Raw genomic sequence first — 115,343 nt, forward strand, 5'->3', positions numbered from 1 at the left:
CCGGTTAGGGTAAAGCGGATTTTTAATTTTTTTGAAAATAAAGTTGACATTCATCGCTACTTAGTCATACAATGTAGATGTAATAAGTGATACTGAATAGTTCAGATTCACAAAAACTGTTCAGTAAAAAATTCGCCTTAGTACTCTGTGATACTGAATATAAGTCAGACAGAATAGGGGGTAAAGGAGGATCAGGACATGGAAAATTTAACTGAAATGCTGAAAGGTTCACTGGAAGGCTGTGTACTGGAAATCATTAGTCGCCGTGAAACGTATGGCTATGAGATTACCCGCCACCTGAATGATCTTGGGTTTACCGAAGTTGTGGAAGGTACGGTGTATACCATCCTCGTACGATTAGAGAAGAAAAAGCTTGTGAATATTGAAAAGAAACCATCAGATATGGGACCGCCTCGTAAGTTTTATTCATTAAATGAAGAAGGCCGCCAGGAGCTTGAATTGTTTTGGGAAAAATGGGATTTTGTATCGTCAAAAATTAACGTCTTGAAGTCAAAATAGGTTCATAAGATAAAATGTTCCGGCCGATACTTTGGGAATTTCTTGTTCGGTTTTATAAAAAAGGAGGAAAATAAGATGTTAGAAATGTTCAAAAAGTTAATTGGTGATAAAAAAGAGTACAAAATGATGATGGCACGAGTTGAGGCTCTGCCAGAGGACTATCAGTTTGTATTTAAGAAAATTCAAAACTACATGTGGAATTTCTCAGCGGGTAACGGTATGGATATGTTACACATACAGTATGAATTAATCGATTTGTTTGAAGCTGGTGCAGCAGAAGGAAGACAAGTGCTTGACATTACTGGGGATGACGTGGCTTCCTTTGCTGACGAACTAGTGGCAAATGCTAGAACTTACGTCTCCAAGTATCGTGAAGATTTGAATGAAAGTATTATGAAGAAATTGAGAAAAAAATAAATGGAATAAGTAATACCGACTGATTAGCTGGTTACACATATGAATTGCCACCATAGCTATTCAGTTATATTTTTAGCTTGGTACTAAGTGATACAGAATATCAGTGATACTAAATAGATAGAGGTAAATAAATTATCTTCGCAAAACATTTTTATAGGGAGGAAAAATGTATGAGTCATGCAGCGATTTCTGTAAAAGGCTTGAAAAAATCCTTTAAAGACAAGGAAGTTTTAAAAGGGGTAGATTTTGAGGTGCAGCGTGGAGAAATTTTCGCGCTGCTAGGCTCAAATGGAGCGGGAAAGACGACAACGATCAACATCCTTTCGACACTAATGAAGCAAGATAGCGGTGAAGTAAGTATTTGTGGATTTGATGTACAGAGTCAACCAGATCATGTTCGTCAAAGTATCAGTTTGACAGGGCAGTTTGCAGCTTTAGACGGTATGCTGACTGGGAGGGAAAACTTGATAATGATCGCCAAATTACGTGGTGTTTCTAATCCCGCTCAAGTTGCTGACAATCTACTTGCAAGATTTAGCCTGACTGATGCGGCAAACCAAAGGGCAGATCAGTATTCAGGCGGGATGAAGCGCCGGCTTGATATCGCGATGAGTTTGATTGGGGCGCCAGCAGTTATTTTTCTTGACGAACCAACGACTGGACTTGATCCTGAAGCGCGAATCGAAGTGTGGGATACAGTCAAGGAACTTGCTGGTAGCGGTACAACTATTTTGCTTACGACTCAGTACTTGGAGGAAGCAGAACAACTGGCAGACAGTATCGCTATTTTGCATGGCGGAAAAATTATTACGACAGGTACTCTTGCTGAACTAAAAGAGATGTTCCCGCCAGCAAAAGTGGAGTATATCGAGAAGCAACCGACATTGGAAGAAATATTCCTTTCGATCATTGGCAAAAAGGAGGAGATGTAAATGAAAAGTAAAACAGGTGTATTACTAGGTCGTTTAATGCGTAACATTATGCGCAGTCCGGATACAATTATTACAGTAGCGATTACACCGATTATGATGATGCTATTATTTGTCTACGTGTTTGGCGGCGCAATAAAAACTGGAACGGAAAACTACGTTAATTATTTATTGCCGGGAATTTTGCTAATGGCTATCGCATCCGGTGTAGCTTACACTTCCGTGCGACTCTTTACGGATGTAAAGAGTGGGCTGATGGCACGTTTCATTACGATGCCTATTAAGCGCTCATCGATATTGTGGGCTCACGTTCTAACCTCTCTGGTTGCTAATGTACTTACTATCGTGGTGGTTATTCTTGTTGCACTCTTAATGGGTTTCCGTTCCAGTGCTAATATTCTAGATTGGCTCGCGGTAGCTGGGATACTTGGGATGTTTACGCTGGCGCTAACATGGCTAGCTATCATTCCAGGATTGAAAGCGAGGTCTATGGAAGGGGCGACTGCTTACTCGTACCCGCTAGTTTTTCTTCCATTTATTAGTTCGGCCTTTGTGCCTACCGAAACGATGCCAAAAATTGTTCGTGCGTTTGCAGAGAATCAGCCTGTAACTTCAATCGTGAATGCGATTCGTGCTCTTTTATATGAAGGAACTGTTGGAAACGATATTTGGATTGCGCTCGCTTGGTGCGTAGGTATAATGATTATTTCTTACTTTTTCGCCAGTAAAGCATTTAAACGTCAGTTAGGGTAAGAAACGAGATAAACGAAACCTTCAGGAATAATATATATTTAGAAAAGCACGGGAGATTTTCCGTGCTTTTATTATTTATCATGCTCTCATTGTAGTAAATGAAATGGTATTTAAAAATAGAATAATTGTCCATAAAGCTTAATATTTGAGGCTCACTGCTTATGGAATGTATAAGCGCACTCGTTTTTGTAAATCTGCTAATACTTCATCGGGAATTTCTTTGATTTTAATATCCTTCCCTAGAAAAAGCAGCCAATTTATTATTTCCGTCATTTCATCGGGATTGTTAACATTGATAAAAGTTTGTAAAATGGCTGTGGATTGGTAAGGATTAGTATAAGATATTGAAATTTTTAAAGGATGGTATTTTTTGAACTGGGCAATTGCTGTCGGACCAAGTTCAAATACAAGGTTAATTGCTTCGTCCTTCTTACTTAGTTTTTCTAAAATCTTTTTCTTATTTAGCCTTTTGTTCGTCGTGTATGGTTCGATATTAATGAGATCATCGACAGGAAACATCATCTTCTTTTCTTTTTTTAAGTCAAACCCTTCAATGATCCAATGGCTTTTTTCTTGATAAAGGTGCAATAGATAAATTGGATAAGACTTGATTTCTTCATCTTCTTTCATAGTAATCAATAAATGGTTATCCAAAAGAAGGATTTGAATGAGTTTTTCTAACATAGGATGGGGGAGATCAGAAAGCTCAAGTAGATCGGGATTATGAGGGTTAGTCCCTTGGAAAAGCAAGAGTTGATTTAAAAGAACGAGATCATCTTGCTGGGTTTCTGAGATGAGTCCTAGTAGTTTTTCGGCTAAAGATTGACGACTCTTTAGGTAGGGAAGTTGTTGATTCCTTGTAGCCATAAAGGCAATAAAAAGAGCTTTCACTTCATTATCAGTAAAGCGAACAACGGGCAGGATAGAGTTGTGCATAACAAAATATCCCCCAGTCCTCCCAACTTCAGTGACAAGTGGCATTCCCATAGCTTCAATTTCTCTAATGTCTCTAATAGCTGTCGACCGTGATATGTTAAATTCTTGTATAATTTCAGAAATTGTAAAGTGAGAGCGGTTGTTGATATACCGCATAATTGTATTAATCCGTTCAACTTTTTTCATTTTAGTCTCCTAAACAGTATCATTTTTTGACATGGTTTAAAGGTATTATAAACGTATCAGATGAAAAGATAAATCGTTTGATTAATAAAAAAAGAGGCAGGTTTTGAACATGAAAAATTATACTATAGAAGAAAAAGATAGCTTTATTGTGTTAGGTATTGGAACTGAAATTAAGAGTGAATACACAGACTTTGCTGGAATAAATAAAGAAAAGGAAGACTTTTGGTCGGCTGTTAAAGAAGATGGAAGGCTGGACACTTTAAAAGCTTTAGCTACAAATGAATACATTTTTTCCGTGAGCGAAGCGGTGAATAACAAAATGATGTATTATGCGGGTGTCATGACAGAAGCACAAATAGAAGAAGAATCTAGAGTGATTCAGTTTCCGAGGGGAGAATACTTAGTAGTGAAAGGGGAAGACCAAACGGCTGAAGAGCTAAGTAATAAGCTTACTGGCATCGCCTTCGGTCAAGCTTTACCAGAAGCAAAGGATTTTGCCTATGTTGGTGGACCGAATACAACGGTTGAGATGGGGCAGAGAAATGGCTTAGTATTTGGTGAAATGTGGATTCCGGTTGTTAGGAAGTAAAGTGATAAAAGGTGCGAATATAGAAAGTAGAGGCTAACGATCTTGTATTGTTGGCCTTTTTGAAATGAATATAATATTCATATACTGCTACACAGTATGTTCTGATAAAATGGAATAAAAGGGAATTGCTGTAAGGTGGTGGCAGATTGAATAAAAAAAGATTATTTGAGCTATTCATAGTAACGTTTGTTTTTCTATTCCTTCATGTAAGTACATTTACTAATGAAAAATTTAACGATAAATTGGGATCTTTTACTTACATTGTTTTATTTCTTATGCTTACTATCAACGCTATATTTATAGAAAGGTATTTTGGTGATATACAAAAGTGGATTCGAAATATTACATGTTGCTTTGCTTTATTCGTAGTGGTTTTAGTAGCTCTATGGATAGGTTATTTTTAGTACTTACTTAAGAGAATGAGAAATATGTGATTACACTACATTTGATCCGATAATATTACTTAGCTGCATCGTTTTATATTAATCTTTTCTCTCCTCAATCATGATAAAATGTACAATAGGAAATTTTATGTAAGATAAAGAAGGAAGGTTTATGGTGAGCCTGAGTACTTTGCTAGCTTTTGCGCTTGTTTTACTTAGTATGGTTTGTTCACCTGGGCCTATTTTGATTTATCTTATTTCTCGTTCCATTACACAGGGGCGTATGACAGGATTTATTTTTTTATTAAGCATCATGCTTGGATTTGTAATTCATATAAATGAAGCAACTTTAGTATTCACTCAAAAATCCATTGTCTATGAAACAACTAGATTTGTAAACGGCTTTAATAGAAAGATGTCTATTGTATTTTTTGCGGCAAGATTAAATAGCTTTTTGTTACTTTACAATAAAGTATACTTAATATCAGTAATTCATGTAATTAGGGTGGTTTCTATATTTAGAGAAAATACAAAAGGATACTTCTGTCATTAGTAACAAATCCAATACTAATAATTGTATACGGAATTTTTGTTATGAGTTGGCTTTATACTGTAAGTACGGAAGAATGAATTATAATATTTACATTTTGTTATTATGTATAGTACTTTTTATATCCATAACTACATTTACTACAATGCGGGTGATAAAAATAGAGAATATGAATCTAAAAATTAACAAATTCAATAGCATGGAGATCCATTTCTATTATCATTATTGTTGCAATTACATCATTTTATGGGATGCAGATTTATAAAAGTGCAATAAATTACAATGGTAAATTGGCATGGTTTATAGAAAAGTTAAAACATGAAAGGTCAGTTAAACTTAAACATAATAATATATATAAGTCTGGAGTAGAAGGTATTTTTGAAGATATAAATAAAAATATCCTTTGCCAAAGAAATTGTATATGGCAACTGATTTTGATCTTACATTTCATTCAGATGGAACAATCACAGCGTTTGATACATTTGTTTATGGGAAAAATGATGATGGGAAAGAAGAAACTTATTTAATCTCTTATAATAAGAAGAAGTCAGAAGATATTACTATAATACGAGACGGATACGCAAAGCCTGATTATAATGATGATAAATTAGTAGAACCTTTAATTGAAACGGTTAAGGCGATTCCAGTTAAGCAAACGGTTAGAAAATGGAATGAAAGTAAGTATGGGTTGATTTATTATGGAAAAAGAAATTGGGGATCCAATACAGAGGGAATTATTAATATTACTGAGGATGGTAAGGGGCAGAGTCTTAAAAAAGCAGCTTCTGATATCATTGGATATACTGTATCTATATTTGTTCCTGGAAAAGAGCAAGAGCTAGTCCCTGCTAGATATAATTTAATAAGTGACGCAAGTTGGAGTAAATCAAAGACGCCTCCAAAAGAAGATATGCTTAAAGAGAAGAAACAACAAGATTTAAAGAATGAAAAAGAACAGTTTTTCCTATCGAAAGAAGTTGGTTATAAACTAAATATGACAGATAAAGCATTAGGGAGCGCCTTTTATTCATTAAGCAAGACTAGTGATGAAGGGAAAACATGGGAGGTTATCAATCCAGACCCATTTAATGGGGGGATTGGTAGTGTATCAGGAATCACTTTTATAAATGATAAACTTGGTTTTTTAGGAGCAATTAGGCCTTCTGGTAATGAAGGAGAGTTATATCGCACAGATGATGGGGGAGTATCTTTCAAAAAGGTAGAATATCCGCCGCATGAAGTGAAATTAGATCATACACAGTCCACAATAAGTCCTTTTGATTCACCTAGTATGCCATATGAGAAAGATGGGGTTTTTAATATGTTAGTTGGACAAGGGGCAGATGGAGACTACAATGGCGATAGTAGTGCACTTTATCAATCAAAAGATAACGGAGAGACATGGGAATTTGTAGAAGAAGTGAAAAAGAAATAATCAGAATGTTTTTTTGAAAAATAAGGTAACTACTCAGCTATACATTTTATTTAGAAGTTTGGTAAGGGGTATAATTCCAGCCATGAAGATAAAAATGGACCTATACCTCGCTGCCTTTCTTTGTTTTATTTCTTATGCTTACTATCAACGCTATATTTATAGAAAGGTATTTTGGTGATATACAAAAATGAATTCGAAATATCACATGTTGTTTTGCTTTATTTGTAGTGGTTTTAGTAGCTCTATGGATAGGGTACTCTTAGATCCTTACTTAAGAGAATGAGAAGTATGTGATTACAATACATTCGATCCGATAATATTACTTAGCTGCATCGTTTTATATTAATCTTTTCTCTCCTCAATCATGATAAAATGTACAATAGGAAATTTTATGTAAAATAAAGGGGGAAGGTTTATGGTCAGTTTGAGTACATTGGTAGCTTTTGCAATTGTTTCGCTTAGCATGGTTTGTTCACCTGGGCCTAATATGATTTACCTCATTTCCCGTTCCATTACGCAAGGACGTATGGCGGGATTTATTTCTTTATTGGGCATCATGCTCGGATTTGTAATCTATATAATCGCAACTATGTTTGGACTTACAGTTCTATTCGTTGCTGTTCCCGCTGTATATGAAGCAGTAAAGTGGGCAGGTGCTGCTTACTTGCTCTGGCTCGCCTGGAATTCGATTAAACCGGGTGCTACATCTATTATGGAACCTCGTATGATTTCTAATGAGCCACCAAGGAAATTATTTCTGATGGGACTCATGACGAATCTTCTGAATCCAAAGATTGCTATTTTGTATGTATCACTTCTACCTCAATTTGAAGATCCAGAGAAGGGATCGTTGCTTTTTCAAGGTGCAGTTTTGGGGCTTACGCAAATCACTGTTAGCTTTATAGTTAACCTTGTAATTGTATGTACAGCAAGTAAAATTGCAAAATGGTTTGGCACACGCCCGACGTGGCTACGAGTACAGCGTTGGCTTATGGCAAGTGTTTTAACGGGGCTTGCTGTACGTCTTGCTTTTGAACGTCGACAGTAAGAGCCTCTTTACCGTCAGTTTCTATAATATAACCTAATAAATATTAATATAATTTATGTATAGTAGATATTTACCTTATAAAATAAGGGGGGAATATTATGACTGAGACAAACGAATCTTCAGGAGTTAATTTGAAAAAAGATGTGAAGTTTTCTATTATAATTCCTGCGCATAATGAAGAAAAGTACATTAGAAAATGTTTAGATTCAATTGCAAAGGCATCAGAGGCATATAAAGAGCAAACGGAAGTTATAGTTGTTTTAAATCGTTGTACAGATAAAACAGAGGAAATAGCAAAATCTTATAATTGTGTTACATTGAAAAATAACGATAAAAACTTATCTAAAATCCGAAATGCAGGGGCAAAAATAGCTAGTGGAGAAATAATCGTCACTATAGACGCTGATACGATAATGACAGAGTCTATGTTGTTTAATGTAGATAAATATTTAACTTCAGATAAATACATTGGTGGTGGAGTAAATGGGAAGTTTGAAAGAATATCTTTAGGAATATTTCTCTCCGCAATGTTAATCATAATCCCCTTACTTTTTAAGTACGGAGCTATATCTGTAGGGATTTTTTGGTGCTATAGAAAAGACTTTATGGCAATCAACGGATTTAATGAAAACATGCTTATGGCAGAAGATGCAGATTTCGCTAAACGTTTAAAAGAGTGGGGAAAGAAAAATAATAAGAAATTCGGTACTATTAAAAATGGAATGATAACTTCATGCAGAAGATTTGATACATATGGAGACTGGACTTTACTTAAAAATCCAAAAGTAATTTTAGCTTATCTAAAAGGAAATGATAGAAAATACGCAGATAAGACATATTATGATAACCAAGAAAGATAAAAATGGAGAAAATCAGAAGAGGATAGCTAGTACTTTTTAGATATAATGAGAATCCAACTTAATTTAATAGATATTATAAGAAAACCACCAATTTGATTATCCTTTTCAAATTGGTGGTTTTTATTTTTGAAATAAATATGTATTTTTTATAAAAATATTTTTTGACCCCATAAAACTATGTATTTCTCCGAATATGTATAGTGAAGAAAATAAATAGAAGAAAAATGACTATGAAAGAATATAGAAGCATTAATAAAATTACTAGATTAGGTGGGCATCCAAAATAAAAGGATGAAATTACCAATGGTATAGAGGAGAGTTATTCAACGATTGCAGATAAAATAGAAAAAGAATAAGCAAAACGAACGGTAGAAAATAAGAAAGTAGATAAAAATACAAACTTAACTGTAGTGCCGAGAGAAAAGGAAAATCATTAAGAAAACGTTGGAAAAAGTTAGACTCAAAAAATATAACTAACAGCAAGAAAACAAGACCGAAGAAAAGTACCAAGAAAATCTGGTTAAATGGTCACTTGTGTAGTGGCCATTTTGCTATTTGAAGGAGGCTGGGAGATTACAAGTGTTGAGTTTAGTAATGAAGATCTTAAGAAAACCGAAAATAGAAGATATCGTATGTAACATACAAAACAACGAAGAAGATAAAGAAGCGTTTATCGTACAGTATCAGCCTTTTATTAGAAAATCAATCTCATCTGTCTGCCGCCGATATATTACAGAACAGGATGATGAATATAGCATTGGATTGTTTGCATTTAACGAAGCAATTGAACAGTATTCCTATACAAAAGGAAAATCCTTTTTAGCGTTTGCTGATCTTCTTATAAAAAGAGATGTAATTGACTATATACGTAAGGAGTCTAAACATAACTTTGTCTTTTTAAAAGAAGATGAGCAAGAGGAAATGTTAGAAATGCAAGTGTCGCTTACGGAGTATATGAAAGAGATGGAAAATAGTAACCGTAAGGAGGAAATTCTTCATTTTCAAAGTGTGCTAGCTGAGTTTAAAATCACATTCTCAGAGCTTGCTAAAGAATCTCCTAAGCATCGTGATACGCGTGAGCACTTAATAGAAATTGTAAAAATTATTATAAAAGAAGAGGAAATGATGGAAGAGCTGTTCCGAAAGAAAAAGTTACCGCTTAAACATATTGAACCGCGTGTTAGGGTAAGTCGTAAAACGTTGGAACGACATAGAAAATACATTATTGCAATGTGTATTATTTTTGCAAACAACTATACATATATTCTGGATTACATAAGAGGGGAAAAGCATGATGAATAAAGGAATTGTGATGGATATAAAAAAGCATAGCGTAGTTGTTTTAACACCAAATGGAGAGTTTATTACGTGTAAAAGAAAAGGGGATTCTTGCATGATCGGGGAGGAAATCTCATTTGATGAGCAAGAACAAAAAGCATCGTATTTTTCGATCCCTTCCTTTTTAAAACCTACATCAATACTTGTTGCTTGTTTTCTATTTGCAGTGCTGTTTTTCTACAACCAACCAGAAGAAAAAGTATTTGCTTACGTCTCAGTTGATATAAATCCAAGTTTAGAGGTGAGCGTAACGAAGGATTTTCGTGTTATAGATTTACAGGCTTGTAATGATGATGGAAGGCGTATTTTAAAAGAATTGAAGCAATGGGAAAATAAACAATTACAAGAAGTAATACGTACTATTATAAAGCAAAGTCAAGAGGATAAGTATTTAACGAATGATAAGCAAGTTATGCTAACAGCAGTTGCAAAGGACAAGGCGCTAGAACCACAGTTAGAAAAGGCAATGAAAGAATTGAAGAAAGAATATGAGTTAAAACATATTACAGTTGAATATCAAAGTAGCACGATGCAAGTACGAGAGAATGCTAGAAAAGCTGGAATTGGCACAGGTGTCTATATAAAGCAAGAGAATGAGAAGAACAAATCACTTACGCCCCCTGCCACCCCGTCTAATCCGGTGGAAAACGAAGAAGAGGTGCAATCACAACCGGAGTTATCTCCTGATGCATCACTGGATTTGTCTCCTGTAAAAGAAAAAAAATATGAAAAGCAAGAGCAGAAAGAACAAAAGAAAACAGAGGGACAGCCATCGAAGCAAATAAAAGAAAACAATGGAAGAGGATCTCAGCAAGAAAATAGAGGGAATCAACAGGAGAATAACAGTAGAGAATCTCAACAAGGAAATAATGGGAATCAGCAAGGGAACAACGGAAGAGAATCACAACAAGGAAATAATGGAAATGGTCAAGGGAACAACGGAAGAGGATCACAACAAGGGAATAATGGAAATGGTCAAGGGAACAACGGAAGAGGATCACAACAAGGGAATAATGGAAATGGTCAAGGGAACAACGGAAGAGGATCTCAACAGGGAAATAACGGAAACGGACAAGGGAACAACGGAAGAGGGTCTCAACAAGAAAATAATGGGAATCAGCAAGGGAACAATGGAAGAGATCCTCAACAAGGAAATAATGGGAATCAGCAAGGGAACAATGGAAGAGGATCCCAGAAAGAAAATGACGGAAACGAGCAAGGGAACAACGGTAGGGGGTCTCAACAAGAAAATAGAGGCCACCAGCAAGGGAATGAAAAGAAGAATCAATAGAATATGGAAGTGAGAGATTCATTTCAAAGCTAAAAGGATTTCTCTCGCTATTGTGGGCAGTAAAACTCCCATCTCAAAATTTGGCTGGAGCAAAGAAGTTAGGTGGGAGTTGGGCTGCTTGTAAATGCCCAATTGGTGAGGGCAGATTAGAGTTGCACTTTATTATTTTATAGTTCTATTAAGAAGGAGTATGTGAAAAATATAATGGAGAAAAACATTCAACAAGAGAAAGATAAAGAAAAACCTGTTTTTTATGATCCGAAAGGAAGGAGAAACATAGCCTTTATTTCGTTTCTATGTATCTCAATAGTTAGTGTAGGTGTTGTATTTTATTTTTTCTTTCAAAGTATTTTTTCAACACCAGAAATTCCAAATATGAATACCGCTGTACAACAAGATACTAAACTTGTACCAATTAATCAAAAACTTAGTGATCAGCAGCTAAAGAAGGAAGAATTTAACCCAAATACCGAAACGAAGGATAATAAAAATTTGGTGAATCCGCCGAAGGATAGTAAACAACCTAAAGAAGTGTATGGTTTTTATGTAAACTGGGATGAAAATAGTACCGCTTCTTTAAAAGAAAATATCGATTCCTTAACTACGTTAGTACCAGAGTGGTATCATTTAAAAGCAGATTTAACGATTAGAAGTGAGATCAAACCTGAGATAGTAAAGTTGGCAGAAAAAAATCAAGTGAAGATTATGCCTTTGCTTACTAACTATACTGAGGAAGCTTCTGGTCCTGATAGTGGGCTAATTCATAAGTTACTGAATTCCTCAAATGATGTAAAGACAAAGTTTATTAATGATTTAGTAAGCCAAGTTAAAAAGAATCATTTTTCAGGAATTAATATTGACTTTGAGGCCGTACCTGAAAGTGATAGAGAAAACTTAACAAATTTTATGAAAGAACTTACTACGGAATTTCATCAACATGATTTGCTCGTTACACAAGATGTTCCAGCTAATGATAAGGCTTTTGATTATAGTGCGTTAGCAAAAATAATAGATCGAATGATTGTAATGATGTACGATGAGCACTATGGAGCCGGGGAAGCAGGACCAATTGCTTCAAATAAATGGTTCCAACATACATTGAAAGAACTGAATATTCCGTCTAATAAGCTTATAGTTGCTTTCGGTAACTATGGATATGATTGGGAAGTGAATAGTAAAGAAGCTGCGAAGTCTTTAACTTTCTCAGAAGTTATGGCAATGGCTCATGATTCAAATATGAAAATTCAATGGGATAAAATGAGTGGAAACCCTTATTTTAGGTATAAAACAGAAGGGAAAGAACATACTGCTTGGTTCTTAGACGGTGTAACTCTTTATAATCAAGTTAAAATCGCAATGGACAATAATGCAAAGGGATTTGCGTTATGGAGACTAGGAGCAGAAGACCCTACAATATGGAAAGTTTTAAAAAATCCGATTGAGGCACAAAAAAATCCTAATGTATTACATAAAATCAATAGTTTAGATGAAGTAAATTATTCTGGACAAGGTGAAATTTTACAGATTGAGAATGAAAGAAAAAATGGATTGAGAGATTTTAAAGTAGGCAAAGATGGTTACCTTACAGATGAAGTATATCAATCCTTACCATCTGCATATGAAGTGCAACGATATGGAAAACCAAATGGGAAACAAGTAGTATTAACATTTGATGATGGACCAGACCCGAAATATACGCCAGAAATTTTAGATATATTAAAAGAGAATCAAATAAAAGCTGCTTTTTTTGTACTTGGTGAAAACGCACAACTAAATACTAGTATTGTAAAAAGAATATACGATGAAGGGCATGAAATTGGCAATCATACTTTCAAGCATCCTAACATAGCTGATACGTCTTTACTACGAACGAAAGTAGAACTTAATACGACGCAACGTTTAATTCAGGAAGTAACTGGACATTCTACGGTTTTATTTAGACCGCCATATGAAGCGGATGCTAACCCGGATTCCTCAAATGAAATATTGCCTATTTTACGTGCACAAAATATGAACTATACAATGGTAGCGGAAAAAGTTGATCCCGAAGACTGGGCAACACCATCAACAAATGAATTAGTAAGACGTGCTCTTAATCCCATTTATAAGGGAGAGGGAAATATTATTCTTCTCCATGATGCGGGAGGGAATCGTACACATACAGTAGAGGCGCTCCCAATCATTATTAAAGACCTAAAAAAGCATGGATATAGTTTTGTAACAATTTCAGATTTAATGAATAAAGAACGAGATGAAATTATGCCTCCTGTTTCTTCTGAGGGGAAGCAATATTTACTTTATAATAAAGCTGTCTTTTCAGGAGCCGGATATTTTAAGCATATATTAACTACTATTTTTTATATTGCTATTGGATTAGGGATTTTTCGATTTTTATTCTTAATTTATTTTGCATGGAAGCAGAAAAGAAAAACGTTATCTCGCTATATTAATTCGTATTATCAACCTTTTGTTAGTGTTGTCATAGCGGCATATAATGAAGAAAAGGTGATAGCCAAGACGATTCACTCAATTTTGAATAGTAATTATAGAGAATTTGAAGTTATTGTTGTGGATGACGGATCGACAGATGGTACGTCAAAAGTAATGAAAGAAACATTTTATAAACACCCTAAAGTTCGTTTCATTCAGAAAGAAAATGGCGGGAAATCATCGGCAATGAACCTAGGGTTTCAACAATCGCGAGGAGAAATCATTGTCACTTTAGATGCGGATACTATTATTGCGCAAGACGCTATTTCTTTAATGGTTAGACACTTTGAAGATCAGAATGTAGCTGCAGTTTCAGGTAATGTCAAAGTGGGGAATAGACGAAATTTGTTAACTACTTGGCAACATGTTGAGTATATTACAGGGTTTAATTTAGAACGTAGAGCTTTTGATGAGTTAAATTGTATTACAGTCGTTCCAGGAGCTATTGGGGCGTGGCGCAAAAAGAATGTAGTTGAATCTGGATATTTAAGCGAAGATACATTAGCAGAAGATACGGATCTTACTATTACATTTTTACGTCAAGGGCATAGAATTGTATATGAAGAAAAAGCGCATGCTTTTACGGAATCACCTGAGGATGTGAAAAGTCTCATTAAACAGCGATATCGTTGGTCATATGGTACACTTCAATGTCTTTGGAAACATCGAAAAGCGTTGTGTAATTCAAAACATAAAACATTAGGGTTTATTGCACTGCCTAATATGTGGTTATTCCAATATATTCTGCAATTCATTGCTCCTTTTGCAGATATATTAATGATTATAGGACTATTTAGTAGTAATCCGCTAAAAGTTTTAGGATTTTATTTTGTATTCTTTTTAATGGATCTTCTCGCTTCTCTGTTCGCATTTAAATTAGAGGAAGAGAACCCAAAACCATTGGCATGGTTAATTTTACAACGTTTTATTTATCGTCAATTTATGACTTATGTTGTCATTAAATCTATATTCTCATCGCTTCGAGGAGTAGCGGTAGGGTGGAATAAACTAAAGAGACTGGGGAGTGTTAAACATTCCACGGAACATAAGGAGGCATCATAAAAGAGCGGACTATCTGCTCTTTTTTTCATTAGTTTTAGTTAGTTGAATGTAGAGTTGTAGCATAAAAACTGCTCCTTCTATAACGAGATTCCTATTCATTATGAATAGTGAGACAGTATGTTAAGCTAATCCTTTAGTTTCGGATTAAAGTTTTTTTATATTTTTTTAAAATGACGGACACAAAAACGCATATACCTTCGAATTATATATATGGATAACATAAATATGTATATAAAAGGGGAGAAATAAGATGAAAGAAAAAAAAGAAATGTTTCAAGAAATCGCTGAGGTGTTAAAGGTATTGGCGCATCCAGTTCGTCTATCTTTAGTAAAAATAATGCTTGCAAAAGGTCCTACTAATGTAACAACAATGTATGGGGATTTACAAATGCCTCAAAGTACAATTAGTCAACATTTATCTAAACTAAAAGCTGCTAAAATGGTTACAGGTACTCGGAAAGGATTAGAAATTTATTATGAGGTAACTGACAATCGCACAAAATCAATATTAGCATGTTTAGTTTAAATAATGACTTCTATTTCAAAATAAAAAACGCTATTCTTTTCTATGATTTTACAGAGAGAATAGCGTTTTTTATTTTTAAGGAGTATCTTTTTATATGCCTATAGAATGGAGTGAAAGGTTTATGGGTTTAAATGTACCTACTATTACCTTAGGTTCTAATGCGTCTAATAATGAAAAAATTCTCGGTTTAGGGGTGCTTCTTTATAGCTTACGTACAATTGAGATTAGAAAAAGTAGAGCGAGCGCTTAATGAGGCGGAAGTAGTGTTTATATGCGAAACTTTATAGAAATCTCATTTTTCTAATTGTATCTTTTTAGATTGATGGATGTGGGGTCACGTCCATCAATCTAAGAAAACAAGTTAGCTAAAAAATGATGAAAATAAACTTTATAGAAATAAAAAATATGAACGTAGAGAATGAAACAAAGTATATAGTGCTTTTTTAGTCATGTAATCTTTTAATTTGATGATCTTTTCCCCATTCAAACAGATTATCCATTATTTGCATTAAAGATTTTCCGTATTCACTTAGTGTGTACTCAACCTTTGGTGGTACTTCTTGATATACGGTACGATAGATAATCCCATCAGCTTCAAGTTGCCGAAGTTGTTGTGTAAGAACCTTTTGTGTAATGTTTGGGATTTCTCGTTTAATTTCATTTGTTCGCATTTTTCCATCCGACAAAATACATAAAATATGAACTTTCCATTTTCCACCGATTACATCGAGTGTTGTTGCAATTGGGCAATTATCATTTTGATTCATATAACACCTCCAAAGGTACTTCAAGGTTCCTATAGTACCTGAAAGTACGTACTTTTCAATTATATGTAACTCATTCATACTAATACGTAAAGGATTGATTAATTTATAAAGGGGCTGGAAAATGATGAGAACACTTGTAATTGTAGCACACCCTCATATTGAAAAATCAAAAATTAATAAAAGATGGATAGAAGAACTTGAGAAACATTCAGATGAAATTACGGTGCATGAATTATATAAGGTGGCACCAAATTGGGAGTTTAATATTGAACAAGAGCAAAAGTTATTAGTAGAACATGACAGATATATATTTCAATTTCCGCTTTACTGGTACAGCACACCACCATTATTAAAAAAATGGTTCGATGATGTATTAACATATGGATTTGCGTACGGATCACAAGGAGATAAAGTGAAGGGGAAAGAATTTGGTTTAGCTATTTCTATAGGTGGATTAGAAAAAGACTATGAAAATAGTGGAATTATAATGGATGAGTTGACGAAACCATTCGAAGCTACATGCCTATATACAGGTATGAAATTTATACCTTCCTTTTATTTATATGGTGCAGAATATAAACTAAGTGATGAAGAGATTGATAAAAGTGCACCTGAGTATGTGCAATATGTGATGAACAAGAAGTATTCTAATATATAATGAAAAATAGCCATTTACTTGTGAAGTAAATGGCTATTTTATATTTTTCTTATATTCACTAAGTGTAATCTTTAGTAAATTAATAATTAATCTGGTAAAATAAAAAACCTAACATATATAAAGGGGAGTTTTACTTGAGAACGATGCAAAAATTACTACAAAAAAGAGCAATGCAATCACCAAATTTGGAAGCGCTTGTAGGGGGGAAGAAAAGATATTCGTTTCAGCAATATAATGAACGAGTAAACCAGCTTGCACATTATTTGTTACATAATGGTGTGCAAAGAGGAGATCGTATAGGAATACTATGCAAAAATAATCACCCATTTCCAAGCGTTATGATGGCAAGTTTAAAAATTGGAGTGGTATTTATTCCACTAAATCATCAGCTTACTGTATATGAATTAGAAACGATTGTAAAAGAAGCGAAATTAAAAGTGTTAGTTATTGATGAAGAATTTAGTGAAGTGTTATTAAAGGTTGATGCTGTTAAAGAAATTCCTTATGTAATTCAAACGACAAAAGAAGGTTTTGGTTCATTTGAATTAGAGTTGCAAAAACAGCCAACAACAGAACCGAACGTAGAAGTTCATGAAGAAGACGATGCCATTTACTTATTTACTTCAGGAACGACTGGACAGGCGAAAGCATGTGTAATTGGACATAAAAACTTACATCATTATTTTGCTGAAATTGCGGGACAAAGAGAAATCCCAGCAGGTGAACGCTTTTTATCTGTGCATCCATTGTTTCATATGAGTGGCGTGCTTTCTATTTTAAATTGTATTTATCATGGCGTTACGATGATTTTCTTAGCTGATTCGAATCCTGCTATTATTTGGGATAAGATTGAAGAAGAGAAAATTACTACGATGCTTGCGTTCCCTGCTGTTTATAGTTACATGCTTGATGAATTAAATAAAAAAGAACGTAATATTTCAACCTTTAAAGTAGCACAAAGCGGTGGTACAAAAGTGCCAGAAACACTCATTCAAAAATATATGGAAAAAGGAATATATATGGTGCAAGGTTATGGTAGTACAGAAGGTTGGGTTGTAACCTCATGGCATCCAATGATGGGAAAAGAAAAGATGTCTTCTGTAGGAAAGACCTTGAAAAATGTAGAGGTGAAAATTGTTCATCCGGAAACAGGACATGAACTAACAACAAATGAAGTTGGAGAGATTCATGTGAAAAGTCCATACATGTTTAAAGGGTATTGGAATAATGAAAAGGCGACAAAGAAGGTAGTAAAAGATAACTGGTTTAACATGGGCGATGCTGGCATGATAGATGATGATGGATTCCTGCATATTATGGGAAGATATAAAGACGTTATTATACGCGGTGGTGACAACGTATATCCAGATCAAGTAGAAGATGTTATTCATGAAATACAAGGTGTTTTAGAAGTTGCAGTAGTTGGAGTTCCAGATGACTTTTGGGGAGAGGTTCCAAGAGCTTACATTGTGAAGGATGGCGAAACAACATTAACAGAAGAAAGTATTATTCAGTATTGTAAGGAGAAGTTAGCAAGTTATAAAATACCAGAAGTAGTATTCATAGACGAGTTACCGAAAAACGCTTTAGGAAAAGTGTTGAAGAGGGAATTACGAGATGTAGTTCTTGTGAAATAGAAAATTATAAAACGATGGAGAACCCAGTTATGTATAAGGCATGACTGGGTTTTTATGTACCAAAAACATAATGATTTACTAGATTTTGTATTTTGTGTAAGATAATAAAGAATATTCGAAAAACAATTGAGGGAAGAGATATAAATGAAGCTGCCGCTATTACAGGTAGAGACAGAGAGACTGATGATCCGTCCGTTCCAAAATGATGATTATGAAAGTTGGTTAGATCAATTTTCTTATTGATTATAAAAATAAAGAAATGGACAAATAAGGGGAAAAGAAAATGAAGACTATAAACGTATTTCATTATGACGCATTTACGAATAAACCAAATAAGGGAAATCCAGCAGGTATTGTATTAGAAGCAGATGGATTAACGGAAGAGGAAATGCAAATTATTGCTGAAAAAGTTGGATATAACGAAACAACTTTTGTTCTTTCCTCAGAAGTAGGAGATATAAGAATGCGCTATTTTACACCTGGTTTTGAAATGGATTTATGTGGTCATGGGACAGTAGGGACGATATATGCCTTGCGCGAAAAAGGTTTATTAGAAGAGAAAAGTAACCTTACGATTGAAACGAAGGCAGGGATTTTACCGATACAAATAGGTGTAAATGAAAATGGAGAAACCTTTATTAAAATGAGGCAGACAGCACCTCAGTTTAAAGATTTTGCAGGTTCAAAAGAAGAATTAGCTCATAGTATTGGTTTAGAAGTAAATGATTTAGATGTAAGTTTACCGATAGTATATGGAAGTACAGGAAACTGGACTGTAATTGTGCCGATTAAAAATCTAGATGCGTGTGAGAGAATGAAACCTAATAATGCTGCATTTCCATCGGTATTAAAAGAAATACCTAATGCTTCTATTCACCCAATTTGTCTAGAAACTTATGATGAACTAGCACAAATGCATGGCCGTCATTTCTCGTCAGCTTATGCTGGGACGATTGAAGATCCAGTGACAGGAACAGCTTCAGGTGTAATGGGAGCGTATTATGCGGAGTATTTAGAGAAAGATTTTGAACATGAATTGGACTTAATCGTTGAGCAAGGACAGGAAATAAATAAAGATGGTCGTGTAACTGTTTATGTAACGAAAGGGATAGAAAACGAAAAGTTACAAATAGATATTGCTGGAACAGCGGTGTATGTGAAAGGGTTTGAAGTTTTAATATAAAAAAGAAAGCCCGGCATACATCCGGACTTTCATTATCTGTTCAACACTTCAATATACGAAGCATCTCCAGTTGTTCTTAAAGCAGAGCGAAAATTGTTATTTTCTAGCGTTTTAGCGACTTGTTGTAATTGCTGTGCATCATCATGATGGATAAGTAAGCTGTCAGCACCGCTTTCTTCTATATGAATATGTTCGACGTTTCCAATGGCATCATGTACAGCTTTTAAAAATTCAGGTTTCATGGTGTCCTCCTATATGTATGTAACGTTTTTATTTAGTATTTCCTTATTTTTGAAATATAAAAGTAAATGAAAGGAGAAATAAAATGAATATAAAGCAGTTTAACGAACATATAACATCACTATTTGGAGAGCATCTTCATAAATACGGCGATGATGAATATGGTTTTACTCATATAAGTAAAGATGAATTTCACAAAATCGGTTACACAACAAATTTAACGTTAGAAACTATTGAAGAAGCGTATAGAAATGGAGTCGATATGATAGTTACACATCATGCGCCGTGGAGTTTTTTATTTGGTATGGAAGAGGCTTGTATTGAGAAATTGAAGCAATATGAAATGAATCATTTTTGGGTTCATTTGCCGTTAGATTTTGTAAAGTTTGGCACATGTACATCGTTATTTAACGGAATTGGGATAGATACAATACTGGAATATTCCACGTATGAGGAAGAAGAACTACCGGGAATAGGAGAATATAAAGAAGCGATTCCTTTTTCAAACTTAGTTGGAAAACTTGAAGAAAGAATGGAAGAGAAAGTGAAGAGCTGGAGAAATCACGATAAACCAGTAAAACGGATTGCGATTTTAACCGGTGCAGGAAACAATACAAATTTGATTGAACGTGCATTAGAAAAAGGGTGTGACACGTACATAACAGGTGAAAAAACATTATATACAGTGCAACATGCGAAATTTAAAGGGATTAATTTAATTGTAGGCAGTCATACGTTTACAGAAGTGTTTGGTGTAGAAAGTTTGGCTCATAAGTTAAAAGAAAGAGATAATTCAATAGAAATTACTAGATTAAATGAAGAACATTTGGAGTGAAGAAATTACATCGCATTACCATCAATGGAATGAACTATATGATGGAATATTGAAAGACGCAGTTGCAATGAAATGAAATTATCTTTTGTTATATTAAGATTTTTAGGAGGAATTCCCTTATGTTTGTCAAATAATAGTAAAGTTGTCTTTTGAATTAAGGGAATATTCGGAGTTAAAGGGTGAGAGAATGGATATTTCAATAATCACTGCACAACTAGTTAAGGAGAAAGTGATTTCACATTATCCAAATAGTGTAAAAGTGTTAAACGGGGGAACAACAAGTACTATATATTTGTTAGATGAACAATACGTTGTAAAGTTGAATGAATCGGATGTCATACGTGAAGAAGCTTATTTTCTTCAGTTTTATAAAAAGGATGAATTATTTCCAAAGCTTTTTTATAAGGAACCTTTAAATTGCTATACTGTTTACTCATTCCTTGAGGGCACAACTTTTTGCAAACTAGGCCATAAACGGAGCGTTCTTTGTAAACTTGTAAAGGAAGTTATCAATAAGTATGAAGTAGCTACAGAGATTGATGGCTGGGGATGGAAAGAAAACCTAGTTCAATCTTGGAATGAATTTTTAACGACAAATGTGATGGAAGCTCATGAAAATGTAAGACGTTACATAAGTGAGGAAGCGTATAGAACGGTTTTTAAGTTAGCAAATAGTCCAAGTAGGGGGACTGGAATAAATCAGCCATTTTTATTGCATGGTGATCTTGGATTTCATAATTTTATATTTCAAGAGAATAAACTGCACGGTGTAATTGATCCTTTACCAGTGTTAGGAGATCCTATATATGATTTAATTTATGCGTTCTGTTCAACTCCGGAAGATTTAACAAAAGAAACGATTGGTTATGCGATGAAACAATGTGTATTTCATAAAAATGACCGTGATTTATATGAAGAGATAGTCATAGGATTATATTTGCGTATAGATACATGTTTACGGCACCACCCGACAGATTTAGAAGATTATTTAGCAGCTTGGCGTTATTGGATGGGTGAGGTTGAGGTGACTTTATAGTACAAATATTTTTAGGGGAGATGGTGAGATGAATGTTGTAGAAGCGAAAAAGGATTTACTGTAATTCCATTATCGGTTACATTTGTCTATTTACTTACTTTTATAAGTTTATTAATTGAACATAAAAAAGCAGCTTAATAAAAATTTAGGGATAGGGGGAATTATGATGAAAAATTTCGTTTGTACAACGTGTGGCGTGCAGTATGCAGCGAGTGTAGAAGAACCAGTGAGTTGTCATATTTGTGATGAAGAAAGGCAGTATGTGAATCTGAAAGGGCAGTCTTGGACGACTTTAGAAAATTTGCAAACAGATGATACATATAAAAATGAAATAATTAAAGAGGAAAATGGACTTTATAGTATTACGACAAAACCAGGATTTGCGATCGGTCAAACGGCATTTGTAGTGAAAACAGAGTCATATCGTTTACTGTGGGACTGTATTACGTATTTAGATGAAACGACAATTACGAAAATAAAAGAGCTTGGCGGATTAGATGCGATTGCATTGTCTCATCCTCATTATTATTCAACGCAAGTAGAATGGGCAGAGACATTTGATGTACCAATTTATATACATGAAGATGATAAAGAGTGGGTGATGCGTCCGAGTAGTCGTATTATTTATTGGTCTGGTGAGTCTTTACAATTAGCTGATGGGATTACTGTACATCGTCTTGGAGGACATTTTAGTGGTGGTTCTGTATTGCATTGGGAAGAAGGTAATGATGGAAAAGGGATTTTGTTAACAGGTGATATTATTCAAGTTGTAGCAGATGAGCGGTGGGTAAGCTTCATGTACAGCTATCCAAACTTAATTCCACTACCAGCGAGGAAAGTGGAAGAAATGGTGAATCGAGTGAAGCCGTTACAGTTTAATCGTTTATACAACGCTTTTCATCGAGTAGTAAAGGAAAATGCAAATGAGGCAGTTGAACGTTCTGCTGAAAGATATATAAAAGCAATAGAAGGAAAGTTGTTTCATACGTAAAAGGAGAGTAGCTTAATGAAAACGTTAGTATGTTTTGGAGATAGTATTACAGCTGATGAAACATTTTATGATGGAATGCCGAGATTAACACCACGTTTGCAAGAGATGTTTCCGAATTGGATAGTAGTGAATGCAGGTGTTCCAGGTGATAATACATTCGATGCGTTAAATAGGATTGAAGAAGATGTAATATCATATAAACCAGATTTCGTAACAGTTTTTCTTGGTACGAATGATGCAGTTTCTTTTTCTCAAGTGTCATTACAAGCATACAAAGAAAATTTAGAGAAGATTGTGAACCATATTTCGTCAGGTAAAGTGCTGCTTATTAGCCCTGCGCCAGTTGATGAAGAGAGGCAGCATAATAGAACAAATGAAGTGCTCTGTCAGTATGCAGACGTGGTGGAGAAAGTGGCAAAAGAAACAGGAAGCTATTTTCTAAATTTGTATGCTGAAATGATTCAAGAACTGAATTATAAAAGGTTTGTAGAAAATGATGAAAAAGATGGATTACACTTTGGTCCAGAAGGTTATGAGTATCTAGCGAAGTTAATTGGTGAAAAGTTAAAAGGGATTTTATAAAAAAAGCAAAGCGATATCGCTTTGCTTTTCATTGTTTTTAGTAAATTAATCTAGAAATGCTTGCTGTAATGCTTTCAGTCCATCGCTGTAAATACCATGAAACAGATTTATTGCCTCTTCATCACTAACCTCAACAGGAGTGAATGTACCAGACCACTCTACTAACGATGTGTTACTTTCAGTACCTTCTTTCACCTGGATTGTAGATAGATAATTAGTGACTGGGAATGGTGCATTCATGATTGAATACGTGTAGTAGCGTTCTTTATCATTGAATACTTCTAAGCGTTCTATAATTGTATCGCCATCTGGATTAGCTAGATGACGTACACGACCGCCTTCAGTTAATTTACTGCTAGGTATATAAGGTAACCAGTCTGGAAGGGAGTTGAAACCTCCGATTAATTGCCATACTTGTTCAGGTGAACCGAAAATTTCCATAGATGTAGTAGTATGTGCCATGTTCATTACGCTCCTTTTTATCTCGATATTTGCGAGCAAATAATCAGTGGGATGACCCCACTGATTAAGGTTTCAAATTATTTTACGTTGATTGGTAGTGGTGCATTAGGTGCTACTAGTTTTTGTTCGCGCATTTCTTCCCAGAATGCTGCTGGAATTACTGTATTTAAGGCGTTTTGGTCTTCTACAATTCGTTCCGGTTTACTTGCCCCAGGAACAACGGCAGCAACTGCTGGATTTGCTAGTGAAAATTGTAATGCAGCAGCTTTGATGCTGATTTCGTGACGATCTGCAAGAGCTTTGATTTTCTCAACTTTTGCAATAATTTCTGGCGATGCTTTTTGATATTCGAAGTGAGCGCCGCCAGCAAGAATACCTGAGCTATATGGGCCACCAACAACAATATCCATATTATGCTTTACAGATGCAGGCATTACTCGTTGCAATGCACGTTCGTGGTCTAATAATGAATAGCGACCAGCTAATAAGGATATATTTGGTTTCGCTTCTTCTAAATCAAGCATAAGTTCAATTGATTCTACTTTGTTTACTCCAAGCCCCCAGCCTTTAATGACTCCTTCTTCACGTAAACGTGTTAGCGCACGGAATGCTCCTGTTCGAGCAATTTCAAATTGTGAAATCCACGCATCACCATAAAAGTCTTGTGCTAAATCATGAATGAAAACAAAGTCTAGACGATCTGTTTTTAAACGTTTCAAACTTTGCTCGATAGAACGAAGTGTTGCATCTGCGCTATAGTCATTGATCATTTTATTTTTGCGACCAAATTCGAAAAGCCCGCCTTTTTCACCTAAATCACGTGCAGATGGATCTTCTAATTCATCCGAAATAGTTCGACCTACTTTCGTACTTAAAAAGTAATCATCACGATTTCTTTTTGATAGTGCTTCACCAAGACGAATCTCCGCTAAGCCAGATCCATAAAGTGGAGCTGTATCAAAGTAACGAACGCCATTCTCCCAAGCAGCATCCACTGTAGCGATTGCTTCTTCCTCTGGGATATTACGGTACATATTTCCTAGTGGTGCTGTACCAAACCCGATTTTTTCTTTTAGTAATTTACTCATTATAGATATCCTCCTAAAATGTATTTGAAAAATATTTATTCACTGTGAATGGATGTGAAAATGAAAACATGTCATTTTATCGTCTGACAAAATGTATGAGAAAAATACTCACTTTAAAGTAAAGGTACTAACAGGTAATTTCTAACACTGCATGACTCACTCAACCCTTACAAATGCTATTATGAAATGTATTTTACATAATGAAAAGTACGTACTTTAAAGTGATATAGATACTAAAAAGTAATACAGGTACTTTTTGGTGCCGTACTACTCATCTGCTGTTTACGTATGCTATTATGAAACATGTTTAACAGGGTAAAAGTACGTACTTTAAGGTGCTATAGATACTTAAAAGTAATATTTAAATATTTTAGCTTATTTGTCTTATAAAATTATTAAAGGAGATTTTTATATGAAAACATACAATATTCCTGTAGAGGCAACTTTAGAGGTTATCGGTGGAAAGTGGAAAGTAGTTATCCTTTGTCATTTAAAGAAAGACAAAAAGAGAACGTGCGAATTAAAACAATTAATGTCTGGTATTACACAAAAGATGTTAACGCAACAATTACGTGAATTAGAAGAAGATGGTGTAATCGAGAGAAAAGTGTATAACCAAGTGCCACCAAAAGTAGAATACTCTTTAACTGATTACGGTCATTCTTTAGATTCTATACTCGATACTCTTTGTAACTGGGGAGAAAATCATCTTGAAAAGAATGGTAACACGTCTATGCTTATAACCGCAGTTGAATAAAGAAAGAAAAAACGAACGAGAATACGTTCGTTTTTTCTTTTTGTATAGAGGGAGATTTTTAAGCAGCATAATTACTTTTTTGTAATATAGGTACTTTTTTGTGCTGTAGGAACTAAAATGTGCCGTATAGAAAATTATTTGTTTTTACGTAACAATAGAGAAGAAATTTAGAAAAAAGGAGGGAGATCGTGTGAAACAATACAATATACCGATAGAAGCAACTTTAGAAATTATCGGGGGAAAGTGGAAAGTCGTCATTTTATGTCACTTAACGAAAGGAACAAAGCGAACGAGCGAGTTGCAGCGTCTAATTCCTGAAATTTCTGTTAGAATGTTGACGCAACAATTACGTGAGCTAGAAGATGATGGTGTGATTACACGTGAAATCTATAAAGAAATTCCACCCCGAGTAGAATACTCCTTAACTGATTATGGGTGGTCTTTGCAAAATGTATTAAATCAATTGACCGTATGGGGAGAACGATGCATAGATAGAAAAAACACAGAAGTTAAGTGAAATCTCTATATGTAATATTGAAAACACCACCTAATGACGAGGTGGTGTTTTTCGTTTTAAAACTTTAGAAAGTTGTTATGATGAAAAGTAAAATTTTTGAGGACCTGTTTCAGTCATGGGTACTTAAAAGTGCCTACATCACTTTAAAGTACGTACTATGCTTCATAATATAACCGTTTTATAATGACACTCGTAGCAAGAAGTCAGTACAATAACGATTTTAAGCTATGTTCAAAAAGACTTATTAACTAGTATAGTTTTTTGTTCAATTTTTTAGTAGGAGATGTTTTTATGGTTGAAGAACTTTTTTATAAAAAAATACTCAAAAATCTGTTTTCAGATCCAGTTCAAATTACACTTTGGAATGGAGAAACAATCCAATATGGCGAAGGGGAACCTCAATTTCACATAACATTCCATAAGCCACTTTCAAAAAAAGAAATCGCTAAGGATCCTTCTATTGCATTCGGTGAAGCATATATGAATGGGGATCTTGAAATAGAGGGTAACCTTGAAAAAGCAATTCAATCTATTTATAAAAGGCAGGATAGCTTTTTAGGTGATAGTAAGTTGCAATATTTCAAAAGTAAATGGAATTTCTCAAAACAAAAAAATAAAGATGATATTGCTCATCATTATGATATTGGGAACGATTTCTATAAATTATGGCTTGATGAAACAATGACATATTCTTGTGCATATTTCCAAAATGAGCAAGATTCTTTAACGACAGCGCAGCATAATAAAGTGAATCATATTTTGAAAAAGTTGAACCTTCAAAAAGGTGATACGCTATTAGACATCGGTTGTGGGTGGGGTGAACTCATTACAGCTGCCGCTAAACAGTACGGTGTGAAAGCGATGGGAGTAACGTTAAGTGAGGAACAATATGCTAAGACTTCTGAGCGAATTAAACAAGAGGGACTTACGGATTTAGTTGAAGTATCTTTACTTGATTACCGCGATATTAAGAATCATAAATTTGATAAAATTGTTAGTGTAGGTATGATCGAACATGTAGGAAAAGACAACATTACGCAATACTTTGAAACAGTTAACAAACTATTAAATGATGGCGGGATTTCTCTGCTGCATTGCATTACTTCTCCGGCTAATGGTGGTGCTACGAATGGTTGGATTGAAAAATATATATTCCCTGGTGGGTATGTTCCTGCTGTGAACGAATTAATCACGAACATGACAAACGAACAATTTTTTATTGTGGATGTAGAAAGCTTACGTAGACATTACGGAAAAACATTACAACATTGGGCTCGAAATTTTGAAAACGTACTAGAGGAAGTTCGTAAAACGAAAGATGAGCGATTTATCCGCATGTGGCATTTATATTTAAATGCATGTGCAGCTTCGTTCTTTACAGGTAATATTGATTTACATCAATTTGTATTTACAAAAGGGATTAATGATACAATTCCGATGACACGTTCGTATATGTATGAATAAGAGCATGTAACCAAGTAGCTCTCAAGTCATTGAGTATAAATAAAATGATGATAGGATATAAGTCTATAACGTAAAGTCGAGATGGGAATCAGAAAATGATTTCTATCTCGACTTTTTAGTATATAATTTTAAAATTAAAACTATATACTTTTAAAGAAAAAATATATAATAAATGTAGAAACGAAAATTTATGAGCAAGGAAGTTGAAGAACATGACATTAACAATGGGCTTTATTGGATTTGGAAAATCAGCTAACCGTTATCACCTACCTTATCTAAAGACACGTAATAATATAAAAGTAAAAACGATTTTTGTACGTCAAATAAATGAAGAATTAGCGGCTCCATATGAGGAAAGAGGTGTTTACTTCACTACTGATTTGGACGAATTGTTGAATGACAAAGAAATTCAAGTCGTGACGATCTGTACGCCAGCACATACGCATTATGAATTAGCAAAAAAAGCTATACTAGCCGGAAAATCAGTTATCGTTGAAAAACCATTTTGCGATACAGTAGAACATGCGAAAGAATTATTAGCTTTAGGACGAGAGAAAGGTGTAGTCGTTATGCCTTATCAAAACCGTCGTTTTGATGGTGATTTTTTAGCTGTAAAGCAAGTAGTTGAACAAGGATTCCTTGGTGATATTATTGAGATTGAATCACATATTGATTATTTCCGTCCTGGTTCAATCACTCATGAAGCTCCAAAAGAAGAAGGTTCATTTTACAGTTTAGGTATTCATACGATGGACCGCATGATTTCACTATTCGGCCGTCCAAATACAGTGACATACGATATTCGTAATAATGAAGTGGAAGGTGCGGTTGATAACTATTTCGATGTTGGTCTACATTATGGAAATCAGTTGAAGATTAAGCTGAAAACGAACCATATCGTAGCAAAAGATTATCCACGCTTTATCGTTCATGGAACAAATGGCTCTTTTATTAAATACGGTGAAGATCAGCAGGAAAATGATTTGAAAGCGGGTATTATGCCTGAGAGTGCAGGATTTGGTGAAGATTCGCCGATGTATTATGGAATTGCTAAGTATCGTAATGCAAATGGTGACTGGATTGAAAAACAAATTAAAACGCCGCTTGGTGATTACGGTCGTTTCTATGATGCAGCGTATGACACAATTGTAAATGGTGCACCAAAACTTGTGAAAGATGAAGAAGCAGTAACGAATATTGAAATCTTGGAAAACGGATTTGCTGCCCCATCACCTTCAGTTTACAAACTTGAGGCTTTACATTTGAATGAATAGAAGAGAGTTTGCAGTATAAAGGAGGTATGGAAATGGCAAGCGGATCAACACAAGTAAAATACCTCGGCATTTATCAAAAGATTAAACAGCAAATTTTAGACGGTGAATATAAAATCAACGAAAAAATTCCGAGTAGCTCCGTCCTTGCTGAAGGATTCGATGTTTCAGCACTTACGATTAAAAAAGCGCTGGATCTATTAGTAAGAGAGGGCTACATTATCCGTCGGCGCGGAAGTGGAACAGTGGTACAAGATTGGCATCAGCAGGAAAAGGCACGAATGATTCAAACTTTAACAGGTACGAAAGCTGTTTACGGTAGTGAGGTAGAAAGTAAAATTATCGAGTTTGCGATTGTAGGTGCTGATGAAGTAGTTGCTGAGAAATTGGGAGTTTCAATTGGTGATTTCGTCTATAAAATCATTCGCCTCCGCATCATTCACAGCATTCCGACGATTATGGAGCATACATGGATGCCAATTTCGGTTATCCCAGGTGTTGAAGCTTCTGTTTTAGAGGAGTCGATATACTCACATATTCAAAATAAACTTGGTCTTGAAGTAGGGACATCTGTTGTCAGGGTTAAAGGGATTCGCCCAGATGATAGGGAAAAGCAGTTTATGAACTTAACAAATCAGGATTTCCTAATGCGAGTTGAGCAAGTAGCTTACTTAACGGATGGACGAACTTTTGAATATTCTTATGCAGATCATCTACCGGAAACCTTTGAGTTTGAAACAGTCATTACGGCAAAAAAATTATAAAGAGACATAAAATAGGTTGAGGCAAGCATTGTCTCAACCTATTTTATGTCTTCTACAGTTATGATTCATCTGCTGTAATCAGCATGGATGTGTTCCCGGTTTTTTCAAGATGAACTTCTCCCCAGGAACAGAGGGAATCGAGTATAGCTCCTAAAGACGAACCGTAATCCGTTAAAGAATACTCTACTTTTGGTGGTACTTGGTCATATACTTTCCTTTGGATTACACCATCTTCTTCTAGTTCCCGTAATTGTTGCGTTAACATTTTTTGCGTAATACCAGGCATTAAACGTTTTAATTCACTCGTTCTTTTTGTTCCTTTTTTTAAATGACAAAGGATAACAACTTTCCACTTTCCGCCAATAACTTCTAAAGTCGCTTCTACAGGAATATTGTATGTCTTCATAAAAAAACTCCTTTGATGAATTTAGATTACAGTTGTGAGCCTACATCCGTTGCAATACTAAAATTATTTCTTTTTAGTACCTATAACACTTTAAAGTGCGTACTATTTATTGTGCTAAATATCGGTCATAATAACCGATGTAAGAGAGAAATAAGCAGAACGGCACTTAAAAATGCATATGTTACTTTTTAGTACCTATAACACTTTAAAGTACGTACTTTTTATTAGGATGAATATAATCCATAATAGCACTTGTAAGCAAGAAATGCGTGAAATGTGCTTTGAAGGAGCCATCATGCTATGGGGAATTTTACATGAGAATAATTTGTTGTGTTATTAAAATTAATCCAAGACTTAACAGTTGATTAATTGAACTGTAAAGTTTAAAATTACAGTAAGATTTTTAAAAGTGAGTTGTTAACGTCTGTAAAATGTAGCATGAATAATAGAGATAAATGAAACATTGCTGAATAATTAACATTATGTGAATTTGATTCTAAACTGTAATTTTTTTTAATACATTTCAATAAGCGATATTTAAAATGTACGTTTAATAACATTAAAGGAGTGAGTTAAATATGGTAATTCTATATACAACAGCAAGCTGTGCTTCATGCCGAAAAGCCAAAGCATGGCTTGAAGAGCATCAAATTGATTATATTGAAAAAAACATCGTATCAAATTCTATGACAGTTGATGAGCTTAAATCGATTCTTCGTTTAACTGAAGAGGGGGCTACTGAAATTATTTCAACTAGATCCAAAACTTTTCAGGACTTAAATATAAATATTGATGAGCTCTCGCTAAATGAATTTTATACATTAATAATTGAGCATCCACTAATGTTGCGTCGCCCGATTATGCTGGACGAAAAAAGATTGCAAATTGGTTTTAACGAAGAAGAAATTCGCAAATTTTTACCACGTAGTGTCCGAACATTTTTAAACATTGAACTGCAAAAGTTGGCTAATTAATAAGTAATAGTATGAAAGAGAAATTTTTTGAAAGGAGGAAACTGAAGGTGATAGAAGTATGCGTTACAGTTAATTATAAAGATAGAAACTATCAAACAAATGTCATTGTGAACAAAGATACGATTTGGACAAAAATTGAACAGTTGGCAGAAGAACAAGTGAAGAAACAGTGGGGTTTTTAAACTTAATTATTTAAAAAATGAAGTTATATGCTAGAGATTATAACTAAATTCAAAATTTTCAGGTATTAAATATAAATAAGAAATTTTCTTGAAAGGAGGAAGCAGAAGATGATTGAAGTATGTGTTACAGTTAATTATAATAATAGAAATTATCAAACAAATGTTATTGTGAGTAAAGATACGATTTGGACAAAAATTGAACAGTTGGCAGAAGAACAAGTGAAGAAACAGTGGAGTGTTTAATTTTCTTTTTAACTTAAAAAGCTAAATGAAGTTATCAGATATAGGTGGGACGGGATAGAATATAAGGGAATTAATTTTTTATGGCAAGAAGCATCCACATGTTTTAACGTTCTAACCAATCTGTAATATTTATGGCTACAGTATGTTAATATATGAGAAACAATATTTTTAATCGTAGGAGGAAAATCATGAACAGCGACTTTACCTTGGCCATACACAGTTTAACTTATTTAGCTTTACAGCCAGACCGGATGTCAACAAGTAATGCTATTTCAGAAAGTGCAGGTGTTCATCCAGTACGCATTCGCAAAGTACTAAGTTTGTTAAAAAAACATAAGTTTATACAATCGAAAGAGGGGACTGGTGGCGGTTTTATTTTCGCTCGCGATTTAGATGAAATTAATCTTTGGCATATTTATCAGATAACCTCTGAAGGTGCTTTGCAGCCGAAGTGTCCAGAATCAAACAATCAGTGTGTTGTAGGTTCGAATATGCGAAAAGTTCTTTTCGCTATTTTCTTAGGTGCTGAAGAGCATCTAGGTGAATACTTAAAGAATTATACAATGAAAGAAGTTGTTGACCTTATCAATCAAGAGCGTTAAGCGGCTTAATTATTATATAGCCGTGAGTTCTTAACACTTAAATGTAATGAAAAATATTACAGTATAATTTGTTTTTATATCTTTTTTATCGTCACAAAAAATATTTATAGGAAGGTGAAACGGTATGATGTCAAATAATAATCATGTTTTAAAAGTAGGAGATTGGGTTCGTGGAATATCAAATGAAGGTGAATTAATAGTTGGTTATATTGTATCACTTGATGATGTAGAGGATATAGTTACAGTTAGTATTGTGAAACGTGACGGCCAGTACACAATAAACGAAGCGATTTTACTCTTTAGTAAACACGTTAACAAACTCCCTGAATCAAAGGTAATAAATAAGGAACAAATCCTTTATCTTATAGATCTTGCATTATTAACAGGGGATGAAGAATGGTTTATCGAGCTTTCTTCAAAATTAAACTCGATAAAAGAGCTAGTTAATGAGGGATTTTAAAATTTAAACTTTTGAGGGTGCACACAATCCGCCTTATGGGACACAATTACTTTTCGCATAAAAGGAAATGATGTAAAAACGATTCATTACAAACATAGAGATATCCCTGAAGAAGAGCCGAACAAACTACAATTAAGATGATATTGAAGTGATTTGTTTGTGTATTCCTGATAACGATAATTATGTAAATGAGCTGTCCATATGGGGCAGCTTTTTTGTTTTTTGCTCATTGTAGCTTTTTAAATTGTATATGAATTCAATATTAATAATATATATCCTAAAATTTGGTTTTTGTATTTTGGGATTTTTTCTTTTACCTACATTAATTATTTATTAGAATATCTTTTATGTTTAAAATAAAATTTTTGATAAAAGGGGATATAAGTATTTTTATAATAAGTCACCTAGAAAAACAATGTATTATTGTATTTTTTACTAACTAATTCAGCTTTAAGCGATAAAAACAATGGCTACATGCTAACTGTAAAATATTATCCATATAAAATTATTCCTCTTTAATATTTCTGAAAATATAAAAATATTAATTTTATAAATATACACGTTATAATGAGGGCGTCGAGAGAAATTTTATTATCTCTGGAGAAAATATAAAAAATGCGATTATTAGTAAGAAAGGTGTGTGATTAGAGGCGAAATGTATGTAATGTGCTTCAGTGGCTTGTGTGAGCAATATCATCAGTGCTACCGAAGTTATGAAAGTAATGTATAGAATTGAGAAAGAAATGCCTCGCAAATGAAGAGAGGCCGGTTTAGCTAAAATTACTGTTAAAAGTAAAAAAGAGAAACCATTAAAGTAATACACTGTTATTAGAAATGTTGCAACGTATTTATGAAATCTATTCTATATTGTTCTCTTAAGGGTTCTTTATATAAAGAGCGGATATTACGAGTAAACTTTTTTGTGAACGCTAACAATTATATTAGGACGCTAATTAGCGAATGTTTCAATTTGGATTCATTATGATGAAGGACATACAATGTGGGGCAACTTGTAAGGAATTCATTTTCCGAAAAGGGAATATTTGTTAGGTGCAAAGAGAGATGCAGGAATAGATACAAGGGGGAGTTATTATATGAACGGGAATACTGCAAAGAAAATAGAAGTTCAAGCTGAAAATACCGCACTAAAAAATGAGCAATATGCAGATCCGAAAAAGTGGCATAAGCAGGATACTACATGGGCACTCAGTCTATTTGGAACTGCAATTGGAGCAGGGGTGCTCTTTTTACCGATTAATGCAGGTTCAGGTGGTTTATTATCTTTACTACTAATTACATTGCTTGCATATCCAGTTATGTACTACTCACATAGGGCACTTGCTAAAATGATATACGCTTCTAATTCTGCTGATGAGGGGATCACAGGTACAATTAGAGAGTATTTCGGAAATAAAGCGAGTATCATTTTTAACATCGTATATTTCGGTTCAATTTATACAATCGTACTAATGTATTCGGTTGCGCTTACAAACACTGCAAGTAGTTTTATTGTGCATCAATTGCACATGCCAGAACCTCCAAGAGCTATTTTATCACTTGTATTAGTTCTTGGTCTTATCGCTATACTGAATTTTGGTCAAGATATTACTGTAAAGGTAATGAGTATGTTAGTGTATCCTTTCATAGTTTCTCTACTGTTTATCGCAATATCTTTAATTCCACAGTGGAATACGTCAATGCTTAGTTTTTCAGCTGTTTCAACTGCTTCAACAGGAACAGGCTATTTTGGGACGATATTGATGATTCTACCAATCATCGTATTCTCATTTAATCATTCACCTATGATTTCATCATTTGTTGTGAAACAGAGAGCTACGTATGGAATCGAAGCCACTGATGCTAAATGTGCGCAAATACAAAAGGTTTGTTATATCATGACATTCGCTGTTGTTATGTTCTTCGTTTGGAGTAGCGCATTGAGCTTGACTCCAGATGATATAAAAATGGCAAAAGAACAAAACTTATCAATTCTTTCATATCTTGCTAATGAGCTTAATTCGCCTGTAATCACTATTGCAGCTCCAATTATTGCTTTTGTGGCTATTACAAAGTCTTTCCTTGGCCATTATATAGGAGCATTTGAAGTAATGCGTGACATGATTATTAAGTTTGGTAAATCACGTGGAAAAGATATTGAAGAAAAAACAATTAAGACAATAATTCTTACTTTTGTTGTATTATCATGCTGGTTTGTTGCTTATACAAATCCAAGTATTCTTGGACTTATTGATTCTCTAAGCGGTCCTTTAGTTGCTGCTATCTTATGTCTATTACCGATGTATGCGATTCAAAAAGTGCCAGTACTAGCTAAATACAAAGGGAAAATGAGCAACGTATTTGTTATTATTGTAGGTGTACTTACTGTCTTAGCAAGTATTAAGTCATTATTCTAATTCACTACTGTTGGTTTTAGTGTCAAAGTAGTGGAATATGAAATATCTATTTTTGGACAAACTTCTCAAGTTGGAGAGTTTGTCCTTTTTATTCAATCTATTAACAAACAGCCACCTTTCAGATAAGGTGGCTGTTTCGGTATTAATTTATTATTCACGTCTAAATGGCCCTTTTGGAGCAATTAGCTCTAAATTAGTACCATCTGGATCACGGAAGTAGGCAACTCTTGTACCAAATCCAGATTTCAAGCCGTTTTCTTGAAAGATAATTGGTTCTCCATATGGGTGCTATCTTATGCACATCAGGCTAACAAAATGGATTGCCTCTGAAACAAAAAAATGATTTTTATTACTATAAAAAACGTAAAGTATCTGTTTTAGAAAAAAATTAATTTTTATAAATTGATGGAGATATAACTCAATTCTTTTATATATTTAGTTAAATATGATTGTCAGAATGAACTTAAAGTAATTATGATTTCTAGAAATGCGAACTGATGTTTTGAATTGGTTTAAAGTTGCTAGAACAAAATAAAACCAATTGAGCAAAAAACTTGCAAAAATAAAAGAGATGTATATTAATTGATATATCAATAATTGATATATCAATTAATATTTTGACAAGAAAGAAAAGGAACATTTTATGAAGGAAATGTTCGTAAATATCAGTGGAGAAGAACGCAAAATACTTATTCATGTTCTATTACAGATGCAAAAAAATGTAGAGAATATTAAAGAATAGAGAGTGTAGGGGGCAGAATAGTGTGGAAATAATCGCAGCTATTTTAGTCGGGATCGTAGCATTAGAACATTTGTTTATCATGATCCTTGAAATGTTTTTTATTAATTCAAAAGTAGCGAAACGTGCTTTCAAATTACCGAAGCATTTAGAAGGAGATCGAAACGTAGCCATTATGTTTGCAAACCAAGGTTTATATAATGGATTTTTAGCGGCTGGTCTCATTTGGGGACTTGTACTTGGACTCAATCCAATTGGTTATATGGTCCAATTATTTTTCGTAATTTGTGTGGTGGTAGCAGCTATTTTCGGAGGTTTCACATCTAATAAATCAATTATTGTGAAACAAGGACTTCCAGCTGTTTTAGCACTGGTTGCCCTTTTATGTATGATATAGAATCAAAGTTTCTCAATAAAAGAACTCATTTTTGAAAAGAATACGCTATTCTTTCTTTAAAATTATAGGAAAGGATGGCGTTTTTGTATGTCTATTTCTGTATCTGATGAATTACAACCATTGAGCAAAAAAGTTAGTGATTAAAAATATTATTCTTTAGTACATACATTTTTAAGATGTTAAATATATTTCATAATAGTCTCTGTAAGATAGGGATAAGTAGAATAGTACTTTAAAGTACCTATAGCACTTTAAAGTGCGTACTTTTTATAACTTTGAATATCATTCATAATAGCACCAGTAAGAAGAAAACAAGCTTTACGGTACTACTAGTTACCAACGATGTTACAGTAGTTTATTTGGAATCAGATTGATTGAAGGGTTGTACTATATGGCCTAATAATTTCGAAAAAATGTCGGTGTGGCATAAAACAATTATGGAGGTTAAAAATATGAGCACTTCAAATTTGAATGAAATAAGTAAACAAATTTTAAAAGAGGAGGAAACGCTTCAATTTTCCTCTTTTACAAATGAAGATGCCTTGCAACTAGGTTTATTTATCGTTGAAACAGCAAAGCGAGAGGGGAAATTGATTGCTGTTGATATAACGAAAAATGGTGTGCAATTATTTCATTTCAAGATGACAGGGACAAATGCGGAAAATACGAAATGGATTGAGCGTAAAAAACGAGTCGTTTCCCTGCATGATCGTAGCTCGTATTATATGCAGATACAAAGTGAAATAACTGGAATTTCATATAATGAAAAATATCTTTTAGATACTTCGGAATATGCTGCGTTTGGTGGATGCTTTCCTATCAGGATAAAAAACGTAGGGGTTATTGGAATGATAACAGTTTCAGGATTACCACCAGAAGAAGATCACGAATTGGTAGTAAGAGCAGTTAAAAATCATTTGAACCAATAGTTGTAACTAGTCAATAGATAATTAAATTTAGGGGGCAATACTATGCCATTAATCGAGCTAAATACTTGGCCAACCATGTCAACAGAAGAAAAGAAGGAATTTATTTATAGTGTAACGGAACTTACAATAAAACTATTAAAAATTGTCCCTGACAAAATTCAAGTGTTGATAACGGAACTTGAGAAAGAAAACTGGGGGAAAGCTGGGGCTGTAGCATGTGATGCTACCTTTGCTGTGAAAAGTAGGGTGTCCGATTGGGAGACAAAAGAGTCTTACGATACACTAGGTCGTAACGTTAATGGAATGGCTATTATTAAGGTTGATATATGGAATACATTTGATCAAGAGACAAAGGATAAGTGGGTAAACGAACTTACACAAGTAACATCTAAATATACTCATGCACCTTTGGATAAAGTGCTAATTCTTATTCGTGAAATGATTCCAGGGAACTGGGGACAAAGTGGTGTAACAGGAGCTAATGCAGATTTCCTTTCCAAAAGTCGTACATTTTAATCATTAAATAAAAAAGGCAAAAATGAACACATTTCTGTTCGTTTTTGCCTTTTTATTATTTGTCTGTGGTAATGAACATGATCCTTTATATGTTTAAGGAATATTCTCTAAAGTTGCTTCTACGGGAAAGTGTATTTCTTCATTTGAAAGTCTTTTTCATGGAATGTAGATTTCAATTTTTGAGCAAAATAAGCTAGGTTATATAAATGTTACTTTTTAGTACCTATAGTACTTTAAAGTACGTACTTTTTATTAGGGTGATTATCATTCATAATAGCACATGTAAGAGAGAAACAAGCTTTACGGTACTGGTAACTAACTATGTTACTTTTTAGTACCTACAGCACTTTAAAGTACGTACTATTCATTGTATTGAATATATTTCATAATAGTACATGTAAGAGAGAGACAAGCTTTACGGTACTAAAAAGTACCTATAGTACTTTAAAGTGCGTTCTTTAAAAAAAGAATGAAACCATTCATAATAGCGTTTGTAGAGATTAAATATGTTTTTTAGAAGATAAAAGGGCCTTTTTATCGCACTATTATGATAGGAATTATAAGGAAGAGGGGGAACTCAATTGAATTCATATACAGCATCGTCTTCAGAAGTTCAGACGAATCGAAGAAGTATATTTGCGTTGTTAGCGTTAGCAATTAGTGCGTTCGGGATTGGGACAACTGAATTTGTTAGTGTCGGTTTATTACCATCTATTTCGGAAGATTTACATGTGTCGGTTACAACGGCTGGTTTAACAGTTTCTTTATATGCGTTAGGCGTAGCGTTTGGGGCTCCAGTATTAACGTCATTAACAGCTAATATGTCACGAAAAACGTTATTAATGTGGATTATGATTATTTTCATTATTGGTAACGGAATCGCAGCGGTAGCAACAAGCTTCACTGTATTACTTATTGCGCGAATTATTTCTGCACTTTCGCATGGTGTGTTTATGTCAATTGGTTCAACAATTGCTGCGGCACTTGTCCCAGAAAATAAACGGGCTAGCGCGATTGCGATTATGTTTACTGGTGTAACAGTTGCAACTATTACAGGTGCACCAATTGGAACATTTATTGGTCAACAATTTGGCTGGAGAACATCATTTTTAGCAATTGTAGTAATTGGAATTATCGCCTTAATTGCAAATAGTATTCTCATTCCATCTAATATGAAAAAAGGTGCGTCTGTATCATTCCGCGATCAATTTAAACTGATTACGAACGGAAGACTGTTACTAGTTTTCATTATTACTGCATTAGGATATGGGGGAACATTCGTAACTTTTACGTATTTATCTCCGTTATTACAAGAGGTAACAGGATTTAAAGCAAATACGGTTACTATCATTTTATTAGTGTATGGAATCGCCATTGCGATAGGGAATGTGATTGGCGGAAAATTATCGAATCATAATCCAATTCGAGCGCTATTCTACATGTTCTTTATTCAAGCGATTATACTATTTGTTTTAACATTTACGGCACCATTTAAGGTAGCTGGGTTAATCACAATTATTTTAATGGGGCTATTCGCATTTATGAATGTTCCAGGGTTACAAGTATATGTCGTAATGTTAGCTGAACGATTTGTACCGAGTGCTGTCGATGTTGCATCGGCAATTAATATTGCGGCGTTTAATGCTGGGATTGCTCTTGGTGCTTATTTAGGCGGTATTGTAACGAACTCGTTAGGGTTAATTCATACAGCTTGGGTAGGCGGCATTATGGTAGTAGGTGCTGTTATTTTAACAGCATGGAGCATGACATTAGAAAAAAGAGATCAAGTAAAATAAAAGGAGAGAAAATAAAATGAAAAACTTACAAAGTAAAACAGTATTAAGTAATGGTGTGGAAATGCCTTGGTTTGGTTTAGGTGTATTTAAAGTAGAAGAAGGACCAGAACTTGTAGAAGCGATTAAATCAGCAATTAAAGCAGGATACCGCAGCATTGATACAGCTGCAATTTACGGAAATGAAGCAGCTGTAGGTGAGGGGATTCGTGCCGGTATTGAAACAACTGGTATTTCAAGAGAAGAATTATTTATTACTTCAAAAGTATGGAACGCAGATCAAGGATATGAAGAAACGATTGCTGCATACGAAGAGAGCTTAAAAAAATTAAAGCTAGATTATTTAGATTTATATCTTGTTCACTGGCCTGTAGAAGGGAAATATAAAGATACATGGAGAGCGTTAGAAACACTTTATAAAGAAAAGCGTGTACGTGCAATTGGCGTAAGTAATTTCCAAATTCACCATCTGCAAGATGTAATAAAAGATGCAGAAATTAAGCCGATGATCAACCAAGTAGAATACCATCCTCGTTTAACACAAAAAGAATTACAAGCTTTCTGTAAAGAACAAGGTATTCAAATGGAAGCATGGTCACCACTTATGCAAGGTCAATTATTAGATAACGAAACATTACAAAAGATTGCTGAGAAACACGGTAAAACAACAGCTCAAGTTATTTTACGTTGGGATCTTCAAAATGGAGTAATCACAATTCCGAAATCAACGAAAGAACACCGTATTATTGCAAACGCTGATGTATTTAACTTTGAATTAACGAAAGAAGATATGGAAAAAATCGATGCGTTAAATCAAAATCATCGCGTTGGTCCAGATCCTGATAACTTTGATTTCTAATAGAAATGAGTAAAAAGAGTGCAAAAATGAACTGCACCCCAATTGTTAGACACAGTCTAACAATTGGAGGTGCAGTTTTTCTATGGCTAAATTTACAGCTGATGAAAAAGTACAAATCGTTCTACGTTATTTGAATGGAAATGAAAGTTATCGAGAAATGGGTAAATCGATTGGTATAAGTGACACAATTATTTTGAATTGGGTAAACCAATATAAACAGAATGGTATGGAAGCTTTTCTAAAACGATGTACAAATTACACACAACAATTTAAACTAGACGTACTAAACTTTATGATTGAAAACGGTATGTCCTTATTTGAGACGGCAGCTATCTTTAACATTCCTGCCCTTCAACGATTTCTGTTTGGAAAAACAGCTCGAAACACAAGGAATTGATGCCCTTCAATCTAAGAAAAAGGGGCGTCCATCCATGAAAAAAGATTCAAATAAACAAGTAAAACAAGCTTTAGCTGAAGGGTCAGTCGAAGCACTTGAAGCACGTATTCAACAGCTTGAAATGGAAAATGAGTACTTAAAAAAGTTGAATGCCTTAGTTCAAAACAAGGAAAAATCACGAAACAAGACAAGGCACAAGTAGTCTATGAATTAAGGCATAAATATTCAGTGAAGGCACTCGTGGAGCTAGCTGGTATTCCACGGAGTACGTATTATGATTTAGTAAAGAAAATGAATCGTCCGGATCAAGATGCCGATTTGAAAGCTGAAATTAAAGCAATTTATGAGGAAAATGAAGGTCGTTATGGCTACCGTCGCATTCGTGATGAGTTAACGAATCGTGATCAGAAAGTGAATCACAAGAAGGTTCAGCGCATTATGAAAGAGCTTGGATTAAAGTGTGTTGTGCGTATGAGGAAATATAAATCCTATAAAGGGAAAGTCGGTAAAATTGCACCTAATATTTTAGAGCGTAATTTTTATACAGATGCCCCGAATCAAAAATGGGTAACGGACATCACAGAGTTTAAATTGTTTGGAGAAACTGTATGTATCACCTGTATTAGACTTGTATAATGGTGAAATTATTACCTATACAATTGGTTCTAGACCGACGTATTCACTTGTTTCAGAGATGTTAGAAAGCATTAGAACGCTTACCTGAAAATCACCAGCTACTAATGCATTCGGATCAAGGATGGCATTATCAAATGAGACAGTACGTCCGGACACTTGAATCAAGAGCTATCGTCCAGAGTATGTCTCGAAAAGGCAACTGTTACGACAACGCAGTAATAGAAAATTTCTTTGGGATTATGAAGTCAGAGTTCCTATACATAAAAGAATTTGAAAATGTAGAGCACTTTAAAATAGAATTAAAAAAATATATAGATTATTATAATACGAAACGGATTAAGGCAAAATTAAAAATGAGCCCGGTACAATACCGGACTCACTTTTATCAAGCTGCCTAATGAAATAACCGTGTCTAACTTTTAGGGGTCACTTCAAAATTGCACTCTTTTTTTATTTTCTATTCAATAAAATGTTTCTGTTTATATTATGACTTTTAAATTACTTTAGGCGAGCTAAAGAACTGATTAACAGTATTAAAGTTTGACATAAAATAATGCATTCTATATTATATATGCTATAGCATATAAATTGCGATTTATTTGAAGGTGGCATATGGACTTATATGAGTTAACAGGACATCTTGTTCATCATACGGATGTGAAGTTAACAAATTATATAATGTAAGTTTTTAATCACATATTGCTTATAAAATTTATCCTTTATATGCTGTAGCATATAAGTGTTATCTCATAACTTGTAACGGTAAAAATTTAAATAATACAGTAGATATATTATGAAACGAGGAGATTTTAGTTATGGAAAAATTCATATTAGCGTTTGATAGAGAACTTGTAATCGCAGAAAAAAAAGACTCAACATGGAGCGTCCAATCGCAGTTTGTAGGTGCGAATCCAGTTGCTTTAGCTTTAGATCCATACGAGCAAGAAAGAATGTATTGTGGTACTTTTGATAGGGGATTATGGAGAAGTAAAGATGGAGGAAGTTCATGGGAAGCGATTGGTACGTTGCCTTCATTTGGTGAAGTGTTCCCAGCTAATGCTATTCATATGAGAGCTATTACAGCAGTTTCTGTATCTCCAGCGAAGGGGGATGACGGTAACGGGATTGTATATGTAGGAACTGAACCGAGCGCAATGTTCGTATCCAAAAATGGAGGAGACAGTTTTGAGCTGCTAACTGATTATCGACAAATGCCATCATATTCATCATGGTTCTTTCCTCAAAGAACATATACACACCATGTAAAACATATTGAAATTGATGCTAATAATCCAGAAACTATTTATACGACTATTGAGGTTGGGGGATTAATTAAAAGTGTAGATGGAGGTAAGACATGGACTGAGGAAAAAGAGGGGAACTATCCTCAAGATATTCACATTCTTACATCACATCGCAATGCCCCAAATCGTTTATACGGGGTGTTAGGTGATTCATTCTTGAAAGAACCAGGTCAAGAGTATGCGGAGAGTAATGATGGAGGTAAGACTTGGAACTATATGTGTAGTGGGCTAAAACATCATTACGCATATCAAATGGCAGTTAACCCAAATGATCCAGAAAATATTATTATCGCGACATCTTCAAATCCACACGTAGCGCATGATTACAATAATGGGAATTGTGAATCATATATTTATAAGAAAGAAAAAGATCAGCCTTGGGCGGAAATGAATGCAGGTTTACCAACTCCTAAAGGGACAATCATACCAGTATTAAAGGCAACAAGTGATGGAACGTTTTATCTGTTTAGCAATAAAGGAGTGTATCAGTCAGTAGACGGTGGTTCAAATTGGACATCATTAGAGATTCCTTGGGAGAATAGATTTATGGAACAACATCCATATGAGATGTTAATTATTAAATAAGTGACAGGTATAGTTTTTACTACTATTCATTGGTAATGTTTAGTTGAATGTAAATTAAAAATGTAAAAAGCCAGGTAATGTGTTATTCATGCTACCTGGCTTTTTTGACCAGCAATTTAAGGTTATTTTCATATTTGTGTAAATATGAAACAAGCAGGATACATGAATAGAGAATGGGTAAAATAATACCGAATGATCACTAGATTGTATCAATGATGCTATAAGTGTTTTTTTAGGGAAACTGAAGCAAGAAGCAGTGGTTTAGATTCAGAATGACTAGCAATTGGTGTTATGGTGTTCAATGGTTCAAAAATGAACTCATTTCAACTCATATTATCTTCGCAATGTATCATTTTGAAGAATATTAAAACTTAGGAGGAAATGAATTATGACAAAAGATTTCTATACTGCACTGAAAGAAAGACGTACTTATTATGGAATTAACAAAGAGGTACAAGTATCGGATGAAAAAATTAAAGAAATTGTGGAGTTTGCTGTGAAATATACTCCATCAGCTTTCAATTCTCAAACTGCGCGATTAGTTGTATTATTTGGTGAAGCTCATGATAAATTATGGGATATTACAACTGAAACATTAAGAAAAGTAGTTGGAGATGGAGATTTCTCAGGAACGCAACAAAAAATGGATTCTTTTAAAGCTGGTTATGGAACAGTACTATTCTTTGAAGATGAGGCTATCGTTAAATCGCTTCAAGAAAAATTTGCTGCATATGCTGAAAACTTCCCAATTTGGTCACACCAAGCATCAGGTATGCACCAATTAGTCGTGTGGACAGGTTTAGAAGCAGAGGGATTAGGGGCATCTTTACAACATTATAATCCATTAATTGATGATGAGGTAAAACAAGAATGGAATGTTCCTGCTAATTGGAAACTAATTGCACAAATGCCATTTGGTAATCCAACAGCTGCACCAGGTGAAAAAGAATTCCAACCACTTGAAGAGCGTGTGAAATTTCATAAGTAATATTCAAATGCAATAAAATGGAAATTTAATTAGTGGTGGTCTTACTGTCCGCAAATAGCGGGATAAGCTAACTGTATTGCGAAAATAAAACTGTTTAGTTACAAAAATTCTATTTATTATTTCTGTTAATTGAGTATGTATTAATAAAAGTTGTTAAAATCACTATTTTAATCTTTAAAGGAACAAGGTGATCGGTTTGATCATCTTGTTTCATTTATTAAATTTTATTTTATTCATTAAAAAACGCTAGCTTTTCATAAATGCTTGAAAAACTAGCGTTTTAATAATAGGTATCTGTAATTTGATTACTTAAAACTATATACGAAAAAGCTTTTATGTTATTCCTCAAGTTCTATCCATTCCTGTGACCATTCTTCTATTCCGCGAATAATAGCTTCTAAAGCAAATCCTTTTTGAGTTAAAGAATATTCTATACGAACTGGTGTCTCAGGAAAGACTTTACGTTCGACAATTCCTTCTAGTTCTAATTCTTTCAATCTTTCTGAAAGTAATCTTCCGCTAACAGGAAGAGAAGATTCAAGCGTACAAAAGCGCTGAGATCCAGAAAAAAGTTGGTAAATAATTAGTGCTGTCCATCGTTGGCTAAAAAATTTCATTCCTTTTTCAAAGCGAGGGCATAATGTAGAATCATTCATTTTCCTTCACCTCCTAAAACAAATTATATAACATCTTACTATTAGTAACAAATGTTTTTATAATTAATTACTTGACGTAAATTAATTACGAATGTATACTTACTTACATAAAGTAACTAAGTTGTTTTATGTAACTAAAACTCTTTTCTTTAAATGGCCAAAGTTGTAATGATACATATTGCATATAAGCTGAGAGAAAAAGAATAGCATCTGTAAAAACACTTACGTTGTGTAAGTTAAACAATAAAAATATAACAATGGAAGAGAATTTTTAGAGATTCTCAATACTAGGAGGTACCTAATGGTTACAACAGATACAATTCATATGTTAGAAGATAAAATTCAATTTATACATCAAGATGGAAAGGATATTTATTTAGTAGGACCTATCAAATTGCCAATTAATTTATATGGGGAGACTAAAATTTTCCAATGGTATTCTTGGTTACAATGTAGTGAGGTTACAAATAGTGTAGAAGGAATTATCAAAAAACTCTCATCTATTAATTTAGCTGATATGCAGCAATCTAGTGTGCTTGTATATGGTGATTTTGAGAATTCTGAAGATGCCCTAATTCGTATGCATAGTATTTGTCACACCGGTGATATCTTTGGTAGTAAACGTTGTGACTGTGGATTCCAATTAAAGCAGTCTTTACAAATGATTACAGAACATGGTTCAGGTGCTTTATTTTACTTAGCGAATCATGAAGGAAGAGGAATTGGTTTGTTTAGTAAAGCAATGACGTACCTCTTGCAAGAAAATGGGTTAGATACAGTAGAGGCTAATCTGAACCTAGGCTTTGAAGATGATGTTCGAAACTATGATGATACAATTGAAGTATTAAAAGCGCTACGCTCAAAACCTGTAAAACTTATTACAAATAATCCAAAAAAATTAGAAGCGTTACAAAAAGCTGGATTAAATGTTACGAGTCGTGAACCGTTATGGGGTGATATCTCAGAGTTTAATGAGAAATATTTGCAAACGAAGATTCAGCGTTCTGGACATTTTGAAGGGGGACACTTACATGCTTGAGCATGAATTGTATATGAAGCTAGCACTAGAAAATGCCAAGGCTATGAAGGGACAAACGACTCCAAATCCATTGGTTGGATCTGTAATTGTAAATGATAATCGAATTGTAGGGGTCGGAGCACATATGAAGGCCGGAGAACCACATGCCGAAATACATGCGATACGTATGGCTGGAGAACAGGTACGTGGTGCTACAATCTATGTAACTCTTGAACCTTGTTCTCATCATGGTAGAACAGGGCCTTGTGCTGAAGCAATTGTACAAGCAGGAATTAAGAAGGTAGTAGTTGCTACACTTGATCCAAACCCGCTTGTTTCTGGACGTGGAATTAAAATTCTACAAGATGCAGGTATTGAAGTACTTGTAGGAGTGTGTGAAGAAGAATCTAAAAAAATGAATGAAGTCTTTAATAAATATATTTTGACAAAGCGTCCATTTGTAACGATTAAATCAGGAGTTACATTAGACGGTAAAATCGCTACGTCTTCATCGGATAGTAAGTGGATTACATCTACAGAAGCAAGACAAGAAGTACACCAAATACGAAACGAAAATGCGGCTATTTTAGTAGGAGCGAATACTGTTCAAAAGGATAATCCATCATTGACAACGCGTATTCCAAATGGACGAAATCCAATTCGAATAATATTGGACTCGACATTACGCATACCGATGGAAGCTAATGTTGTTACAGATGGAGAAGCTCCTACCTGGATATTTACAACAAGTAATCATGCAGCGAAAAAAAAGATAGCATTAGAAAATGCAGGAGTTAAAGTATTTGTTACTAGCAGAGAAAAGCATATAAACTTACATGAAATGCTTGATGTTTTAGGGCAAAAAGGAGTTTCCTCCCTGCTTATTGAAGGTGGTGGAGAGGTAAATGCTTCGTTTATTGAAAATAAATTGATGGATAAACTTATATTATATGTCGCACCAAAAATTATTGGGGGCAGATTGGCGCCTAGCTTTGTAGAGGGGACTGGTATTACTAAAATGCAAGATGCAATTGAATTTAAGGATGTATCATTTACCCAGGTTGGAAAAGATTATAGATTTATTGGCTATCCAGAATATCGGAAAATATAAGGAGAATAAAAGCTACTTATATGTTCCGATAAATGGATTGCAGAAAGGAGCGATGAAGAGTGAAGTTTGGATTTGATATCGATGATACATTAATTGATTTAAGGCAGCATGCTTTTCATTTATATAATAAGAAATTAAACAAAAAAGTAGGATTGGATGTATTTCATTCTTTAAAAACAATTGAAATTCATGAAGCATTTGGCATGACTTCGGAGGAAGGCAGTCATATGTGGAATAGTTTGCTGGATGAGATTTATTATACTTCTTGTTCACCGTTTCCATATGCAGTAGAGACATTACAAGAATTAGAAAAACAGGGACATGAAATATACTATATAACAGCACGGCCTAAAGAACATGGAGAGCAAACAAAAAAATGGTTAATAGAAAAAGGTTTTCCGGTACATGAAGATCGCTTTTTCTATGGAATGAAGGATGAAGAAAAAATACACTTCATACAAGAAATAAAATTAAACTATTTCTTTGATGATAAGCCGGCAGTCTTAGAAACGTTAATAGGAAAACCGATAAATGTGTATGCAAAAACTACTTCTTACAATCAACATCTCAATATCCCGCGGATTACAAGTTGGACGGAGTTAGGAGATATTATAAAGAAAGAAATGTGAGGATTTAACTGGCAAATCAAATAGAGCTAAGAGTATATTGAGTGTTACAATTTTAGAGGAAAGACATAGGTGTTATGTCTTTCCTTATTTTTTAATACTATCGTTTTTATTAGTGTGATGTGCTAGGAGTACTTCTAATAGAGAGGAAATAGAAAAATGAGCAATAAGAAAAATATTTTTAAGCTAGTCTTGTATGGTAGTGTAATTTATACATCAATGATGGGTTCCCCTGGTGCCACAATATTTTTGGATATTTTGGATGAGAAGTTCAAGAATTAATAGGGTGTGTTCATAATCATGAATTTTTGGAAAACCAAAATTACAATGTTAGGTTATTTTGAATCAGTAGTGGATGATATGCAAAATTGCATATTACAAAATAAACATCGTAATTTTTGGATTCTTGGTATAAAATACATTACTTAAACTATATATTAGAATGGAGAAAGTGAATTGGAATTATTAAGAAACAGTAAGGTTGGTACAAAACTAAACATATTAATAACTATATCAAGTATTGCATGTATAGTATTATCCCTAATAGGGTTTTGGGGATTAGAAAGAGGGAAAAGTACTTCCTCTAATATGTATGAGGATAATTTACTACCAATTGAGTGGATTGGTATTGTAGAATCTAATTTTTATCATGTTAATATGAACTTTATGGAAATTATGGTATCAAAAGATGAAAAAGAATGAATTAATAAGAGAAATGGACGGAATTCGTCAGGAAAATGATTATCTTTTAAAGCAGTTTGAGGCTAAAGTTATTTCTACTAAAGAAAAGAATTATATAACACGTTTTATGAAACATTTAATAAATTAAGAACTCAAATGAAGAAAGCGCAAGAATTAGGAAATCTAATAATGAGGAAGCATATGCATATTACCTAAAAGAGATTGAACCTAATATGCAAAAATCAATAAAATCAATTCGTGAATTAATTTTATATAATAGTAATAATGCAGAGCTTTTACAGAAGGAAAATAATAATAGTGCTCAAAATACAATGATAATGTTTGTTAGTATTTCGCTTTTAGCAATTTTAATAATTATATTAATTGGATATATTATTAAATTAACTATCCGAAAACCACTTGTGTTACTACAAAATGATATGGAAAAAGTAGCAGCTGGAGATTTAACAACACGTACTCCTTATAAAGCAAATAATGAATTAGGGCATATTGTTCAGTCTTTTAATAGTATGTTAGATAACCTTCAACAATTAATTGCGAATGTTAAGATGACAACACAAGAGGTTATTTCTACTACGGAGGGCGTATTACAAGATACAAATCGAGCGTCTAGTATTTCAAATGAGGTTGTACAGACTGTTTTAGAAGTAAAAACAAAAATAGAAGGACAGGTAACTAGTATTCAGGAGAGCTCATCCTCAATGGAAGAAATTACAACAGGGGTGCAAACTGTAGCTGAATCTTCAGCAGTAGTCGCTGAGGTAGCAGTAACGACTACAGAACGAATAAATATCGGTAGTGAAGTGATAAATCACTCTATTCTTCAAATGAATAGTGTACATGATGTTGTCGAGGAAACATCAAAAGTAATAAATAAACTTGTTACACGTACACAACAGATTGATACAGCTCTCGCTGCAATTACTAATATTGCCGAACAAACGAATCTTCTTGCCTTAAATGCCGCTATTGAAGCGGCACGTGCTGGAGAGAATGGGAAAGGATTTGCAGTGGTTGCCGCAGAAGTTCGAGACTTGGCTGAGCAATCTAAAGAATCTGCAAAGGAAGTGAATCATTTAATAAAATCCATTCAACAAGATACTCAAGATACAGTTAATGTCATGCGAAAAGGCCAACAGAAGGCAGTAGAAGGAAAAGAAGCTGCCCACAAAGCGAATCAAACCTTCTTGTCTATTATGAGAGATATTGATAAGATTACAAGTCAAATTCAAGAAGTATCCGCAGCGACAGAAGAGATGTCTGCTGGTACAGAAGAAGTAAATGCTTCTCTTTCGCTAGTTTCTGAAACTGCAACGGATGTGAAAAAGGAGACGCTTCAAACAGTAAATTCAATTCAATCACAGGCCGTATCAATTGAACAAATATCAATCCAATCCAACAAAATGAAAGAAAAGGTGGAAGAATTAAGGGGATTGGTTTCAAAATTTAATATTACAGAATAAGATAATTTATTCAATTATAAATGTAATAACATGTATGAAAACACATGAAGACTTAAGGGGCTTCGTGTGTTTTTTTATTGAATAATGTATGAAATAATATTGGATCATTACAAGATATCTCGAAATTTTTCGTTAAACATTAATATATGCAAAATTACATATATTTAATGATTGATAATCATGAGCTAATGTAACTATAATAATTACACTAATAAGTAACTTACTGACGACAGTTATAAGTAAAGAAGGAGGGTTTTATTGTATTTTGTATATAAAAAATAGAAAAGGAGATATGTAAATGAAAAGGCTACTTGTTATAGGCATCATGTATACAATGTTTTTCCTCATAGGAAATATACACTTACATGCTGATGAACGAACAAATGTAAAAGAAATTACTAGTTTAGAAGAGCCTACTTGGATATTTCAGGCGGGCATAAGTAAGGGTAAATATCACGATCGACAAGATTTAGGATTTATTTTGCAGAGAAATACACCATTAAAGGTAAGACAAACGAATCCTAATTTTAAAGACAAATTAACATTACGTTTATTGTCTAATGACTCTAAAAATGAAAAATCCATACAAGTAGGAAATGAATGGATTACCATTCAAGGTGATACGCCTTTAGTTCCTTTCATAGATACTCCGTATGGTGAAGAGCACGCTGTACTTGAGTACCAAGTAGGGAATGAAAGTGCTACTAAACCTCTTCCCATTTATAAACAACAAGGAAGTGTATCTCAATTTTTTAGTACATGGGATCAATTTGATGGAGAGTATGCGTTACTTCAAGGGGAGAGTTTTCAATTATTTATACCTAAAAAAGATAAAGAAATAGTAAGGTCTTTAAAAGATTTTCAATCATTGGATGAGTTAATTGCGTATTATGAAAATATTTTTGCGATGTATGATTCAATTATTGGTTTAGATGGTTCAGCGGTTGAAAATAAAAAAAGTCAAAATCGTTATTTTTTAAAAGCAGATATATCCGGTGCTGGCGGTGCCTATTATGGTGCAAATTGGACAGCGAATAGTTCAGATAGTACAAAGATGTGGTTAGATAAACTGAGTTGGGGAGCTTTACATGAAATCGCTCACGGATACCAAGCTGGTTTTGATAATCAAGGAATATTTACAGGAGAAGTTTCTAATAATCTATTCGGTGTTCAATATCAATATAGTAAATATGGAAAAAAAGCAGATCAAGTTGGTTGGTTGTTTAATTTCGGGAAAAAGGAACAAGTAGAACGGAATTTATATAATGCTTTAATGAAAGAAAATAAAAATTATGATGACTTAGATTTACGACAAAAACTTATTCTTTTAACGATGGCGAAACAAAAAGCTGGCGATGAAGCTTTTGCAAAAATGTATCAAGGTTATCGAAAACTAGCTAGCAATGCTGCTTTCAAAAAGGGGGATTATTCTTTACCGGATTTAATGAATCAGTATTATAGCGAGAATGTACAAGTTGATTTTACACCCGTTTTTGAAAGATGGGGCTTTAAGCTTAATCATAAACAAATAGAGATGAATAGGGCGAAAGGTTATCCGGCAATGACTTCTTTAGCGTATATAGTGCCTGAATCACAATTAGCTAAGGCGAGAGCTCTAGTTGATCCTGATATTCCGATAAACTCTAACTTTGAAATAGTTACGAATCAGCAAATTGCTTCACTTGGGTTAAAAGGGAATTTGCATATCCATTTAAATACAAATGAAATAGATACATTGAAAGGAAGAAAGATTAAATTAAAAGAAGGGAATACAGTTGTTCAAGAAAAAACAATTGAAACAGCAGATATCAATTTACAAGACGTACCAAATGGGGTTTATACGGTTGAAATTTCAGGTGAGAAAATGGATAGAATGTATCATTTCCGTTCGTATTATGCCTATGTAAAGGAAAAGGATAATAGTCTAACGATTGATGTTAACGAAATGAAAGTGAGCAATTTGGTAAATGAAACGATTCAATTCCTAGGATTAGGAGATGATCAGTTTGCCGAATTAAATACAGACTTAGAGCAAAAGCGGGCTGTTTTTACGGTTACTACTAAAACGCCTCATAGCTATTATGCAGATGAAAAATACGCATCAATAGAGGTGTTTAATGAGAAAGGTGAAAAAATTTATACGAAGGAAATGGAAGGGACAAATGTAACGATTGTAAAAGATACTATTCCACTAAAAGAAGGATATAAAATTAAAATCTATCATGATGAAATAAAAAAACGATTAACTAGTAAAGCTACTATTATTAATCCTATGAATAAAACGAATGAATTTATAATGACAAAATGGGGACTGAAAAATACTTATTTAAAAATAATCCAGAAGAAAATCTTATGAAAAGAATTGATGAAGAAATGGAAGAAATTATAAGTAATCCGGTTTTAAAAGAGATACCAATGCAAAAATTAGAAATGAAAAAGAATGTGTGGATGGCGATAAATATGTTATCAGAACCACAAAAATAACGTATATAAATAAATATAAAGATAGCTTATATAATGAGTAATTTTGAGGAATGAAATGAATCTAAAAGTAAAGACGCAATCTATCTATATTATGAGGAATCACAATTCATAAACAGTAGATAAACATAGATAGTTTGAAATATCTATGTTTCCAATTTTGAAAAAACATTTATTTAACTTAATAATAAGATTATAAAGGAGTAAGAATATGAATAATTTCGTAAAGGTAGGTTTAACTACAGGAGTGGTGTTATCGGCGATTATGCCCTATGGAGGAGTGCATGCGGAAACAGAAGATTTAAAAGTGGAAACAAAGGAAGATACGTTCCGAACAGGTAATTTAACAGCACCTTCTCAAAATTCGGCAGAAAATGTAGCAAAGGATGCACTAAAAGGAAAAACAGAACAAGCATTATCATCAAAGCAAGTTAATACGGAATCCAAAGTTAATTATAATGTTACGCAAAGTCGTAAATCTTATGATGGTACTACATTGGTACGTCTTCAACAAACGTATGAAGGACGTGATGTATACGGATATCAACTAACAGCACATATTAATGATGATGGTGTACTTACGAGCGTTTCAGGGGATAGTGCCCAAGATCTACAACAACAGGAAGATTTGAAACAACCTATTACTTTATCAGAAGAGGATGCAAAAAAACAGCTTTTCAACATCTATGGAAATAATCTCACATTTATTGAAGAACCAGAAATTAAACAAGTGGTATATGTAGATGAAAATACAAATAAAGCTACAAACGCATATCAAATTACTTTTAGTGCATCTACACCTGAATATGTATCTGGTACAGTATTAATTGATGCTTTTGGTGGTAATCTATTAAAAGAACTCGTTCAAAAATTGGGTATACAAGTAGATAGTAGTATTGTCCAATCTGCGACAGCAAATAAATCACAAGATTCTTCAAGATTAACAGGTACAGGAAAAGATGACTTAGGTATTAATCGTACGTTTGGAATTACGCAGCGAAGTGATGGAACGTACATGCTTGCAGATTATTCTCGTGGTAAGGGAATTGAAACATATACTGCTAATTATAAAGATTATAATAATTATAGAAGAAATGTATGGGGTTATCTCGATGATTTAGTAACAAGTAATTCTACAAATTTTACTGATCCTAAAGCAGTTAGTGCTCATTATTTAGCAACGAAAGTATATGATTTTTATCAAGAAAAATATGGCCGTAACAGCTTTGATAATAACGGACAAAAAGTAATTTCTGTCGTTCATGGTTGGAACACAAATGGTACGAATAAAGGAAATCCTAAGCAGTGGTTTAATGCATTTAGTAATGGAGCTATGCTAGTATACGGAGATCCAATTGTTAGAGCATTTGATGTGGCAGGACATGAATTTACACACGCGGTTACAAGAAATGAGTCTGGACTTGAGTATGCAGGAGAAGCTGGTGCAATTAATGAGGCTCTATCTGATATTTTAGGAGTAGCAGTTGAAAAGTATGCTAATAACGGAAAGTTCAATTGGACAATGGGAGAACAATCAGGTCGTATTTTTAGAGATATGAAAAACCCATCATCTATCTCTTCTAGATATCCGGAGGACTATAGACATTATAATAACTTACCTATTGATGCTGACCACGATCATGGTGGTGTACACACGAACTCTAGCATTATTAATAAAGTAGCTTACTTGATTGCTAGTGGTGGAAACCATAATGGAGTAAACGTACATGGCATTGGAGAAGATAAAATGTTTGATATTTTCTATTATGCAAATACGGATGAATTAAATATGACTTCTAACTTTAAAGAATTAAAAGAAGCTTGTATTCGTGTAGCAACGAACTTATATGGTAAAGACTCATTAGAAGTACAAGCTGTCCAACAAGCCTTTAAAGCAGCTTATATTTAATAATATTGCGATGAATTATAAACCCTTTTATTTTAATATAGTGATTAATTTGTGTATAGGCAAAAACCTTGTAGAATTTTTCTGCAAGGTTTTTTAGAATTTTATTTTATAAATGTGTTATATGGTTTTTAGTTAATTAGGATAAAAATAATCTTATAACTGTATGTAAGAATGTGTGATTTTACAACCTTTTCTATGATAAAAAGATACTACTTTAGCAAATATAAAGAGTTAGAAATTATAGTTTATAGGGCACTTTTTGTTCCTATGGAACTTTAAAGTGCGTAATTTTCTTTATCGTTAATATATATCATAATGGTATTTATTAGTTGGTTTTAGCTTTACTCTGCTGTTGATGTGATTTTTAACATGACAATGATTAGAATCAGAATTATCGAGTAGATCTAAATGATAATAATTTCGATTTTTAATTCCGTACAGAGTCCAATAGCTACATAATTTTCGTTTATACTCTTTCGAAAAAAGGGTGGATCTGCTTATTTTCTGTTAAAGATAAGAGAAGTGAACCACAATATAAACGTAATTATTTATTCCAACGTAAGTCAATCATGTAGCACATGAATTTGGAGGGATCTATATGCATATGCAATTAAAAGGAAAAACAGCACTGGTTACTGGATCTACGGCAGGGATTGGAAAAGCAATTGCCACTTCATTAGTAGCGGAAGGAGCTACTGTACTTATTAATGGACGCCGTGAAGAAAATGTTAATCAAACGATAAACGAAATTCGAGCGCAGTATCCGGATGCTATTCTTCAACCTGTAGTAGCTGATTTAGGAACAGAACAAGGGTGCCAAAATGTGATTGAAAAGTACCCTGAAGTAGACATTCTTATTAACAACTTAGGGATTTTTGAACCTGTAGAATATTTTGATATCCCTGATGAAGATTGGTTTAAATTGTTTGAAGTCAATATTATGAGTGGTGTTCGACTTACTCGCTCGTACTTGAAAAAAATGATTGAAAGAAAAGAAGGAAGAGTCATCTTTATTGCTAGCGAAGCAGCTATTATGCCATCTCAAGAAATGGCTCACTATAGTGCGACTAAAACGATGCAACTCTCACTTTCTCGCAGTTTAGCTGAGCTGACGACAGGAACGAATGTGACTGTTAATACTATAATGCCTGGTTCGACTTTAACGGAAGGAGTGGAGACTATGTTAAATAGTCTTTATCCTAATGAGCAATTGACAATAGAAGAAGCTGAGAAGCGATTTATGAAAGAGAATCGACCAACCTCTATTATTCAAAGACTTATTCGACCAGAAGAAATTGCCAATCTTGTCACGTTCTTAAGCAGCCCACTTTCTTCAGCAATTAATGGTTCCGCGTTGCGAATAGACGGGGGATTAGTACGTAGTGTGTTTTAAAAAATTAAAAACAACATAATATTCTGTTGAAGGTAAAGATGGTAAGGCAAATGAGGTGTATTTTATCTATTAATGGAAATATATAAAAAGCAAATTGCGACATGCAAACAGCCGAATTTTCTACTATAAGAAAAATTCGGCTGTTCTTTTTTTACTTGTTGTAAAGGATGGAAAGCTTTTAAGATTGTGGCACGCCTCTTAAGACAAAGATAAGGCGAAGCAATCCCGCTGTTATTTGTATTATTTAGTGAAAGTTACCAAACGTTTTTCAACACTATTTTCCCAATTGCTTTATTTGACTCCAAATATTCATGTGCTTGTGCAACTTCATCAAACGTAAAAAGTTTAGAATCTAGCAATGGTCGAAGGTGTCCTTCTTCTACTATTTGCGTTAGTTTAGTTAAAATTTCCCCGCAAGCGTCACGTTTATCTGTATGTAATATTTTTAACGCCATAAAAGTAACGTGCAGAGAGAGTCCTTTTGCGTGTAAAGGAGAGAGGTCATGGGTTGAACGAGCTGCAATTGTTACGACAGTTCCGTTGACCGCAGCAGCTTCAAAAGAATGATCAAGATTCTTGCCGCCTACTGTATCAAATATAACTTCAAATCCGTTTCCGTTCGTATGTTTTTGTACATATTCTTGAACAGATTCTTCTTTATAATTAATAGCTATGTCGGCTCCTAGACGATGGGCGATGTCTATTTTGCTTTGCTGAGAAGCGGTTGTAAAAACTTTAGCGCCTGCCCATTTAGCTAGTTGAATGGCTACGTGTCCTACGCCACCAGTAGCTCCATGAATGAGAATATTTTGACCAGGTTTAATATTTGCACGATCAAATAAAGATTCCCAAGCTGTAATTGCAACTAATGGTAGAGCAGCAGCTGCTTCCATTGTTAAATTTTTAGGTTTGTGAGCAATTAATCGTGCATCAGCAAGCATAAATTCTGCAAGTGCACCTCCAGTTTCTTTAAAACCTCCGGCACATCCGTATACTTCATCCCCACATTTAAATTTCGAAACACCTTCTCCTACTTCAATAACAATACCAGCTACATCGCCGTGTAATATAGCTGGAAACTCAGGAGCGACTGCTGAAACGGCACCACTACGCATTTTTGTATCGATTGGATTTACACTTGTTGCTTTTACATCGATTAGAACATGACCTGGTAAAAGTTTTGGTTTTGAAACTTCTTCTAATTGAAATACAGATGAACCCCCAAAAGAATGGATAATTTGTGCTTTCATAGTTTATACCTCCTGTTTGTGGTTATAGCATAGCAAAGTACGAAAAATAAGTATAATATTTTGAATTTGGTTAGTAACAATTTTATATAAAGAAAGGGAAAGTACGTGAAATAATGAAACGTATTTGCAAAAGCAACAGTAAAGCTTTTTGAAGAAAGGGTAGATGTTATTTTTGCAGCATGATTTATTATTACTCACTTAGTATAGGTACTTTAAAGTGCCTACATCACTTTAAAGTACGTACTGTTATTCATGTTATGGCCGATTTATAATAACACTCGTAGCACAAAGAAAGTTATAACGATTACAATCGGCAACAATGTGGTGTTGCAGTGTTGCTTATAAATTTTGAGAAGAAATATGAAAAGTATAGGTTTATATGAATGAGGGAAAGTGAGTGAAACACATGGAAAAGTTTGCGAACCATTTTGGATATAATCGTATGTTTGCGAAAGATCAACTTACGTTAGGAGTTCACATTCCGATTGAAAATTATCAGTTTCATGCTCCAACGATGGAAAAACAAGTAGAGTTAGTACAAAAAGCGGAACAATACGGTTTTACAGGTGTATGGCTTCGCGATGTATTGCTGCAAGACCCTGATTTTGGTGATCCTGCAACAGGTCAAATTTACGATATGATGATTTATTTGACGTATTTAGCAAGCAAGACAGAGAAAATCGCATTTGGAACGTCGGCAACAGTGTTGTCACTTCGTCATCCATTGCGTGTAGCAAAAGAAATTGCTACATTAGATCAACTATTTCCAGAAAGAATTATGCTTGGCGTTTCATCCGGTGACAGACGTGCCGATTTCAAAGCGTTAGGTGTTAGTCATGAAACACGAGGTGAAAAGTTTAGAGAAGCATTTGCTTACTTGGAAGAAATTTTGTATAAAAACTTCCCGTCTATCCAGTCGACACTAGGAGAAGTTCATGGTGCGAATTTAGTTCCAAAACCGTCTAAACGTGTTCCAACCTTTATTACAGGTTTTAGTCAGCAAAATATGGAATGGTTTGCTGAACATGGAGATGGATGGATGTATTATCCACGTAGTCCGGTGCATCAGGCGGGAGCAATTGGACAATGGAGAGAACTAGTAGAGGATTATCATCCAGATGTATTCAAACCATTTATACAACCGATGCATTTAGATTTATCTGAAGATCCAAATGAACGTCCTACACCGATACGTTTAGGTTACCGTACAGGGAGTAAGGCACTAATTGAATTACTTGATATATATAAAAGTATTGGTGTGAATCATTTATTCCTTGCTCTATTTGATGGTCAACGTCCAGCTGACGAAGTATTGGATGAGCTAGGAGAAGAAGTGCTACCGCATTTCCCAGCCTTGTAAAGGAGTGAAAAGAATGAAAGCAATAGGACTTATGCAATATGGAGATAAAAGTGTACTACAAGAGATTGAAATGCAGACACCGCTATTGGAAGACAACGATGTACTGATTGAAGTATATGCAGCTGGTGTAAATCCTGTGGATTGGAAAATACGTGAGGGTTTACTTCAAGACGTAATTTCTTATGACTTCCCGCTCGTTTTAGGATGGGATGTTGCAGGTGTAGTTGCTGCTATAGGAAAAAACGTAACAGTATGTAAAGTGGGGGATGAAGTATATAGTCGTCCAGATATTGAACGAAATGGTACGTATGCAGAGTACGTGGCAGTAGATGAGAAGTATGTAGCGAAAAAACCGAGAAATCTATCTTTTGAGGAAGCGGCATCAATCCCTCTAGTAGGTTTGACAAGTTGGCAAAGTTTAGTGAAATTCGCTAATGTTCAAAAGGGTAATAAGGTTTTAATTCATGCTGGATCTGGCGGGATAGGTACGTTTGCTATTCAACTAGCGAAAAGTTTCGGTGCACATGTTGCAACTACGACTAGTACGAAAAACATGCAATTTGTAAAGGATCTAGGCGCTGATACTGTCGTCGATTACAAAACGGAAGACTTTTCTTTGCTTTTGCATAATTACAATATTGTATTTGATGTGTTAGGTAGGGATGTACTAAAGAATAGTTATAAAGTACTTGCACCAAATGGAAAGTTAGCGTCTATTTATGGTCCGAAAGGTATGAAAATTCCGCAAACCGAGATATCAAGAGAGAAAAATATTGAGAGTGACCATATATTTACTGAACCTAACGGATATGAACTTTCTCTTATTACAGAATTAATTGAGAGCGGGAAGATTAAACCTGTTGTCACGCATGTGTTGCCTTTACATGTAGAAGGTGTAAAAAAAGCACACCACATAAGTGAGTCAGAACGTGCTCTTGGGAAAATTGTATTGAAGAAACATTGGTAAAGTATGAGGTTTTAGAGACAGTATTGTGCTAAGTAGCGAATGAACTTATATATTCTATTCTAGCAATTGTTTTAAAAGGGAGAGAACAAATGGATTCAATGACATTTCTTTTACCCCGCATTAACAGGCAGTAAGACCCCCACCTCAAAATTCAGCGATATCATAGAAGTTAGGTGGGGGCAACTGCCTGTAAAAGCCCGATTGGTTCAACTAATAATCAGTGGGGATGAACAAAACCCCCACTGATTAAAGTTTCACTTTATCCGGAGCGACAGGGGATTTAGCGAAACGCAAAATTTATCCTGCTTTATATAAGCTATTTAGTAATCAAAATATACCACAATCTATTTCGATTATCGGTATCGGCAGAAGGGTAATGTCAGATGTGGAATTTCAAACAAAGGTAGAACAATCCCTTGCTACATTTTCTAGAAGATCTACTGATGATGAATTAGGAGTAGAAGAATTTATTAGCACATTTCGTTATTGTCAATTAAATACAGCGAATATAGAGGACTATCAAGATTTGTTGCGTCTTGTAAAGAGGCGTGAAACAGAACTAAACATTCCTGAAAACCGCATGTTTTACCTATCTGTTATACCAGAAGTATTTGATGTCATTGCTTTAAATATTAAGGAAAGTGGATTGTGGGCTACAAAAGGATTGAACCGTCTTATTATAGAGAAGCCTTTTGGTTATCATGTAACGTCTGCTCGTGAGTTTAATAGAAAAATGATTGAAGATTTTGATGAAACTGACATTTGTTATATCAATCATTATCTTTGAAAATGAATGGTAATTAGGAATACACTTAGAAAAGCATTACGAAATAAATAGTATGTAATGCAAGACATTTTTATTGACGATAATAATTTATATGGTTAATATACTAGACATAAGATTATTTAATTACTAAAAGTAATCGGATATACATTTGTTTGTTGAGTTCGATAAATAAGTAATCTGTGGTAGAAGTGCTTTGAATTGCCACTATTAATATTGGGGACAATTAGAAAGCGAAAGGTATAAAAGGAATTGGAATTTGATAACTCTTTGTTTTTTTTATAAAAACAGGGGCTTCTGTACAATTCATTTTTAAAATATTGACAAGGATTATACAACAAGAGGGGGACTGAAATTGGAATCAATGACCTTTGTTTTATTTGGAGCGACAGGGGACTTAGCGAAACGCAAAATTTACCCCGCACTATATAACTTATATAGAGATCAAAAGCTTCCAAAGCAAATATCCGTTATCGGGCTTGGGAGACGTCAAGTATCTCATGTGGATTTTCAAGAAAGAATAAAAGAATCAATAGAGACGTTTTCCCGTCATAGAGAAGAAGGTACTCCAGAACTCGAAGTTTTTTTAGATAACTTTCGCTATTGTCCATTAGATGTGAGTAAGCCGGAAGACTATGAGAGATTATTACAAGTCGTTCGTGAAAGGGAAGAAGAGCTACATATAAAAGGTAATAGAATGTTCTATCTTTCCGTTGCTCCTGAATTTTTCGAGACGATTGCTTTAAATATTAAGGAAAGCGGACTTGATAAAACGGATGGATGGAAACGCCTAATGATTGAGAAACCGTTTGGGCACGACCTTGCATCTGCTCGTGAGCTGAATGATAAACTTAGTCGCACGTTTGAAGAAGACGAGATATACCGTATTGATCATTATTTAGGTAAACCGATGATTCAAAATCTTGAAGCACTAGAATTTGCAAATCCTGTTCTCCAGTCTATTTGGAATAAAGAACATATAGCGAACGTACAAATCACAGCTAGTGAAACAGTTGGGGTTGAAGAAAGAGCAGGATATTATGATCAGGCAGGAGCCATTCGAGATATGGTTCAAAATCATATGTTACAAATATTAATGATGACTGCTATGAATCTGCCGGAAAAGGTTAATGCATGTGAAATTCGAGAGGAAAAGCGAAAGGTAATGGAGACGCTTCGTAAAGTGAAAAAAGAAGACGTTCAAAACCATATCGTTCGCGGTCAATACGTTTCAGGAGAAATAAAAGGCGGACAAGTTGTAGCGTATAAAGAGGAGCCAGGAGTAAATCCTTCTTCTAACATAGACACATTTGTTGCTGCTCGCCTGTGGATCGATAATCCATTTTGGACTGGCGTTCCATTTTATATACGAACAGGAAAACGAATGAAAGAAAAGTCTACTCGTATTGTAATCGAATTTAAAAATACGTTAAAACAGCAATATCAAGATAGTAATCCAAATGCAGCACCTAACTTATTAATAATTGAAATTAGTCCAGGTGAGAACGTTTCATTACAGTTAAATAGTAAAAATCCATTGAAAAATGGAGAAATTGAACCGATGCGTATTAACTTTACTTGTGAGCAAGCGGATGTGGGAGTACCTGAAGCGTATGAAAGACTCATTCATGATGCGGTGAGTGGAGACGCTACATTCTTTGCACATTGGAGAGAAGTTGAATTGTCATGGGAATGGGTACAACCAATTCTTGAAGCATTCGAGGAGAACTTATTACCACTTCATGAATATGAGTCTGGTTCATATGGTCCGGATGCGTCTAATGAATTATTGCAAGAAAGTGGATTTAAATGGTGGTTAGATCAAGAGACGGAAAAATAAGTACTTTCTTTCATGAAAGCATGTAGGGGGACGATTACTATGACACAAAACATAAATCAATTAGCAGTGAATACAATTCGTACATTATCAATTGATGCTATTAATGCGGCAAATTCAGGTCATCCAGGTCTTCCGATGGGAGCAGCACCGATGGCTTATGCATTATGGGCGAATCATTTAAATCACAATCCTAATCATCCGAAATGGTTTAACCGTGATCGATTCGTTTTATCAGCGGGACACGGATCGAGCCTACTGTATAGCTTACTTCATTTAGCTGGATATGACGTTTCAATTGATGACTTGAAAAACTTCAGAAAGTTAAATAGTAAAACACCAGGACATCCTGAGTTTGGTCATACTCCTGGAGTTGAAGCGACGACAGGCCCGTTAGGACAAGGGATTGCTAATGCTGTCGGAATGGCAATGGCAGAAGCTCATTTAGCAGCGAAGTTCAATAAGGATGGTCACTCTATTATAGATCACAATACGTACGCATTAGTCGGAGATGGTGACTTAATGGAGGGTGTCGCTTATGAAGCGATGTCAATGGCAGGACATATGAAACTGGGCAAGTTAATTGTACTGTATGATTCAAATGAAATTTCACTTGATGGTGAATTAGGCATTGCTTTCTCTGAAGATATTCAGAAAAGGGCAGAATCTGTACATTGGCAATATGTAAGAGTTGAAGATGGAAACGATGTCGATGCTATTACAAAAGCTATTCAATCAGCGAAAGAAAATACGGATCAACCTACTCTTATAGAAATTAGAACTATTATAGGTTATGGAAGTCCAAAAGTTGCTGGAACGAACAAAGCACATGGTAATCCGCTTGGAGTAGAAGAGGCAACAGCGACAAAACAAGTGTATGGTTGGGGTTACGAGGAAGATTTCTTTGTACCTGAAGAAGTAAAAGCTCATTTTAATGAACTGAAACAAAAAGGTATTGAAAAAGAAAATGACTGGAATGAGCAGTTCAATTCATACAGAGAGTCGAACCCTGCACTAGCAGATGAATTAGAAAAAGCGATTACAGGTGATGTTTTAATTGAAGCGAAAGACATTCTATCCTTTGATATTGAAAAAACGATTTCCACTCGTGTTGCAAGTGGGGAAGCTATTAATCATTATGTGAAATCGATCCCTTCTATTTTCGGTGGAAGTGCGGATCTTTCTCATTCTACGATGACAGATATAAAAGGTGAAGCAGTATATGCAGTAGAATCATATGCCGGACGAAATATATACTTCGGTGTACGTGAACACGCAATGGGCGCGGCAGCGAATGGACTGGCTCTCCATGGAGGAGTAAAACCTTTCGTAAGTACATTCTTTGTATTTAATGATTACCTTCGTCCATCGATTCGACTGGCTGCACTGCAAAAGTTACCTGTTACTTACGTATTTACACATGATTCGATTGCTGTAGGAGAAGATGGTCCAACGCATGAACCAATTGAACAATTGGCAGCGCTTCGAGCAATTCCTGGTCTAACAGTTATCCGTCCGTCAGATGCAAATGAAACAGCAAGTGCTTGGGCGTATGCTTTACAGCAAACGGATGGTCCAGTCGTTTTAGTACTGAGCCGTCAAAATTTACCAGTGTTTAATGAAACGAAAGCGAACATAGAGAATCTCTCTAAAGGAGCTTACGTATTAACACAAACGAATGAAAATCCGGATGTAATTTTAATTGCGACAGGTTCTGAAGTATCCTTAGCTACTAGTGCGAAAGCAAAATTAGAAGAAGATCAAGTTTCTGTTCGCATCGTTGCAATGCCGAGCTGGGAGTTATTCGATCGCCAATCGAACGAATATAAAGAATCCGTTCTTCCGTCTTCTATAACGAAACGAGTATCTCTTGAAATGGGTGTATCTCTAGGTTGGGAACGTTATGTAGGACAAGAAGGAAAAGTACTATCAATTGAAACATTTGGAGCTTCAGGAACTGGAGCTGAAGTCATGAATCTATTTGGATTTACGACAGAAAATGTTGTTCAAATTACAAAAAATGTGTTGAATTCTTAAGCTATGACTGTGAATACCTTTCTGTACATACTAACATTTCAGTGCTGAAAGGTATTCCAGATTGTAGTGATATGAATTTTTAATAAAAGATAATTTGAGGAGGAATTATATTATGCAAGTAGGATTAATTGGGTTAGGTAAAATGGGATTAAATTTAGGGAAAAATTTAATGGATCATAAACATGAAGTAGCAGCATTTGATTTAAATGCAAGTGCAGTGGAAGAAATGAAAGAGTACGGGGCTACAGGTACATCTAGTTTAAGTGAACTTGTTCAGTCATTACAAACACCAAGAATTCTTTGGGTAATGGTACCACACGCTGTTGTTGATTCTGTTATTGATGAGGTTACACCACTTTTATCAAAAGGAGATATTTTAATTGAAGCAGGTAATTCACATTATAAAGAGTCTATCCGCCGATATGAACAATTAAAGAAAGATGGCATTCACTTTATGGATGCAGGAACTTCTGGCGGAATGGAAGGCGCTCGTAATGGTGCTTGTTACATGATTGGAGGAGATCAAGAAGCTTGGGACATCGTTGAACCTATCTTCCGCGATACTGCTGTAGAAAATGGATTCTTATATGCTGGAAAAGCTGGTAGTGGTCACTTCTTAAAAATGGTTCACAACGGAATTGAATACGGTATGATGGCTGCTATTGGTGAAGGATTTGAGATTCTAGAGAAAAGTGAATTTGACTACGATTATGAAAAAGTATCAAGAGTATGGAACAACGGTTCAGTCATTCGTTCTTGGTTAATGGAATTAACAGAAAATGCATTTTCTAAAGATGCAAAACTGGATGAAATTAAGGGTGTTATGCATTCTTCTGGTGAAGGAAAATGGACAGTAGAAACAGCATTAGACCTTCAAACAGCAACTCCTGTTATCGCAATGTCTCTATTAATGCGCTACCGCTCATTAGACAATGATACATTTACAGGAAAAGTTGTAGCAGCTCTGCGTAATGAATTTGGCGGACATGCAGTAGAAAAGAAATAAAGTGAAACTTTAATAAGTAGGGGCTTTATTCCACACCAATCGGGCTTTTACGGGATAAGCATATTAAACATGTAACTCATCAACGTTTAAAAACTGGAGGGAATGGATCATGAAATTTTTTATTGATACTGCAAATCTTGAGGACATAAAAAAAGCATATAAACTTGGAGTTTTAGCTGGTGTTACAACGAACCCGTCTTTAGTAGCAAAAGAGGGCATTAAGTTTGAAGACCGTATTGCAGAAATTTGTCAGGCAGTGCCGAAAGTTGAATCTGTTTCGGCAGAAGTAACGCCAGATGCTGTTACAGCTGAAGAGATGATCGCTCAAGCAGAGGAACTGATTAAGATTAACGGCGGCGATGAAAAAGTTACAATAAAACTTCCGATGACGCTAGCAGGATTAGAAGCTTGTCGCTATCTTACTGAAAAAGGTGTGAAAACGAACGTTACACTTATTTTCACAGTGAACCAAGCTCTTTTAGCGGCTCGAGCAGGTGCAACGTATGTTTCTCCATTTTTAGGGCGCTTAGATGATATTTCTGAAGATGGCGTATTATTAGTTGCTAAAATTGCTGAATTATTCGATGTTCATCAATTAGATACACAAATTATTGCGGCTTCTGTTAGACATCCAGATCACGTAACTCGTGTAGCGATGGCAGGTGCTCACATTGCAACAATCCCTTATAAAGTAATCGAGCAACTTGCTATGCACCCATTAACAGACCAAGGTATTGAGAAATTTGCTGCGGATTGGGCGAAAGCTCCTAAATTATAATGCATGAAAGTGAAGGTGCTTGCCGAAAATTGCTTTTCATGAGAGGACAAATCCTAAGTAACTTCATCGTTTAAACTGGATCCTGAGTTTGTAGTCTTACTACGTGAAAAAAGCAGAGATGAAAGTGTCATTCACTTTTAAAAAAGGAAAAATTGATCGCGCGAAGCGTTTATCACAATAACATTATAATTATGAAAGAGAAATCCCCTTATTAGAGAGATGAGTTATAGTGTATCTCTAATAAGGGAGATTCTTTTTATATAAATCATTATGATGTGAAGATGCTTTTAAACGTATAGCAATATGTAAAGGTATCTTTTACTCAAGTAAGAACTATATAGGTTCTTTTCATTATATAGTAATTATGAAAGGGTTTACATAAAGGGGGATTGAGTATGAATATGTACCTTTTAATTATTACATTATTATCAATTGTAATTGTTATTTTAGGGGTATCGTGGTGGAGATGGCATGCGTTTATTAGTTTAACGGTTGCAAGTTTGTTTTTAGCAATTATGTCTGGAATGCCAATGGATAAAATAGTGAGTGCTTATGAAACGGGAGTTGGAAGTGTTCTCGGGCATTTAGTAGGTATTTTAGTATTAGGTACAATTTTAGGGAAAATGATGGCAGAGTCAGGTGCTGGAATGCAGGTGGCAGAGTTCTTTATAAAATCCTTTGGGATAAAAAACTTACCATGGGCTATGTTAATTGCAGGTTTTATTATTGGAATCCCGGTGTTTTTTGAAGTAGGTATTTTAATATTACTACCGTTAGTAATTTCAATTCATAAAACAACGAAACAAAATATTTTATTGATAGCATTACCAGCAATTGCTGGGCTATCTGTCGTACACGGCCTTGTTCCTCCGCATCCAGGGGCAATTGTAGCAATTGGTATTTATAAAGCGAATCTTGGGAAGGTACTAATGTATTCACTCATTATTACATTTTTTGCAGCGATTATTGCAGGTCCTATATTTGCGAAATGGATTCACAAACGTGTAATTCCTGAAAATGAGCCAGAATTGATTCGTGTAAATACAAAATCAACGAAATTACCAGGAATAGGAGTTTCATTTTTAGTTATATTGTTACCTGTTATGTTAATGGTTTTAGCTGCAGCAGCTCCTTATGTGCCTCTTTCTACTACTTTGATGAAGACTGTCACATTAATCGGTAGTCCTATCATTGCACTATTGATTGCATGTTTTGCAGCGTTTTATTTTCTTGGATTTCGCCAAGGTATCGATAAAAAGGCTATTAAGAAGGTAACAGAAGATAGCTTATTACCAATCGGTTCAATTGTTGCGATTATTGGTGCCGGCGGGGGATTTAAGCAAATTCTTATCGATAGTGGTGTAGGCAATGCTATTGCTCAAATGTCTGAGCATTTAGCACTATCTCCAATTGTATTAGCATTTATAGTAGCAGGATTAATTCGAATTGCAACAGGGTCAGCGACAGTCGCTTTAACAACAGCAGCGGGTATCGTTTCGCCAATCGTTGAAAATACAACAGGTGTGAACTTAGAGTTACTCGTTATTGCAACAGGTGCAGGAGCATTAATGTTTTCACACGTAAACGATGCTGGTTTTTGGATGGTAAAAGAATACCTAGGGTTAACAGTGAAAGAAACATTTAAAACATGGACTGTATTAGAAACGTTACTTTCATTTATCGCTTTTGGAGGAGTTTTACTACTCGATATGTTTGTTTAAGATAAAGATGTTTCTATTTAGATAATTGTGGCATACAACGTTATCAATAGATAAAAGGTATGTATTTTTATGGTGGGATACTGTAACAATTTTTTGTTAGGAGGAAGAAATGGTGAGCTCAAAATATATGGTTGGTGTAGACATTGGGACAACTAGTACAAAATCAGTTCTATTTTCTACTGATGGATCTGTTATTGCTAGTCATGGAATTGAATATCCTTTATATTCTCCTACGCCTGAAACAGCGGAACAAGACCCAGAAGAAATTTTTCGTGCGGTAATACATACGATTAAAGAAACTGTACGATCAAGTAGTGTACAGCCAAGTGATATTCTTTGTGTCTCTTTTAGTTCGGCAATGCATAGTATCATTGCCGTAGATGAAAAGGGAGAGCCGTTAACGAGATGTATCACTTGGGCAGATAATAGAAGTGCAAGCTGGGCGGAGAAAATAAAGAATGATATGAATGGTCATGAAATTTACCTTCGTACTGGGACACCAATTCATCCGATGTCACCACTTTCGAAATTAGTTTGGCTACAGAATGAGCAGGCAGATTTATTCGCAAAAAGTTATAAATTCATTTCTATTAAAGAATATGTTTTTTACAAGTTATATAAAGAGTATGTAATTGATTATTCTATAGCGTCAGCAACAGGGATGTTTAATTTGAAATCTTTAAAATGGGATGAAGAGGCTTTACATGTTGCGGGAATTACAGATGAAAAGCTTTCAAAGCTTGTTCCAACAACGCACAGTTTAACAGGATTAGATGAAGAGCTTGCCAAAGAGATGAATGTACTTGTTTCTACGCCTTTTGTAGTAGGAGCGAGTGATGGAGTACTATCTAATTTAGGTGTAAATGCAATAGATCCTGGCGTTGTGGCTGTTACAATTGGTACAAGCGGTGCGATTCGTGCTGTAACAAATCGTCCTGTAACAGATCCAAAAGGTAGAATTTTTTGTTATGCGTTAACTGAAGACCATTGGGTAATCGGTGGACCAGTTAATAATGGCGGTATGATTTTCAGATGGGCTCGTGACCAATTGGGTACTTCAGAGATTGAGCTTGCAAAGCGTTTAGGGAAAGATCCATATGAAGTACTTACTGAAATAGCAGCAAAAGTGAATCCTGGATCTGACGGTTTATTGTTTCACCCGTATTTAGCAGGGGAAAGAGCTCCTTTATGGAATGCAAATGCACGAGGATCTTTCTTTGGACTCGGATTGCATCATAAGAAAGAACATCTTATCCGTGCTGTTTTAGAAGGAGTAATTTATAATTTATATACGGTTCTTCTCGCTTTAAAAGAGTTAATTGGCGAACCGAAAAAAATTCAAGCAACAGGCGGCTTTGCAAGGTCGGAACTTTGGAGACAGATGATGGCGGACATCTTCCATCAAGACGTATATGTTCCGGAAAGTTTCGAAAGCTCTTGCTTAGGAGCTGCAATCCTCGGTTTATATAGTTTAGGTGAAATAGATACATTATCTGTAGTTTCTGAAATGGTAGGTGCAGATTTCCATCATGAGCCAAACATGGAAAGTGTGGAAAAATATAAAGATTTAACGCCAATCTATATCCGTCTGTCCCGTCAATTGGAAGAAGAATATGAAAGTATAGCAGCGTATCAAAAAAAGTGGGTTTAAAAGCTATTTACCAAGAAAATATGGTAACGTATAAAGAGGTACTCCGATTTTTTAGGATACTCTTTCAACATAAAATATTTTAAGAAGCATGATGAACGAAAAATATAGGGAGAGAGGGTTATGAAAATGAAGGATAACAAAGAGTTTATTGGATATGTTGGAACTTACACGAAAGAAAATAGCGAAGGAATATATAAATTTACGCTAGATGTAGAAGCAAAAAAAATTAGTAATGTAACACTTGCCGCTAAGCTGGATAACCCTACATATGTAACGATTAACCGAAATAATGAATATCTCTATTCCGTTGTTAAGGAAGGCGAATCTGGCGGTGTAGCTGCGTATTCCATTGATAGTCATACTGGAGAACTAAAAGCGAAAAATAGACAAGTAGTAGAAGGTGCTTCTCCTTGTCATATTAGTGTTGATAGTGGAAATCATACAGTAGTTACAGCGAATTACCATAAAGGAACGATTGAGTCTTTTGAAATAAATGAAGAAAATGGAACTGTAAATCCTGCTTCATCTATTATGGCACATGAAGGTTCAGGGCCGAATAAAGAAAGACAAGAAAAACCACATGCACATTACGCGGGGTACACTCCTGATGAAAAATATGTAGTGGGCGTTGATTTAGGGATAGATAAAATAATTACGTATGAAGTAAAAGATAGTACATTAACAGAAGTGAATCGTTTATCTGTAAATCCAGGAAGTGGTCCAAGACATATTACTTTTCATCCGAATGGAAAGTATGCGTATGTGATGACGGAGCTTAGTTCAGAGGTTATTGTGTTAACCTATAATCCTACAGAAGGATCCTTTACAGAATTACAGTATATTTCTACTGTTCCAGAAGAGTTTGATGAAAATAATCAAGGAAGTGCGATTCATATTTCTTCTGACGGCTGTTTTGTATATGCAGGTAATCGTGGTCATAATAGTATCGCTGTTTATAGCGTAGATCAAAATTCAGGTCAGCTTACATTCGTTGAACACACATCTACAGAAGGAAATTGGCCAAGAGACTTTGTATTAGATCCTACTGAAAAGTTCCTTGTTGCTACAAATGAAAAGTCACATAATCTTGTGTTATTTTCAAGAGATGAATCTACAGGTAAGTTAACACTTTTACAATCTGATGTTGCTGTGCCAGAGCCTGTTTGTGTGAAGTTTTTAAATATATAATTTCAGATGCCTAAACAAAAGCAAAGCGATATCGCTTTGCTTTTTATTGTTTCTTTTTTGGCCTACGTACTAATTCGCCGCCGCAGTTTGGACAAACGTTATGTCTTTCTTCTGTACATGGTGCGCAAAATGTACATTCATATACACAAATGTATGCTTCAGAATTTTGTTCGAGCGATTGATCGCAAATTTGACAGTTTGTTTTCATTTCTAGTGCCATAATAAGTCTCCTTTTTAGTTAGAAAATTTATAATTTAATTATAATTCATTAAATAGAAATAGTCCTTTTCAATTGAAAGGAAATCGAATGATAAAGTTATGAATTGAAACGAAAGATGCTGGTTTATTTTAAAATTGATTATTTATTACAGTTGGAATATTATGAAATAGTTAAAAGACAACAGGGGGTATAGATTTTGACTAATCATAACGATCATTTAAAAGCAAACTGCGAAAAATGCTTCGGTCTATGTTGCGTTGCATTACCGTTTGCAGCATCGGTAGATTTTGCAGTGAATAAAGATGGTGGTAAACCATGTTCCAACTTACAATCAGATTTTAAATGTAGTATACATAAAAATCTTAGAGGAAAAGGTTATAAAGGTTGTACAGTATTTGAATGTTTCGGTGCTGGACAGAAGATTTCTCAGGGTACGTTTAAAGGGATTGATTGGAGGGAAGATGCAAAGCATGCAAGAAAAATGTACGATGCTTTTCCGGTTATGCATCAACTTCATGAAATGCTTTGGTATTTGAATGAAGCGATTCTTTTAAAGGCAACACAGCCAATTCATAAAGAGCTGGAGACCGCAATTGAGGAGACAGAGCGACTTTCGAATTTAAATCCAGATGAGTTAATGAAAATAAATGTTCCAATGCATAGGGCAGAGGTGAACATTCTTCTTTTAGAAACGAGCGAATTAGTATGGAAGGAAATGAATACTGCGCGTAAGAAACGAATCATTCACCGCGGAGCAGACCTTATGGGAGCGAATCTGAAAAAGAAAAATTTACAAGGTGCAAATTTAAGAGGAGCTTACTTAATTGCGGCTAACTTAAATGGTGCAGATTTAAGAGGAGCAGATCTCATCGGAGCAGATTTGCGAGATGCAGATATTCGCGGGGCTGATTTTACTAATAGTATTTTTCTGACGCAAGTTCAAGTTAATGCTGCTAGAGGGGACAAACATACGAAATTACCGAAATTATTGTCTCGTCCATCGCATTGGAGTGCGTAAAGAGTGAGGAGTATTTAGTGTGGATATATTTCAGTATTTAGAAGAGATGCAAGAGGATGTCTTTTCGTTAGCAGTAGAGCAAATAGAAGCGAAGTATTATGATATTTGTTGCATGTTGGCGTCTACAGAATATGCAGAACGAATTAAAGTAATTGATGTAGAGTCATATAAGGTAAGTATTCGAGTAGGTTTGGATGCAGCTGTAGAAATGGCTACTAATGAAGAAGCAAAAGCGATTTATTTTGAGTATGACCTTGATAACGAGTGGACTAGTCAGTTTTATATTTGTGAGGAGTATGCTCCACTTGAAGAAGAGGATGATGATTGGGCTTCTGAATGGACATATGATGTTGAGGGACCGGAGTCTGTAGAATTAGCGGATATGTATAATGAAAATGGCTTTGACACAAGTGAAAAAGCAATCGGTATCACTTTATATTTAATTGCTAAAACGCTGTGTAGTTTTATAAGTGTACGTAGTGAAGTGCAAAATAATATACCGATTTGTATTGGTTTTCACGACCAAGATCCAATAATGCGAACAGGCAGAGACTAAGAGAATCTCTGCCTGCTTTTTATTTCTTTTCAAAAGTAGTAATTAAAACGCTACATATAATAAGAATACCACCAATAAAAAAGTTACTATTTAATGTTTCATTTAATAAGAGCCAACCAAGTAACGATCCAACGATAGGTTGGAAGAAGAAAAATAAGGAACCTATGCTTGCATCCAGTAATTCTAATCCTTTATTCCAAAGGAAAAAGGCACCTGCTGTTGAGACGATTCCTAAGTATAATACGCCTAATATTACGTACGTATTTACTGTTCCGATAGAGGCCGCTTGTAGCTCCCATATCATAAAAGGTGTAATAAAAAAGAGTGAAAAGAAAATTGCGTACGTTGTAATAACTAAGGATGAAAATTGGATTGAAGCGATTTTTACATAAATAGATAGTAAAGCCCACGTAATAGCGGCTCCAACTAAAATGATTGTTCCAATAAAATAGGAGCCAATTTCAATATCCCATCCGATTACGATAATGACACCGATTGTCGCTATTATAGTAGATAAAAGTCTACGAGCAGTTAGTTTTTCTTTCAAAATGAGCGCTGCAAATATAATCATAAATGCAGGTGTAGCTGATGTAACTAACGAGCCTGTATGAGCGTCGGATAATTTTGTTCCGATAAATTGGCATGTGATCGAAATGAAATAGCCGATAAATCCAATCCAAGCGAATAGGAGCCAATCTTTTTTGCGAAGGGTTACTTTTTTCTTTTGCTTTTTCTCAGCTAGTTTCAAAATGCCATATAAAACAACAAAAGCGATAATAAAGCGTAGCCAAACGAGTGTTAGTGGTGGAATGAAATCGAGTACGTATTTGCTAACAACATACATACCGCCCCATATACTTGCTGCTAGTGATAAGCATATAGCTCCTAAAATTGTTTGTTTCATTTGAAGTACCTCCGTCTATTTTTAGGGTAATATGATTTCCCTAAGACGAGGCATAGTGTATGTGTTATAAGCCCGTCTTAGTTTATAGACGGCCTACAGGTTGATCGTTTTCGAATGAAGTGTTGTAGTACATGAGTGCATTCCTCCTTCATAATTTTATAATGATATTATAACTTAATTTTCAGTTTATTGTACTGAGTTAATTTTTTAGAAATAGAACGATATGTTCTAAAATAAGAAAAATTGAAAAGAACAGGTGATTTCATAAATATATTTGGCTAGCACGTAATTAATGAAATTTAATAATTTAATTATATAAGTAAAACCATATTCTATAAGTTTAAGAAAATATATGAAGTTGTGTATAAATTGTGAATAATAAACCGTCACGTTTGACTGTACAGTTTATGTATTGTATGATGTAAGTAATATAAACAAGGGGGGAAGATCGTTGGGAAGGTGTATCGAATCGGACAGTTGGCTCTCATGGCTCACGTGTCGAAACGAACGATTGATTATTATACGAATCTAGGTATCTTAAAAGCGGAGCGATCTCAATCTAATTATCGCTATTACGACGAAACAGCATTTGAGACATTACAATTTATTGAGAAGTGCAAAGAAATGCATATGCCGCTTTGTGAGATTAAAGAGAAAATCGAGGAGAAGAAGAAGCTGCTCGGTATCAATGAACACGTTTCGAAACAAGTGAATGAAGTGACAGACCATATTCATCGATTAGAAGTGGAGCTTACTGAGTTAAAACCGCTTTTAGATGAATTGACTGATTCACAACGTGAAAAAATATCGAAATCTTTATCAGGTCAAACGACAGCTTTAATACAGACACTTGCTCTATTATTATAGAATAAGTGAAATCCGACCTCTTTAATTTTTGTATCGGGCTATGTTTTCTAACAAACAAATAAGAAAACATTATAGTATACAGGAGGTGGACACCTTAGTTTTTTAACTAAGGGGATTCATTGGAAATATTTAATTTAGTCATGGTTGCGATTTTAATCGCATTTACTGGATTTTTCGTAGCAGCAGAGTTTGCGATTGTAAAGATACGTTCAAGCCGTATCGATCAGCTTGTTGCGGAAGGAAAACGCGGTGCTTTAGCAGCGAAAAAGGTAACAACAAATTTAGATGAATATTTATCTGCTTGTCAATTAGGTATTACAGTTACGGCTATGGGATTAGGTTGGTTAGGTGAACCGACAATTGAAAAGTTATTACACCCGTTATTTGAGAAATGGAACTTAAATCCTTCTATTTCATCAGTATTAACATTTGGTCTTGCTTTTATGATTATGACGTATTTACACGTTGTAGTAGGAGAATTAGCTCCAAAAACGATGGCAATTCAAAAGGCTGAAAGGGTAACGTTATTATTGGCAGGTCCATTAATGATGTTCTATAAAATCATGTATCCATTTATTTGGGTATTGAACGGTTCAGCTCGTGTGATAACTGGTTTATTTGGTTTAAAGCCAGCTTCAGAACATGAAGTAGCTCATACAGAAGAAGAATTACGTCTTATCCTTTCAGATAGCTATGAAAGTGGCGAAATTAATCAAGCTGAATACAAGTATGTAAATAACATTTTTGAATTTGATAATCGTATTGCAAAAGAGATTATGGTACCGCGAACAGAAATCGTTGGTTTCTACCTGGAAGATTCAGTAGAAGAACACATGAAAGTAATCCAAAATGAGCGATATACACGTTATCCGATTTTTGGAGAAGATAAAGATGATATTATCGGTATGGTCAACGTAAAAGATTTCTTTATTCGATATATGACCGAGGATCAAAAAGATTTATCATCTATTCGCTCGTATATGCGTCCGATTATTGAAGTGATGGAAACGACTCCAATTCACGATTTATTACTTCAAATGCAGAAGAAGCGAATTCCGATGGCTGTTTTATATGATGAGTACGGAGGAACAGCCGGAATTGTAACGCTTGAAGATATCTTGGAGGAAATCGTCGGCGAAATTCGTGACGAATATGATGAAGATGAAGCACCGCCAATTCAACATGTGAACGAGCAACATATTATTGTTGATGGAAAAGTGCTTATCTCAGAAGTGAAAGATTTATTTGGATTACACATCGAAGAAGATGATGTGGATACAATCGGTGGATGGATTATGATGCAAAATCATGAAATCGAAGAAGGACAACACGTTGAGGCAGAAGGTTATGAATTTAAAGTGTTAGAAAAAGACGCTTACCAAATTAAACGTGTTGAAATTCGTAAGATGGAACAAGAACAAGAAGAAGAGAAAGCAGCAACTGTGTAAGTTGCTGCTTTTCTTCTAAAGTACAAAAAATGAGAACTTAGGAGCGGATATTTTGATTCAAGAAGCCTTACGTGTATATCGATTACAATTGTATGTGATCTTTAGTGGTTTACTACTTATGTGGACGATTACTCCGTTTGGAAAACAAGTGACAGGGTTCGGTATTGGATTAGCAGTAAGTGCTTATTGTCTTTGGTTATTAGCTCGCAGAGTGGAGAAACTCGGGAAAAGTATCGTAATGAAGGAAAAGGCTCCTGGATTAGGAGTTTTAAACCGATTTGCAGCTGCTATTTTAGGAGCTATCATCATGTATGAAATTGAGCATGAAATGGAAATGTGGGCATTCGGTACAGGTATTTTAGGTGGTCACTTTTTAATGATTGCAAATTTAGCTTATGCAAATATGCAGTTAGTGAAAGAAGAAGAGAAGCAAAGAGAACATGCTTCAAAAAACATAGAGCTATGATGAAAGGGACCTAATCAGGTTCCTTTTTTAGTTTAGCGATATGATACAAGTAATCAAATTAACGACAAATATAATACGCTTCTTTTTTGCGTTTTTCAATAGTATGAAAAATAATAAAAAAATTTTAAAAAACCCATCGATTTCTAAAGGTTATGTATGTTATTATGACAAAAGACTTTTTGAAAGAGGTGGATACCAATGTTACAAGCGCTACTTATTTTTGTGCTTCAAATTATTTACGTTCCAATATTAACAATCCGTACGATTTTGCTTGTAAAGAATCAAACAAGATCCGCTGCTGGTGTTGGATTGTTAGAAGGAGCTATTTACATTGTCAGTTTAGGTATTGTGTTTCAAGATTTATCAAATTGGATGAACATCGTTGCCTATGTCATTGGCTTTAGTGCGGGACTGTTATTAGGCGGTTATATAGAGAATAAATTAGCAATTGGTTATATTACGTATCAAGTTAGTTTACTAGACCGTTGTAATGAATTAGTAGATGAGTTACGTCACTCTGGATTTGGCGTTACAGTATTTGAAGGCGAAGGTATTAATTCTATACGTTATCGCTTAGATATCGTCGCAAAGCGTTCTAGAGAGAAAGAGCTTTTAGAAATCATTAATGAAATTGCACCGAAAGCGTTTATGTCTTCGTATGAAATTCGCTCGTTTAAGGGTGGATATTTAACGAAGGCGATGAAGAAAAGAGCGTTAATGAAGAAGAAAGATGAACATGCATCGTAAAAAAGAGGAATAGTGATGCATTAAAAGCGCAGTATAAGTCTAAATGTAAAAGGGAGGAATCTATTTTGATGTAGATTCCTCTCTTTTTTTATGAAAAATATTCATCTGTTAATTCAAAAAAACTAAATCGTATAATTATGTTTTTTACTCATTCTCAAATTAATGATTAGCCATATAATTTGAAAAAATACCGGTATGATAAACGTGATTAATAAAACGATAAGTGATATTGATTTAATTTCAGGTGTTTGAATAACACCAGCACCATCAACCTCTCGTAACCAAATAATAGCGGCCCATATTCCAAAAACGATAATCCAAAATAGGTTACCAATCCACCAAGAAATCCATCGTTTTTTCATGTTAGCACCCCCTACATTTATCTACTGTTAAAAGTATATTTTCTTTTGTTACATTTATAATGAAACAACTTTAAAATCAGTTTTTAACTGTATATCTAACTTGTTTGAAGGTTACTATTTCTCCATCATCATCATCGTCTTTCGTTTGTAAAAGTTGAACTTTTGGTTTGTAGTCTGTCCGATGAGCGTGTTCGATATCTTTAATGTTAAGCTTGTAGGATTCACCATTCTTTAGCTTTTGTTCTAACACTTTTTTATTAGCAACATAAATAAAAGTTACTTTATTTTCATCAATGCCTTTAGTTTTAATTTCTAATTCATTATCTTTTGCTGTGATCGTTGGTGTTAGTAATTCCATACTGCCTTTCCCGCTTTCTAAAGAATTCTCTGCTATAGTTGAACATCCTGATAATATGATTCCGGTGAATAGAAGAACAAGTAATTTCTGTTTCATAACATCCCCTCCGATTCCATGTGATTTTTGATTTTTGTATTGCTAGATTACTAGTGCGGAGCGTAAATGTTTAGTTAGTACCCTCTTAATTGTACCATAATATGTAAAATGAAACAGGAGGTATATCCAATTTAAGGGAGAATGAAAAATTTACTGATTTTTGTAAATTCGTATGTTTTAGCTTCTATTTCAATCGAAATGTAGACGAGAGAAAGAAATTTTTTATAGAAATTATAATTTTACATTTTACAATAATGATAGGGAATAGATGAATTCATTTACTTCGGAGGTAGTTATTTGAACATTAATGAGAAGGCAATTGAAATGTTTGAACAAAATAAATATGAGGAAGCAATGGAACTGTTTCAACAAGCAGTACATGAATCTAGAGACGTACAATCTCTCAATAATCTGGCTTGGATGTACTTTTATGAGGAAGAGAATGATGATAAAGCTCTTGAATTAATAAGAGAAGTTGTTAAGTTTAATCCTTCTTCATACTTTCCTTATAACATCTTAGGGGACATTTACATGAAACAAGAAAAATGGACAGAAGCGAAAGAAGCATTACAAAAGTCTATTTCGATTCAACCATCAGATGAAGCATATCATAATGTAGCTGTAGCGCATTATAACCTTGGAGAGCTGGAAAAAGCTTCAGACTTTTTCTTGCGAGTTGCAGGGGATTCGGACTATATCATGTATAGCTATGTAAAATGTTTAATTGATTTAGAACGAACGACAGAAGCAAAAGAGAAGTTAGATACTTTTAACAGGGAATCTGATAATTTTTTAGGGGAAATTAATGTAGCAGATTTATATGTTGAGTTGAATTGCTATAAAGAAGCAATTGAATGGTTCGAAAAGGGATATAAAGAATGCTGGAAAAGTCCTAATTGGATTGGTAGATTTGTGTATGCTCTATATAAAACGAATAATTTCTCCCGTATAAATGAAGTTATACGGGAATGTATCGAAGCGAAAACAGCAGAAATAGAAGATGTCCAGAATGAAGAAGTAGAAGAAAACTGGACAGAAAACGATAAGAAAGAGTTAATTGAGGAATATACAGAAGAGAATAATTGTTATAAAACAATGGTAGAACGTATCAAATCTGGATATGTTCCAGGGTTAGAATTTGAAACGGATTTTATAGGTGGGTGCTATTTGTTTGGTTGTAAAAGGCATAATCATCTTGAATATGAACAATAAAAAGATTCGACTGTCACATACGATGGTCGAATCTTTTTATTAATAGAAGAGCCTGGACCATCGAGCTCATTTGATGAAGAACTAGCTGACCTGTCTATGTCTACGAAATACTATTCTTTATATAAAGCTAGAATGGTGCCAATTACTTTTATTATTAAGGCGAGAAAGTAAAGTGTTTTATAAAAAGCAGCCTATCGTTTCAAATAGATGAAATGATAGGCTTCTTTATTTTAAAAAAATGAGGTCAAAGGTGTACTTTTCTTATAAAAATGCATTTCATATAAAAGGTGTAATTATTTTGGGGAAGGGGGATTGTTGTGCGTCATCATAGAAAGTGCAAAAAATTTGGAGTGGCACTGCCTCTTCCGCTTATAGGAGCAACGGGTCCGACAGGTAATAGTGGTCCAATCGGTCCAACTGGAGGGCATGAAGGTCCTGTTGGTCCTACAGGGGTGACTGGACCGACGGGAGCAACTGGGCCCCAAGGTCCTCAAGGTATCAGGGGGATACAAGGTCCCCGAGGGACAACAGGAGCACAAGGAATACAAGGAGTTATTGGTGATACAGGAGAGCAAGGTATAACTGGCCCAACTGGTCTCCAAGGTGCTCAAGGATTAATCGGAAACCAAGGTCTAATTGGTGATATTGGAGTACAAGGATTAGAAGGAATACAAGGAGCTACGGGTCCTGCTGGTAGTCAAGGAATACAAGGTATACAAGGAATACAAGGGGAAATAGGTGAGCGAGGACAAACAGGGGCACAAGGAATGCAGGGAGAAAGAGGCGTAACTGGAGTCTCGGGTGTAACTGGTCCACAAGGCCCTCAAGGTGTTCAAGGAATACAAGGAGAGCAAGGGGCTATTGGTATACAAGGAGAAGACGGCTTCCAAGGTATACAAGGAATTACTGGAGAGGAAGGCCCACAAGGAGCTCAAGGAATACAAGGTGAAGTGGGTCCAACTGGTTCTACTGGAATGCAAGGTGCCCAAGGTATAAGTGGAATAAAGGGGATAACAGGTGTAATAGGTTTACAAGGACCACAAGGTGTGCAAGGAATACAAGGTATAACGGGAGCAACAGGTTTTCAAGGGATAAAGGGAATAAGAGGTATAACAGGAGCGACGGGTAGTATTGGTACTCAAGGCTCAGAAGGACCACCGGGCGGTCCGACGGGAGTGACCGGTCCAATTGGCCCTTCTAGTGGAGTGACTGGACCAGCTGGCCCACCCGGTCCACCAGGAGGTCCAACAGGTCCAACGGGTGCGACCGGTTCAACAGGTGTAAGCGGAGGGATAGGTCCAATTGGAGGGCAAGGTGTGCAAGGTATAACAGGTCCAACAGGTCATCAAGGTGTAAGGGGAGCGCAAGGTGCCCAAGGTGTAGTTGGAGCAGTTGGAGTACAAGGAGCACAAGGTCCTCAAGGTAACCAAGGTATAACAGGTCCAACGGGTGCAGAAGGTTCTCAAGGAATACAAGGTCCGCTGGGAGTAACAGGTCCAACGGGTGCAGAAGGTCCTAAAGGTATTCAAGGTATTCAAGGTGTGATAGGTCCAACAGGTGCACAAGGAATGGTGGGAATACAAGGGATAGCTGGTCCAGTTGGTGTTACAGGAGCGGAAGGAGCTCAAGGAGCACAAGGAATCCGAGGAGCAACCGGCCCAGCTGGAGCACAAGGAATCCAAGGCGTACAAGGAATTCAAGGGGAAACAGGAGCAGCTGGAACACAAGGTCCTCAAGGTGTTCAAGGGATACAAGGGACTACCGGATTGACAGGTACACAAGGTGCCCAAGGTCCTCAAGGAGTGCAAGGAATAATAGGACCGACTGGAGCTATCGGTTTGCAAGGTCCTCAAGGATTACAAGGAATAACGGGTCCAACAGGAGCGCAAGGAGTGCAAGGAATACAAGGTGTGCAAGGAATTATCGGTCCAACAGGTGCACAAGGAATTAGAGGTCCCCAAGGAAATACAGGGGAAGTCGGTATAACAGGCCCACAAGGAGTCCAAGGGGCGCAAGGTAGTCAAGGCCCACAAGGCCCACAAGGAAATGTTGGAATTACAGGTGCAACGGGTGAAACTGGGGCTACTGGAGCAACCGGGGCAACTGGCCCACAAGGTGTGCAAGGAGTTCAAGGGATTACGGGAATACAAGGAATAACGGGAACGACAGGCAATACAGGTGCAACGGGTCCGCAAGGAATACAAGGGATACAAGGTATTCAAGGGTTGCAAGGCCCAATTGGAGCAAGTGGGGTGACAGGTGCTAGTGGTAGTATAGGCCCAGTTGGAGCACAAGGTAGTCAGGGCCCAAGTGGCGTGGTGGGACCGACAGGAGCAACTGGTAGTGCAGGTTCAATAGGTTTCTTTGGAATAGCGGGAGCGACAGGAGCGACTGGTTTACCTAGTGGGGGCGGTTATTTCTTTTCTACTTCAACGAGTACAATTGCAGCGAATGCGTTAATACCAATTAATTCTGGATCTACAGTTTTTGGTTCTGATGTCAGTTTAACAAATGCAACAACTGTAACGTTAAGTACGCCGGGAATTTATTTAGTAAGCTATTATTTTCAAGGTGATCCAACGGCCGGAAATGAAACAATTTCAGTGAGGCTTACTTTAAATGGAACACAAGTCGCAGGGAGTTTTATTTTTTATGTTACAGGAGGTACTTTTATATTAGAACCAGCAGTTTCGAATACGATGGTCATTGAAGTTACTTCTTCAAATGCAACTTTGTCTTTACAAAATGGTCCGTTAGCTATCGGGCATGTAACGACATTATCTGGTGTGATAACAGCTAGTTTAAATGTATTAAAAATAGTTTGATACGTTAGTTATAACGGGGGAGATGCTTGTGAAGAATCAAGATAAGTGTAGTAAGTTTCAAGCACCTATTCCTTTTCCACCGCCAGGTATTACGGGGCCCACTGGTCCAACCGGTCCAACTGGTGCTTTAGGTGGCCCAACTGGACCGCAAGGAATACAAGGCGTACAAGGTCCAATCGGTCCAACCGGCCCACAAGGAATACAAGGAGTGCAAGGGGTGCAAGGAGAAAATGGTCCAACCGGCCCAACTGGTTTAACTGGACCACAAGGTTCTCAAGGTAATCAAGGACCTATGGGAGAACGAGGCCCACAGGGAATACAAGGTGTTCAAGGAATACAAGGAGAAAGAGGTCCGACTGGTCCAACTGGTATTCAAGGGATACAAGGAATTCCTGGCCCAATCGGTCCGACCGGTCCAACAGGAATACAAGGAATACAAGGAATGCAAGGAGAAATCGGTCCAACCGGCCCAACAGGAATACAAGGAATACAAGGAGTGCAAGGGGAAATTGGTCCGACTGGACCAACTGGAAATACTGGTATACAAGGTGTGCAAGGTAATTTAGGAGGTAGTGGTTTACAAGGTGTAACCGGAATACAAGGAATACAGGGTCCGATTGGTCCAACCGGTCCAACTGGTTCTCAAGGAATTCAAGGGGAGCAAGGACCAATGGGTCCACAAGGGGAAACTGGTGTTCAAGGTTTACAAGGTCCCCAGGGAGAAATGGGGCAGGTAGGTCCAACAGGAATACAAGGAATACAAGGAGTGCAAGGTGTAATCGGTCCGACTGGTCCAACCGGTTTACAAGGTGATCCAGGTCCAACCGGCCCAACAGGAGCCACTGGGATAACTGGTCCGACAGGTTCTGCAACTGGCCCGACTGGAGCAACCGGTCCAACTGGTCCACCAGGAGGTCCAACTGGTCCAACCGGTCCAGCAGGATCACCAGGGGGTCCAACTGGTCCGACTGGAGCAACAGGGGCAACAGGAGCGACCGGAGCAACAGGAGCGACTGGAATTCAAGGGGTACAAGGAATCCAGGGACCGACCGGAGCAACTGGTGTAACAGGTTTGCAAGGAGTACAGGGACCGATGGGGGCAACGGGTCCAACGGGTGATCAAGGCATTCAAGGTCCACAAGGGATACAAGGAGTAACCGGTCCGACTGGTCCGCAAGGTCTACAAGGAATCCAGGGACCGGTAGGAGCAACCGGTCCGACTGGTCCACAAGGAGTGCAAGGGGCACAGGGGCCAATCGGTCCAACCGGCCCTCAAGGGATACAAGGCATACAAGGTGAGCAAGGAGTAAGGGGAGCGACCGGTCCAACTGGTTTACAGGGGCTACAAGGAATCCAAGGTCCGAGTGGTTCAACCGGTCCTCAAGGAGTGCAAGGCATACAAGGTCCGAGTGGCATAACAGGTCCAACTGGTCCTCAAGGAATACAAGGTATTCAGGGACCACAAGGAAGTATAGGCCCAACTGGTCCTCAAGGAATACAAGGTGTGCAAGGTCCACAAGGCCCAACCGGCCAGGCGGGTGCAACGGGTCCTCAAGGAATTCAGGGAATCCAAGGTCCAATTGGTCCAACCGGCCCCCAAGGAATTCAGGGGATACAAGGCGTGCAAGGTCCACAAGGCCCAACTGGTCAGGCAGGCCCTCAAGGTCTACAAGGAATAACTGGTCAGGCGGGTCCAACCGGTCCAACCGGTCCAACCGGCGAGGCGGGAGCAACGGGTCCTCAAGGTCCACAAGGAATTCAAGGACCACAAGGAGCAACCGGTCCAACTGGAGCAACCGGCGAGACAGGAGCAACGGGCTCACAAGGTCCTCAAGGAATCCAAGGTCCACAGGGGATAACGGGTCCGACTGGAGCAACCGGCCCGACAGGAGCAACTGGTCCACAAGGTCCACAGGGAATCCAAGGTCCACAAGGTGTAACGGGTCAGGCGGGAGCAACAGGTCAGACGGGAGTGACTGGTGCAACTGGACCGACCGGAATACAAGGCATACAAGGAATAACTGGAGCAACAGGGGGAACGGGAGTAACAGGCCCAACAGGAGCCACGGGTCCAACAGGCTTAACAGGAGCAACAGGCCCTTCTGCTATATCAACAGGTGGAGGCTATTTCTTTTCTACATCAACAAGCACAATTGCAGCAAATGCCAACATCCCAATTAATTCTGGATCCACTGTATATGGAACTGGTGTATCTTTAACTAGTGCTACGACAGTCACAGTAACGACGCCAGGAATATATTTAGTAAGCTACTATTTTCAAGGGGATGCAAATGGTGGGAATGAGACAGTATCTGTTAGATTGCTATTAAATGGAACGCAACTAACAGGGAGTTTTATACAAAACGTAACGACATCAACTGTAGTAATCGAACCAGCCATTTCAAATACACTTCTTGTGAATGTGACGAGTGCCAATTCAACATTAATATTACAAAATGGCCCGTTAGGTGTAGGGCATGTGACTACTATAGCAGGTGCGATTACAGCAAGCTTAAATGTAGTGAGAATTTTATAAAGAATATAAAAAACACAAGGAATATCTTTGTAAGACACACCTTGTGTTTTTTAATATTAAATAAACATTTTCTTTATCTTTTCGGTTGAAAAATATGCTGAAAGAAGTATTTGTGATGTAAGTTATCTACAACCTTATTTGCTTGATATGTGCGTTGTTTTTCAATTCGAAGTCTTTGCTCCATCATTTTAATTGCGTGATCAGATAAACGTAACATAATACATTCTCCTTTTCTATAAATATAGGTGACTATTTGATATCGATCCCATATTTATAATTAAGGAGGCAAAATGTGTAACATAGGCAAAAAGCACCTTCCTCTCCCATTACGCTTACGAGGTTAGCTGTCGGACTCGGGAAGTGAGAGTTTCCCTACTTAAAAAAGATTCGCCCCAAGTAGCATAGCTACAAAAATGGTTCCCCCGCTCCAAAATTTGGACTCAGCAAAAGGTTTTATAAAGTAAAAAATAACATAAAGGAGCGAACAAGTCAAATTATTTTGTGTATTCTGTCTTTTTTAATTGCGTAAGAATCATACCGTCAGGAAGTATTGTATCTGATACTGTAATGAATCCGTGTTTTTTATATAAAGTAATAGCAGGGGTATTCGCTTTACCTGTTTGTACAATGTATGCCATTGAAGAGGGAAACATGTTAAATATATAAATTAGGAGTTTCGTTGCGATTCCTTTTTGGAAAAAATTGGGCGATACAACTAACCTGTGGATATCGATTAGTTTTTCTTCTTGTACAAAAGAAATAAAACCGACAAGTTTATTTTCAGAAAAATATCCATAGAATGTTTCAACGCAATTTTGAATATCGTTTACAGTATCATATAAACGAGGTATGGCAGTACTATTTAAGTAGTCTGCTTCAACTTTATAAGCTGGAATTTGAACCTGTAAAATGGAGGTTGCTACTTCAAAAGAAGTGGAATTTAACTTAAGAATCATAGATAATGAAGCCTCCTTTAAATATGGTATATGAATATAATTGCTTTATGGGTTAGTTTGACAATATTTTTCTTTTTGCATATAATATATGTATCTCCATATGCAAAATAGTAGTAAATATATTTCTATAGTGAAATATGATTAGCAATGATAAATACATATGTTTGTATTGAATCATACAAACTATAATAGAAATGGAGGACTAAAAATGGGATGGATTATCACATTAATAGTTGGTGCTATTATAGGTGCAATTGCTAGTTCTATAACCGGTAAAAATTTCCCAGGTGGTATGTTCGGAAATATTATCGCAGGTTTATTAGGTGCTTCGTTAGGTGGTAGATTATTTGGATCCTTTGGGCCATCATTTGGTGGGATTCATGTCGTGCCGGCATTATTAGGTGCAATCGTGTTAATTCTTATTGTATCATTTGTAGTGAAAGCTGCAAAGAAATAGAGATATAGATTATGATGAAGAGCCCTGAATAAGGGCTTTTCATCATTCGAAGAGGTGGTTTCATTGGAGAAAATAAATATAAGAAAAAGAGATAAGTTAAGAAAGTTTTTTAGAGAACAAAATTATTTGGCGGTATTACTTGGATTTGCGTTATTGTTCATTAATATTTTATTGCTAACAAAAATATCATTTGTTTTTACACCGTTTATCGTATTTTTAAAAACAATTTTCTTCCCAGTACTATTAGCAGGCGTGCTATTTTATATTTTGCATCCATTCGTTTCGCTTTTAGAAAAGAAAGGTGTTTCAAGAATCGTATCGATAGCTTCCATATATTTAATCGTACTAGGATTATTTGTATTTTTAGTTGTAACGGTTATCCCTATTATTAAAGATCAAATTGATGCATTAATTGATAACTTACCGTATTTTGGCCATGAGATTGAACAAGCAGCACGTAGATTCGGGGAAAGTAATTTACTCGGTAAAATTCAGGAGAATTTAAATATTAATGTTGCGAATATGGTAAAAGAATACACAGTTGATTTTACAAAGTCATTATCATCAGTAACTGGGAATGTAACTGGATTTTTGAGTACTGTTACAGAGGTTGTTTTGACATTTGTAATGGTTCCATTTATATTGTTCTATCTTTTAAAAGATGGTGAGCAATTGCCGAATCACTTTTTAAAGTTTATTTCAGAGCAAAGACAACCAGCAGCAATGAGAATACTAGATGATATGCATTATGCGATTAGCTCGTATATTAGAGGTCAAATTATCGTCAGCTTATTTATCGGTATTATGCTATTAATTGGTTATCTTATTATTGGTATTAAATATGCGGTATTACTTGCGATTTTAGCGATGATTGTAAATATCGTTCCGTACGTAGGACCAATTATCGCGATTACACCAGCGTTAATTATCGCATTTATCGACTCGCCAGCAATGGTGTTAAAAGTAATTATCGTTATGATGGTTGTACAATTAGCAGAAGGTAAATTTATTTCTCCGCAAGTTATGGGTAAAAAGTTAGATATTCATCCGATTACTATCATTTTTATCATTTTAACTGCCGGAAACTTATTCGGGATTATGGGCATTATTTTGGCCATTCCAGGATATGCGATATTAAAAGTGTTAGTTACACACGGTTATAGATTTGTTAAGTTGAATACGTGAAAAAAAGCGCTAAAACAGTTGGAACTGTTTTAGCGCTTTTTTATTAACAATTCATTTGCATATTGGCGTGCCCATTGATCCGCTTCTAATATAGCATCTAGTGAAGGATCTTTTACGTTATGATGAGCTTCAACTGTTTTGTAAATTGTTTTTTCAATATCGAAAAAGGCAATTTCATTTTTTAAGAATAGCGCATTCGCAATTTCATTTGCTGCATTTAATACAGCGGGAGTAGTACCACCGATTTTGCCACATTCATATGCGTATTGTAGACAAGGGAACTTCTCTAAATCTGGTTTTTCAAAATGTAAACTACCGATTTCTAATAAATTTAATTTTTCATAGGAAGAAGGTAGCCGAGTAGGATAGTGAAACGCATATTGAATCGGCATTCTCATATCAGGAGCACCGAGCTGTGCCATAACTGATCCATCAATAAATTCTACTAAAGAATGAATGATACTTTCTTTATGAATCATTACATTAATTTTTTCATATGGAATATCAAATAGCCATCTCGCTTCCATTACTTCGAACCCTTTATTCATTAATGTGGCAGAATCAATCGTTAGTTTTGCGCCCATTAACCAGTTTGGGTGCTTTAAAGCATCTTTTGCTTGTAATGTTTGCATTTCATCACGTGTTTTATCACGGAAAGCACCACCGGAAGCTGTTACAATTAACTTCTCAATCTCTTTATTATTTTCTCCTTTTAAACATTGGAAAATAGCTGAATGCTCACTATCTACTGGAATTAAGCGACATCCGTTTTGTTTCGCTAGTTCAGTTACGATATGTCCAGCTGCAACCAAAGTTTCTTTATTAGCAATAGCGATATCTTTCTTCGCTTTTAATGCTTCAATTGTTGGAAGTAATCCTGAAACACCTACAACAGAGCTTAATACAAGATTTGAATCAGGGTGAGTAGCTACTGCAATGAAGCCATCAGTCCCGTGTGTGATTTTTGTATTTGCTGAAATACGCGTACGAAGCTTGTCTGCTAAGTCTTTTGTCGCAACGCTTACAATACGAGGTTGAAACGTTTTGATTTGTTGCTCAAGAAGATCGATATTATAATTTGCGGTTAAACCGACGATTTTAAAATGTTCAGGATGAGCTGAAACGACATCTAATGCAGATGTGCCGATGGATCCTGTTGAACCTAAAATTGATATATATTTTACCATGAAAAAACCTCCAAAGTTGTTTCGAATATTTCAACAAACCTATATAATATTAGACAATTGAAGTGGAAATTCCTGCTATATAAAATAGAAAATTAGGGTTTGTTTGGAAGTGAAATGTGATAAACTGTAAAAAATAACGAAAAAGCAATGAAAGAGAAGAGTACATATTCGAAACTTTTCAGAGAGCTGATATGTGGTGGAAATCAGTAAGGGATGAATATGGAATGGACTCTGGAGCTTCTAACTGAAATGAGTAGGTAAAGACGGTTACTTCACGTTATTGAAGTATGAAGTGAGCTAATGATAGCTAATTAAGGTGGTACCGCGGGAGTCTCTCGTCCTTTTTTAAGGATGAGGGGCTCTTTTTATTTTGAGAAAGGAGGAGTTAGTGTGAGTGAAAAAATAATGTTAACAGGAATTAAGCCGACAGGTTATCCGCATTTAGGGAATTATATTGGTGCGATTAAACCTGCATTACAAATGTCAAAGAATAATGAAGGAAGAGCATTGTACTTTATAGCTGATTATCATGCATTAAATGCTGTGCATGATTCAGAAAAGTTCAGCAGTTATACGAAAGAGGTAGCAGCTACTTGGTTATCGCTTGGACTTGGGGAAGATGTTGTTTTTTATCGGCAAACAGAAGTACCGGAAATTCTAGAATTAGCTTGGATTTTAGCTTGCCTAACTCCGAAAGGTCTTATGAACCGTGCTCATGCGTATAAAGCGAAGGTGGAGCAAAATAAAGAAGCAGGGTTAGAGGTCGATGCGGGAGTGAACATGGGGTTATATACGTACCCGATCTTAATGGCAGCCGACATATTACTATTTCAAGCTACACATGTACCTGTCGGAAAAGACCAAATTCAACATATTGAAATCGCGCGTGATATTGCGACGTATTTTAATCATACATTTGGCACGACATTTACACTACCGGAGTATGTAGTGCAAGAAGAAGGAGCTATTTTACCTGGTCTTGATGGAAGGAAGATGAGTAAAAGTTACGGAAATGTAATCCCATTATTTGCAGAGCAAGAAAAACTTCGAAAGTTAATATTTAAAATCAAAACAGACTCTTCACTTCCAAATGAACCGAAAGAATTAGAAACATTATTTATGATATATAAAGAGTTTGCGACAGAAGACGAAGTACAGTCATTACGTGAAAAATATGAGACTGGAATCGGATGGGGCGATGTGAAAAAAGAGTTGTTTCGCGTTGTAGATCGTGAGTTAGCTGGACCTCGTGAAAAGTACGCAATGTATATGAATGAGCCGAATTTATTATATGAAGCATTAGAAAACGGTGCTGAGAAGGCACGCGCTATTGCGAAGGTAAATTTAGCGGAAATTAAAAAACGGATTGGATTTGAGAGGGAACGTTAAGCGTTCCCTTATTTTTTTAGATAATCTGTAATAATCTTCTCGATAACAGGAGGAAGATTATTAGGTAATTCATCAAGTGAAAAGAAGCGTAGTTCTTTTGATTCACTTTGATCGCATACAAGCTCCCCATAAAATTCTCGGCAAATATAAACAACGAGTACACCGTGTACTTGATCGCCATTTGGATAGATTTGAAAGAAATCTGGTCCTGAGTATGTACGGAATAGTTCTGGATTTTTAATAATAAGTCCAGTTTCTTCAAACACTTCTCGTTTTAAAGCATCTTCTAATGTTTCGTTATATTCTAAGGCACCGCCAATAATGCCCCAGCGGTTAAAATCTGTACGGAGCTGCAGCAATGCTTCATCTTTTTCATTTAATATAATGGCGTGTGATCCTATTAGAATAAGTGGATGATTTCCTACTAGATTTCTCATATCTTCAATATAACCCATGTCATTGCTCCTTGTATTTAATAATAGTTAGGAAGTTCTTTTAACATTCTTTCTGTTTTACGTGCTGTAAAGGCTAAGTTATGGTCATCTTTCGTTCTGAAAAATAATGTGCGTAAAAAGGTTTTAATATTGGCACATAAAATACAATACTCATTAAGCGAAAGGCGTTTTCTAATTTGAGGAAGCCTTTTTATTTTTTTATGAATAATAGAAATTAAATCGTTCTGAGGAAAATCATGATACAGCATTGCTAGTAATGGAGTAACAATGCGTTCATCTTCGTTATTATGAAAAAGGTCAGATGGAATAAAGATTTTATTTAATAAACAATGAATTAATTCTTCGTACCATTCAAAAGTTGTATACGTATTATGAACAATTTCAGTAAAGGCATCAGATACATGAGCAAGACAATGAGCCCATCCTTTATTTTCAATATAGCCCCGAAAATCCGTTTCTAAGTTTGTGTATGTAATGAGTTTATTTTTTATTTCTTCGATATCCTCCTCTGTACAAAAGTAGTGCGAATTAGCGAATTGGAGTATTAACGCAATTAACGAAACAGTGTAAGAACGTGTGAAAACCCCATCTGTATGTGGGGAGTAAATGTCACAATATAAATACTCATCACTTAAACAAGTTTGCAGAAGTAATTTCAGCTGATCGTCCATAAGGAATTCATGATGAATGAAATGCGCAAAACATTTATATATAAGTTGGTAACGAACGTAGCTATCAGTCGTTCCGATATACTGAAGCATGTTCAAAGTTAACTCATTTACGTCTATATGTTGCAGTTGCGTGTAGTCATTTTGTTGTATAAGCTCTAACTGTTGTTGCAATGCTGTAATATCCAATGGAGAACCTCCTCCGCACTTTAAAGATGCGATCTTTTCTAGTATTCTATATATTCAAGGACAATCCTGCTCATGCAAGGAGAACGATTAGAAATTCGAGTATGATATAGATGAGGGAAGAATATGACGACGATAGAACAGTTAGAAAAACATTTTAAAATAAGAAGAAGTGCTTCTTCTATTATGATAAAAGAAAATAATGCAGAGATTTTTACAGAAGAGCAATTAGAGGAAATGATGCAATATTGCGTTGCTGAAGCTGAAAAAGATGGATTAGAAAAACTACATTTTGAAATCTCTTCAAAAAGTCCAAATTATGATGTGTATAAAAAATGTTTTGAAACGTATTCATTTGAATATGTTACTGAAAACATGATTGTATTTAAAGATATATACGAAGTAGAAGATGTAGAAAGTGAAATTGATTTTAAGCTTATTGAAGAAGTTGGAGAAGAGGCTTTTTATTCACTGTGGAATGAAGCGACGGGAGAACCAGTCGCTCATGATCAATTTGTGCATATGATGCTACAAGAAATTGGTGAGCAATGGAAAGAACATTGCTTAACAGCGAGTGTCGATGAAAAGCCGATAGGAATTGTAATCCCGCATATTGAAAGAGGTACGTTAGAAGAAGGGAAACTTATGTACTTCGCAGTTACTCCAAATATGCGTAATAAGGGATATGAAGCTGCGTTACTTGCAGGTGCGATGTTTGTCTTAAAGGAAATAGGTGCATCTTATTATATTGGTGAGACAAATATACAAAATGAGTGGATGAAGGATGTTTTTGAAAAGAACGGATGTCAGTTGCTTAGTTCAACTGAGAGATATGTGAGAAAGTTTTAGGAGGATGAATGATGTATACTCTCGAACTCGTATAGCGGGAGGGGACTATATATGTTAAAGCAATCCATGCATTCATTCGTGTTACTGTATCCAAATGTATTGTTAGAAGGCTGGAATGTTGAAAAAGTTTCAGAACGTTATGAAGGTGAAAAGTGGGGAACTTTTTGGTTTCAGGTTGTTACTCCAACTGGGATGTTTCGAGTAAAGGAATTTTTTCTCGATATAATGGAACCAGTATTTCCGGATAGCTGTATTTCTCAAGCAAAAGGAGATTGTTTTCAATATAAAGGGCTTGTGTATTGGAAAGGTATAAATTATAAAGGAAAAGAAAGTTACGTTACATCTATATGGAAAACACAAGTTGAAATTTCTGTTGATCATGGATATGTAAACCAAGACGAAATGGAACGATTTCTATTTGAATTACAACCAGTAAATATGGAGCTTGGGAAAACGATATTACATACATCATTTCACTTATTAAGCTTTCAAGCGAAGAGAAGTGAAATGGGTGAGATAGGAAGATGTAGAGAGTGGAATGCTCCAGATGACGTATCCTATGTAAATTTGTTAATTCATGAAAAACTAAATTGGAAACTTGAATCGGTCGGTTTCGGAAATGACGAAACGCAGTATGTATACTGGGACGAAGTTAATAAACTATATGCACTTTGGGTTTGTAGACATAAAAACAAAGCGTATTATCCTATTTCTTCATGGACAATGAACTATGGCCCAAAACAAATTATAAACGGGTTAGAGTTTTATTCGCACCCTAATCGCGGAACAGTTGTATACGAAGATTTAGGTAATGAACAAATCGCATACGTATTTCGCGGTAATCCATGTACAAATTTTGAACAAGTAAAAGAACTTTTCGCCTGTTTGTAAGATAAAAAGAAAAATGAGAACGACAAAGTAGTTATTCCTATAATAAAATAGAGTAAGATTTGACTATAAGAGAAAGCGTTGGTGAAAGAATGGAGCAGCAAAGAAATTGGCTACAAGCAACTGTAGAGAGAAATGAAGATAATACGTTACAAATAAAATGGGAAAATAATATAGAAGAAGTTCGTATTTATTGGAGTACTTCACCAGAACATATTGAAGAAACTGGAGAATTACTTGCAACTGTAAATGGGGAATTATCATATACAATTGAAAACCCGAGTGAAAATGAACGTCCATATTTTAGATTAGTAGGAAGTAATGGACAAGCAGTAACAGTAGCTGAGCGTAGATTGCCATTACAAGGTGCGTTTAACTTCCGTGATATGGGTGGATATGAAACGACAGATGGACGTAAAGTGAAATGGGGCAAATTATACCGTTCTGAAGAATTAGCAGGACTAACAGAGTGGGATATCGACTATTTACAAAAGTGTGGTTTAAAGTTAATTTGTGACTATCGTACAGACTTTGAGGTAAAGCATAAGCCAAATCCTGAGATTACAGGTGCTCGTCAAGTGTGCTTACCAGTTATGCAAGACTTAGCGAAAGACTTAAATATAAATGAGTTTTTCCAAGTTGGTGACCTTTCTATGTTAGGAAAACCAGGTGAGTATCTTGTGAAAATGAATCAAGATTTCGTAAGTGGCAACGAGGCATTCGTGAGCTTCTTAAACTTAGCGCAAAACCCGGAAAACTTACCGTTAGTAAACCACTGTACAGCTGGAAAAGATCGTACTGGATTTGGTTCAGCATTATTATTACTTTTACTAGGTATACCGGAAAAAACAGTAATGGAAGATTACTTATTAAGTAACGGATTCCGTGAAAAGTTAAATGAAAAAATGATGGCCTTTTTAGGTGCGAAATTACAAAACGATGAGAGCAGAGCAATATTAGGTGCAATGTTTGAAGCACGTGCTGAATACTTGCAAGCTGCGATTGGTGAAATTCAAAAGCAATACGGATCAGTTGAAGCATACGCTGAAAAAACTCTTGGCTTTACGAAAGATTCGTTAGAAGAAATGAAAGTGTTACTGCTGGAAGAAAAGTAAAAAGAAGGGAGGCTGGTTTTAATTAGCCTCCCTTTCTTATTGTTGTTATAATTATGCTATGAGAATATAGGAGTTGAGAAAAACATCATGAAATACAAAGTTATATTATTCGACGTAGATGATACATTATTAGATTTCCCTGAAACGGAAAGACACGCATTACATAATGCGTTTGTACAGTTTGATATGCCTACAGGGTATAATGATTATCTTGCAAGCTATAAAGAGATTAGTAATGGATTATGGAGAGATTTAGAAAATAAAATGATTACGCTAAGTGAATTAGCAGTAGATCGATTTAGACAATTATTTGCACTTCATAATATAGACGTAGATGCACAGCAATTTAGTGATGTATATCTTGAAAACTTAGGGAAAGAAGTACATCTTATAGAAGGCGCAGTACAATTATGTGAAAATCTACAAGATTGCAAGTTAGGTATTATTACGAATGGATATACGAAGGTGCAACAATCAAGAATCGGAAATTCGCCTTTATGTAATTTCTTTGATCACATTATTATTTCTGAAGAAGTTGGTCATCAAAAACCAGCACGTGAGATTTTTGATTATGCGTTTGAAAAGTTTGGGATTACAGATAAATCAAGCGTACTCATGGTTGGAGATTCGTTAACTTCTGATATGAAAGGCGGAGAAGATTACGGCATTGATACGTGTTGGTATAATCCGAGTTTGAAAGAGAATAAGACGAGTGTTAATCCGACTTATGAAATGGAGAGTCTTCTACAAATTTTAGAAATTGTAGAAGTGGCTGAAGAAAAGGTAGCTTCATTTTAATTGTGCTGATATTTGTCGAAAAATCGATATATTGAAAAAATCGTTGATATATTGTAAGTTGTGATAGATATATTGAAAAAATCGTTGATATATTGTAAGTTGCGATAGATATATTTGAAAAATCGCTCATATAAATTCATATACTAAGATATAGAACAAAAAATAGAGCTACTATACAAGGTCATTCACGTGTTATAATGCGTGAATTAAATATGCGTATATAAATAGTTTCCTAGCGTGATGCGATGTCATGTATGATTAGTGTAACAACTAGAGGTGAATAAAGGATGTTAACGTTTTTATTTGAGTTAGACAAGAATCTCCCGCAGAAGGATGAGCCACGGTATGATGCTTATTCAAAGGGCTTTATCGAAGGAGATGTAACGATTTGCGCGAGTGACAGCGTATTTTTTCAAAAATCATGTATGAAGGTTGCAGAGCTGGGGATTTATTTAGGTCAGTGGATGGAACAAGTTCAACATGGGCAGAACGTGCCTATGAAATATGAAACGGCTGACCGTGAAGAGGTAATTCTTAGTTTCTTCTACGAAGAGGATCATAATCAATGGAATGTTTTTTCCAGCTGGCAAGAATTTGAACTTCAAGAGCGTATAGCTACTATAACATTAATAGAGAGTGTTCAACGCTATTTGTATGAGTTAAATAAAGAACTGCGCATGATAGAATATCCTGTGACGTTTGATCAGTACTTAAGAGGAGAGCGAATGATGCAGCTCTCTTACAAACGACCGTGTGATAGCAAAGCAGATACGACACCGATAGAGGTTTATAATGGAAGTGAGCAAGTAGGTGTAGTAAGGGGCTATTATAAAAATACGCTGATGAGAGTGCTTGATTTTATTCCGAAAATTGGTAGTAATATTATTTATGAAATAAAGGATAGTAAGGACAATATTCGCGTCATTGCAAAGGATGTAAGTAGGCAGCGCCAAAGAAAGATTTTAGTAATGTACAAAGATAATCATGATGCAGAGCATGAAATACTTGTATGTGACGGAAAGTTATTGGATGCAAATTTCTTATTTACCTTTACATATAAGGCAGAAGAATATGTTGTTCATAAAACTTCATTTGGAATGGGAAAGTTATTACGAAAGGGCTATGTAATTGCAGATTGGAATATTCGTCTTGAGGAAGATATGTATTACATTGAGATGAATGTATATGATGAAGATTACATGCAGGATCAATACTTACTATTAGGCGTATTTCATGCGGTTTTATATGGATAATCAATGAGAAATACCGTCATTCTTCTTGGAAAGAATGACGGTATTTTTTATTTATCCTCAAAAATAAAAATCTCATCAATCGTACTATGTAGTGCCTTCGCTATATCGTGAGCAAGTTGTAAGGAAGGATTGTATTTACCTTTTTCGAGATGACTAATTGTTTCACGTCGCACACTAACGCTCTTCGCTAAATCTTCTTGTGTCATGTTCAATTTTGCGCGGTATTCTTTTATCTTCGTTACGAACGCCATGGTGCATCTTCCATTTCATCAACAGGTTTATCATAAAAGAACATAGAAAAACCGAATGTAAGAATGAGTGTGCCGAAAATAAGAGCGATATCAATCTCTTGTAGCGTAGAGTTTGGAAATAACATTTCAATAAATATAATGATAGCAGTAGTTAGTAATGTAACGATAAATGCATTGCGACACGATTTATTGACAATTTGTTCAAACAGTTCATCGTGTTGAACTGTTCTATACGATGTGAAAAAGGAGAAGAAACAGAACATAGTAAACAATCCTTTTTCATAAAAAAATCCGAGGAAACCGAAGAAACCGAGAAATCCTAAATATTTTATCCAAGTTGTTTTCATGATAGGTCCTCCTTACGTTGTTAGAAATAAGTCACGTTATGTTACAAATATATCACAATTGGATAGGAATGGTAATAATAGTTTTCCAGTTTGCTTCATAATAATAGTAAAAAGAGGAAATATGCTGCGAAATAAAGAGGATAATATTGTAAAATGGTTGTAAGGAGGGGGAGGAAGAAATGCTAACTTGGATCATGATCGTTGTATTACTTGTAGTGATTACTGTCATTGCGACGGTGTTAATTGGGCGGAATGGTGATGCAAATTATAGCAAAGCGACAAAGGGGAATATTAAACGCTTAACAATGATTTATATTATACTAGCTGTCGTTTTAGTTGTTGGATTAGGGGTGTATATTTATTTTAAAGGTTAAATATACTGAAAAATGTAAAAATCTTAAAATAGAACTATGCTATAATATCAATATAGTTATTTGGTAATTAAGGAAAGGATTGGATGGAATGATTGGAATTACGAATGTGTCAAAAAGTTATAATGGGTCTACCTATGCAGTAAAAGACTTAAGTTTATCTGTACCTAGCGGCGAAATCTTTGGATTTTTAGGACCGAATGGTGCGGGTAAATCAACGACAATTAAGATGATTACTGGTATTCACGGGGTGGACAAAGGGACTATTACGATTAACGGAAAAAATATTATGGAAGAGCCGATGGAAGCGAAGAAGACGTTTGGTTATGTACCAGATAGTCCAGATATGTTTTTACGATTAAAAGGAATTGAATATTTAAACTTTATGGCCGATATGTATGAAGTGCCGAAAGAAGTACGACAAGAACGAATAGAGTCTTTAGCGAAGAAGTTTGATCTTTATAATGCTTTATCTGATCAAATTCAAAGTTATTCGCACGGTATGAGACAAAAAATCGTTATTATTGGTGTGCTCGTACATGAGCCAGATGTATGGATTTTAGATGAACCATTAACTGGGCTTGATCCGAAATCTGCATATATTTTAAAAGAAATGATGAGAGAGCATGCGGATAAAGGAAAGATTGTATTTTTCTCTACACACGTATTAGAAGTAGCGGAAAAAATATGTGACCGGGTTGCTATTATTAATAAGGGGAATTTGCAGTTTAAAGGAAATTTAGATGAAATGAGAGATCATTTTAAATCCAATGAATCACTTGAAAAAATGTTCTTGGAGATGACGGGCAATGAGTAAAATTTGGACGTTAACGAAGGTACTATTAAAGTTAAATTACGCAGATTTTATAACAGATAAGAAGAAGCGATGGGCGTATGTATTTTCATTTGCAGCTATTTTATTTGTCGGCTTTTTACTGTTTGGTTCTATCACGCATGCAATGTATGAGGGAATGATACATTTAGGGCAAGATCCAGGAATGATTATCGCAATGGGACTTGCGATTGCGAGTATATGGGTATTTTTAATGAGTATAACGAACATTTTAACTGTATTTTACTACAGCAATGACATTGAAATGTTATTACCATTACCATTAAAACCAGCGCAAATTATTTCAGCCAAATTTTTAACAGTATTAATTACACAATACGTAATGAGTTCATTTATTTTATTACCGATCTTTATTACGTACGGTTTAAAAAGTGGCGCATTTATTACATATTACATATATATGATTTTCATTTACTTACTCTTCCCAATTGTGCCGTTAGTACTAGCTTCGTTACTGATGACAGTTATTATGAGGTATACAAATATAGCGAAAAATAAAGACCGAGGAAATATATTTATTGGAATCGTAAGTATACTATTTATTGTAGGAATTAACGTATTTTTGCAGTGGAAAAATAAAAGTTCGTTTTCTGAAGATGCAATTGCGGATTACCTTGCAAACAACCAGTCTTCTCTTTTAGTACAAATGACAAACTATTTTCCAACTACATATTTTGGAGCAGTAGCATTAGTAGAAAATGCAAATTGGAAGGGACCTTTATATGTAATAATCTTTGCAGTTATTTCATTTGTCTTCTTTGTGTTGTTTTATTACATAGCAGAGCGTACATATTTAAAAGGGGTTATTGGACTTTCAACGAGTACAGCAAAGAAACAAGTTATTTCGGCGGAAGGTTTACAGAAATCAACAGTACAAAGTTCGCATTTAAAAGCGTATGTGAAAAAAGAATTTAAAACGTTATTCCGTACACCACAATTTTTCTTAAATTGCATTGTACAAACTTTCGTTATGCCAATTATGTTGTTCTTTATTTTATTTGTGCAAGATGGAAATTTAAAGTTTATTACAGAGTATATTAACAATCCAGAGACAACGGGATTTGCAATTGGTGTTGGCCTTTGTGCATCGTTATTTTTAATGGGGAGTAACGTCATTGCAACAACGTCATTTTCACGAGATGGAAGCTCTTGGTTTGTGAATCGTTATTTACCAGTAAAGGCTTCGGATATCTTTTTTGCGAAAGCAATCACTGCTTGGTTAATTAATGTGATCATTTTAGCAGTATTCGGTATTACAATGGCAGTTGTAGCTGGGATTTCTCCAGTCTTTATGATACTGTGGTTTTTACTAAGTGCGAACGGGTTGTTATTAATTAATTTAATCGGAACACGCTGGGACGCGCAAACTGCAGATATTCATTGGGATACAGAGCAGAAATTATTTAAAAGTCGATATACAACTTTATGGAATTTTTTAGCTAATATTTTAATAGCTTTAATTATTGTGGGGGGAGTAAGTGTATTATACTTCTTCCTTCATGTCGGACTGTGGGTTATGTTTATCGTTTTATTTGTAATGTTTACGATTGTAAATTATATCTTTATTAAAATGTTAAAATTAGGTGCTGAACGTATACTGTCAAATATTCAATAAGAAGATAGATCCTCTGTATTCATGCAGGGGATCTGTGTATAGATGGAGGAGAAAAAGGTGAAGAAAATAGCAATTGTAACAGGGGCAACTCGTCTGAATGGAATTGGTGCAGCTGTATGCAAGGTGCTTGCTCAAAAGGGAATAGACATTTTTTTCACGTACTGGCCAAAGTATGATAAAGCGATGCCATGGGGAATGAGTGATCAAGAACCCTTTTTGCTGAAAAAGGAAATTGAAAGTTACGATGTTCGATGTGAAATGGCAGAAATCAATTTATCGCAGTCTTATTCGCCAACTCGTTTGTTTTATATGGTATCAGAACGGTTAGGTGATCCATCTATTCTAGTTAATAATGCAGTATATTCTACTCATACGAGGATTGAGGAATTAGATGTAGAGCAGTTGGATAAACATTATACAGTTAATGTTCGGGCTACTATGCTATTAAGTTCATTGTTTATAAAACATTATTCACTTAAAACGGGCGGGAGTATTATTAATCTTACTTCGGGACAGTCAGTAGGTCCAATGCCAGATGAACTTGCATATGCAGCAACGAAAGGGGCAATTGAAGCATTTACAAAGTCAGTAGCACCAGTTGCGATGGAGAAGGGGATTACAGTGAATGCTGTAGATCCAGGACCGACGAATACAGGATGGATTACAGAGGAGCTGAAGCATCATTTAGTATGGAAGTTCCCACAAGGTAAAGTAGGAGAACCGGTGGATGCTGCGCGCTTAATTTCTTTTTTAGTAAGTGAAGAAGCGAAATGGGTTACTGGGCAAGTCATTCACTCGAATGGTGGTTACTCATAAAAATATTATGTTAACAAATGTTGAGAAACAAAAAACGAAAGAAAATTTTATTTTTTTGTATAAATAAAATGTCAAGAAAGATAAAAATTTGATAGAAGAGTATATCGTCATATGAAGATAGTAATTCTTAATGTGACAATATACTCTTTTTCTTTTACTTGCGAGTAGAAAAATGAAGTAGAAGAAACTCGAATATTAAAATGAGTTTATCAGTTTTTGTACGTATTATTATGAAGATTACTGTCGGAAAGATGATAATTCGTATGAAAAGGGATTTTTTAAGGGGGAATCGAATCGTAAAGGGGAGGATAAATTATGTAAAACATAGGGGGATTTATATGAAAATGAAAAAGGTCGCTATCGCATCGATAACAATTGGTACAATGCTTACTATGGCAGCTTGTAGTCCTTCATCAGATAAAGAAACGGAAAAGAAAGAGCAAGTAACTGCGCAAAATGATGGAGAAGCAAAAACGACAAGTGCAGATGAAGCGTCAAAAACAACGAAAGATACTGAAAAAGAAACAAATACTTCTTCAAATGAAAAAACAGATAAGGATGCAAAAAATACGAAAGAATCATCAGGGACAGAAAGTAACGGCAAAACGTCAACTCAAAACGAAAATGTAAAAACAAAAGAAAAAGAGACGACAGGAAAAACGAATGATCAAACGACTAGCGGGAAAACAACAGATCAAAGCACAAGTACAAGCACAAACAATAACGGAAAGACAACGAAAGATCCGAAGAAAAGTGTTGCTGTGAAAACGAATGTTAAAGAAGTTGTAGCATTAATTGATAGCTTGGACAAGCAGTTAGCTGCTAATCCAAAATTGGAAACAGTGAATAAGCTTGGCAAACAAATTAATGAAAAGTGGGATGTGATTGAAAAAGAGCTAGAAGCATCACATCCGACGGATTCTAAAACAATCGGTCAAAGTATGTATCCGTTAATTGTAGGAGCGGAGAAAGAAAAAATCGATATTAATAAAATGAAATCATTAACGATGAAAACGAAAAAAGATTTAAATCAGTTATTGACGAAACTTTCATAGTTTCAAAAGCCTACTCGTGTGAGTAGGCTTTTTTTGGTTGTTGTAATGTGCACAGTATAACTTATTCATTTTCAATTACGATACGAAAGGAACTGAATGCTTGTTGACTGATATAATCTTCTTCGCTAACTTTATAAGGAAATGGAAAAGCGACGAGTTGCAAATTACTTTCCTGATCCACTGAAGGCAATGTGAAATTAAAGATTTGCCTCGTTTCAGGTGCAACCTTAGTATAAACGACTTTTCTATTGTTAAATATTTCAACTTGTTTCCAATCTTTAAAAGCCACGATTGCGTAAGTCATTTCATCATTTGTTTCATTACCGTTTGATAAAATTAATTGCTTGCCTTCCTTTTCAAAGAAGACAGTTTGTAAGTTCTCTTCACGGTTCGTAACAAATAATGGTTCGTAAAGACCATCTTTTAGAATAGCATCTGGATCTATAAGGGAGAGTTTTATTTTTTCGTTTTCTTTCTGAAGAGGATGCATTGAATATCGCATACTTAGAATATCTTCTAAAATAGCTGCTTTATTTAAGTTATTATCTTTTAATTTGTATTCAGGTTTTTAATTATTAAAAGGTTAATTCACTTGCATTAGGAGAAGTGTGTAAAGAGATTTTCGTAGTCATTGAACTGTTTGGTTTCATATCAAAAAAATAGTGTGATATTTCAGTAGTAGTATCTTCTATTTTAAAAGGTTTTTGTTCGTAATCTTCTAGAACAATTAATCCATATTTTCGGTTTTCATTAATAGTATGTACGAATGATAATGTTACATTAATTTTATTATCCTCACTAGTAATTGTACTACCATTGTTAATATGTTGGCCTTGATTATCCTTCAATCCGTAAGAAATAGTATTGGTTTGTTGCTCTCGTTTATTTTCTATGGAAGGTGGATGAGGTTGTATGAATGAAGTATTGAACAAAATATAAATTGTAAGTAATGAAATAAGTAAAACACCGCTAATAATATATATTTGTTTCATAAATAGCACCTCAATATATGTAAAATATTAGAGAAAAAAGATATGCAAGATGCATATCTTTTTTCTCTTTCTTACCAGAAAGCTTTTGTTTCGTGATTCACATCATTATAACCACTTAATTTATAGGTATGATTACCGATAGCGTAATCATCTCCATAATAAATGCTTGTGTTGGTCGCTGTAGCACTTACAAAGGATGATTTTTTTGCACTATTACTTTTCGTATTCACTAATGAGCCATCGCCATTGAAAGTTCTTGCTTTTGCATAAACATAGTCTTCGGTCGTAGTTGAATTCGATTTAGCAACTGCATATGGGTTACCAAAAAAGGGAGTATATACGCTAATGTTAGAGTCATTCTTAGGTGCAGCTACAACAGTCAAACTAGGAACACTAGATGTTTTTGTTGATTGAATTGTATCAAAGTCAACTAAAACGGGCTGCTTGTCTACAGTATCGACCTCTGAAGCACTTGCGTTATTAGTAAAACCAAAACCTAAAACCGCTAACCCTAAAGTTGTCACCGATAAAGATTTTTTCATATTCACTAATTTTCCCACCTTTTTAAATTTTTGAGTTCGAACTCAATTCATACAATATATGAAAATTTCGAAACTCTCAATGGTTTATCCCATACTTAACTTTTCTTTTACTTTCGATTCAACATGTCTTCATTTGCAAAAAAAGCGAATATATCTTCTAATGCTTAGCCAGCAAGGGATACAGGTTTAATTTTATGAAATTCATGTAAATTTAAATCTATTCATGTCAGAATCTCTGTTATTTTTAAGTTCATATGGGAAACTTATTAAAAAAAGGATGGTGACAAAAATGACAATCGATCGAATTTGTACAATTGGACCCGCAAGTAATAATAAAGAAACGTTAGCACAGTTAATAAAGAATGGTATGAAAATTGTTCGACTGAATTTATCGCATGGCACGCATGAAAGTCATAAAGACATCATTCGTTTAGTGAAATCATTAGATGACTCTATTAAATTTTTGGGTGATGTACAAGGACCTAAAATAAGATTAGGTGAAGTGAAGGGAGAGCAAATTACACTTCAGGCAGGAGATTCTTTTATTTTACATACACAATCAGTTACAGGGAGTAATACAGAAGCAAGCGTTGATTATGAAGGAATTGCGAATGATGTGAAAGTAGGCAGTAGAATTTTAATTAATGATGGAGAAGTTGAATTAATTGTTGAAAAGATAAGTACGGACAAAATAGAAACGAAGGTAAAAACAGGTGGCAATATCTCATCTCATAAAGGAGTTAATTTACCAGATGCGGCTGTTCGTTTACCAGCTATTACAGAGAAAGATAAAAAAGATATTCAGTTTCTTTTAGAAGAGAATGTTGATTTTATCGCGTGTTCTTTCGTAAGAAAACCTAGTCATATAAAAGAAATACGAGATTTTATACAACAGTATAAAGAAACGTCACCTAATGTAATTGCAAAAATAGAAACGATGGAAGCAATCGAGAATTTTCAAGATATATGTAAAGAAGCAGATGGAATTATGATTGCAAGGGGCGATTTAGGAGTAGAGTTACCGTATCAATGCATTCCGCTTTTACAGAAAATGATGATTCAGGAATGTAATCGAACGAATACATATGTCATTACAGCAACACAAATGCTTCAATCTATGGTAGATCATTCTATTCCAACAAGGGCAGAGGTGACTGATGTGTTTCAAGCTGTACTGGACGGGACGAATGCAGTTATGCTTTCAGCTGAAAGTGCATCAGGAGAGCATCCAATCGAAAGTGTGAGAACATTACGTCTCGTTTCAGAATTTGCGGAACATGTTAAAAAAGATGGACCTTTTGCGATGAAAGATGTACTGCAATTACTGCGTGAGTCTCTGGATGAGTAATAAATAAAAAGAGGGCGGATATACATCCGCCCGCGTGTTTTTCATTCATACTATTCTTGCTCTTGCTCATCCAAAATCTTTTCAAACGCAGTAGATACTTTATCAAACTCTTCATCATTTTCAATGTATGAAAACTCATTATCTTCTTCTACTTTTAAAAAGAAAATATCAATGTCTTCCTCAGTTTCTGTTTGGATATCTTCAACAAAGGCAACAGCAATATACTCTGCACCTTCGACATCCATCGCTCCAAGTACTTCTACTTCTTGCTCTTCGTTATTCTCATCACTAAGAGTAAACACTTCGCCAACTTCAATATCAGACATATTCATTCTCCTCCTGTTCGACTCTAAAAATAGAGCACTCAAACTGTATACATACTAACATATCTTTCCATGAAAAACCAAATTCATACATAAGAAAAACGACTGATAGTTCTTTAGTATAAGTATCCAGCTATTAGGAGCATTATTTGTCTGTGCTATATTACTTAATCCATTCAACAATTGTATCCATAGTCTGTCTTGTTTTATCACGCTTTGGCTCTTCTTTACGGTAACCAAAGGCAACCATAACTGATACTTCAAAGTTATCGTCTTGTATAATGCCTTCTTGACGAAGTAAAGAATCTACTTCCTCTTTATCAAATCCTTCTATTGGACAAGAATCAATACCGATTTGAGCTGCGCTCGTCATCATATTACCTAAAGCAATATAAGTTTGTTTAGATGCCCAATCAAATACAGCACGATCGGATTGTAATAAGTTAAAATCTGTTTCCTGGAACTTTTTGAAGAATTCATATCTAATTTTTTGAGTGTCTTCAGGCAATCCAATAATATCGTTCATCATATATTTAATATACTCTGCATCATAATGCATATCTTTAATGTTTCTTGAAAGAACAATAACAAAATGACTAGCTGTTGCAAGTTGCCCACCAGCGCCCCATGAATACGGTTGTAGTTTTTCTCTTAATTCTTTATTTTGTACAACAATAAATTTCCAAGGCTCATATCCAAAAGAAGAAGGAGATAATCTGCCTGTTTCTAAAATAAATTTAAAATCCTCTTCTGAAATTTTGTGCATAGGATCGAATTCTTTACATGCATGTCTGAAATGAAAAGCCTCCATAATCTTTTCTTTTGTAATTTCGTTTGTATTTGTCATAAAAGTTCCTCTTTTCATGAATTTATTTTTGTAAGTAAATTATATTTTTAAAGTAACATAGATACAAGTACGCACATTTATGTGGTATAGTATCAAAAAGATACTATTGTTAAGGGAAGGATTTATTATGGATTGTCCAAACAAAAATAATATAAATTACCCATTTTTAAATAAATATTCTTGTCCAGTTGAAGCTATGGTTGAGGTGATTGGAGGGAAATGGAAAGGGGTAATTTTGTATCATTTATTAGATGGTACAAAGCGCTTTAATGAATTAAAAAGATTAAAACCAAATATCACACAAAGAATGTTAACGCTGCAGCTGAGAGAACTTGAAGCTGATGGCATTATACATCGTGAAGTATACCGTGAAGTGCCACCTAAAGTTGAATATTCGTTAACTGAGCTTGGTGAATCACTACGTCCAGTGATTCTATTAATGATGGAATGGGCAACTCATAATATGGAGAAGGTTTTGGAGAATAGGAATACGAAAAATAATAGTTAAGAGTTGAAATTGATATAGACGAGTTATGTGAAATAGTTGTAGAAATAAAAGGTGTTTCCATACGTGAAAACACCTTTTATTTCTATATTTTTTACTTTTTAACTTCAACTGCTGAAGTTGGAAAGTTATTTAAGTTTGCAGTTTGACCATACCAATCAGCATGTTTAAAAACAACACCTTTTCCATATCCGTCAGTTGAAGTACGTTCCCATAGTGTTGTTGAATAGCTAGCAGTAGGAGCTGCTGTACGTACAGAAACAATTTGATTTTGCCAACTAGCAGACAAGTTTTTATAACCGCTACTTAGAGAAAAATATTCGCTACCTTGATTTGTGCGTTTATAGAAGTCTGTACTACCAGGTCCGCTTCCTCCAACACCAAGGGGAGTGATTGAATGATTCAACCTTTGTTTATCTTTTTCAATAAAAGACTCTAAACTTTCTTTGCTCGAAAATCCATAAGATAACCAGTCTCCATTTTGATTTTGTTTCGGTAGAACTAACGTTATTTTTACGTCTTCCTTTGATGGAGCACTCAATTTGTTAGACGAATCAACAGTCTTTTCATCTACAGTTACATATTCGAAAGAGGAAATCGTATAATTTTTTTCGGTACTAGCTGATACTGATCCCAGTCCTCCAGTTAACGACGAAACAGTTAATAATGCACCTGCTACCAACTTTTTCAGCATGGATTCATCTCCTTAAAACTTAGATTTTTTACATAACTAAAATGTATGTTAATTTGAATGTTTTATAAATGTTTAGAAATTTATAAAATTTAAACAGAATATTCTTTTATTGGTCGGGAGTAAGGAGGGGAATTTAAAAAAGGTTTACTTAAAAAGTAAACCCTTTTTGCTGACCTATTTCAAAACTCAATGGATGAAAGTTTCATTTTATCCATCTATGAATCATACACTTCTTTTGCATTCGTAGAAGCAGCATCTAATAAAAGGAAAATGGCTGCTATCATATGTAGAAAGATGTCTATATAAGGAAAGAAGGCAACTAGAGTAACGATAATACCGATATAATGAGGGTACGTATTCATGCCTTCTTTTTAGCTAATAAAATAGTAGTGATATGAAAAACAATCAATAGTAGTAAAGGTAACCCATATAGGTTAACAAGACTTGGAAATACATAATAACAAGGAAGTAATAAAAGATGATAGATCCCTGTAGTCCACTTTAGTAATTGGATGTAGGTTTTCAAAGTTAATCCTCCTAAAATAATTCATATCTATATATTACTAAAAATAATAGGTAATTGGATATTGTTTATTTGTATTTTTAATAGATTATAATAATTTTATGTAAACTAATTGTTAGGTATCTATAAAATAGAAAAACCACCCAAACGAGGGTGGTTCGTATTATAAATACCTACTTAAAGAAGAAATCGGAACCTTCACCTCACTACCTTCCTTCATATTCCGCAACACAACAGTGTTTGTACTAAGTTCGTCTTCCCCAATAATAAGCACATAAGGGATATTTTCTTTATTGGCATAATTAAGGGCGCGTTTTAATTTGCGTCCTGCTAGTTCAAGTTCGACTTTTAAGGAAGTGGTAGAACGTAATTGCTGGGCGATTTGTAAGCATTGTAATTCTGTTCCGAGCGGGATGATAAATACATCCGCTGTAGATGATATCGTTTCTTTCTGTGATAGTGCTGTATAAATAACGTCTAAACCGAATGAAATACCGACTGTTGGATAGTTCATGTTATCACCACGGAATGCTCCGATAATGTTATCGTAACGGCCGCCGCTACCGATGCTAGATGTAATCGATCTATCTTTTAAAAAGATTTCATATACAGTACCTGTATACATTGTGAGTCCTCGCGCTAAAAACGGGTTGAATATCGTATTTTCATTTATTCCAAGGGCGATTAAATATTGCTGTAATTGTTGTAATTCGTTTACTCCATCGGCAACGAGTGGATTATTGAAAGCTTCTTTAAAGTCAGCGATAGTAAGCTTTAGACAAGATAATACGGTATTACATATCGTATCAGCCATTTCTTCAGAAATTCCGCGCTCTAATACATCTTTTCGTACACCATCAATCTCAATCTTTTCGATTTTATCTAATGATAAAATGACGTCACTTGTTAACTCAGTAGGGATGTTAATGGCCTGAAGAATACCATTTAACAATTTTCGGTTATTATATTGGATCGTTATCTCTAAGTTTAACGTTCGGAACAGCTCAAACGCCATAGCCATAAGTTCAGCTTCTGCCATGACAGACTCAACACCGACGATATCAACGTCGCATTGTATAAATTCACGAAATCTTCCTTGTTTAATTGGCCCATCTCGAAATACTTTCCCAATCTCATAACGTTTAAAAGGGAGGCGGAGGTTCGGATTCATTGCCACAACCTTTGCGAATGGAATAGTTAAATCGTATCGTAAGGCGAGCTCACGTTTTCCTTGATCCTGAAGTGTATATATTTCTTTTAATATTTCATCGCCACCGCCGTACTTGTAAGACATAAGCTCATACATATTTAACGTCGGCGTTTCTAAAGGTTTGCATCCGTATCGTTCAAACGTATCTTCACAAGCTCTTTTAATTTTATTTCGCAGCACTTGCTCCTCTGGTAAATAGTCTTTCGTTCCTTTTACATTTCTCATTTCCATCATAATCACTCCTTTTTCAAATTAAAAAAAGCTATGCAGGTATAAAAATACCCACATAGCTTTATGAACGCTTCGTGGGTCAACAGGAAAAGCCCTGTACCCACGAAGAAAAATTTTTCTTCGGATACACGGCGTTACGTTTGATGATGAAGTTGGAAAGAAGTATTAAAATTTAGCATTGCAAATCTCTCCTTAACGTAAGTTTTTCCAAATTATATCAGATGATTTTTGAATTATCAATATTTTTAGTTTTGAAATATACGTGAAGTTATGTAGGAGAAATGGAAAAGGGTGTATAATAAAACTTAATAATATGAAATAACCTTTTAAGGAGATCACTATGAAAAAAGATAAAACAAATGCGATGCGAATATTAGATAAAGAAAAAATTGAATATTCGATGATGTCATATGATCCAGACGATGGGAAAATTGATGGCGTATCAGTAGCCGAGAAAATTGGACGAGAAGTGAGAGAAGTATATAAAACGTTAATCGCTCAAGGGAATAGTAAAAATTATCATGTGTTTATTATTCCGGTAGATGAGGAACTAAATTTAAAAGCTGCCGCAAAAGCAGTAAGTGAAAAGAAAATTGAAATGATTCCTGTTAAAGATATTACGAAAGTGTCAGGATATATTCGTGGTGGTTGTTCACCAGTCGGAATGAAGAAGTTATTTTCTACATGTATTGATGAAAGTGCCCAATCACTTGAAACGATGATAGTAAGTGGCGGGAAAATTGGTATACAAATTGAGCTTAAAGTAGATGACTTGGCGAAAGTGACGAGAGCGCAGTTTGGAGAGGTAACGAAGTAAATATACATAGGAAAAGAAGTTCTAGTTTTATCCCGCTATTTGCCGGGCAGTAAGACCCTCATCTCAAATTTCAGCGGAAGCAAAGAAATTAGGTGGGGATCAACTGCCCGTAAAAGCCCGATTGGTGAGGGCTGATTAAAGTTTCACTTTATTGAATTTAGATAATAATTTATAGGATAGTTAGTCCGTTATGGGGCTGATTATCCTATTTTATTTACAAACTGGATAAAGATTGAATGTTTAGTTTGATATAGGCATGTAATCTGAATTGTTTGTTTGGCTTTGGGAGAAGGTAAAACCTCGATGCAAGAACTTGAAATAAACAAGCAGGGTTTATTCTTAAAGGTAGACAAAGAACAGGAGAGTGTTTTAATGAGGAGTCAAGAAATATCCATAAGAAAGCACAAATTGGGGGATGCCAGTATTTTTGAAAAAACAAGCTAATAGTATGCAAGATTTTATACAGTTTTTTGGCTAATCCAGTAACAAACAAGAGCACTAAAACCACGTTAGGATAGGAATGTATATAATATGTATAGATTCATAGAACTAAAAAAGGGTTCACTTGTGAGAGCAGGGTTGTCCTTTTTCCTCGCTAACGCTAATGATGGGTTATGTTAACCTCATATGTATAGAATATACAGTTAACTAAAAATGAAAAGTTTACAATTAAAATGAACAATAAAAACAGTAATGTAAAATCACTACTGTTTTTATTGTTTCTATAAGTGAATCATTTGTACTCCTGTCTATATAATTTAAACGAATAAATAGCTCCAATAAAGAATACAAAAGCTTCAAATAATATAAAGATTTGACGGAAATTCTCAATATCTTTACCAACTAAAGAAATAAATATAGCATTCATTAGAATTTGAGTAGTAAACATACGAGAAGTAATTTTTAAATAAATAGCATTTGTTCTTTCAACCGGTTTACCAATTTTTTGTAAATAATAATAAGTGCAATTACTGAACCCAAAAATAGAAGTGCTGTAAGTCCTACAACGATATTAAAATTGGCTGTACTTTCTAACATCCATTTATTTAATAGATCGATCATTATTATCTTCCTTTCCTACATAAGAGAATATTTTGTTCTTCTTTTTCACTATAATAAAAAAAGGAAAAAGAAAACATCGAACTTTCTTACAAACATTCGTGTATTCTTACAGTTTTGTCATTTTGTAAATGTATTCCGCCCTGTTTTTCACTATTTTCTTTGGAAAACATAGTGAATTACGAGAAAGAGCGCTACAAGATCAACTTCTGAGAACAAAAATTATGTAAATAAGCTGTTCACTGGATTCTCGTAGAAAACTTTGGTGAGATAAAATTTTTGATTTTGTAGCACTTTAAAATCTTAGCTAGAGGGCTATTTATCGGTATCCCACAATAAAAAGGCAGGAACATATCAAATATGTTCCTGCCTTTGATTTTATTAAGTTTAATATCTATGACCTAAATATAATAGAATTTGGAGCTTCTTTTTATTTTAAATAAATTAGGTAATTAGACTATAACATTAATGTTTATCATTGAATATAATAATAATATAATGGAGGTGGTGTTATATGGCTCTTACTACAGGACCAATTGAAAACGTAGGAAATCAACCTGCTAATGCAAATAAAGTTAGGGTGAAGATCCTTAACCGTACTGCGGGCCCACTTACTGGAGTAGCTAGAGTTTTTAGACTTGACGGTTCATTAGTATTAATTGAACAGGTAAACTTCAATGTGAATTCTAATGCTTCTACTTTTGCAACTCTAAGTTTAGTTCATCCTGCTCTTGGACAAGCATTTGAATATGAAGTTCAAATTGTTCCTAATCAACCTGGTGGACTATATAGTGTTTATGGACTAACAGCTGAAAATGTTATTATTACTGCACAACGTGTTGTGAACTCAGAATTGACACAGTTTCTTTAATTAAAATAGATTGGTGCCTACATGGTATCCAATCTATTTTTGTACGTATTATTCAGAGAAAGAAAGGTTTTACACAAAAATAAAGATAGTTATGGAAAAGGGAAAAGTCGAGCTATCATCTTAATTTTTATTATTTCTGTCTTAGACCGTATCTGTTTTGTGGCACGGTTTTCTTTGAATGCATTTTATTCAAACTGTTTTTAAAGTATTTATCAAATATGCATTATTGCATAAATAAATTTAAATTTATAAGTTAATATTAAACTACTTTTTAGTTGTAAAGAATATGTTAATAATCTTTATAAGAAAAGGATATTCCTTGTAAAAAGTGAAATTGTTTGGAATGTGAATAAACAAAAAGTTTAGAAGTGATACAGACTGGATAGAGTCTTGTATTAAATAAACAGAAAAGGGGTATGGGTTTCTAAAAGGTTTCGGGGGTTAGAAAGCACTTTTTAGTTAATAGCTTTAAATTATATTTTAAAGGGGAATGGGTATATGAAGTTTCGAAATACAAAGATTGCTATGGTTACACTATCTTCATTTTTTATTTTAGGTTCTGCATCTCTATCATTCACAGATACTATTATACATGGTGAAGTGGTTCCTGCATCAGCACAGGAGATTATTGTAAAAAATTATGACGATACATATTATAATAACGCAATAGGAAAAACGGGGTTAGAATTAAAGAAGGAATTGCATAATATTATTGATAATCATACAAAGTTATCATACAGTGCGGTTTGGGAAGCGTTAAGAGATACTGATGAAGATCCGAATAATAAAAATAATGTGATACTCTTATATACTGGTCGTTCGCAAGGGAAACTTACGAATGGATCAGGAGTAAATAACTGGAACCGAGAGCATGTTTGGGCAAAATCTCACGGTGACTTTGGAACGACTGCAGGACCTGGAACAGATCTACATCATTTAAGAGCGACGGATGTATCTGTAAATAGTTCACGTGGAAATCTAGATTTTGATAACGGTGGTGTAAATCATTCTGAAGCGACAGAATGTAAATATGATAGTGATTCTTGGGAACCTCGTGATAGTGTAAAAGGAGATATTGCTAGAATGCTGTTTTATATGGCTGTTCGTTACGAGGGAGACAACGGCGAAATAGATTTAGAACTAAATGAAAAAGTGAATAACAATAAAGATCCATACATGGGGAAACTATCTGTCTTATTAAAATGGAATGAACAAGACCCGGTCGATGATTTAGAGCGAAAGCGTAATGAAGTGATTTTTACAAAATATCAACATAACCGCAACCCTTTTATTGATCATCCAGAATGGGTAAATAAAATCTGGAACTAAGATTTTTAAAGGTATTATATTTTGATAAAAGGGATTGATCATTATGATCAATCCCTTCTTATATTTTTACTAGAATAAATGATTTTTATAGGACTAGTGAGGGAAATAGAATAGATATTTATATGGAACGATAGTGCTTATTTATCTAGTTAAGTATTTAGTAAGGTCCCCACTCAATATTCACCCCAACAATAAGAAAAACAAGTCCAATGATAAACCAAATGAGTGCAAGTGGAGCCATGAAACGAATCCATTTTCCATAAGAAATCCCGCTTGCTGCGAGAACGCCCATTAAAACACCGGAAGTTGGATTTAAGCAGTTTACTACACCTTCTCCGAGCATAACAGCCTGTACTGTAACTTGGCGTGTAATGTGCATGAAATCAGCTAATGGAGCTAATATCGGAATAAAAATAACCGATTCTCCTGTCCCGGATGAAATAAGGAAATGTAATGCAGCACTACTTACGTACATACCGATAACGCCAAATACAGGGCTTTGTCCTTCAAGAGACTGTGCGAGCTGGTTAACGATAGTATCAAGTAATTTGCCTTGTTCTAAAATGACTGAAATACAGCGAGCCATTCCGACGATTAAAGCACCGTAGATAAGATTTTGGCAGCCAGTTAGAAAAGTGGATGCGATATCGTTTGCTTTCATGCCACCTATTATTCCTGCTGTAATTGCTATGAAAATAAAAGTAGCGGTCATTTCTGCGTCCGTCCAATGTAGACGAAAAGCGCCTATTAAAAATGCAATTAATGATAAAGCTGAAACGAGTAAAATTAATTTATGACGTATCGTCCAAGGGACTTCTTTTTTCTCTGCTTCTTTTTCGCTTGAAAGAGCGTTACTGGGAAACCAGTTGTCGCCAAGGATGCTTCCTTTATTTGATTTTTTCAAGCGTTTTACATACCAATTTATATAAAGGATAGTGGCAAGTAAAAAAGATATATAGATTGCGGTGCGTAAACCAATCCCGGAAAACATCGGAAGTTCTGCGATCTTTTGTGAAATGCCTAAAGGTGAGGGAGATAAAATAGTAGCATTAAAACCAGCATAAGTGCCTAAATAAATAATTGCTACACCGACGATAGCGTCCCATTTTAACGTGCGTGCAACGATGATGCCGATGGGGATAAAACCGATAACTGAGTTAACGATAATACCAGTCGTTCCAAGAATAGAAAAAAGAGCAGCAACTATACAAATGAAAAGTAATTGCTGATTACGAAATTTGTTAATAACATGATAGATTAAACCGTCAAGAGCACCTGTTTTTTCAAGAATTGCAATAGTTCCACCTGTAAATAAAATTAGAAAGATAATAGGAGCAGCAAGTGTCATTCCTTTTTCAATAGCGGTAAAAAAAGAAACAAATCCTACGGGTGATTGCGGAACAGAATGGTAGCTACCTGGTATTGTCGTTGTAACGGTCCCGTTTGTAACCCTTTTAAATTCTCCAGCAGGAACGAAGTACGTAGCAATGGCGCAAAGTAAGGCAATAAAAAATAGTAGTACGTACGCATCAGGCATTTTAAACTTTTGGTTACTAGGTTGTTTTTTTGCCTCAGTTTGTATTTGCATAAAATCCCTCCTTCTTCACTTGGTTAATTTTTAATATTCTGAATTTAATCTGTGAAATAGATTATAATAAAGGTAGCTTCTTAAGGCAATAGTTTTTGTATCCTTTTCCCGCACGTACAAATTATTGCAATATTAGACAGGGAAACGATAATAAGCCAAGAATATGTTATGTAGAAAGAAAAAGGAAAAGAGGGAACAAGATGTGGAAAACTACTGATCTATGTGATGAATTTGAAAAGGAATTACAAATATGTCGCCAGTCTTTTCGGTCTTTTGGGAAGAAAGAACAATTCCACGGGAAAATTGCAACTGTAAAAGTGAAAGATGATAATGTACTAGTGAAGGAAGGATTGCAAACATTACCAGAAGGAACAGTATTAGTTGTTGATGGCGGAGCGTCTACGAATTGTGCGTTACTTGGTGATAATTTGGCAGCTATTGCGGAAGAAAGAAAGCTAGCAGGAATTATTGTGAATGGGTATGTTCGTGATTCTAGTGAACTAAAGAATATTAATATTGGTATTTTAGCGTTAGGAACGATGCCAAATAGAAGTGTGAAAGAAGGAAAAGGAGAACGAAATATTTCATTGCACTTTGGACAAGTGGATTGGAATCCAAATGAATATGTCTATGCGGATGAAGATGGCGTCATTATTAGTGAAAAGAGTTTACATCGTTAAGAGTTAATAAGTTATTATTCTTAGAAAATAAATCCGATAAAGCATGGACAAAATTCTTTGTCAATAGTAAAATAATACAGAAATTTAAAATTTACAGAATGTATAGGTTTATCGTTTTACGATAACTTAAATGGAAGTAAGTTGTGCCAAGAAAAGTGAATGTTATCACAATGATACGTTCATAAACAAAATTATTTTTCCTATACAAATATAGCCGCGAATAATGCGGGTAGGAGGTGTTGTACATTTTTGTTCGACACTTACAAAAAGAGAGTGTCAATCGCACGCCCTTGAAGGGCCTTTTTTTGTGTAAATGGTAGTAAGGGAGGAAATTTTGGGATGGCAATGTTGAAAAAGTGGCTGCTTACGTCGTTAATGGCAGTGACACTTGTATTTGTTTCTTTTGCGAATACAGTACATATTACGTTTGCTGAAGAAAATACAGCAAAACTTGCAATTATTGGGGAATCACAAAAGGGCATTATGTTATGTCCGAAAGAAGAGCAAATTAAAGATGGGGAAACAGCTTTAAGTTTGCTGCAAAAGGTCATGGGGGACAAAGTAGAATCTGAAACGATGTCGTTTGGAACATATGTAAAAGGAATCGATGGTTTAATGGCCGGGGCTACAAGTGCTTGGCTGTATGATGTAAATGATAAGTCTGCAGAAGTCGGAGCAGATAGTTATAAATTAAAATCTGGAGATGTTGTTGTCTTTCGCTTTGTTTCAGACTGGAGCAATATAAGCCAGGAAACATTGAAAGAAACGTTAGATAAGTTCGGGACGTGTAAAACAGAAGAACCTAACGGTGGCAAACCAGAAGAACCAAAGACGGATGATCCAAAACAAGAAAAACCAGAAGAACCGAAGACGGATGATCCAAAACAAGAAAAACCAGAAGAACCAAAGACGAATGATCCAAAACAAGAAAAACCAGAAGAACCAAAGACGGATGGTTCAAAACAAGAAAAACCAGATGGTACAAAAACAAATGATGAAAAACCAGAACAACCAAAGCAAGAGAACATTCAAAATCCAAGTGCACAATTAAACGAAGCCATTTCTAAAACATCAGATAAGATGTTACAAGATGGAATTGAAAGTGACTGGGTAGCTGTAGCGCTTTCTCGTTCTGGAAAGAATGTGCCAATTGAGGCAAAATTAAATTATGTTAAGTCAGTAACTGAAAAAGTAGAAAAGCGCATTAATCGTTTTTCAGCGACAGATTTAGCTAGAACAATTATTATGATGAATGCAATGAGTGCAGACCCTAAAAATGTAGGTGGGCATAATTTAGTTCAAAAATTGTATGAGTCAGATAAAGTGAATTCTGTTACAGGTTATGCATTTGCTTTACTTGCATTTGATACGAAGAAGTATGAGATTCCAGTTGAATCAAAATGGAACAGAGTTGCTTTAGTTGAAGCACTGTTAAATAATCAGCATACAGACGGTGGATGGACTTATAATAGTTCAGGTAGTAAAGATAGTGCTAGTAGCGTTGATGTAACAGGTATGGTTTTATCAGCATTAGCTCCTTATCAAGAGC

At 35.1% G+C, this 115,343-nt stretch carries 109 protein-coding genes, 15 pseudogenes, 1 riboswitch and 1 other annotated feature (1 of these 126 running past the window's edge); of the genes and pseudogenes, 95 read left to right on the plus strand and 29 right to left on the minus strand.

The window, feature by feature from the left end; genetic code table 11:
* Positions 1 to 198 precede the first annotated feature (198 nt).
* The 4 genes from IQ781_RS26165 to IQ781_RS26180 all read left to right on the plus strand — a co-directional run bounded on the left by IQ781_RS26165 (position 199) and on the right by IQ781_RS26180 (position 2,618).
* Positions 199 to 519 (plus strand): PadR family transcriptional regulator, encoded by a 321-nt coding sequence (locus tag IQ781_RS26165; protein WP_000429487.1) that lies wholly within the window; start codon positions 199 to 201, stop codon positions 517 to 519.
* Positions 520 to 594: 75 nt separating this feature from the next.
* Entirely contained in the window at positions 595 to 936 is a 342-nt protein-coding gene (locus tag IQ781_RS26170; RefSeq protein WP_063220848.1) for a DUF1048 domain-containing protein, read from the plus strand.
* A gap of 170 nt (positions 937 to 1,106) precedes the next feature.
* Positions 1,107 to 1,868, plus strand: a complete 762-nt coding sequence (locus tag IQ781_RS26175; RefSeq protein WP_063220849.1) for an ABC transporter ATP-binding protein — start codon at positions 1,107 to 1,109, stop codon at positions 1,866 to 1,868.
* Positions 1,869 to 2,618, plus strand: a complete 750-nt coding sequence (locus IQ781_RS26180) for an ABC transporter permease (protein ID WP_000837815.1) — start codon at positions 1,869 to 1,871, stop codon at positions 2,616 to 2,618.
* Positions 2,619 to 2,777: 159 nt separating this feature from the next.
* Here the strand turns inward: IQ781_RS26180 and IQ781_RS26185 are convergent, their stop codons facing one another.
* Entirely contained in the window at positions 2,778 to 3,740 is a 963-nt protein-coding gene (locus IQ781_RS26185) for a helix-turn-helix transcriptional regulator (protein ID WP_139846875.1), read from the minus strand.
* 109 nt (positions 3,741 to 3,849) lie between these two features.
* Here IQ781_RS26185 and IQ781_RS26190 point away from each other — a divergent pair, with 109 nt between their 5' ends.
* From IQ781_RS26190 to IQ781_RS26245, 12 genes and pseudogenes are all read left to right on the plus strand, one after another.
* Positions 3,850 to 4,329: a GyrI-like domain-containing protein gene (locus IQ781_RS26190; RefSeq protein WP_000801042.1), complete on the plus strand. Its 480-nt coding sequence runs from the start codon at positions 3,850 to 3,852 to the stop codon at positions 4,327 to 4,329.
* Positions 4,330 to 4,475: 146 nt separating this feature from the next.
* A complete protein-coding gene (locus IQ781_RS26195; protein WP_001036214.1) occupies positions 4,476 to 4,733 on the plus strand; it encodes a DUF3963 domain-containing protein in 258 nt (85 codons plus the stop codon).
* A 151-nt stretch (positions 4,734 to 4,884) separates the two neighbouring features.
* Positions 4,885 to 5,050, plus strand: a pseudogene (locus IQ781_RS26200) (LysE family translocator); the annotation flags it as partial.
* A 167-nt stretch (positions 5,051 to 5,217) separates the two neighbouring features.
* Positions 5,218 to 6,697 (plus strand): annotated as a pseudogene (locus tag IQ781_RS26205) (WD40/YVTN/BNR-like repeat-containing protein).
* Positions 6,698 to 6,804: 107 nt separating this feature from the next.
* Positions 6,805 to 6,960, plus strand: a pseudogene (locus IQ781_RS26210) (DUF3963 domain-containing protein); the annotation flags it as partial.
* Between the two features lie 152 nt (positions 6,961 to 7,112).
* Complete coding sequence (locus IQ781_RS26215; RefSeq protein ID WP_023522590.1) at positions 7,113 to 7,745, plus strand: LysE family translocator; 633 nt, start codon at positions 7,113 to 7,115, stop codon at positions 7,743 to 7,745.
* Between the two features lie 98 nt (positions 7,746 to 7,843).
* Entirely contained in the window at positions 7,844 to 8,605 is a 762-nt protein-coding gene (locus IQ781_RS26220; RefSeq protein WP_139846874.1) for a glycosyltransferase family 2 protein, read from the plus strand.
* A gap of 579 nt (positions 8,606 to 9,184) precedes the next feature.
* Positions 9,185 to 9,907 (plus strand): RNA polymerase sigma factor SigI, encoded by a 723-nt coding sequence (gene sigI / locus IQ781_RS26225; RefSeq protein WP_002082432.1) that lies wholly within the window; start codon positions 9,185 to 9,187, stop codon positions 9,905 to 9,907.
* Positions 9,897 to 11,234 carry an anti-sigma factor domain-containing protein gene (locus IQ781_RS26230; RefSeq protein ID WP_139846873.1) on the plus strand — a complete coding sequence of 446 codons (1,338 nt, stop codon included), beginning with the start codon at positions 9,897 to 9,899 and terminating at the stop codon, positions 11,232 to 11,234. The genes sigI and IQ781_RS26230 overlap by 11 nt, the downstream gene beginning before the upstream one ends.
* Before the next feature lie 204 nt (positions 11,235 to 11,438).
* On the plus strand, positions 11,439 to 14,786 hold the full coding sequence (locus IQ781_RS26235) for a trifunctional glycoside hydrolase family 18/polysaccharide deacetylase/glycosyltransferase family 2 protein (protein ID WP_139846903.1): 3,348 nt from the start codon (positions 11,439 to 11,441) through the stop codon (positions 14,784 to 14,786).
* 250 nt (positions 14,787 to 15,036) lie between these two features.
* Positions 15,037 to 15,312, plus strand: a complete 276-nt coding sequence (locus IQ781_RS26240; protein ID WP_000660066.1) for an ArsR/SmtB family transcription factor — start codon at positions 15,037 to 15,039, stop codon at positions 15,310 to 15,312.
* A 94-nt stretch (positions 15,313 to 15,406) separates the two neighbouring features.
* Positions 15,407 to 15,562, plus strand: a complete 156-nt coding sequence (locus IQ781_RS26245; RefSeq protein WP_001121201.1) for a hypothetical protein — start codon at positions 15,407 to 15,409, stop codon at positions 15,560 to 15,562.
* Between the two features lie 193 nt (positions 15,563 to 15,755).
* Here the strand turns inward: IQ781_RS26245 and IQ781_RS26250 are convergent, their stop codons facing one another.
* Entirely contained in the window at positions 15,756 to 16,079 is a 324-nt protein-coding gene (locus IQ781_RS26250) for a winged helix-turn-helix transcriptional regulator (protein ID WP_001072981.1), read from the minus strand.
* 124 nt (positions 16,080 to 16,203) lie between these two features.
* Here IQ781_RS26250 and IQ781_RS26255 point away from each other — a divergent pair, with 124 nt between their 5' ends.
* From IQ781_RS26255 to IQ781_RS26270, 4 genes and pseudogenes are all read left to right on the plus strand, one after another.
* Complete coding sequence (locus tag IQ781_RS26255; RefSeq protein ID WP_139846902.1) at positions 16,204 to 16,737, plus strand: NAD(P)H-dependent oxidoreductase; 534 nt, start codon at positions 16,204 to 16,206, stop codon at positions 16,735 to 16,737.
* A gap of 143 nt (positions 16,738 to 16,880) precedes the next feature.
* Positions 16,881 to 18,374: a class I adenylate-forming enzyme family protein gene (locus IQ781_RS26260; RefSeq protein WP_080117514.1), complete on the plus strand. Its 1,494-nt coding sequence runs from the start codon at positions 16,881 to 16,883 to the stop codon at positions 18,372 to 18,374.
* 144 nt (positions 18,375 to 18,518) lie between these two features.
* Positions 18,519 to 18,611: pseudogene (locus tag IQ781_RS26265) on the plus strand (GNAT family N-acetyltransferase); the annotation flags it as partial.
* 46 nt (positions 18,612 to 18,657) lie between these two features.
* Positions 18,658 to 19,557: a PhzF family phenazine biosynthesis isomerase gene (locus IQ781_RS26270; protein ID WP_139846872.1), complete on the plus strand. Its 900-nt coding sequence runs from the start codon at positions 18,658 to 18,660 to the stop codon at positions 19,555 to 19,557.
* Positions 19,558 to 19,589: 32 nt separating this feature from the next.
* On the opposite strand, the gene IQ781_RS26275 is transcribed toward IQ781_RS26270, so the two are convergent.
* A complete protein-coding gene (locus tag IQ781_RS26275) occupies positions 19,590 to 19,799 on the minus strand; it encodes a hypothetical protein (protein WP_000801653.1) in 210 nt (69 codons plus the stop codon).
* Positions 19,800 to 19,882: 83 nt separating this feature from the next.
* On the opposite strand from IQ781_RS26275, the gene IQ781_RS26280 reads away from it, so the two are divergent.
* From IQ781_RS26280 to IQ781_RS26295, 5 genes and pseudogenes are all read left to right on the plus strand, one after another.
* The gene (locus IQ781_RS26280) at positions 19,883 to 20,632 is read left to right on the plus strand and encodes a Nif3-like dinuclear metal center hexameric protein (protein WP_001022442.1); all 750 of its coding nucleotides are present in this window, start codon (positions 19,883 to 19,885) and stop codon (positions 20,630 to 20,632) included.
* Positions 20,633 to 20,819: 187 nt separating this feature from the next.
* Entirely contained in the window at positions 20,820 to 21,668 is an 849-nt protein-coding gene (locus tag IQ781_RS26285; RefSeq protein WP_139846871.1) for an aminoglycoside phosphotransferase family protein, read from the plus strand.
* Between the two features lie 42 nt (positions 21,669 to 21,710).
* Positions 21,711 to 21,806, plus strand: a pseudogene (locus tag IQ781_RS28505) (DUF7010 family protein); the annotation flags it as partial.
* 25 nt (positions 21,807 to 21,831) lie between these two features.
* Positions 21,832 to 22,659 (plus strand): MBL fold metallo-hydrolase, encoded by an 828-nt coding sequence (locus IQ781_RS26290; RefSeq protein ID WP_139846870.1) that lies wholly within the window; start codon positions 21,832 to 21,834, stop codon positions 22,657 to 22,659.
* Between the two features lie 15 nt (positions 22,660 to 22,674).
* Positions 22,675 to 23,241, plus strand: a complete 567-nt coding sequence (locus tag IQ781_RS26295; protein ID WP_065212052.1) for an SGNH/GDSL hydrolase family protein — start codon at positions 22,675 to 22,677, stop codon at positions 23,239 to 23,241.
* A 45-nt stretch (positions 23,242 to 23,286) separates the two neighbouring features.
* Here IQ781_RS26295 and IQ781_RS26300 read toward each other — a convergent pair whose 3' ends face one another.
* Positions 23,287 to 23,703 carry an SRPBCC family protein gene (locus IQ781_RS26300; protein ID WP_000951521.1) on the minus strand — a complete coding sequence of 139 codons (417 nt, stop codon included), beginning with the start codon at positions 23,701 to 23,703 and terminating at the stop codon, positions 23,287 to 23,289.
* 77 nt (positions 23,704 to 23,780) lie between these two features.
* A complete protein-coding gene (locus IQ781_RS26305) occupies positions 23,781 to 24,791 on the minus strand; it encodes an aldo/keto reductase (RefSeq protein WP_000040527.1) in 1,011 nt (336 codons plus the stop codon).
* Positions 24,792 to 25,203: 412 nt separating this feature from the next.
* Between IQ781_RS26305 and IQ781_RS26310 the strand changes: the two genes are divergently transcribed.
* The 5 genes and pseudogenes from IQ781_RS26310 (at position 25,204) to IQ781_RS26330 (ending at position 29,574) form a co-directional block, all read left to right on the plus strand.
* Complete coding sequence (locus IQ781_RS26310; RefSeq protein WP_000860821.1) at positions 25,204 to 25,548, plus strand: winged helix-turn-helix transcriptional regulator; 345 nt, start codon at positions 25,204 to 25,206, stop codon at positions 25,546 to 25,548.
* Between the two features lie 190 nt (positions 25,549 to 25,738).
* Positions 25,739 to 26,065 carry a winged helix-turn-helix transcriptional regulator gene (locus tag IQ781_RS26315; RefSeq protein WP_000816335.1) on the plus strand — a complete coding sequence of 109 codons (327 nt, stop codon included), beginning with the start codon at positions 25,739 to 25,741 and terminating at the stop codon, positions 26,063 to 26,065.
* 291 nt (positions 26,066 to 26,356) lie between these two features.
* The gene (locus tag IQ781_RS26320) at positions 26,357 to 27,529 is read left to right on the plus strand and encodes a cyclopropane-fatty-acyl-phospholipid synthase (RefSeq protein ID WP_063220855.1); all 1,173 of its coding nucleotides are present in this window, start codon (positions 26,357 to 26,359) and stop codon (positions 27,527 to 27,529) included.
* Positions 27,530 to 27,741: 212 nt separating this feature from the next.
* On the plus strand, positions 27,742 to 28,803 hold the full coding sequence (locus IQ781_RS26325; protein ID WP_065212050.1) for an oxidoreductase: 1,062 nt from the start codon (positions 27,742 to 27,744) through the stop codon (positions 28,801 to 28,803).
* Between the two features lie 32 nt (positions 28,804 to 28,835).
* Positions 28,836 to 29,574: pseudogene (locus tag IQ781_RS26330) on the plus strand (GntR family transcriptional regulator).
* Between the two features lie 48 nt (positions 29,575 to 29,622).
* On the opposite strand, the gene IQ781_RS26335 reads toward IQ781_RS26330, so the two are convergent.
* A complete protein-coding gene (locus tag IQ781_RS26335) occupies positions 29,623 to 29,970 on the minus strand; it encodes a winged helix-turn-helix transcriptional regulator (RefSeq protein ID WP_000860832.1) in 348 nt (115 codons plus the stop codon).
* A 578-nt stretch (positions 29,971 to 30,548) separates the two neighbouring features.
* Here IQ781_RS26335 and spxA point away from each other — a divergent pair.
* The 7 genes and pseudogenes from spxA (at position 30,549) to IQ781_RS26370 (ending at position 34,845) form a co-directional block, all read left to right on the plus strand.
* The gene (spxA, locus tag IQ781_RS26340; RefSeq protein ID WP_000236189.1) at positions 30,549 to 30,944 is read left to right on the plus strand and encodes a transcriptional regulator SpxA; all 396 of its coding nucleotides are present in this window, start codon (positions 30,549 to 30,551) and stop codon (positions 30,942 to 30,944) included.
* Positions 30,945 to 30,991: 47 nt separating this feature from the next.
* Positions 30,992 to 31,126, plus strand: a complete 135-nt coding sequence (locus IQ781_RS26345) for a BA3454 family stress response protein (RefSeq protein ID WP_000573515.1) — start codon at positions 30,992 to 30,994, stop codon at positions 31,124 to 31,126.
* A 108-nt stretch (positions 31,127 to 31,234) separates the two neighbouring features.
* The gene (locus IQ781_RS26350) at positions 31,235 to 31,369 is read left to right on the plus strand and encodes a BA3454 family stress response protein (protein ID WP_000573538.1); all 135 of its coding nucleotides are present in this window, start codon (positions 31,235 to 31,237) and stop codon (positions 31,367 to 31,369) included.
* Positions 31,370 to 31,557: 188 nt separating this feature from the next.
* A complete protein-coding gene (gene saiR / locus IQ781_RS26355; RefSeq protein WP_001083465.1) occupies positions 31,558 to 31,971 on the plus strand; it encodes an Rrf2-family transcriptional regulator SaiR in 414 nt (137 codons plus the stop codon).
* A 124-nt stretch (positions 31,972 to 32,095) separates the two neighbouring features.
* On the plus strand, positions 32,096 to 32,431 hold the full coding sequence (locus IQ781_RS26360; protein ID WP_000987462.1) for an IDEAL domain-containing protein: 336 nt from the start codon (positions 32,096 to 32,098) through the stop codon (positions 32,429 to 32,431).
* 7 nt (positions 32,432 to 32,438) lie between these two features.
* Positions 32,439 to 32,572, plus strand: a pseudogene (locus tag IQ781_RS26365) (DUF3888 domain-containing protein); the annotation flags it as partial.
* 953 nt (positions 32,573 to 33,525) lie between these two features.
* Positions 33,526 to 34,845 (plus strand): aromatic amino acid transport family protein, encoded by a 1,320-nt coding sequence (locus IQ781_RS26370; protein ID WP_001014168.1) that lies wholly within the window; start codon positions 33,526 to 33,528, stop codon positions 34,843 to 34,845.
* Positions 34,846 to 34,995: 150 nt separating this feature from the next.
* On the opposite strand, the pseudogene IQ781_RS26375 reads toward IQ781_RS26370, so the two are convergent.
* Positions 34,996 to 35,130: pseudogene (locus tag IQ781_RS26375) on the minus strand (VOC family protein); the annotation flags it as partial.
* Between the two features lie 479 nt (positions 35,131 to 35,609).
* Here IQ781_RS26375 and IQ781_RS26380 point away from each other — a divergent pair.
* The 8 genes and pseudogenes from IQ781_RS26380 to IQ781_RS26415 all read left to right on the plus strand — a co-directional run bounded on the left by IQ781_RS26380 (position 35,610) and on the right by IQ781_RS26415 (position 43,988).
* Positions 35,610 to 35,981, plus strand: a complete 372-nt coding sequence (locus tag IQ781_RS26380) for a DUF1304 domain-containing protein (RefSeq protein ID WP_000402483.1) — start codon at positions 35,610 to 35,612, stop codon at positions 35,979 to 35,981.
* A gap of 413 nt (positions 35,982 to 36,394) precedes the next feature.
* The gene (locus tag IQ781_RS26385; RefSeq protein ID WP_002195678.1) at positions 36,395 to 36,910 is read left to right on the plus strand and encodes a heme-degrading domain-containing protein; all 516 of its coding nucleotides are present in this window, start codon (positions 36,395 to 36,397) and stop codon (positions 36,908 to 36,910) included.
* A 42-nt stretch (positions 36,911 to 36,952) separates the two neighbouring features.
* Positions 36,953 to 37,426: a tautomerase family protein gene (locus IQ781_RS26390; RefSeq protein WP_100650621.1), complete on the plus strand. Its 474-nt coding sequence runs from the start codon at positions 36,953 to 36,955 to the stop codon at positions 37,424 to 37,426.
* A 581-nt stretch (positions 37,427 to 38,007) separates the two neighbouring features.
* Positions 38,008 to 39,222, plus strand: coding sequence for an MFS transporter (locus IQ781_RS26395; protein ID WP_001089891.1), 1,215 nt, complete (start codon positions 38,008 to 38,010; stop codon positions 39,220 to 39,222).
* A gap of 16 nt (positions 39,223 to 39,238) precedes the next feature.
* Positions 39,239 to 40,078 (plus strand): aldo/keto reductase, encoded by an 840-nt coding sequence (locus IQ781_RS26400; protein ID WP_144640255.1) that lies wholly within the window; start codon positions 39,239 to 39,241, stop codon positions 40,076 to 40,078.
* A gap of 82 nt (positions 40,079 to 40,160) precedes the next feature.
* Positions 40,161 to 41,509: pseudogene (locus IQ781_RS26405) on the plus strand (IS3 family transposase).
* Positions 41,510 to 41,926: 417 nt separating this feature from the next.
* Complete coding sequence (locus IQ781_RS26410) at positions 41,927 to 43,000, plus strand: WD40/YVTN/BNR-like repeat-containing protein (RefSeq protein ID WP_063220397.1); 1,074 nt, start codon at positions 41,927 to 41,929, stop codon at positions 42,998 to 43,000.
* 388 nt (positions 43,001 to 43,388) lie between these two features.
* Positions 43,389 to 43,988 (plus strand): nitroreductase family protein, encoded by a 600-nt coding sequence (locus tag IQ781_RS26415; RefSeq protein WP_000158938.1) that lies wholly within the window; start codon positions 43,389 to 43,391, stop codon positions 43,986 to 43,988.
* A gap of 338 nt (positions 43,989 to 44,326) precedes the next feature.
* Here IQ781_RS26415 and IQ781_RS26420 read toward each other — a convergent pair whose 3' ends face one another.
* Positions 44,327 to 44,644 carry a winged helix-turn-helix transcriptional regulator gene (locus IQ781_RS26420; RefSeq protein WP_001000104.1) on the minus strand — a complete coding sequence of 106 codons (318 nt, stop codon included), beginning with the start codon at positions 44,642 to 44,644 and terminating at the stop codon, positions 44,327 to 44,329.
* A 301-nt stretch (positions 44,645 to 44,945) separates the two neighbouring features.
* On the opposite strand from IQ781_RS26420, the gene IQ781_RS26425 reads away from it, so the two are divergent.
* The 8 genes and pseudogenes from IQ781_RS26425 (at position 44,946) to IQ781_RS26455 (ending at position 55,347) form a co-directional block, all read left to right on the plus strand.
* Positions 44,946 to 45,683, plus strand: a complete 738-nt coding sequence (locus IQ781_RS26425; protein ID WP_000258858.1) for a GTP cyclohydrolase II — start codon at positions 44,946 to 44,948, stop codon at positions 45,681 to 45,683.
* Positions 45,676 to 46,773 carry a bifunctional diaminohydroxyphosphoribosylaminopyrimidine deaminase/5-amino-6-(5-phosphoribosylamino)uracil reductase RibD gene (gene ribD / locus IQ781_RS26430; protein ID WP_033695542.1) on the plus strand — a complete coding sequence of 366 codons (1,098 nt, stop codon included), beginning with the start codon at positions 45,676 to 45,678 and terminating at the stop codon, positions 46,771 to 46,773. The genes IQ781_RS26425 and ribD overlap by 8 nt, the downstream gene beginning before the upstream one ends.
* Before the next feature lie 59 nt (positions 46,774 to 46,832).
* Positions 46,833 to 47,402, plus strand: a complete 570-nt coding sequence (locus tag IQ781_RS26435) for a 5' nucleotidase, NT5C type (RefSeq protein ID WP_000668224.1) — start codon at positions 46,833 to 46,835, stop codon at positions 47,400 to 47,402.
* A gap of 453 nt (positions 47,403 to 47,855) precedes the next feature.
* Positions 47,856 to 48,101, plus strand: a complete 246-nt coding sequence (locus IQ781_RS28510) for an MCP four helix bundle domain-containing protein (RefSeq protein ID WP_481748662.1) — start codon at positions 47,856 to 47,858, stop codon at positions 48,099 to 48,101.
* 212 nt (positions 48,102 to 48,313) lie between these two features.
* The gene (locus tag IQ781_RS26440) at positions 48,314 to 49,564 is read left to right on the plus strand and encodes a methyl-accepting chemotaxis protein (RefSeq protein ID WP_481748663.1); all 1,251 of its coding nucleotides are present in this window, start codon (positions 48,314 to 48,316) and stop codon (positions 49,562 to 49,564) included.
* Positions 49,565 to 49,862: 298 nt separating this feature from the next.
* Positions 49,863 to 52,089: pseudogene (locus IQ781_RS26445) on the plus strand (putative mucin/carbohydrate-binding domain-containing protein).
* A 167-nt stretch (positions 52,090 to 52,256) separates the two neighbouring features.
* Complete coding sequence (locus IQ781_RS26450; protein WP_001058949.1) at positions 52,257 to 53,954, plus strand: M4 family metallopeptidase; 1,698 nt, start codon at positions 52,257 to 52,259, stop codon at positions 53,952 to 53,954.
* A 598-nt stretch (positions 53,955 to 54,552) separates the two neighbouring features.
* A complete protein-coding gene (locus IQ781_RS26455; protein WP_000551092.1) occupies positions 54,553 to 55,347 on the plus strand; it encodes an SDR family NAD(P)-dependent oxidoreductase in 795 nt (264 codons plus the stop codon).
* A 254-nt stretch (positions 55,348 to 55,601) separates the two neighbouring features.
* On the opposite strand, the gene IQ781_RS26460 is transcribed toward IQ781_RS26455, so the two are convergent.
* A complete protein-coding gene (locus IQ781_RS26460) occupies positions 55,602 to 56,597 on the minus strand; it encodes a zinc-dependent alcohol dehydrogenase family protein (protein ID WP_000647269.1) in 996 nt (331 codons plus the stop codon).
* Positions 56,598 to 57,003: 406 nt separating this feature from the next.
* On the opposite strand from IQ781_RS26460, the gene IQ781_RS26465 reads away from it, so the two are divergent.
* From IQ781_RS26465 to IQ781_RS26510, 10 genes are all read left to right on the plus strand, one after another.
* Positions 57,004 to 57,957: an LLM class oxidoreductase gene (locus tag IQ781_RS26465; RefSeq protein WP_063220418.1), complete on the plus strand. Its 954-nt coding sequence runs from the start codon at positions 57,004 to 57,006 to the stop codon at positions 57,955 to 57,957.
* Positions 57,958 to 57,970: 13 nt separating this feature from the next.
* Complete coding sequence (locus IQ781_RS26470) at positions 57,971 to 58,924, plus strand: NADP-dependent oxidoreductase (protein WP_063220398.1); 954 nt, start codon at positions 57,971 to 57,973, stop codon at positions 58,922 to 58,924.
* 295 nt (positions 58,925 to 59,219) lie between these two features.
* On the plus strand, positions 59,220 to 59,711 hold the full coding sequence (locus IQ781_RS26475) for a glucose-6-phosphate dehydrogenase (protein WP_072770174.1): 492 nt from the start codon (positions 59,220 to 59,222) through the stop codon (positions 59,709 to 59,711).
* A 352-nt stretch (positions 59,712 to 60,063) separates the two neighbouring features.
* Positions 60,064 to 61,548 carry a glucose-6-phosphate dehydrogenase gene (gene zwf / locus IQ781_RS26480; RefSeq protein WP_000445365.1) on the plus strand — a complete coding sequence of 495 codons (1,485 nt, stop codon included), beginning with the start codon at positions 60,064 to 60,066 and terminating at the stop codon, positions 61,546 to 61,548.
* Positions 61,549 to 61,587: 39 nt separating this feature from the next.
* Positions 61,588 to 63,582, plus strand: coding sequence for a transketolase (gene tkt / locus IQ781_RS26485; protein ID WP_063220399.1), 1,995 nt, complete (start codon positions 61,588 to 61,590; stop codon positions 63,580 to 63,582).
* 112 nt (positions 63,583 to 63,694) lie between these two features.
* Positions 63,695 to 64,588, plus strand: coding sequence for a phosphogluconate dehydrogenase (NAD(+)-dependent, decarboxylating) (gnd, locus tag IQ781_RS26490; protein ID WP_001195913.1), 894 nt, complete (start codon positions 63,695 to 63,697; stop codon positions 64,586 to 64,588).
* Between the two features lie 109 nt (positions 64,589 to 64,697).
* Positions 64,698 to 65,366, plus strand: coding sequence for a fructose-6-phosphate aldolase (fsa, locus tag IQ781_RS26495; protein ID WP_000667676.1), 669 nt, complete (start codon positions 64,698 to 64,700; stop codon positions 65,364 to 65,366).
* 395 nt (positions 65,367 to 65,761) lie between these two features.
* Positions 65,762 to 67,087: a gluconate permease GntP gene (gntP, locus tag IQ781_RS26500; RefSeq protein ID WP_001057602.1), complete on the plus strand. Its 1,326-nt coding sequence runs from the start codon at positions 65,762 to 65,764 to the stop codon at positions 67,085 to 67,087.
* 109 nt (positions 67,088 to 67,196) lie between these two features.
* Positions 67,197 to 68,738 (plus strand): gluconokinase, encoded by a 1,542-nt coding sequence (gene gntK / locus IQ781_RS26505; protein WP_139847148.1) that lies wholly within the window; start codon positions 67,197 to 67,199, stop codon positions 68,736 to 68,738.
* A 120-nt stretch (positions 68,739 to 68,858) separates the two neighbouring features.
* Complete coding sequence (locus tag IQ781_RS26510; RefSeq protein WP_069461635.1) at positions 68,859 to 69,926, plus strand: lactonase family protein; 1,068 nt, start codon at positions 68,859 to 68,861, stop codon at positions 69,924 to 69,926.
* Positions 69,927 to 69,969: 43 nt separating this feature from the next.
* Here the strand turns inward: IQ781_RS26510 and IQ781_RS26515 are convergent, their stop codons facing one another.
* Positions 69,970 to 70,146, minus strand: a complete 177-nt coding sequence (locus IQ781_RS26515) for a DUF1272 domain-containing protein (RefSeq protein ID WP_001162793.1) — start codon at positions 70,144 to 70,146, stop codon at positions 69,970 to 69,972.
* Positions 70,147 to 70,342: 196 nt separating this feature from the next.
* Between IQ781_RS26515 and IQ781_RS26520 the strand changes: the two genes are divergently transcribed.
* Entirely contained in the window at positions 70,343 to 71,164 is an 822-nt protein-coding gene (locus IQ781_RS26520; protein ID WP_000181423.1) for a pentapeptide repeat-containing protein, read from the plus strand.
* 19 nt (positions 71,165 to 71,183) lie between these two features.
* Complete coding sequence (locus IQ781_RS26525) at positions 71,184 to 71,720, plus strand: hypothetical protein (RefSeq protein WP_000350943.1); 537 nt, start codon at positions 71,184 to 71,186, stop codon at positions 71,718 to 71,720.
* A 19-nt stretch (positions 71,721 to 71,739) separates the two neighbouring features.
* Here the strand turns inward: IQ781_RS26525 and IQ781_RS26530 are convergent, their stop codons facing one another.
* Positions 71,740 to 72,624 (minus strand): DMT family transporter, encoded by an 885-nt coding sequence (locus tag IQ781_RS26530; RefSeq protein ID WP_063220401.1) that lies wholly within the window; start codon positions 72,622 to 72,624, stop codon positions 71,740 to 71,742.
* Positions 72,625 to 73,083: 459 nt separating this feature from the next.
* Here IQ781_RS26530 and IQ781_RS26535 point away from each other — a divergent pair, with 459 nt between their 5' ends.
* The 4 genes from IQ781_RS26535 to IQ781_RS26550 all read left to right on the plus strand — a co-directional run bounded on the left by IQ781_RS26535 (position 73,084) and on the right by IQ781_RS26550 (position 76,152).
* On the plus strand, positions 73,084 to 73,491 hold the full coding sequence (locus tag IQ781_RS26535) for a MerR family transcriptional regulator (RefSeq protein WP_000285639.1): 408 nt from the start codon (positions 73,084 to 73,086) through the stop codon (positions 73,489 to 73,491).
* A gap of 119 nt (positions 73,492 to 73,610) precedes the next feature.
* Positions 73,611 to 74,939 carry a hemolysin family protein gene (locus IQ781_RS26540; RefSeq protein WP_002183782.1) on the plus strand — a complete coding sequence of 443 codons (1,329 nt, stop codon included), beginning with the start codon at positions 73,611 to 73,613 and terminating at the stop codon, positions 74,937 to 74,939.
* 52 nt (positions 74,940 to 74,991) lie between these two features.
* Complete coding sequence (locus IQ781_RS26545; protein ID WP_000613876.1) at positions 74,992 to 75,405, plus strand: ATP synthase subunit I; 414 nt, start codon at positions 74,992 to 74,994, stop codon at positions 75,403 to 75,405.
* A 198-nt stretch (positions 75,406 to 75,603) separates the two neighbouring features.
* Complete coding sequence (locus IQ781_RS26550) at positions 75,604 to 76,152, plus strand: DUF2179 domain-containing protein (RefSeq protein WP_000938438.1); 549 nt, start codon at positions 75,604 to 75,606, stop codon at positions 76,150 to 76,152.
* A gap of 122 nt (positions 76,153 to 76,274) precedes the next feature.
* On the opposite strand, the gene IQ781_RS26555 is transcribed toward IQ781_RS26550, so the two are convergent.
* Complete coding sequence (locus IQ781_RS26555) at positions 76,275 to 76,514, minus strand: DUF3923 family protein (RefSeq protein WP_000747696.1); 240 nt, start codon at positions 76,512 to 76,514, stop codon at positions 76,275 to 76,277.
* Positions 76,515 to 76,590: 76 nt separating this feature from the next.
* Positions 76,591 to 76,968: a hypothetical protein gene (locus IQ781_RS26560; protein ID WP_048538061.1), complete on the minus strand. Its 378-nt coding sequence runs from the start codon at positions 76,966 to 76,968 to the stop codon at positions 76,591 to 76,593.
* Positions 76,969 to 77,265: 297 nt separating this feature from the next.
* On the opposite strand from IQ781_RS26560, the gene IQ781_RS26565 reads away from it, so the two are divergent.
* The 4 genes and pseudogenes from IQ781_RS26565 to IQ781_RS26575 all read left to right on the plus strand — a co-directional run bounded on the left by IQ781_RS26565 (position 77,266) and on the right by IQ781_RS26575 (position 83,541).
* Positions 77,266 to 78,180, plus strand: coding sequence for a tetratricopeptide repeat protein (locus IQ781_RS26565; RefSeq protein WP_063220402.1), 915 nt, complete (start codon positions 77,266 to 77,268; stop codon positions 78,178 to 78,180).
* A 42-nt stretch (positions 78,181 to 78,222) separates the two neighbouring features.
* Positions 78,223 to 78,351 (plus strand): annotated as a pseudogene (locus IQ781_RS28515) (ubiquinone biosynthesis protein UbiE); the annotation flags it as partial.
* Between the two features lie 146 nt (positions 78,352 to 78,497).
* Positions 78,498 to 81,005: a collagen-like protein gene (locus IQ781_RS26570; RefSeq protein ID WP_050252092.1), complete on the plus strand. Its 2,508-nt coding sequence runs from the start codon at positions 78,498 to 78,500 to the stop codon at positions 81,003 to 81,005.
* A gap of 22 nt (positions 81,006 to 81,027) precedes the next feature.
* Positions 81,028 to 83,541 (plus strand): BC_3345 family exosporium-associated protein, encoded by a 2,514-nt coding sequence (locus tag IQ781_RS26575; protein WP_050292785.1) that lies wholly within the window; start codon positions 81,028 to 81,030, stop codon positions 83,539 to 83,541.
* 73 nt (positions 83,542 to 83,614) lie between these two features.
* Here IQ781_RS26575 and IQ781_RS26580 read toward each other — a convergent pair whose 3' ends face one another.
* Both IQ781_RS26580 and IQ781_RS26585 read right to left on the minus strand, forming a co-directional pair.
* Positions 83,615 to 83,758, minus strand: coding sequence for a hypothetical protein (locus IQ781_RS26580; protein WP_000945243.1), 144 nt, complete (start codon positions 83,756 to 83,758; stop codon positions 83,615 to 83,617).
* A gap of 96 nt (positions 83,759 to 83,854) precedes the next feature.
* Positions 83,855 to 83,997: riboswitch (cyclic di-AMP (ydaO/yuaA leader) on the minus strand.
* 38 nt (positions 83,998 to 84,035) lie between these two features.
* Positions 84,036 to 84,497, minus strand: coding sequence for a GNAT family N-acetyltransferase (locus tag IQ781_RS26585; protein ID WP_000601230.1), 462 nt, complete (start codon positions 84,495 to 84,497; stop codon positions 84,036 to 84,038).
* 208 nt (positions 84,498 to 84,705) lie between these two features.
* Here IQ781_RS26585 and IQ781_RS26590 point away from each other — a divergent pair, with 208 nt between their 5' ends.
* Positions 84,706 to 84,954: a GlsB/YeaQ/YmgE family stress response membrane protein gene (locus tag IQ781_RS26590; protein WP_000539732.1), complete on the plus strand. Its 249-nt coding sequence runs from the start codon at positions 84,706 to 84,708 to the stop codon at positions 84,952 to 84,954.
* 63 nt (positions 84,955 to 85,017) lie between these two features.
* Positions 85,018 to 86,139, plus strand: coding sequence for an AI-2E family transporter (locus IQ781_RS26595; protein WP_000411484.1), 1,122 nt, complete (start codon positions 85,018 to 85,020; stop codon positions 86,137 to 86,139).
* Between the two features lie 29 nt (positions 86,140 to 86,168).
* On the opposite strand, the gene IQ781_RS26600 is transcribed toward IQ781_RS26595, so the two are convergent.
* Positions 86,169 to 87,326 (minus strand): 1-deoxy-D-xylulose-5-phosphate reductoisomerase, encoded by a 1,158-nt coding sequence (locus IQ781_RS26600; protein WP_000241784.1) that lies wholly within the window; start codon positions 87,324 to 87,326, stop codon positions 86,169 to 86,171.
* Positions 87,327 to 87,464: 138 nt separating this feature from the next.
* Positions 87,465 to 87,672, plus strand: a binding site (T-box leader).
* Positions 87,673 to 87,716: 44 nt separating this feature from the next.
* On the opposite strand from IQ781_RS26600, the gene IQ781_RS26605 reads away from it, so the two are divergent.
* Complete coding sequence (locus IQ781_RS26605) at positions 87,717 to 88,715, plus strand: tryptophan--tRNA ligase (RefSeq protein ID WP_065212041.1); 999 nt, start codon at positions 87,717 to 87,719, stop codon at positions 88,713 to 88,715.
* 8 nt (positions 88,716 to 88,723) lie between these two features.
* On the opposite strand, the gene IQ781_RS26610 is transcribed toward IQ781_RS26605, so the two are convergent.
* Positions 88,724 to 89,170 carry an NUDIX hydrolase gene (locus IQ781_RS26610; RefSeq protein ID WP_000540452.1) on the minus strand — a complete coding sequence of 149 codons (447 nt, stop codon included), beginning with the start codon at positions 89,168 to 89,170 and terminating at the stop codon, positions 88,724 to 88,726.
* 17 nt (positions 89,171 to 89,187) lie between these two features.
* Positions 89,188 to 90,027, minus strand: coding sequence for a DUF2785 domain-containing protein (locus IQ781_RS26615; protein WP_000355451.1), 840 nt, complete (start codon positions 90,025 to 90,027; stop codon positions 89,188 to 89,190).
* A gap of 123 nt (positions 90,028 to 90,150) precedes the next feature.
* On the opposite strand from IQ781_RS26615, the gene IQ781_RS26620 reads away from it, so the two are divergent.
* The 5 genes from IQ781_RS26620 (at position 90,151) to IQ781_RS26640 (ending at position 94,927) form a co-directional block, all read left to right on the plus strand.
* Entirely contained in the window at positions 90,151 to 90,873 is a 723-nt protein-coding gene (locus IQ781_RS26620) for a GNAT family N-acetyltransferase (RefSeq protein ID WP_242808203.1), read from the plus strand.
* Positions 90,874 to 90,924: 51 nt separating this feature from the next.
* Positions 90,925 to 91,764, plus strand: a complete 840-nt coding sequence (locus IQ781_RS26625) for a hypothetical protein (protein ID WP_011110255.1) — start codon at positions 90,925 to 90,927, stop codon at positions 91,762 to 91,764.
* A gap of 89 nt (positions 91,765 to 91,853) precedes the next feature.
* A complete protein-coding gene (locus IQ781_RS26630) occupies positions 91,854 to 92,876 on the plus strand; it encodes a tyrosine-protein phosphatase (RefSeq protein WP_139847146.1) in 1,023 nt (340 codons plus the stop codon).
* Positions 92,877 to 92,963: 87 nt separating this feature from the next.
* Positions 92,964 to 93,674 (plus strand): YjjG family noncanonical pyrimidine nucleotidase, encoded by a 711-nt coding sequence (locus tag IQ781_RS26635; protein ID WP_017657573.1) that lies wholly within the window; start codon positions 92,964 to 92,966, stop codon positions 93,672 to 93,674.
* A 287-nt stretch (positions 93,675 to 93,961) separates the two neighbouring features.
* Entirely contained in the window at positions 93,962 to 94,927 is a 966-nt protein-coding gene (locus IQ781_RS26640; RefSeq protein ID WP_000955105.1) for a tubby C-terminal domain-like protein, read from the plus strand.
* 47 nt (positions 94,928 to 94,974) lie between these two features.
* On the opposite strand, the gene IQ781_RS26645 is transcribed toward IQ781_RS26640, so the two are convergent.
* Both IQ781_RS26645 and IQ781_RS26650 read right to left on the minus strand, forming a co-directional pair.
* Positions 94,975 to 95,178, minus strand: a complete 204-nt coding sequence (locus IQ781_RS26645) for a helix-turn-helix transcriptional regulator (protein WP_000896308.1) — start codon at positions 95,176 to 95,178, stop codon at positions 94,975 to 94,977.
* Positions 95,166 to 95,525, minus strand: a complete 360-nt coding sequence (locus tag IQ781_RS26650) for a DUF3796 domain-containing protein (protein ID WP_000859210.1) — start codon at positions 95,523 to 95,525, stop codon at positions 95,166 to 95,168. Before IQ781_RS26650 ends, IQ781_RS26645 begins: the two co-directional genes overlap by 13 nt.
* Before the next feature lie 179 nt (positions 95,526 to 95,704).
* On the opposite strand from IQ781_RS26650, the gene IQ781_RS26655 reads away from it, so the two are divergent.
* The 5 genes from IQ781_RS26655 (at position 95,705) to IQ781_RS26675 (ending at position 100,235) form a co-directional block, all read left to right on the plus strand.
* A complete protein-coding gene (locus tag IQ781_RS26655; RefSeq protein ID WP_000958863.1) occupies positions 95,705 to 95,899 on the plus strand; it encodes a hypothetical protein in 195 nt (64 codons plus the stop codon).
* A gap of 88 nt (positions 95,900 to 95,987) precedes the next feature.
* Positions 95,988 to 96,713, plus strand: coding sequence for an ABC transporter ATP-binding protein (locus tag IQ781_RS26660; protein ID WP_098360670.1), 726 nt, complete (start codon positions 95,988 to 95,990; stop codon positions 96,711 to 96,713).
* On the plus strand, positions 96,706 to 98,364 hold the full coding sequence (locus tag IQ781_RS26665; RefSeq protein ID WP_000036884.1) for a putative ABC transporter permease subunit: 1,659 nt from the start codon (positions 96,706 to 96,708) through the stop codon (positions 98,362 to 98,364). Before IQ781_RS26660 ends, IQ781_RS26665 begins: the two co-directional genes overlap by 8 nt.
* Positions 98,365 to 98,421: 57 nt before the next feature.
* A complete protein-coding gene (locus tag IQ781_RS26670) occupies positions 98,422 to 99,180 on the plus strand; it encodes an SDR family oxidoreductase (RefSeq protein WP_002178542.1) in 759 nt (252 codons plus the stop codon).
* Positions 99,181 to 99,518: 338 nt separating this feature from the next.
* Positions 99,519 to 100,235, plus strand: a complete 717-nt coding sequence (locus IQ781_RS26675; protein WP_121868243.1) for a hypothetical protein — start codon at positions 99,519 to 99,521, stop codon at positions 100,233 to 100,235.
* 61 nt (positions 100,236 to 100,296) lie between these two features.
* Here IQ781_RS26675 and IQ781_RS26680 read toward each other — a convergent pair.
* Together IQ781_RS26680 and IQ781_RS26685 are read right to left on the minus strand one after the other, a co-directional pair.
* Positions 100,297 to 101,227 (minus strand): annotated as a pseudogene (locus IQ781_RS26680) (hypothetical protein).
* Between the two features lie 71 nt (positions 101,228 to 101,298).
* On the minus strand, positions 101,299 to 101,775 hold the full coding sequence (locus IQ781_RS26685; protein WP_139847144.1) for a XoxI protein: 477 nt from the start codon (positions 101,773 to 101,775) through the stop codon (positions 101,299 to 101,301).
* Positions 101,776 to 102,058: 283 nt separating this feature from the next.
* Here IQ781_RS26685 and IQ781_RS26690 point away from each other — a divergent pair, with 283 nt between their 5' ends.
* A complete protein-coding gene (locus IQ781_RS26690; RefSeq protein WP_139245366.1) occupies positions 102,059 to 103,117 on the plus strand; it encodes a pyruvate kinase in 1,059 nt (352 codons plus the stop codon).
* A gap of 50 nt (positions 103,118 to 103,167) precedes the next feature.
* On the opposite strand, the gene IQ781_RS26695 is transcribed toward IQ781_RS26690, so the two are convergent.
* Both IQ781_RS26695 and IQ781_RS26700 read right to left on the minus strand, forming a co-directional pair.
* A complete protein-coding gene (locus tag IQ781_RS26695; RefSeq protein WP_002026117.1) occupies positions 103,168 to 103,449 on the minus strand; it encodes a DUF1292 domain-containing protein in 282 nt (93 codons plus the stop codon).
* Between the two features lie 154 nt (positions 103,450 to 103,603).
* A complete protein-coding gene (locus IQ781_RS26700; protein ID WP_000185713.1) occupies positions 103,604 to 104,287 on the minus strand; it encodes an NAD(P)H-dependent oxidoreductase in 684 nt (227 codons plus the stop codon).
* 127 nt (positions 104,288 to 104,414) lie between these two features.
* Here IQ781_RS26700 and IQ781_RS26705 point away from each other — a divergent pair, with 127 nt between their 5' ends.
* Positions 104,415 to 104,795, plus strand: coding sequence for a winged helix-turn-helix transcriptional regulator (locus tag IQ781_RS26705; protein ID WP_079004642.1), 381 nt, complete (start codon positions 104,415 to 104,417; stop codon positions 104,793 to 104,795).
* A 91-nt stretch (positions 104,796 to 104,886) separates the two neighbouring features.
* Here the strand turns inward: IQ781_RS26705 and IQ781_RS26710 are convergent, their stop codons facing one another.
* The 3 genes and pseudogenes from IQ781_RS26710 to IQ781_RS26720 form a co-directional block, all read right to left on the minus strand.
* Entirely contained in the window at positions 104,887 to 105,486 is a 600-nt protein-coding gene (locus IQ781_RS26710; RefSeq protein WP_016124937.1) for a hypothetical protein, read from the minus strand.
* 215 nt (positions 105,487 to 105,701) lie between these two features.
* A pseudogene (locus tag IQ781_RS26715) lies at positions 105,702 to 106,012 on the minus strand (hypothetical protein).
* 160 nt (positions 106,013 to 106,172) lie between these two features.
* Positions 106,173 to 107,450, minus strand: a complete 1,278-nt coding sequence (locus IQ781_RS26720) for a histidine--tRNA ligase (protein WP_139847143.1) — start codon at positions 107,448 to 107,450, stop codon at positions 106,173 to 106,175.
* A gap of 340 nt (positions 107,451 to 107,790) precedes the next feature.
* Between IQ781_RS26720 and ybaK the strand changes: the two genes are divergently transcribed.
* A complete protein-coding gene (gene ybaK, locus IQ781_RS26725; RefSeq protein ID WP_000710860.1) occupies positions 107,791 to 108,267 on the plus strand; it encodes a Cys-tRNA(Pro) deacylase in 477 nt (158 codons plus the stop codon).
* A gap of 303 nt (positions 108,268 to 108,570) precedes the next feature.
* The gene (locus IQ781_RS26730) at positions 108,571 to 108,711 is read left to right on the plus strand and encodes a hypothetical protein (RefSeq protein ID WP_180358751.1); all 141 of its coding nucleotides are present in this window, start codon (positions 108,571 to 108,573) and stop codon (positions 108,709 to 108,711) included.
* 289 nt (positions 108,712 to 109,000) lie between these two features.
* Here IQ781_RS26730 and IQ781_RS26735 read toward each other — a convergent pair.
* A pseudogene (locus tag IQ781_RS26735) lies at positions 109,001 to 109,329 on the minus strand (6-aminohexanoate hydrolase).
* A 134-nt stretch (positions 109,330 to 109,463) separates the two neighbouring features.
* Between IQ781_RS26735 and IQ781_RS28520 the strand changes: the two are divergent.
* The 3 genes and pseudogenes from IQ781_RS28520 to IQ781_RS26745 form a co-directional block, all read left to right on the plus strand.
* Positions 109,464 to 109,553, plus strand: a pseudogene (locus tag IQ781_RS28520) (transposase); the annotation flags it as partial.
* 287 nt (positions 109,554 to 109,840) lie between these two features.
* The gene (locus IQ781_RS26740; RefSeq protein WP_001229415.1) at positions 109,841 to 110,197 is read left to right on the plus strand and encodes a hypothetical protein; all 357 of its coding nucleotides are present in this window, start codon (positions 109,841 to 109,843) and stop codon (positions 110,195 to 110,197) included.
* Between the two features lie 498 nt (positions 110,198 to 110,695).
* Positions 110,696 to 111,526 carry an endonuclease I family protein gene (locus IQ781_RS26745; RefSeq protein WP_000672196.1) on the plus strand — a complete coding sequence of 277 codons (831 nt, stop codon included), beginning with the start codon at positions 110,696 to 110,698 and terminating at the stop codon, positions 111,524 to 111,526.
* Positions 111,527 to 111,683: 157 nt separating this feature from the next.
* On the opposite strand, the gene IQ781_RS26750 is transcribed toward IQ781_RS26745, so the two are convergent.
* A complete protein-coding gene (locus tag IQ781_RS26750) occupies positions 111,684 to 113,114 on the minus strand; it encodes a YfcC family protein (protein ID WP_139847142.1) in 1,431 nt (476 codons plus the stop codon).
* A gap of 200 nt (positions 113,115 to 113,314) precedes the next feature.
* Between IQ781_RS26750 and rraA the strand changes: the two genes are divergently transcribed.
* The gene (rraA, locus tag IQ781_RS26755; RefSeq protein WP_000266037.1) at positions 113,315 to 113,794 is read left to right on the plus strand and encodes a ribonuclease E activity regulator RraA; all 480 of its coding nucleotides are present in this window, start codon (positions 113,315 to 113,317) and stop codon (positions 113,792 to 113,794) included.
* A gap of 339 nt (positions 113,795 to 114,133) precedes the next feature.
* A protein-coding gene (locus IQ781_RS26760) for a DUF4430 domain-containing protein (RefSeq protein ID WP_139847141.1) crosses the window boundary here: on the plus strand, positions 114,134 to 115,343 show its 5' portion. The gene runs 629 nt beyond the window's last position; only the first 1,210 of its 1,839 coding nucleotides appear in the window; it begins with the start codon at positions 114,134 to 114,136; its stop codon lies beyond the right edge, outside the window.

The sequence above is a fragment of the Bacillus sp. N447-1 genome (assembly GCF_022701035.1).
Classification (GTDB): domain Bacteria; phylum Bacillota; class Bacilli; order Bacillales; family Bacillaceae_G; genus Bacillus_A; species Bacillus_A cereus.

Coding starts and splice junctions, on each gene's coding strand:
- IQ781_RS26165 (WP_000429487.1), top strand. CDS start 199: ATGGAAAATTTAACTGAAATGCTGAAAGGTTCACTGGAAGGCTGTGTA.
- IQ781_RS26170 (WP_063220848.1), top strand. CDS start 595: ATGTTAGAAATGTTCAAAAAGTTAATTGGTGATAAAAAAGAGTACAAA.
- IQ781_RS26175 (WP_063220849.1), top strand. CDS start 1,107: ATGAGTCATGCAGCGATTTCTGTAAAAGGCTTGAAAAAATCCTTTAAA.
- IQ781_RS26180 (WP_000837815.1), top strand. CDS start 1,869: ATGAAAAGTAAAACAGGTGTATTACTAGGTCGTTTAATGCGTAACATT.
- IQ781_RS26185 (WP_139846875.1), bottom strand. CDS start 3,740: ATGAAAAAAGTTGAACGGATTAATACAATTATGCGGTATATCAACAAC.
- IQ781_RS26190 (WP_000801042.1), top strand. CDS start 3,850: ATGAAAAATTATACTATAGAAGAAAAAGATAGCTTTATTGTGTTAGGT.
- IQ781_RS26215 (WP_023522590.1), top strand. CDS start 7,113: ATGGTCAGTTTGAGTACATTGGTAGCTTTTGCAATTGTTTCGCTTAGC.
- IQ781_RS26220 (WP_139846874.1), top strand. CDS start 7,844: ATGACTGAGACAAACGAATCTTCAGGAGTTAATTTGAAAAAAGATGTG.
- IQ781_RS26230 (WP_139846873.1), top strand. CDS start 9,897: ATGATGAATAAAGGAATTGTGATGGATATAAAAAAGCATAGCGTAGTT.
- IQ781_RS26235 (WP_139846903.1), top strand. CDS start 11,439: ATGGAGAAAAACATTCAACAAGAGAAAGATAAAGAAAAACCTGTTTTT.
- IQ781_RS26240 (WP_000660066.1), top strand. CDS start 15,037: ATGAAAGAAAAAAAAGAAATGTTTCAAGAAATCGCTGAGGTGTTAAAG.
- IQ781_RS26245 (WP_001121201.1), top strand. CDS start 15,407: ATGCCTATAGAATGGAGTGAAAGGTTTATGGGTTTAAATGTACCTACT.
- IQ781_RS26250 (WP_001072981.1), bottom strand. CDS start 16,079: ATGAATCAAAATGATAATTGCCCAATTGCAACAACACTCGATGTAATC.
- IQ781_RS26255 (WP_139846902.1), top strand. CDS start 16,204: ATGAGAACACTTGTAATTGTAGCACACCCTCATATTGAAAAATCAAAA.
- IQ781_RS26260 (WP_080117514.1), top strand. CDS start 16,881: ATGCAAAAATTACTACAAAAAAGAGCAATGCAATCACCAAATTTGGAA.
- IQ781_RS26270 (WP_139846872.1), top strand. CDS start 18,658: ATGAAGACTATAAACGTATTTCATTATGACGCATTTACGAATAAACCA.
- IQ781_RS26275 (WP_000801653.1), bottom strand. CDS start 19,799: ATGAAACCTGAATTTTTAAAAGCTGTACATGATGCCATTGGAAACGTC.
- IQ781_RS26280 (WP_001022442.1), top strand. CDS start 19,883: ATGAATATAAAGCAGTTTAACGAACATATAACATCACTATTTGGAGAG.
- IQ781_RS26285 (WP_139846871.1), top strand. CDS start 20,820: ATGGATATTTCAATAATCACTGCACAACTAGTTAAGGAGAAAGTGATT.
- IQ781_RS26290 (WP_139846870.1), top strand. CDS start 21,832: ATGATGAAAAATTTCGTTTGTACAACGTGTGGCGTGCAGTATGCAGCG.
- IQ781_RS26295 (WP_065212052.1), top strand. CDS start 22,675: ATGAAAACGTTAGTATGTTTTGGAGATAGTATTACAGCTGATGAAACA.
- IQ781_RS26300 (WP_000951521.1), bottom strand. CDS start 23,703: ATGGCACATACTACTACATCTATGGAAATTTTCGGTTCACCTGAACAA.
- IQ781_RS26305 (WP_000040527.1), bottom strand. CDS start 24,791: ATGAGTAAATTACTAAAAGAAAAAATCGGGTTTGGTACAGCACCACTA.
- IQ781_RS26310 (WP_000860821.1), top strand. CDS start 25,204: ATGAAAACATACAATATTCCTGTAGAGGCAACTTTAGAGGTTATCGGT.
- IQ781_RS26320 (WP_063220855.1), top strand. CDS start 26,357: ATGGTTGAAGAACTTTTTTATAAAAAAATACTCAAAAATCTGTTTTCA.
- IQ781_RS26325 (WP_065212050.1), top strand. CDS start 27,742: ATGACATTAACAATGGGCTTTATTGGATTTGGAAAATCAGCTAACCGT.
- IQ781_RS26335 (WP_000860832.1), bottom strand. CDS start 29,970: ATGAAGACATACAATATTCCTGTAGAAGCGACTTTAGAAGTTATTGGC.
- spxA (WP_000236189.1), top strand. CDS start 30,549: ATGGTAATTCTATATACAACAGCAAGCTGTGCTTCATGCCGAAAAGCC.
- IQ781_RS26350 (WP_000573538.1), top strand. CDS start 31,235: ATGATTGAAGTATGTGTTACAGTTAATTATAATAATAGAAATTATCAA.
- saiR (WP_001083465.1), top strand. CDS start 31,558: ATGAACAGCGACTTTACCTTGGCCATACACAGTTTAACTTATTTAGCT.
- IQ781_RS26360 (WP_000987462.1), top strand. CDS start 32,096: ATGATGTCAAATAATAATCATGTTTTAAAAGTAGGAGATTGGGTTCGT.
- IQ781_RS26370 (WP_001014168.1), top strand. CDS start 33,526: ATGAACGGGAATACTGCAAAGAAAATAGAAGTTCAAGCTGAAAATACC.
- IQ781_RS26385 (WP_002195678.1), top strand. CDS start 36,395: ATGTCGGTGTGGCATAAAACAATTATGGAGGTTAAAAATATGAGCACT.
- IQ781_RS26390 (WP_100650621.1), top strand. CDS start 36,953: ATGCCATTAATCGAGCTAAATACTTGGCCAACCATGTCAACAGAAGAA.
- IQ781_RS26400 (WP_144640255.1), top strand. CDS start 39,239: ATGAAAAACTTACAAAGTAAAACAGTATTAAGTAATGGTGTGGAAATG.
- IQ781_RS26410 (WP_063220397.1), top strand. CDS start 41,927: ATGGAAAAATTCATATTAGCGTTTGATAGAGAACTTGTAATCGCAGAA.
- IQ781_RS26415 (WP_000158938.1), top strand. CDS start 43,389: ATGACAAAAGATTTCTATACTGCACTGAAAGAAAGACGTACTTATTAT.
- IQ781_RS26420 (WP_001000104.1), bottom strand. CDS start 44,644: ATGAATGATTCTACATTATGCCCTCGCTTTGAAAAAGGAATGAAATTT.
- IQ781_RS26425 (WP_000258858.1), top strand. CDS start 44,946: ATGGTTACAACAGATACAATTCATATGTTAGAAGATAAAATTCAATTT.
- ribD (WP_033695542.1), top strand. CDS start 45,676: ATGCTTGAGCATGAATTGTATATGAAGCTAGCACTAGAAAATGCCAAG.
- IQ781_RS26440 (WP_481748663.1), top strand. CDS start 48,314: ATGCAAAAATCAATAAAATCAATTCGTGAATTAATTTTATATAATAGT.
- IQ781_RS26450 (WP_001058949.1), top strand. CDS start 52,257: ATGAATAATTTCGTAAAGGTAGGTTTAACTACAGGAGTGGTGTTATCG.
- IQ781_RS26455 (WP_000551092.1), top strand. CDS start 54,553: ATGCATATGCAATTAAAAGGAAAAACAGCACTGGTTACTGGATCTACG.
- IQ781_RS26460 (WP_000647269.1), bottom strand. CDS start 56,597: ATGAAAGCACAAATTATCCATTCTTTTGGGGGTTCATCTGTATTTCAA.
- IQ781_RS26465 (WP_063220418.1), top strand. CDS start 57,004: ATGGAAAAGTTTGCGAACCATTTTGGATATAATCGTATGTTTGCGAAA.
- IQ781_RS26470 (WP_063220398.1), top strand. CDS start 57,971: ATGAAAGCAATAGGACTTATGCAATATGGAGATAAAAGTGTACTACAA.
- tkt (WP_063220399.1), top strand. CDS start 61,588: ATGACACAAAACATAAATCAATTAGCAGTGAATACAATTCGTACATTA.
- gnd (WP_001195913.1), top strand. CDS start 63,695: ATGCAAGTAGGATTAATTGGGTTAGGTAAAATGGGATTAAATTTAGGG.
- fsa (WP_000667676.1), top strand. CDS start 64,698: ATGAAATTTTTTATTGATACTGCAAATCTTGAGGACATAAAAAAAGCA.
- gntP (WP_001057602.1), top strand. CDS start 65,762: ATGAATATGTACCTTTTAATTATTACATTATTATCAATTGTAATTGTT.
- gntK (WP_139847148.1), top strand. CDS start 67,197: ATGGTGAGCTCAAAATATATGGTTGGTGTAGACATTGGGACAACTAGT.
- IQ781_RS26510 (WP_069461635.1), top strand. CDS start 68,859: ATGAAAATGAAGGATAACAAAGAGTTTATTGGATATGTTGGAACTTAC.
- IQ781_RS26515 (WP_001162793.1), bottom strand. CDS start 70,146: ATGGCACTAGAAATGAAAACAAACTGTCAAATTTGCGATCAATCGCTC.
- IQ781_RS26530 (WP_063220401.1), bottom strand. CDS start 72,624: ATGAAACAAACAATTTTAGGAGCTATATGCTTATCACTAGCAGCAAGT.
- IQ781_RS26550 (WP_000938438.1), top strand. CDS start 75,604: ATGTTACAAGCGCTACTTATTTTTGTGCTTCAAATTATTTACGTTCCA.
- IQ781_RS26555 (WP_000747696.1), bottom strand. CDS start 76,514: ATGAAAAAACGATGGATTTCTTGGTGGATTGGTAACCTATTTTGGATT.
- IQ781_RS26560 (WP_048538061.1), bottom strand. CDS start 76,968: ATGAAACAGAAATTACTTGTTCTTCTATTCACCGGAATCATATTATCA.
- IQ781_RS26575 (WP_050292785.1), top strand. CDS start 81,028: ATGCTTGTGAAGAATCAAGATAAGTGTAGTAAGTTTCAAGCACCTATT.
- IQ781_RS26580 (WP_000945243.1), bottom strand. CDS start 83,758: ATGTTACGTTTATCTGATCACGCAATTAAAATGATGGAGCAAAGACTT.
- IQ781_RS26585 (WP_000601230.1), bottom strand. CDS start 84,497: ATGATTCTTAAGTTAAATTCCACTTCTTTTGAAGTAGCAACCTCCATT.
- IQ781_RS26590 (WP_000539732.1), top strand. CDS start 84,706: ATGGGATGGATTATCACATTAATAGTTGGTGCTATTATAGGTGCAATT.
- IQ781_RS26600 (WP_000241784.1), bottom strand. CDS start 87,326: ATGGTAAAATATATATCAATTTTAGGTTCAACAGGATCCATCGGCACA.
- IQ781_RS26610 (WP_000540452.1), bottom strand. CDS start 89,170: ATGGGTTATATTGAAGATATGAGAAATCTAGTAGGAAATCATCCACTT.
- IQ781_RS26620 (WP_242808203.1), top strand. CDS start 90,151: ATGACGACGATAGAACAGTTAGAAAAACATTTTAAAATAAGAAGAAGT.
- IQ781_RS26625 (WP_011110255.1), top strand. CDS start 90,925: ATGTTAAAGCAATCCATGCATTCATTCGTGTTACTGTATCCAAATGTA.
- IQ781_RS26630 (WP_139847146.1), top strand. CDS start 91,854: ATGGAGCAGCAAAGAAATTGGCTACAAGCAACTGTAGAGAGAAATGAA.
- IQ781_RS26635 (WP_017657573.1), top strand. CDS start 92,964: ATGAAATACAAAGTTATATTATTCGACGTAGATGATACATTATTAGAT.
- IQ781_RS26640 (WP_000955105.1), top strand. CDS start 93,962: ATGTTAACGTTTTTATTTGAGTTAGACAAGAATCTCCCGCAGAAGGAT.
- IQ781_RS26645 (WP_000896308.1), bottom strand. CDS start 95,178: ATGGCGTTCGTAACGAAGATAAAAGAATACCGCGCAAAATTGAACATG.
- IQ781_RS26650 (WP_000859210.1), bottom strand. CDS start 95,525: ATGAAAACAACTTGGATAAAATATTTAGGATTTCTCGGTTTCTTCGGT.
- IQ781_RS26655 (WP_000958863.1), top strand. CDS start 95,705: ATGCTAACTTGGATCATGATCGTTGTATTACTTGTAGTGATTACTGTC.
- IQ781_RS26660 (WP_098360670.1), top strand. CDS start 95,988: ATGATTGGAATTACGAATGTGTCAAAAAGTTATAATGGGTCTACCTAT.
- IQ781_RS26665 (WP_000036884.1), top strand. CDS start 96,706: ATGAGTAAAATTTGGACGTTAACGAAGGTACTATTAAAGTTAAATTAC.
- IQ781_RS26675 (WP_121868243.1), top strand. CDS start 99,519: ATGAAAATGAAAAAGGTCGCTATCGCATCGATAACAATTGGTACAATG.
- IQ781_RS26690 (WP_139245366.1), top strand. CDS start 102,059: ATGACAATCGATCGAATTTGTACAATTGGACCCGCAAGTAATAATAAA.
- IQ781_RS26695 (WP_002026117.1), bottom strand. CDS start 103,449: ATGAATATGTCTGATATTGAAGTTGGCGAAGTGTTTACTCTTAGTGAT.
- IQ781_RS26700 (WP_000185713.1), bottom strand. CDS start 104,287: ATGACAAATACAAACGAAATTACAAAAGAAAAGATTATGGAGGCTTTT.
- IQ781_RS26705 (WP_079004642.1), top strand. CDS start 104,415: ATGGATTGTCCAAACAAAAATAATATAAATTACCCATTTTTAAATAAA.
- IQ781_RS26710 (WP_016124937.1), bottom strand. CDS start 105,486: ATGCTGAAAAAGTTGGTAGCAGGTGCATTATTAACTGTTTCGTCGTTA.
- IQ781_RS26720 (WP_139847143.1), bottom strand. CDS start 107,450: ATGGAAATGAGAAATGTAAAAGGAACGAAAGACTATTTACCAGAGGAG.
- ybaK (WP_000710860.1), top strand. CDS start 107,791: ATGAAAAAAGATAAAACAAATGCGATGCGAATATTAGATAAAGAAAAA.
- IQ781_RS26730 (WP_180358751.1), top strand. CDS start 108,571: ATGCAAGAACTTGAAATAAACAAGCAGGGTTTATTCTTAAAGGTAGAC.
- IQ781_RS26740 (WP_001229415.1), top strand. CDS start 109,841: ATGGCTCTTACTACAGGACCAATTGAAAACGTAGGAAATCAACCTGCT.
- IQ781_RS26745 (WP_000672196.1), top strand. CDS start 110,696: ATGAAGTTTCGAAATACAAAGATTGCTATGGTTACACTATCTTCATTT.
- IQ781_RS26750 (WP_139847142.1), bottom strand. CDS start 113,114: ATGCAAATACAAACTGAGGCAAAAAAACAACCTAGTAACCAAAAGTTT.
- rraA (WP_000266037.1), top strand. CDS start 113,315: ATGTGGAAAACTACTGATCTATGTGATGAATTTGAAAAGGAATTACAA.